The organism is Paenibacillus foliorum (genome assembly GCF_013141765.1).
In the GTDB taxonomy this organism is placed as follows: Bacteria; Bacillota; Bacilli; order Paenibacillales; family NBRC-103111; genus Paenibacillus_S; species Paenibacillus_S foliorum.
Genome location: NZ_WHOD01000016.1, coordinates 1 through 101,190, shown reverse-complemented (window position 1 = coordinate 101,190; position 101,190 = coordinate 1). Strand labels below are relative to the sequence as shown.

The 101,190-nt window shown below is 41.4% G+C and carries 104 protein-coding genes and 5 pseudogenes; 22 read left to right on the top strand and 87 right to left on the bottom strand.

Translation table 11 applies throughout. The features are described 5' to 3' along the window. Positions 1-64: 64 nt before the first annotated feature. From GC093_RS05010 to GC093_RS04990, 5 genes are all read right to left on the bottom strand, one after another. Complete coding sequence (locus tag GC093_RS05010; RefSeq protein ID WP_171650766.1) at positions 65-271, bottom strand: hypothetical protein; 207 nt, start codon at positions 269-271, stop codon at positions 65-67. 932 nt (positions 272-1,203) lie between these two features. After that, a complete protein-coding gene (locus GC093_RS05005) occupies positions 1,204-3,000 on the bottom strand; it encodes a stalk domain-containing protein (RefSeq protein WP_246313489.1) in 1,797 nt (598 codons plus the stop codon). Positions 3,001-3,037: 37 nt separating this feature from the next. Next, a complete protein-coding gene (locus tag GC093_RS05000) occupies positions 3,038-3,202 on the bottom strand; it encodes a hypothetical protein (protein ID WP_171650765.1) in 165 nt (54 codons plus the stop codon). Positions 3,203-3,456: 254 nt separating this feature from the next. Continuing rightward, positions 3,457-4,095, bottom strand: a complete 639-nt coding sequence (locus GC093_RS04995) for a response regulator transcription factor (RefSeq protein ID WP_216624505.1) — start codon at positions 4,093-4,095, stop codon at positions 3,457-3,459. A 19-nt stretch (positions 4,096-4,114) separates the two neighbouring features. After that, positions 4,115-6,286: a GAF domain-containing sensor histidine kinase gene (locus tag GC093_RS04990; protein ID WP_171650764.1), complete on the bottom strand. Its 2,172-nt coding sequence runs from the start codon at positions 6,284-6,286 to the stop codon at positions 4,115-4,117. A 219-nt stretch (positions 6,287-6,505) separates the two neighbouring features. On the opposite strand from GC093_RS04990, the gene GC093_RS04985 reads away from it, so the two are divergent. After that, positions 6,506-7,063 carry a hypothetical protein gene (locus GC093_RS04985; protein ID WP_171650763.1) on the top strand — a complete coding sequence of 186 codons (558 nt, stop codon included), beginning with the start codon at positions 6,506-6,508 and terminating at the stop codon, positions 7,061-7,063. A 172-nt stretch (positions 7,064-7,235) separates the two neighbouring features. Here the strand turns inward: GC093_RS04985 and GC093_RS04980 are convergent, their stop codons facing one another. The 9 genes from GC093_RS04980 to GC093_RS04940 all read right to left on the bottom strand — a co-directional run bounded on the left by GC093_RS04980 (position 7,236) and on the right by GC093_RS04940 (position 13,951). Then, positions 7,236-7,496, bottom strand: a complete 261-nt coding sequence (locus GC093_RS04980; protein ID WP_171650762.1) for a hypothetical protein — start codon at positions 7,494-7,496, stop codon at positions 7,236-7,238. A gap of 308 nt (positions 7,497-7,804) precedes the next feature. After that, positions 7,805-8,131: a hypothetical protein gene (locus GC093_RS04975; RefSeq protein WP_171650761.1), complete on the bottom strand. Its 327-nt coding sequence runs from the start codon at positions 8,129-8,131 to the stop codon at positions 7,805-7,807. A gap of 65 nt (positions 8,132-8,196) precedes the next feature. Beyond that, positions 8,197-8,691 (bottom strand): DUF2716 domain-containing protein, encoded by a 495-nt coding sequence (locus tag GC093_RS04970; protein ID WP_171650760.1) that lies wholly within the window; start codon positions 8,689-8,691, stop codon positions 8,197-8,199. A 1,046-nt stretch (positions 8,692-9,737) separates the two neighbouring features. Next, positions 9,738-10,598 carry a copper amine oxidase N-terminal domain-containing protein gene (locus tag GC093_RS04965; protein ID WP_246313502.1) on the bottom strand — a complete coding sequence of 287 codons (861 nt, stop codon included), beginning with the start codon at positions 10,596-10,598 and terminating at the stop codon, positions 9,738-9,740. 506 nt (positions 10,599-11,104) lie between these two features. Then, positions 11,105-11,356: a hypothetical protein gene (locus GC093_RS04960; RefSeq protein ID WP_171650758.1), complete on the bottom strand. Its 252-nt coding sequence runs from the start codon at positions 11,354-11,356 to the stop codon at positions 11,105-11,107. Between the two features lie 94 nt (positions 11,357-11,450). Next, a complete protein-coding gene (locus GC093_RS04955) occupies positions 11,451-12,011 on the bottom strand; it encodes a GNAT family N-acetyltransferase (protein WP_171650757.1) in 561 nt (186 codons plus the stop codon). Positions 12,012-12,113: 102 nt separating this feature from the next. Then, entirely contained in the window at positions 12,114-12,521 is a 408-nt protein-coding gene (locus tag GC093_RS04950; protein WP_171650756.1) for a hypothetical protein, read from the bottom strand. A 197-nt stretch (positions 12,522-12,718) separates the two neighbouring features. Further along, entirely contained in the window at positions 12,719-13,054 is a 336-nt protein-coding gene (locus GC093_RS04945) for a hypothetical protein (protein WP_171650755.1), read from the bottom strand. Between the two features lie 663 nt (positions 13,055-13,717). Continuing rightward, complete coding sequence (locus tag GC093_RS04940) at positions 13,718-13,951, bottom strand: hypothetical protein (RefSeq protein ID WP_171650754.1); 234 nt, start codon at positions 13,949-13,951, stop codon at positions 13,718-13,720. 358 nt (positions 13,952-14,309) lie between these two features. Here GC093_RS04940 and GC093_RS04935 point away from each other — a divergent pair, with 358 nt between their 5' ends. Next, complete coding sequence (locus tag GC093_RS04935; protein WP_216624504.1) at positions 14,310-15,890, top strand: multicopper oxidase family protein; 1,581 nt, start codon at positions 14,310-14,312, stop codon at positions 15,888-15,890. 269 nt (positions 15,891-16,159) lie between these two features. Then, positions 16,160-16,387: a spore germination protein gene (locus tag GC093_RS04930; RefSeq protein WP_171650753.1), complete on the top strand. Its 228-nt coding sequence runs from the start codon at positions 16,160-16,162 to the stop codon at positions 16,385-16,387. 8 nt (positions 16,388-16,395) lie between these two features. On the opposite strand, the gene GC093_RS04925 is transcribed toward GC093_RS04930, so the two are convergent. The 6 genes from GC093_RS04925 to GC093_RS04900 all read right to left on the bottom strand — a co-directional run bounded on the left by GC093_RS04925 (position 16,396) and on the right by GC093_RS04900 (position 20,781). Continuing rightward, positions 16,396-16,683 carry a hypothetical protein gene (locus GC093_RS04925; RefSeq protein WP_171650752.1) on the bottom strand — a complete coding sequence of 96 codons (288 nt, stop codon included), beginning with the start codon at positions 16,681-16,683 and terminating at the stop codon, positions 16,396-16,398. A gap of 20 nt (positions 16,684-16,703) precedes the next feature. Further along, entirely contained in the window at positions 16,704-17,345 is a 642-nt protein-coding gene (locus GC093_RS04920; protein WP_171650751.1) for a hypothetical protein, read from the bottom strand. 10 nt (positions 17,346-17,355) lie between these two features. Continuing rightward, positions 17,356-17,523: a hypothetical protein gene (locus tag GC093_RS04915; protein WP_171650750.1), complete on the bottom strand. Its 168-nt coding sequence runs from the start codon at positions 17,521-17,523 to the stop codon at positions 17,356-17,358. A 503-nt stretch (positions 17,524-18,026) separates the two neighbouring features. Further along, positions 18,027-18,353 (bottom strand): hypothetical protein, encoded by a 327-nt coding sequence (locus GC093_RS04910; RefSeq protein WP_171650749.1) that lies wholly within the window; start codon positions 18,351-18,353, stop codon positions 18,027-18,029. A gap of 754 nt (positions 18,354-19,107) precedes the next feature. After that, entirely contained in the window at positions 19,108-19,779 is a 672-nt protein-coding gene (locus GC093_RS04905) for an NAD-dependent epimerase/dehydratase family protein (protein ID WP_171650748.1), read from the bottom strand. 117 nt (positions 19,780-19,896) lie between these two features. Continuing rightward, complete coding sequence (locus GC093_RS04900) at positions 19,897-20,781, bottom strand: SDR family NAD(P)-dependent oxidoreductase (protein WP_171650747.1); 885 nt, start codon at positions 20,779-20,781, stop codon at positions 19,897-19,899. A 197-nt stretch (positions 20,782-20,978) separates the two neighbouring features. Between GC093_RS04900 and GC093_RS04895 the strand changes: the two genes are divergently transcribed. Beyond that, the gene (locus GC093_RS04895; RefSeq protein WP_171650746.1) at positions 20,979-21,524 is read left to right on the top strand and encodes a TetR/AcrR family transcriptional regulator; all 546 of its coding nucleotides are present in this window, start codon (positions 20,979-20,981) and stop codon (positions 21,522-21,524) included. 381 nt (positions 21,525-21,905) lie between these two features. Here the strand turns inward: GC093_RS04895 and GC093_RS04890 are convergent, their stop codons facing one another. The 3 genes from GC093_RS04890 to GC093_RS04880 form a co-directional block, all read right to left on the bottom strand. After that, on the bottom strand, positions 21,906-22,436 hold the full coding sequence (locus GC093_RS04890; protein WP_171650745.1) for a hypothetical protein: 531 nt from the start codon (positions 22,434-22,436) through the stop codon (positions 21,906-21,908). A 216-nt stretch (positions 22,437-22,652) separates the two neighbouring features. Continuing rightward, the gene (locus GC093_RS04885; RefSeq protein ID WP_171650744.1) at positions 22,653-22,895 is read right to left on the bottom strand and encodes a hypothetical protein; all 243 of its coding nucleotides are present in this window, start codon (positions 22,893-22,895) and stop codon (positions 22,653-22,655) included. A 160-nt stretch (positions 22,896-23,055) separates the two neighbouring features. Further along, positions 23,056-23,466, bottom strand: a complete 411-nt coding sequence (locus GC093_RS04880; RefSeq protein ID WP_246313482.1) for a heterocycloanthracin/sonorensin family bacteriocin — start codon at positions 23,464-23,466, stop codon at positions 23,056-23,058. Between the two features lie 1,009 nt (positions 23,467-24,475). Here GC093_RS04880 and GC093_RS37045 point away from each other — a divergent pair. Beyond that, positions 24,476-24,634 (top strand): annotated as a pseudogene (locus GC093_RS37045) (transposase); the annotation flags it as partial. A 281-nt stretch (positions 24,635-24,915) separates the two neighbouring features. Here the strand turns inward: GC093_RS37045 and GC093_RS04875 are convergent. The 3 genes from GC093_RS04875 to GC093_RS35440 all read right to left on the bottom strand — a co-directional run bounded on the left by GC093_RS04875 (position 24,916) and on the right by GC093_RS35440 (position 27,122). Beyond that, positions 24,916-25,374 carry a hypothetical protein gene (locus GC093_RS04875; protein WP_171650743.1) on the bottom strand — a complete coding sequence of 153 codons (459 nt, stop codon included), beginning with the start codon at positions 25,372-25,374 and terminating at the stop codon, positions 24,916-24,918. A 346-nt stretch (positions 25,375-25,720) separates the two neighbouring features. Continuing rightward, complete coding sequence (locus GC093_RS04870) at positions 25,721-26,788, bottom strand: NAD(P)/FAD-dependent oxidoreductase (RefSeq protein ID WP_246313474.1); 1,068 nt, start codon at positions 26,786-26,788, stop codon at positions 25,721-25,723. A gap of 1 nt (position 26,789) precedes the next feature. Beyond that, positions 26,790-27,122 (bottom strand): hypothetical protein, encoded by a 333-nt coding sequence (locus GC093_RS35440; RefSeq protein ID WP_216624503.1) that lies wholly within the window; start codon positions 27,120-27,122, stop codon positions 26,790-26,792. A 398-nt stretch (positions 27,123-27,520) separates the two neighbouring features. On the opposite strand from GC093_RS35440, the gene GC093_RS04860 reads away from it, so the two are divergent. Continuing rightward, on the top strand, positions 27,521-27,709 hold the full coding sequence (locus GC093_RS04860) for an IS3 family transposase (protein ID WP_171650741.1): 189 nt from the start codon (positions 27,521-27,523) through the stop codon (positions 27,707-27,709). A gap of 61 nt (positions 27,710-27,770) precedes the next feature. After that, positions 27,771-27,917 carry a hypothetical protein gene (locus tag GC093_RS35710; RefSeq protein WP_246313521.1) on the top strand — a complete coding sequence of 49 codons (147 nt, stop codon included), beginning with the start codon at positions 27,771-27,773 and terminating at the stop codon, positions 27,915-27,917. A 415-nt stretch (positions 27,918-28,332) separates the two neighbouring features. Here GC093_RS35710 and GC093_RS36575 read toward each other — a convergent pair whose 3' ends face one another. Beyond that, a complete protein-coding gene (locus GC093_RS36575; protein ID WP_312886460.1) occupies positions 28,333-28,530 on the bottom strand; it encodes an LD-carboxypeptidase in 198 nt (65 codons plus the stop codon). Between GC093_RS36575 and GC093_RS04850 the strand changes: the two genes are divergently transcribed. Then, positions 28,521-29,789, top strand: a complete 1,269-nt coding sequence (locus GC093_RS04850; protein ID WP_171650771.1) for an IS110 family RNA-guided transposase — start codon at positions 28,521-28,523, stop codon at positions 29,787-29,789. The two genes, GC093_RS36575 and GC093_RS04850, sit on opposite strands and share 10 nt — an antisense overlap. Before the next feature lie 436 nt (positions 29,790-30,225). Here GC093_RS04850 and GC093_RS04845 read toward each other — a convergent pair whose 3' ends face one another. From GC093_RS04845 to GC093_RS04800, 11 genes and pseudogenes are all read right to left on the bottom strand, one after another. Then, entirely contained in the window at positions 30,226-30,948 is a 723-nt protein-coding gene (locus tag GC093_RS04845; protein ID WP_171650740.1) for a glycosyltransferase family 2 protein, read from the bottom strand. Between the two features lie 291 nt (positions 30,949-31,239). Further along, positions 31,240-31,749 (bottom strand): hypothetical protein, encoded by a 510-nt coding sequence (locus GC093_RS04840; RefSeq protein ID WP_171650739.1) that lies wholly within the window; start codon positions 31,747-31,749, stop codon positions 31,240-31,242. Between the two features lie 1,071 nt (positions 31,750-32,820). Next, a pseudogene (locus GC093_RS04835) lies at positions 32,821-33,431 on the bottom strand (histidine phosphatase family protein). Positions 33,432-34,249: 818 nt separating this feature from the next. Beyond that, entirely contained in the window at positions 34,250-35,344 is a 1,095-nt protein-coding gene (locus GC093_RS04830; protein ID WP_171650738.1) for a hypothetical protein, read from the bottom strand. Continuing rightward, positions 35,319-35,909, bottom strand: coding sequence for a sigma-70 family RNA polymerase sigma factor (locus GC093_RS04825; protein ID WP_171650737.1), 591 nt, complete (start codon positions 35,907-35,909; stop codon positions 35,319-35,321). The genes GC093_RS04830 and GC093_RS04825 overlap by 26 nt, the downstream gene beginning before the upstream one ends. Positions 35,910-36,923: 1,014 nt before the next feature. Beyond that, positions 36,924-37,397, bottom strand: coding sequence for a hypothetical protein (locus GC093_RS04820; protein ID WP_171650736.1), 474 nt, complete (start codon positions 37,395-37,397; stop codon positions 36,924-36,926). 172 nt (positions 37,398-37,569) lie between these two features. After that, a complete protein-coding gene (locus GC093_RS36570; RefSeq protein ID WP_312886459.1) occupies positions 37,570-38,013 on the bottom strand; it encodes a class I SAM-dependent methyltransferase in 444 nt (147 codons plus the stop codon). Beyond that, the gene (locus tag GC093_RS36565; RefSeq protein ID WP_312886458.1) at positions 37,914-38,357 is read right to left on the bottom strand and encodes a class I SAM-dependent methyltransferase; all 444 of its coding nucleotides are present in this window, start codon (positions 38,355-38,357) and stop codon (positions 37,914-37,916) included. Before GC093_RS36565 ends, GC093_RS36570 begins: the two co-directional genes overlap by 100 nt. A 313-nt stretch (positions 38,358-38,670) precedes the next feature. Beyond that, positions 38,671-38,889: a helix-turn-helix domain-containing protein gene (locus GC093_RS04810; protein ID WP_171650735.1), complete on the bottom strand. Its 219-nt coding sequence runs from the start codon at positions 38,887-38,889 to the stop codon at positions 38,671-38,673. A gap of 9 nt (positions 38,890-38,898) precedes the next feature. After that, positions 38,899-39,288 (bottom strand): DUF2975 domain-containing protein, encoded by a 390-nt coding sequence (locus tag GC093_RS04805; protein ID WP_376768630.1) that lies wholly within the window; start codon positions 39,286-39,288, stop codon positions 38,899-38,901. 100 nt (positions 39,289-39,388) lie between these two features. Beyond that, on the bottom strand, positions 39,389-39,871 hold the full coding sequence (locus tag GC093_RS04800; protein ID WP_171650733.1) for a DUF2975 domain-containing protein: 483 nt from the start codon (positions 39,869-39,871) through the stop codon (positions 39,389-39,391). A 169-nt stretch (positions 39,872-40,040) separates the two neighbouring features. Here GC093_RS04800 and GC093_RS04795 point away from each other — a divergent pair, with 169 nt between their 5' ends. Next, positions 40,041-40,190 (top strand): hypothetical protein, encoded by a 150-nt coding sequence (locus tag GC093_RS04795; protein WP_171650732.1) that lies wholly within the window; start codon positions 40,041-40,043, stop codon positions 40,188-40,190. A gap of 385 nt (positions 40,191-40,575) precedes the next feature. Here the strand turns inward: GC093_RS04795 and GC093_RS04790 are convergent, their stop codons facing one another. Next, positions 40,576-41,475: a hypothetical protein gene (locus GC093_RS04790; RefSeq protein ID WP_171650731.1), complete on the bottom strand. Its 900-nt coding sequence runs from the start codon at positions 41,473-41,475 to the stop codon at positions 40,576-40,578. A gap of 240 nt (positions 41,476-41,715) precedes the next feature. Here GC093_RS04790 and GC093_RS04785 point away from each other — a divergent pair, with 240 nt between their 5' ends. Continuing rightward, positions 41,716-41,916 (top strand): hypothetical protein, encoded by a 201-nt coding sequence (locus tag GC093_RS04785; RefSeq protein ID WP_171650730.1) that lies wholly within the window; start codon positions 41,716-41,718, stop codon positions 41,914-41,916. Between the two features lie 144 nt (positions 41,917-42,060). Here GC093_RS04785 and GC093_RS04780 read toward each other — a convergent pair whose 3' ends face one another. The 7 genes from GC093_RS04780 to GC093_RS04750 form a co-directional block, all read right to left on the bottom strand. Then, the gene (locus GC093_RS04780; protein ID WP_171650729.1) at positions 42,061-42,957 is read right to left on the bottom strand and encodes a cation diffusion facilitator family transporter; all 897 of its coding nucleotides are present in this window, start codon (positions 42,955-42,957) and stop codon (positions 42,061-42,063) included. A gap of 76 nt (positions 42,958-43,033) precedes the next feature. Further along, positions 43,034-43,447, bottom strand: coding sequence for a LysR substrate-binding domain-containing protein (locus GC093_RS04775; protein WP_171650728.1), 414 nt, complete (start codon positions 43,445-43,447; stop codon positions 43,034-43,036). A gap of 254 nt (positions 43,448-43,701) precedes the next feature. Further along, positions 43,702-43,803, bottom strand: a complete 102-nt coding sequence (locus tag GC093_RS04770) for a LysR family transcriptional regulator (RefSeq protein WP_171650727.1) — start codon at positions 43,801-43,803, stop codon at positions 43,702-43,704. A gap of 345 nt (positions 43,804-44,148) precedes the next feature. Further along, positions 44,149-44,988, bottom strand: a complete 840-nt coding sequence (locus tag GC093_RS04765) for a carbohydrate ABC transporter permease (protein WP_246313472.1) — start codon at positions 44,986-44,988, stop codon at positions 44,149-44,151. Between the two features lies 1 nt (position 44,989). Continuing rightward, positions 44,990-45,934 (bottom strand): carbohydrate ABC transporter permease, encoded by a 945-nt coding sequence (locus GC093_RS04760; RefSeq protein ID WP_171650725.1) that lies wholly within the window; start codon positions 45,932-45,934, stop codon positions 44,990-44,992. A 92-nt stretch (positions 45,935-46,026) separates the two neighbouring features. Continuing rightward, on the bottom strand, positions 46,027-47,373 hold the full coding sequence (locus GC093_RS04755) for an ABC transporter substrate-binding protein (RefSeq protein WP_171650724.1): 1,347 nt from the start codon (positions 47,371-47,373) through the stop codon (positions 46,027-46,029). A gap of 104 nt (positions 47,374-47,477) precedes the next feature. After that, complete coding sequence (locus tag GC093_RS04750; RefSeq protein ID WP_171650723.1) at positions 47,478-48,512, bottom strand: Gfo/Idh/MocA family protein; 1,035 nt, start codon at positions 48,510-48,512, stop codon at positions 47,478-47,480. A 226-nt stretch (positions 48,513-48,738) separates the two neighbouring features. Between GC093_RS04750 and GC093_RS04745 the strand changes: the two genes are divergently transcribed. Next, positions 48,739-49,593: an AraC family transcriptional regulator gene (locus GC093_RS04745; RefSeq protein WP_171650722.1), complete on the top strand. Its 855-nt coding sequence runs from the start codon at positions 48,739-48,741 to the stop codon at positions 49,591-49,593. On the opposite strand, the gene GC093_RS04740 is transcribed toward GC093_RS04745, so the two are convergent. The 4 genes from GC093_RS04740 to GC093_RS04725 form a co-directional block, all read right to left on the bottom strand. Next, positions 49,588-50,439, bottom strand: a complete 852-nt coding sequence (locus GC093_RS04740; RefSeq protein ID WP_171650721.1) for an AraC family transcriptional regulator — start codon at positions 50,437-50,439, stop codon at positions 49,588-49,590. The genes GC093_RS04745 and GC093_RS04740 overlap by 6 nt on opposite strands. Positions 50,440-50,623: 184 nt before the next feature. After that, a complete protein-coding gene (locus GC093_RS04735; RefSeq protein ID WP_171650720.1) occupies positions 50,624-51,340 on the bottom strand; it encodes a phytanoyl-CoA dioxygenase family protein in 717 nt (238 codons plus the stop codon). Between the two features lie 224 nt (positions 51,341-51,564). Beyond that, a complete protein-coding gene (locus GC093_RS04730) occupies positions 51,565-52,470 on the bottom strand; it encodes a creatininase family protein (RefSeq protein WP_171650719.1) in 906 nt (301 codons plus the stop codon). Next, positions 52,467-53,462 carry an aldo/keto reductase gene (locus tag GC093_RS04725; RefSeq protein ID WP_171650718.1) on the bottom strand — a complete coding sequence of 332 codons (996 nt, stop codon included), beginning with the start codon at positions 53,460-53,462 and terminating at the stop codon, positions 52,467-52,469. Before GC093_RS04725 ends, GC093_RS04730 begins: the two co-directional genes overlap by 4 nt. Positions 53,463-53,549: 87 nt before the next feature. Between GC093_RS04725 and GC093_RS04720 the strand changes: the two genes are divergently transcribed. From GC093_RS04720 to GC093_RS36815, 3 genes are all read left to right on the top strand, one after another. Continuing rightward, on the top strand, positions 53,550-54,107 hold the full coding sequence (locus GC093_RS04720; RefSeq protein ID WP_171650717.1) for a hypothetical protein: 558 nt from the start codon (positions 53,550-53,552) through the stop codon (positions 54,105-54,107). An 889-nt stretch (positions 54,108-54,996) separates the two neighbouring features. Beyond that, positions 54,997-56,088 carry a low temperature requirement protein A gene (locus GC093_RS04715; RefSeq protein ID WP_171650770.1) on the top strand — a complete coding sequence of 364 codons (1,092 nt, stop codon included), beginning with the start codon at positions 54,997-54,999 and terminating at the stop codon, positions 56,086-56,088. Between the two features lie 892 nt (positions 56,089-56,980). After that, positions 56,981-57,304: an IS110 family transposase gene (locus tag GC093_RS36815; RefSeq protein ID WP_171650716.1), complete on the top strand. Its 324-nt coding sequence runs from the start codon at positions 56,981-56,983 to the stop codon at positions 57,302-57,304. Between the two features lie 654 nt (positions 57,305-57,958). Here GC093_RS36815 and GC093_RS04705 read toward each other — a convergent pair. From GC093_RS04705 to GC093_RS04650, 12 genes are all read right to left on the bottom strand, one after another. Next, on the bottom strand, positions 57,959-59,077 hold the full coding sequence (locus GC093_RS04705; RefSeq protein ID WP_171650715.1) for a glycoside hydrolase family 172 protein: 1,119 nt from the start codon (positions 59,075-59,077) through the stop codon (positions 57,959-57,961). 51 nt (positions 59,078-59,128) lie between these two features. Then, on the bottom strand, positions 59,129-60,208 hold the full coding sequence (locus tag GC093_RS04700) for a glycoside hydrolase family 172 protein (RefSeq protein ID WP_171650714.1): 1,080 nt from the start codon (positions 60,206-60,208) through the stop codon (positions 59,129-59,131). A 29-nt stretch (positions 60,209-60,237) separates the two neighbouring features. Beyond that, positions 60,238-61,275, bottom strand: coding sequence for an ABC transporter ATP-binding protein (locus tag GC093_RS04695; RefSeq protein WP_171650713.1), 1,038 nt, complete (start codon positions 61,273-61,275; stop codon positions 60,238-60,240). 26 nt (positions 61,276-61,301) lie between these two features. After that, positions 61,302-62,258 (bottom strand): ABC transporter ATP-binding protein, encoded by a 957-nt coding sequence (locus tag GC093_RS04690; protein WP_171650712.1) that lies wholly within the window; start codon positions 62,256-62,258, stop codon positions 61,302-61,304. Continuing rightward, entirely contained in the window at positions 62,242-63,084 is an 843-nt protein-coding gene (locus GC093_RS04685) for an ABC transporter permease (RefSeq protein WP_171650711.1), read from the bottom strand. The genes GC093_RS04690 and GC093_RS04685 overlap by 17 nt, the downstream gene beginning before the upstream one ends. A gap of 22 nt (positions 63,085-63,106) precedes the next feature. Continuing rightward, on the bottom strand, positions 63,107-64,105 hold the full coding sequence (locus GC093_RS04680) for an ABC transporter permease (RefSeq protein WP_171650710.1): 999 nt from the start codon (positions 64,103-64,105) through the stop codon (positions 63,107-63,109). A 242-nt stretch (positions 64,106-64,347) separates the two neighbouring features. After that, on the bottom strand, positions 64,348-66,288 hold the full coding sequence (locus tag GC093_RS04675; protein WP_216624502.1) for an ABC transporter substrate-binding protein: 1,941 nt from the start codon (positions 66,286-66,288) through the stop codon (positions 64,348-64,350). 102 nt (positions 66,289-66,390) lie between these two features. Next, the gene (locus tag GC093_RS04670) at positions 66,391-67,884 is read right to left on the bottom strand and encodes a response regulator (RefSeq protein ID WP_171650708.1); all 1,494 of its coding nucleotides are present in this window, start codon (positions 67,882-67,884) and stop codon (positions 66,391-66,393) included. 15 nt (positions 67,885-67,899) lie between these two features. Further along, positions 67,900-69,609, bottom strand: coding sequence for a cache domain-containing sensor histidine kinase (locus tag GC093_RS04665; RefSeq protein ID WP_216624501.1), 1,710 nt, complete (start codon positions 69,607-69,609; stop codon positions 67,900-67,902). A gap of 899 nt (positions 69,610-70,508) precedes the next feature. Further along, positions 70,509-71,885 (bottom strand): DJ-1/PfpI family protein, encoded by a 1,377-nt coding sequence (locus tag GC093_RS04660; protein WP_171650769.1) that lies wholly within the window; start codon positions 71,883-71,885, stop codon positions 70,509-70,511. 596 nt (positions 71,886-72,481) lie between these two features. Then, positions 72,482-73,258, bottom strand: a complete 777-nt coding sequence (locus tag GC093_RS04655; protein WP_171650706.1) for a Cof-type HAD-IIB family hydrolase — start codon at positions 73,256-73,258, stop codon at positions 72,482-72,484. Between the two features lie 301 nt (positions 73,259-73,559). Next, complete coding sequence (locus GC093_RS04650) at positions 73,560-74,315, bottom strand: class I SAM-dependent methyltransferase (protein WP_171650705.1); 756 nt, start codon at positions 74,313-74,315, stop codon at positions 73,560-73,562. Between the two features lie 652 nt (positions 74,316-74,967). Between GC093_RS04650 and GC093_RS04645 the strand changes: the two genes are divergently transcribed. The 3 genes from GC093_RS04645 (at position 74,968) to GC093_RS04635 (ending at position 76,674) form a co-directional block, all read left to right on the top strand. Beyond that, on the top strand, positions 74,968-75,744 hold the full coding sequence (locus tag GC093_RS04645; protein ID WP_171650704.1) for a MerR family transcriptional regulator: 777 nt from the start codon (positions 74,968-74,970) through the stop codon (positions 75,742-75,744). Positions 75,745-75,757: 13 nt separating this feature from the next. Continuing rightward, positions 75,758-76,384, top strand: a complete 627-nt coding sequence (locus tag GC093_RS04640) for a GNAT family N-acetyltransferase (RefSeq protein WP_171650703.1) — start codon at positions 75,758-75,760, stop codon at positions 76,382-76,384. 104 nt (positions 76,385-76,488) lie between these two features. Then, positions 76,489-76,674 (top strand): hypothetical protein, encoded by a 186-nt coding sequence (locus GC093_RS04635; protein WP_171650702.1) that lies wholly within the window; start codon positions 76,489-76,491, stop codon positions 76,672-76,674. Between the two features lie 163 nt (positions 76,675-76,837). On the opposite strand, the gene GC093_RS04630 is transcribed toward GC093_RS04635, so the two are convergent. Together GC093_RS04630 and GC093_RS04625 are read right to left on the bottom strand one after the other, a co-directional pair. Next, positions 76,838-77,368: a GNAT family N-acetyltransferase gene (locus GC093_RS04630; RefSeq protein ID WP_171650701.1), complete on the bottom strand. Its 531-nt coding sequence runs from the start codon at positions 77,366-77,368 to the stop codon at positions 76,838-76,840. A 360-nt stretch (positions 77,369-77,728) separates the two neighbouring features. Continuing rightward, on the bottom strand, positions 77,729-78,370 hold the full coding sequence (locus tag GC093_RS04625) for an FMN-dependent NADH-azoreductase (RefSeq protein WP_171650700.1): 642 nt from the start codon (positions 78,368-78,370) through the stop codon (positions 77,729-77,731). 216 nt (positions 78,371-78,586) lie between these two features. On the opposite strand from GC093_RS04625, the gene GC093_RS04620 reads away from it, so the two are divergent. Beyond that, on the top strand, positions 78,587-79,096 hold the full coding sequence (locus GC093_RS04620) for an RrF2 family transcriptional regulator (protein WP_171650699.1): 510 nt from the start codon (positions 78,587-78,589) through the stop codon (positions 79,094-79,096). Positions 79,097-79,213: 117 nt separating this feature from the next. On the opposite strand, the gene GC093_RS36810 is transcribed toward GC093_RS04620, so the two are convergent. Next, complete coding sequence (locus GC093_RS36810; protein ID WP_376768628.1) at positions 79,214-79,393, bottom strand: GNAT family N-acetyltransferase; 180 nt, start codon at positions 79,391-79,393, stop codon at positions 79,214-79,216. After that, on the bottom strand, positions 79,394-79,651 hold the full coding sequence (locus tag GC093_RS35685) for a winged helix-turn-helix transcriptional regulator (RefSeq protein WP_246313470.1): 258 nt from the start codon (positions 79,649-79,651) through the stop codon (positions 79,394-79,396). Positions 79,652-79,784: 133 nt separating this feature from the next. Here GC093_RS35685 and GC093_RS04610 point away from each other — a divergent pair, with 133 nt between their 5' ends. From GC093_RS04610 to GC093_RS04600, 3 genes are all read left to right on the top strand, one after another. After that, on the top strand, positions 79,785-79,925 hold the full coding sequence (locus GC093_RS04610; RefSeq protein ID WP_171650698.1) for a hypothetical protein: 141 nt from the start codon (positions 79,785-79,787) through the stop codon (positions 79,923-79,925). Continuing rightward, the gene (locus GC093_RS04605) at positions 79,925-80,539 is read left to right on the top strand and encodes a DJ-1/PfpI family protein (RefSeq protein ID WP_171650697.1); all 615 of its coding nucleotides are present in this window, start codon (positions 79,925-79,927) and stop codon (positions 80,537-80,539) included. The genes GC093_RS04610 and GC093_RS04605 overlap by 1 nt, the downstream gene beginning before the upstream one ends. A gap of 930 nt (positions 80,540-81,469) precedes the next feature. After that, entirely contained in the window at positions 81,470-82,468 is a 999-nt protein-coding gene (locus GC093_RS04600; protein WP_171650696.1) for a phosphotransferase, read from the top strand. A gap of 237 nt (positions 82,469-82,705) precedes the next feature. On the opposite strand, the gene GC093_RS04595 is transcribed toward GC093_RS04600, so the two are convergent. The 21 genes and pseudogenes from GC093_RS04595 to GC093_RS04505 all read right to left on the bottom strand — a co-directional run bounded on the left by GC093_RS04595 (position 82,706) and on the right by GC093_RS04505 (position 100,625). After that, positions 82,706-82,981 carry an SMI1/KNR4 family protein gene (locus tag GC093_RS04595; protein ID WP_171650695.1) on the bottom strand — a complete coding sequence of 92 codons (276 nt, stop codon included), beginning with the start codon at positions 82,979-82,981 and terminating at the stop codon, positions 82,706-82,708. 171 nt (positions 82,982-83,152) lie between these two features. Further along, positions 83,153-83,278 carry a hypothetical protein gene (locus GC093_RS36285; protein WP_281365152.1) on the bottom strand — a complete coding sequence of 42 codons (126 nt, stop codon included), beginning with the start codon at positions 83,276-83,278 and terminating at the stop codon, positions 83,153-83,155. A 499-nt stretch (positions 83,279-83,777) separates the two neighbouring features. After that, a pseudogene (locus tag GC093_RS36805) lies at positions 83,778-83,891 on the bottom strand (S-layer homology domain-containing protein); the annotation flags it as partial. A gap of 12 nt (positions 83,892-83,903) precedes the next feature. Next, positions 83,904-84,158 carry an S-layer homology domain-containing protein gene (locus tag GC093_RS04585; protein WP_376768629.1) on the bottom strand — a complete coding sequence of 85 codons (255 nt, stop codon included), beginning with the start codon at positions 84,156-84,158 and terminating at the stop codon, positions 83,904-83,906. A 3-nt stretch (positions 84,159-84,161) separates the two neighbouring features. After that, positions 84,162-84,209, bottom strand: a pseudogene (locus GC093_RS36280) (S-layer homology domain-containing protein); the annotation flags it as partial. 299 nt (positions 84,210-84,508) lie between these two features. After that, the gene (locus GC093_RS04580; protein WP_171650694.1) at positions 84,509-85,048 is read right to left on the bottom strand and encodes a GNAT family N-acetyltransferase; all 540 of its coding nucleotides are present in this window, start codon (positions 85,046-85,048) and stop codon (positions 84,509-84,511) included. A gap of 193 nt (positions 85,049-85,241) precedes the next feature. Continuing rightward, the gene (locus GC093_RS04575) at positions 85,242-86,015 is read right to left on the bottom strand and encodes a sugar phosphate isomerase/epimerase family protein (RefSeq protein ID WP_171650693.1); all 774 of its coding nucleotides are present in this window, start codon (positions 86,013-86,015) and stop codon (positions 85,242-85,244) included. Positions 86,016-86,580: 565 nt separating this feature from the next. Continuing rightward, the gene (locus GC093_RS04570) at positions 86,581-87,447 is read right to left on the bottom strand and encodes an SDR family oxidoreductase (protein ID WP_171650692.1); all 867 of its coding nucleotides are present in this window, start codon (positions 87,445-87,447) and stop codon (positions 86,581-86,583) included. Next, positions 87,444-87,944 carry a hypothetical protein gene (locus tag GC093_RS04565; protein ID WP_312886457.1) on the bottom strand — a complete coding sequence of 167 codons (501 nt, stop codon included), beginning with the start codon at positions 87,942-87,944 and terminating at the stop codon, positions 87,444-87,446. The genes GC093_RS04570 and GC093_RS04565 overlap by 4 nt, the downstream gene beginning before the upstream one ends. Before the next feature lie 117 nt (positions 87,945-88,061). Next, a complete protein-coding gene (locus tag GC093_RS04560) occupies positions 88,062-88,628 on the bottom strand; it encodes a MarR family winged helix-turn-helix transcriptional regulator (RefSeq protein ID WP_171650690.1) in 567 nt (188 codons plus the stop codon). A 342-nt stretch (positions 88,629-88,970) separates the two neighbouring features. After that, positions 88,971-89,747 carry a PhzF family protein gene (locus tag GC093_RS04555; protein WP_171650689.1) on the bottom strand — a complete coding sequence of 259 codons (777 nt, stop codon included), beginning with the start codon at positions 89,745-89,747 and terminating at the stop codon, positions 88,971-88,973. Between the two features lie 206 nt (positions 89,748-89,953). Further along, the gene (locus tag GC093_RS04550) at positions 89,954-90,232 is read right to left on the bottom strand and encodes a hypothetical protein (RefSeq protein ID WP_171650688.1); all 279 of its coding nucleotides are present in this window, start codon (positions 90,230-90,232) and stop codon (positions 89,954-89,956) included. A gap of 220 nt (positions 90,233-90,452) precedes the next feature. Further along, a complete protein-coding gene (locus tag GC093_RS04545; RefSeq protein ID WP_171650687.1) occupies positions 90,453-90,800 on the bottom strand; it encodes a VOC family protein in 348 nt (115 codons plus the stop codon). 372 nt (positions 90,801-91,172) lie between these two features. Continuing rightward, positions 91,173-91,589: pseudogene (locus tag GC093_RS36800) on the bottom strand (VOC family protein). An 841-nt stretch (positions 91,590-92,430) separates the two neighbouring features. Continuing rightward, entirely contained in the window at positions 92,431-93,264 is an 834-nt protein-coding gene (gene thyA / locus GC093_RS04535) for a thymidylate synthase (RefSeq protein WP_171650686.1), read from the bottom strand. A gap of 212 nt (positions 93,265-93,476) precedes the next feature. Then, complete coding sequence (locus GC093_RS04530; protein WP_171650685.1) at positions 93,477-93,872, bottom strand: GNAT family N-acetyltransferase; 396 nt, start codon at positions 93,870-93,872, stop codon at positions 93,477-93,479. A 429-nt stretch (positions 93,873-94,301) separates the two neighbouring features. After that, entirely contained in the window at positions 94,302-95,579 is a 1,278-nt protein-coding gene (locus GC093_RS04525; protein WP_171650684.1) for a protoporphyrinogen/coproporphyrinogen oxidase, read from the bottom strand. A gap of 17 nt (positions 95,580-95,596) precedes the next feature. Continuing rightward, a complete protein-coding gene (locus GC093_RS04520) occupies positions 95,597-96,709 on the bottom strand; it encodes a glycosyltransferase family 4 protein (RefSeq protein WP_171650683.1) in 1,113 nt (370 codons plus the stop codon). 26 nt (positions 96,710-96,735) lie between these two features. Further along, positions 96,736-97,731 (bottom strand): glycosyltransferase family 4 protein, encoded by a 996-nt coding sequence (locus GC093_RS04515; protein ID WP_171650682.1) that lies wholly within the window; start codon positions 97,729-97,731, stop codon positions 96,736-96,738. A gap of 324 nt (positions 97,732-98,055) precedes the next feature. Next, a complete protein-coding gene (locus GC093_RS04510) occupies positions 98,056-98,985 on the bottom strand; it encodes a TniB family NTP-binding protein (protein ID WP_171650681.1) in 930 nt (309 codons plus the stop codon). A 797-nt stretch (positions 98,986-99,782) separates the two neighbouring features. Next, on the bottom strand, positions 99,783-100,625 hold the full coding sequence (locus tag GC093_RS04505) for a tyrosine-type recombinase/integrase (RefSeq protein ID WP_171650680.1): 843 nt from the start codon (positions 100,623-100,625) through the stop codon (positions 99,783-99,785). 265 nt (positions 100,626-100,890) lie between these two features. Here GC093_RS04505 and GC093_RS04500 point away from each other — a divergent pair, with 265 nt between their 5' ends. Then, the gene (locus tag GC093_RS04500; RefSeq protein ID WP_171650679.1) at positions 100,891-101,088 is read left to right on the top strand and encodes a hypothetical protein; all 198 of its coding nucleotides are present in this window, start codon (positions 100,891-100,893) and stop codon (positions 101,086-101,088) included. Positions 101,089-101,190: the final 102 nt, after the last annotated feature.

The following is a 101,190-nucleotide window of genomic DNA, read 5'->3' as shown; positions in this document are numbered from 1 at the left end:
ATTTGAAGTATTCTCTTAGTAGATGTCTACTTGACAGAGGTCCAACAGTCATTTTAATTGCAATTTACATATTGTAATGATCGTCAATTAAACTATTAATCTCCTCTATCTCCGAGGTATTTAAAGGTGCTCCACTTAATGAGGTTACTTTTAAAGTCATATTACCAGATATCCCAACGACCTCAACATCGTATTCTTCATTTAGATCAGCATTAATTTTGCTTTTAATAGTCTCAGGATCACTATGAATTGTAATTATTCTTTCGACCACTTTACACCCTCCCCTATTTCTTCCAATAAAAAAACTATTGTTTTGTAAATTACCCACAGTTTCCCAAATCACGAATAATCATATCACCCGACAAAAGAATGGTCTATAGAATCGTATAATAAACATATTGAATTGACCGCATAGTAATCTATTTACAATCGCAAATTATATAACCACGATGAACGTTAGTATCAGATCTAGCCACTACACTTTATCCAACTAAAGCGAATGATGTAAAACGCCCCCACTCCATTTACAGTTGAATAACCTTAATTTATGAGTTTTTTAAAACCTAGGCTTTTATCACTTATAATCCCGCTTCACTGCAATAAAAAAAGGCCATACTCTTAAGCATGAACCTTATCAGAAGTTATCGTTTCACTTAATTTCCATCTGTTTAGTATTAGCATTAATAAATGAATTAATATGCTTAGACTTTTTGACACAATGATTAACGATTATATGCAATCGTCACTTAAATTTAGAATATCATAAAACTCCACTATCCTGCCTGTTAGCTCAATGAATAACTGATCTTTTTGAGAAGATTCCTCAATTGCGGGAAACAATATATGTTCTTGTCCCAAATCGGCAAACGATATAAGTTCTTGTCACTGACTTTTGACAAGAACTTATATCGTTAAAACGGAAAAAGCCGCAGTTATGCGGCTTCTTAAACATATATGTTCTTGTCCTCCCACATCCCCCCATTCCCATGTTTGTGTCGCAAAACGATTATGCACATATGGTTGTGTCGCACCGCTACGTTGCTTTTAGGAAATTTCAATAGTTAGAGACTCACCGTCACATTCACATTAATCCGATGAAAATAAATTTCCTGATAGTTCTTAGATAAGCAACAAAGTGGTCATTTATGGAATATACAAACGACTCTTTTCGCAATGACGCGAACAGAGCCGTTTGTATATTACTTAAGGAATTTGCACTTCAAGCTCACTAAGATAATTGCTCGTGGATACTCCTTTTGGAGGGGCAAATTCGAATTCTACCGAATCGGCATATTTGCCTGTATAACTGACCCGAACTTGCAAAGGTATAGGCGCATGACCTTCCGGTACCCATCTTGCAGATGCTTTGTACCGGCCAATCGGTATACCATCGACTCCGCCACCACCTTGCACGGGACCTCCGCGTTTAACTATCGTTTGGCCGGGATTGCCGTCAATAAGCGGGCCAACAGGCGTTAGTGTCATTTCCAAATCGCTCATATTGAACTCAGGAAGAGACTTGTCAAAAGTGGAAAAGTTAGGATAAATATAGATTTGCCCGTTAAATGTATTCCAGGTAAAGTTCCGAACGGCTCCTTTACTCCCCGTGAGAGGCTGATCCACGTCAGCGTTGAGATGAAAGGTGAACTCTTTTCCATTGAACGATTTCGTAAAGTCAGCTCCCATCCGCCAAGATGTAGCCATTTGGGGCAGTTCAATCACATAATGCCCAGAATCATCGGTAACTGCAAGGATGTTGCTGTCATACAGCAGGGTGTTATCCGCAAAGACCGTAACACCCTGCTGCGGATGACCTTTGGCGTCGCGAACATATCCTTTTACAATAAAAGGTTCAACCTCCTCAGTGGCAGGTGCTGGAGCGGGTTCCGGAGCAGGTGCCGGGTCGGGAGTGGAAGCCACACCCCCCTCTTCGATCTGAATCGTCGCAGCAGTGCCACTACTGGAGAAGGAGACTTGGTAACCGCTGTTCTCTGCCACAAATCGCAATGGAACTAAGGTACTACCGTTAATAATCTGCGCGGGAATATCCATGCTTACAGGATTTCCATTGACCTTGGCGGTAGTGCTGTTTATCGTTAGCTCGATGGTAAGGCCATCCTTCGTTCCGATCGCCTGTTTCACCGTTCCTGTGTCCTCCCACTTCACTGTAAAACCTAGCGTTTCGAATAGCTTGCGGAATGGGACCAGCGTCGAACCATCCTTCAGGATTGGCCTAGCACTGTCGAACTGAAGCTCCTGTCTCTTGAAGAACACTTGAATTGCTGGGCCATCTGCCGGAGTAGGTGATGGAGCCGGGGCAGGCGTTGGTGCTTGTGGTGTTGAAGGTGCAGGCACGGGTGCTGGCGATGTACTCGGGCTCTGCGATGGGACTTGTGTCGATTCCGGTGATGTCGGGGTCCCACCCGATGTCATCGGTTTTTTATATTTAATCGGTTTGGAACTAACCGTGCCTTGTGGAGTTTCGATTTCCAAAACATAATACTGTGTCTCTTTAATCGTGCCGTTGTCACTTGCATACAGGTCGAAGGTAAGCTCACCTTCAAAATAACCGACGGGTTCTTTCACATCCTTACGAAAGCCCGGGTTGACAATAATATATTCATGAGTAGTGCCGTTGGCTGTTGTAAACGTTTTGTCCTGTACCATGCCGAGCAGCCAGCCGGTGGTCACGCGGTTCGTTCTCCACACACCTTGATAATTATCTTTGCCATAATCATCGGTCGAACGCAGTACAACAGCGTTGATTGTCGTCTTCTGGGCAAGGCTCAGCTGCAGCATGAAGTGACCGTCCTTGTTACCCTCAGGCGTAAAATCTGCTGAGCCTACAACGTCAGATGCCGTATCAAGCAGATTGAACTCCTTAATCTGTACGCCTACGGGAGGCGTTTCCCCAAAGGCGCCCGCATATCCATTAAACGCAAGACAACCTGCCAGCAGAAGGGATAGCACCGAAATTTGCATCTGTTTGTTAAATTTCAATATCATTCATTCTCCTTTTCCCTAATTTGTCGCTCGGTTAAGCTACCTCAGGTTTTGCCTCAGGTTTAGCAGCAAACATTTCCTTCGTTTTCATTGTCGAAGACAGTTCCGGCTTTGCTTCGGGTTTTGCACTCACCGCTGCAGGAAAAGCGATGGCTGCAAGTAAAACAGCCCCTAACACTAACTTGAATCCTTTGCTCATCGCAACAACCTCCATCCTTTGGTTTCTCTTACTACATTCATCTTACATTGGGTACGACTGGGTTTCATGAGTTATGGCCGGGAAATAAAATGGGAATAAAATAGGATCATCCTGGGAATGGGTTTGGGAATGTATGCCATAACTTTTACATTAAAAAACCCGTCCACCTTAAAGCGGTACGGGAGTTTTTTCTACGGATGAAGTCTATCTCATTAAAGAAGGTGAATCGACAATACGTGCTGTGCTTACCCAGCCTAATCCTCACGTGATTTTTGAACTAATCGTTTGGCGGCATTACGGTCTGTAACCTGAAGCTTGTTCAATATATTAGAGACATAATTGGCCACCGTCTTATTGCTGATATGCAGCCTGGCAGCGATCTCAGCGTTGCTGTCTCCCTCCGTGATTCGCTCCAATATTTCCATCTCGCGCTTGGTGAGCTCCGAAAAGGCGGGATTATCCGCCGGAACGGTATGGGGTTGGGAGAAATAATGCATCATCCGTCCGGCAATATCCGAACTGAACACAGCACCACCGCTGCCTATCATTCGAATGGATTGCAGCAGTTCCTCCTCATCCGAATCCTTTAGGACATATCCTTTGGCACCGACACGCATCGCGGTAAAAACCGACTGGTCATCCCTGAACATTGTCAGGATCAGAACCTCGATCGCCGGATGCTTCTCTTTAATCTGTCGCGTTGCTTCGATACCGTTAATACCGGGCATCCGGATATCCATTAGCACAAGATCGGGCTGCAGACGATCTACAAGCTCTAGCGCGTCTTCCCCGGATGCTGCCTCCCCAACGATTTCAAGATCGTCTGTCGTCCGCAGTAAATTTCGTACACCGCTGCGAAATAACGGATGATCCTCTGCAATAACAATCCTCAACACCGTTCTCCTCCTTCTATTAAATCGGCAAAATGGCAAGCACGCGTGTGCCGCCCTGCTGCAGCCGTTCTATCGAACATTGTCCGCCTAATTCCGCCGCTCGTTCCCGTAAGGATTGAAGGCCAATCCCCCCCTTACCCGGAAGCTGCTGCGCATAAGACGGCGGTAGGCCTGTGCCGTTATCCGTCACTTCAATCACCAATTGCTTAGTCGCTGATATATGAAGCTTAATTGTACAATCGGTTGCTTGACTGTGCTTAATTACATTGACTAACGATTCTGTAACGATACGGTAAGCAGCCACCTCCACCGCAGCCGGTAAATCCGGAAGTTGTGGAGGCTCGAGCAGGCGGATGTGAGTGGGAATCGTCCCGAGTTCATCCGCGAGCAGTCTGGCCGGCTTATTCAGCTCGCTGACTCTCTCTTGGATCGCACTGATCAAACCAAGTTCATCCAGAGAGGGCGGCCGCAAATCATGAACGAGTGTACGAATCTCATCCACCGTCGCACGAATAACTCGCCTAAGGTCTCCCAGCATCTCTATGGCAATATCGGGCTTTTTGACGACATATTTCTCGGCCGTAGCCACATTTAGCGCTAACGCCGCCAGCCGGGGAGCCAGATCATCATGCAGATTTTTTCGAATTTGCCTGCGTTCCTCCTCCCTGGCGAGCACCAGCTTTTCCCGGGATTCCTGCAAATCCTTCGCAAGGAGCTTCATGCCAAGTGTCATGTTCACATTCTCAACGATCGGACCTGCTTGGTGCAGCAGCACATCCAGAAATTTATTGTCTTCAGATGAAAAGGCTTCTCCAGGCGAGCGGCTGGACAAGTAAAGCATCCCCAATTGCTCTCCACGGTGAATGATCGGAAAGGGCCGCACCTCATGGATCAGCACTCCAGCCGATGCGACAAGAGCGTCCTGCCCTCCCATTCCTAGTGCAATGCCTGCATAAGGCAAGCGCAGTGATTCCTTTACTGTAGAAGCGAGAACTTCCAGCATAGCCTCCGGCGCCAAAGGTTGAACGAGCTGGCTACCGAGCTCCAGCAAAACCGCATAAGGATCGTCGTGGCGTCCTTTCATCGTGCGATTCACGAGCCGCTGAAGCTTCTCCTTAAGCGGAGCGAACGCAACCGCCACCACTGCCGTCGACGCCAAGGAGATGAACAGATTATCCTTTGTCTCGAATAAGTGGCTTAAGTAATAGACCGAAAAAATATAGATCGCCGCCACACAAAGGGATAAAGCACCATAGACCAACGTTCGATTGACCAGTGGATCAATGTCCCACAAGCGATGCCTCAGAACTGCCATTGTAAGCGTGAACGGAATAGCGAGTAAGCTCAAATTAAGAAACGCATTGAGATACACATAGGTCATCGCACTTCCGTCATTCATGCGCGGGTCGAACAAAATACTCATCCCGACAAAACCGATCATGCCTATCGCTAACCCATATACCACCCATTTGGTTTGTTGGCGCTGCGCCGGCGAGGATACTTTCAGAAACCGGTATATTTGCGAATAAATAAGAATCAGTGTCGAGGACGTATACCACAACAACTTAAGGTAAGCAGAAATTTCAAATTTATTCCATATACTTCCTTGATTAAAAAAACTGCTGATATCCACGACCGATATGAATAGGAAGACCACGATGGTCCATCTTGGTACAAACGAACCATTGGGAAAAAGCAAAAATAACAGTGATAATCCGATCCAGCCGAGAGACGCGACAAATGAGAACCACCATTCCTGCCAAGCAATCCCTTGTGAAGAGACCCAGGTCAACGAAGGGAAGGAAGTGCCGAACGCAACCATTGCCAAGGCGGCCAATATAGCCATCGGTTCGCGAAATCCTTTCCAAAAGATAAGCAGTGCCGCTGCATAATAAACAAACGTAAAAATAACATCAATGCATACGAAAATTAATGCATACGTCTCCAGAGTCGGATGAATTGCTCCGGCATGTTCAAGAGGCATTGCCGGCACCCAGTTGCCGCAGCCGTTAACAATACACGTTGAAACGAGCTGTTGGTAGTATTTGGGTATGCCAGCCGAATATAACACTACAGTAATTAGGGAAAATAGGACCGGTAGAAGCTGGAGGTAGAGCAGTTGTCCCCTCTTGTGCAGCCGTGGTGCGGTTTCTGCTGTTCGCTCATCGATCCGGGCTTGCGGTTGCGGCATAAGTCCCCCTTAGCTTTTATACTCAAATCTATTTTTATTATATCGAGCCACATGCAGCTTGAATATGGAAAAAACGTAATTTCCCGGCTGGCTCCCGGTTTTCCCAAAAATGTCCCAGTCTTGTTTCCTTAAACATTGTGTGAACACTACCCTGTTTTCCGTGATGTTCAAACCTCTATAATCAAGCTCATTAACGTACTTACAGGAGGTTATAATCAAATGAATGAAAAACGAGTTGTTCAATGGTTAGGTATGATTTGTCTATTGGCAGGCATCTCCCGAATGGGGATGACGCCAACTTCGATCATTTGGGGAACAGACAGTTCTCCGGAGCTGATCTTCGGGTTCGTTGCAAGCATTCTCATGTCTGTCGGTACCATAGCTACATTTATAGTCCAATCAAGGGAAACCGGAATGATCGGATTTATTACAGTTCTTGCAGTCATTATCGGCAATATCGCGACAACCTGCATGCTGTGGTCTTCCTTTCCATCTGTCCATACGTCATTGAAGCCTGACGGTATCGCTTTCCAAACCTTGCACATGCTTGTTGTGATTGGATTCACGGGGGGGACATTATTATTTACGTTTCTAACCTACCGAGCACATGTATTTCCACGCTGGATCATCACGTTGCTGGTTATGATGTTATTATCCATGGTACTGCCGATCGAAGACAACAAATATTTTGCATTCTTCTGGGGATTAGCTTACGTGGGTATGGGCTACGCCATATGGACAGATAAATTAAATTCATCGGAGGAAACTTACAAATAAGACATCAAGGCTGTCCCAAAAGAAATTTTCATAACTTTTGGGACAGCCTCTTTTTAGTTTTGCATTATCCTGCAGTTACTTTAATGAAAAAGGGAGCAGCTGCCGACGGCAACCTGCTTTCTGAATGATTGAACTATCGTTTCCCGTTAGCGGAGAAAGTTGATTTTTACCATCAATCAATGTCTATTTCACTTAAAGGCATTACAACCACTTTAAACAAAGCAATTGTAACGACAATCATTAGAAAGACCAGCAGTACATGTTTTTTTAATAACCATCCTGCATCCATATAATGTTTGAACGAACGGTAGAGAACTGTATACAACGGCAGGATTGTTGCAGTTAGAGCGAAAAAATATATAGGTCCATTTGACCATAATGGTGTTAAATAGCTATAACCAAACCATATTAACGCCATCCATATGGTCAGCAAAGTAACCCATAAGAATGAATTTTTCAAAATAGTTTCTTTCGTATTAACCGATAAATTCCAATTGCATTTTTTACAATGACCTACCTCTATGCAATTACGGCATAAATATTGGTGACACTTAGAACATTTACGAATTGACTCAATATTCTGATGTGTGGAGCACATCATTTAACTTCCATCTCCTTTCTACAAAATACACACAATAGTCTAGACGCTTCTCACTAACCGTTAGTTACACTATTCTGCCCGTTAACTTAACGAGGCTGCCGTGCTGGTAGCCTCATCATGATGTTGCTATATGTTTAGAATCAGTTATTGTCCCCATATCCCCATTGCTCCAGAAGCCATTTATTTTCTAAAATATCCTCCTCAGTTAATCGGCCCAATTTCAGTTTAGCAAGGAGAACGAGTTCTTTACGACCTGTGTACTCAAAGTCCTTGTAGATGTCCTGGTTCTTTTTATGGAATAGGTGGATACGCTCGGTTAGATCGTAATATGGCAATGTCGCTTGTTTCCAATCCAAAAACGCTTGATACAACGGATCCAGGGCTTGTTCAGTTACTAATTTGTGATACTCATCAAGAAGTTCACGTTCTTGCTGTTTCTTTTGTTTAGAATTAAGCTTGTCCTCCACCTTGTTAATCTCCTTATTCTGAATTTACCTATATCTCCCAGTTAGCTCAATAAGCTTGGTCAATCTCAGCCTCGTTGCAGGACTTTGTGAAGCATATGTGGTTCATCTTTTAACAAGCAACTAATAAGCTTCTCTCCATAGATAGTTATTGTTTCTTCCCATGGGTGACCTAAAATACCCCATGAAAAATCCCTAGCAAGAAAGAAATGATAATCTCCATCTGGATGAATGGAAATTATCCAATCTCTATTTTCTACTCTCAAAGGCACATGTCTTGGGAACTCCAATCGTGCTTCCACTAAATAACAATCATGTTGCCAATCTAAAGCGTAAATAAGCTCCCCAGGCTGGGTGCATTGTTGAAACGCTATAACGGATTTGTCCTCGAAGTCTCTAATGAGTTCTTCTGTGTAATGGTTAGATATATCGTATTTGATGGACGGGCTAGGGAGTCTGTACGAAGGATATATTATGGTGCTGGGTTTAAAATGAAAATCCCTATACAATCTTGACCACACCATTTCCAACTCGTCTTCTTCTAATAAAGTCCAGCCGCTCATTCTTACACCCCTATTTTGATATGTGTCCAACACATAAAACGCCCTTTAACAAAGTATATCAAAAGAATCGCTTATTGCGTTAAACTGCCCGTTAGTTCAATAAAAAGAACGCTCCCGCGCCTTCGCTTTGGCTACGTCCTCCTCATTATATTCCATTTCCAATCACCTATTAAAGAACGTACGCGGGTAGCATGTAGTGCTTAAACAGGGGACTTATCTTAATCTAAGCACTAAGAAAATACTTTATTTTCACAGTCTACAATTATATTTTCTTAGTCTAATACTTTATTTTTAGGTCTAAAACTTTAATTTCCTTTTACAAATAGCCTTGAAAAAGAAAGAGATTCCCTAAGATGTAGCTGGTTTGAGGAAGTATATTGGGGAATTCAGGATTATTTAAGTAATCGCAATGTTTAGGCTAGATATAGCGATTGTTAGGCTAAGGATCTTTTTTTTGACTTTGTGTCTCTCGCTCACTTACCATTCTTGCTTTTAAAACCTTTATTTCTACGATATCACTGACCGGAGCGCGTTATCAAAATTCCGGTACTACCTTATAAGGGGAACTCACCATGAATAATAACAGTAACAAGAACCGCCGTTGGATCCGCCGGGTATTACGATACGGCCCGCCAGTTCTCAACTTCATTGTGGTACTCATTAAAATGTTTTTCTCTTAGCTTAGCCTCCGCCTTGCACGGACATATGTATCAAATTGCTTTATTCTGTGATGATGTTCGTCTGACAAACAGAAAAGCCCTAATTTTCCGTTTTCGCTTTTCTTTCGAACTGAACTTCGATTAAGAAAAAGAAATGAATTTTAGTAGGGCCTTTTCTATGCGTCTGAAAGGACTTTGTTGGCAGACATGTACACAAAAAGTGGGTGTTTTGTACACATGTATGAGAATATTGTTCTAAAAGGAGCAGAACCAACCAACTAAAATATTTGCTAAAGACGTAAACAGAGCGTAATCCAATATGATTACGCTCTGTTCGTTCAAATTATTTTATAAATCAATAATTTGAAAACATTATATAAGTCTGGTTTATTTTTTTAGATCAACAGTTCTTGTTTCATTATCCCAAGAGACATCAAAATTATAAAAATTTGATAATGCCCTAATAGGAACATAAGTAGTACCATCAATGATTTTTGGTGCTACCTCTAAGGTAATTTGCCCAGCAGTAGTTGTATTAGTTTCAATCTTTTCATCGCCTGGTTTCAATATAAAATATAGATCGCCATACTCTAATCTTACTTTTCTTGTTAATTCGTCAAATTTAAGCTCTGAATTCATGTTCCCCTCAAGAGCTGTAGTTACAACATCAAATATTGGACGGAGAGGAACTAACACGTTACCCTGTTCCATAATTGGAGGCTGAGAAAAACTAACGGGTTTTCCATCAATAGTTACACGAATAGATGATTCCACAGACTTACTATCAACAACATGCACTATCATTGTGACAGAGCGGCTCGTATTTTTAGATGTAACTAAATAATAATATCCAGTAGTGGAGAAGCGATAATTAAGTTTTTCGCTTGGATCATCCCCTTCCCCGTTCCAAATATGATCGGAATCACCTACCCCTGTAAAGTTATAACCTTTCCCATCCACTGGCACACCATTTTTCACAGCATTGGGATTGAAATTTGACGAAATAACTTTATAGAACTGAAGAACAGCAGATCCATGATCCGCACCGTATAAATAAAAATCCGAACCTTTAGGAACCGTATATAACGTAATTGTATTCGACATAGTAGACTGTGAGGTGAGATCGCTAAACGAGTATGCAGAGAAACCGCCGTACAAAGTACCAGACGAAGAGGCACTCACTGTAACTGTAGTAGACAACAATAGAATAAGTGCAAAGAATAAACTTAAATAAGAACGTGTAACCATCAAACCTGTTTCCCCCCGAAACGTAAATTTAATAAGAGATGCTGAATACAGAAAGAATAAAGCCCAACAAATAGCACCCTTGAGAGTCGAGTATCACACAGGAAGTCGAAAATTGTCAATAGAGGGAAATAGAAGGAACAACAACGCCCCCCAAAGGGGAGTGAAAGAGTACCAAAGTAAAATTTCGAAAAGCCTTTATCTCCTTGAGGCTTTTTATTTTTGCCTTCAATTCAAGACATATGTATAAAAACCATTATTTTGTGAGGATGTTACCCCGTGGCGTCTACAAAAAACGCGATAACGCATCAAACAAACAGAAAGGCCCTATTTTACCACTTTCCCCTTTCTCGTGAATAACTTCGACCAAGAAAAAGAAAATGGCTTGTAGAGCCTTTCTTATGCTTCTGTAGAGGTTTTATTTGTGGACATGCACACAAAAGTAGGTGTTTTTTTCAAACGCCCTTTATTAAGCTATCGTTCTCAGTTAGCTTAATAACTTGTTGCAGTTATTTTCTGTATTCATTTAATTTAAATGCCTGATTTAAGCAAGCAAGTTGATTTAATTTTACCCCCATCTTATCGTTGAACACTTTGAAAATAAGTATCGCTAAGTCTGTTTCAGAATTACACAACGAGGATTTCTGTGCAATTTCCCTTATTTCAATGCTATATTCGTCTTCTGGAGCACCTCCTGCTAAAAGACCAATAGGGTCCCATTTATTAATTACTTGCGTTAGAAGCTTTATATCTATGTTCACCTATTTATCACCTTTTGTTTTTAGTTATCCCACAGATTCATTTCTGTCGGTAGCCTTCCTAGTTTATTGTGCTATCGTTCCCCGTCGTAATGACTCAAAGGCCCTCAAACTGACTTCCATGTATTTTTTCGAACTCAGACTTAGTCATACCAAAGTGCACCTCATCGTAATACGATCCATTAGTGTAAACCATATTTCTTAGTTGCCCTTCTTTAGCAAAACCTAGCTTCTCATGCAATGTAAGTGACGCTTTGTTGAAAGAGTAAACATGAGGCGTTACTTTTTGATAATTCAATTCATAAAAATAAAATCTTAGAACTAGGGTGATCATTTCTTTTGCATATCCGTTAGAGCGATGTATGGGAGCGACCGCTAGTCCATATTTGAATGTCCCATTTCTTCTGTTACATTCAAAAGTATCAATGGTACCAATCAATTCGCCTTGTAGATTCTCTGCAATAAAGCGGAAGGAGTCATCACTTCTTGGTTTTTGTTCGTTGTTCAACCATTCAAGTCCTCTTTCATCGGACTGCGGCCAATATATTGCATCAACATTCCTAGAAACTTCATCGTCAAATGATCGAAATAAAGAAATATCGGTAGTTTGTATCGCTCTTAAACTAAGGGAGGGACCGTTCCAATAATTTAGTGCCATAATCCTAGTACCTCATCTCGTGGTTTTAGCTGATTCTGGAAATTGTATTGTCAGCACATATTGTGTTTCCTTGTTCAATTATCCTGCCAGTTAGCTTAAAGCTTACTTATATCGTCTCTCATCAATTCTGTTCTTTGCTAATGTTCGTATTTCTTCGTCCTCATCGTTTAGTAAGATTCTTAGAACTTGAAATGTCGCTTTTTTATTATAGACAATACGTTGTCTGACTGATCTATCTGAGTCTTTTGCCAGTTTTAATTGCAATTGTTCAGGTAGTCGATTTTTTGATGCAACGTTAAATCTAACCCTTTCATCTGCATCGTCAGCGAGAATTTCCAATATCTCAACAGGAATTGATTTATTATGTGCTACCCATTCACTCATATCAGGGTATTTATTAATTACTTCTAACCAAACCTCAAAAGGTGCATCATCCCATGCCGCTTTCAGATACTCATCCATTTTTTCACTAATTCTTAATCTAACAAATTCTTCAGCAGAATTAATCATCTCTCAACCTCAATTTGCCGATTTATTTCCTATTTTATCATAAAGAGTTTTGAACTACGCTGCCCGTTAACGTAATGAAGCTGCCAATCCGTACCGGTAGCTTATTCAATGATGTTTATTTAACAAACTATAGTTCCTCGTTAGTTTAGCGACGACACCTGTTAATTAAGCACGAAATAGAATATCAATATCCCCATCTACAAATCCAATTCCAATGCACTTTTGAGGATGTTTGCATACTCTCCTTCTTTAAGATAACGTTCTACTAACTTCGTAATGTGATTTAAACCTTGTTCCCAATGTTGAATATCTTCTGTTCTTTTTATGTAGCAAATATCTTCTCCCGAATTAAAATAGTCGGTACAAGCCCAATCTGAGTCATTCTCATCGAATTCATCTGAACCAATTAATTGTATGTAGTATGTATCATCTGAACCTTCGTATAAGTTATAATTGAATGCTTTTATTCCTACAGGAATGTCTTGCTCTAAAATCTGATTTAACCAATTTGAAAACAATCTATAATTCTCCATATACATTCCCCCACTTTTAATAAGAGTGTTGTTAATTATGATGTTATATCGTGAAGTTATATAATTCAACTCTTCTGCCCGTTACTTCAATGAAATCAAAAAAAGAGCTGCTTCAATGCAGCTCCTGCGCTATAGTTTCCCGTTAGCGGAAAATTATGGTCGAAAATTATTTCATTGTAAATCCTCCAATTGCAAATAACACACCTAGTAACATCAATACAATACCACTAGCAATTGAATTGCTTCTCAGTCTTATTATATTTCCTACTTTTGTTTCTATTTGATCCCCAATCAAATTTCCATCCCAGTTTTGGAAACAGAACATAAAATAGTCCACCAACTAAAAGTAGCAATCCAACTATTAAACCAATTAGGTAATTGGGATTCATTTACACACACTTCTTTCTAAACCAGGTTGAAGTAACGTTCTAAGTTAGCGTAATGAATGGTCGACCGAGCAGTATTAGTTAATTGCCCTTAATTGGATATTCATTGATTATCATTTTTATTTCATCCATAAGTTTTAATAAGTATGACTGTTCTGAATAAATTGAAATTCTAATGACGCTCCATCACCGCTTGGAAAGGTAAGTCTAGCTTGCCATTCTAGTTTCCCAAGCTTATCTATCTTATCTATAGTAACTTTAATATCCACATTGCTTTCTAAACCAACCAATGAAGCTGATCCCGACATCTTCTATACATTTGAACTAGTTCATCATAGAACAAAGCCAACTCATTCGTTCTTAGATCTGTTGGAAACTTAATAATGAAGCGAGGAATTTCACCTCTGACTTCACAAATCAGCCGAAACCAACCGCTCCATACTGCTAATGCAACCCAAACGGCTATTACGTGCGTCTGGATAGCTCGCGCTTCGGAGAAAGAGTGTTCCATATGAAGCTACTGTGATCTCCCAGTATTTGCAACCAGAACCGGTGCACGAATAATGCGCCCTGATCCAAAGAAATAGTCCCCCTTTACGTAAATCCTCATGATAAAGGTATGAGAGTACGGGTGGTACCCTTTCCTACGAAACTTGGAACACACTACCATTGTACCACTACATTGTGAGTTTATCCCCTTCCCCATTACTCAATTGGTCGACCAATTTGTACAATCGATGGCATCTTTCTTTGTTAAGGAAAAGAAAGCATCATAACGAAATGTAAATCTTACCACAAATAAACATAATGGGACATCTGTCGTTCATACGCTTTCTTAGGGTATTAACCATGAGGAGGTCCCGACTTATATGCCAGAAAAAATAAAACTGCAAAAATTTCTCGATAAACTGCCGATTCTCGAAACTATTCCCCCAGTCAAACGAGACAAGAAAGGCTCGTATTATGAAGTAACCATGAGGGAATTTACCCAAAAACTGCATCGTGATCTCAAGCCCACCCGCTTATGGGGCTACAACGGAATGTACCCGGGACCGACCTTCGACGTGATGAAGAATGAAACGACATATGTAAAATGGATAAATGACCTGCCCACCAAACATTTCCTCCCTATCGACACGACCATTCATGGTGCTGACAGAAATCTTCCGGAGGTTCGGACTGTGGTTCATGTCCATGGCGGGAAACAACCGGCCCATAGCGATGGGTACCCTGAAGCCTGGTTTACGAGAAATTTCGAACAAACAGGACCTCTGTTTGAAAGAGAAGTCTATGAATATCCGAACCTTGAGGCCGCACCATTATGGTATCATGATCACAGCATGGGAATTACAAGATTGAACATGTATGCGGGGCTTGCAGGATTTTATATTATCCGAGACAAATATGAACAATCACTGAATCTGCCGAGGGGAGTATATGAAATCCCACTTTTAGTTCAGGATCGCTCGTTTAACCCGGATGGTTCGCTCTATTACCCTAGCACGCCGGATAAAAAGAACCCTCGTCTTCCTTTTCCCTCCATTGTCACCCCTTTTGACGCAGACACAATTTTGGTAAACGGGAAAGTGTGGCCCTATCTCGAAGTGGAACCAAGAAAATACCGGTTTCGTATTTTGAACTCCTCCAATAGTCGAGCCATTACGTTCAAACTGGACTCTGGACAGCCATTGTTTCAAATTGGAACCGATCGCGGATTATTGGAGAGACCAGTGAAAATGAATGAAATCCTTCTCCTAACTACCGAGCGTGCGGATGTGATCGTCGATTTTTCTCGATCCTTTGGTAAGTCGATCGTTCTTAAAAATGTATTCAAGGGCGCCTCCCCTGAAACAACCGATGTGATGCAGTTCAGAGTAACCGTTCCGTTAAAAGGCAAAGATACCAGCTCCCTGCCGGAGTATTTAACGAAAATTGATTTTCTTTCAAGAAAACAGGCAAGCAAGACTAGAGATTTAACACTTGTCAGAGTGGCGGATGAATATGGAAGATCACTTAATTTATTGGACGGTAAAATGTGGATTGATCGAATCTCCGAGAAAATAGAGTTAGGTACTGTTGAGATATGGCGGTTAATCAATGTTTCAGCGGATGACCATCCCATTCATTTACATATCGTTGACATGCAAATTCTTGAACGCCAGCCTTTTAACGTTGCTCATTTCCAAACGACAGGAAAACTTAAGTTTACAGGACCTAAGGATCCGCCTGAGCCTAACGAAAGGGGATTTAAAGATACGATTCGTGCTCCCGCCGGTCAAGTCACTTCATTTATAGCGAGTTTCGGTCCCCTCACCGGACGATTCGTATGGCATTGTCATATGCTCGAACATGAGGATTACGAGATGATGCGACCGTTTGAAATCCTGAAGAAAAAGAATAAACTAAAAGATATAATAACCCGAATAATTTACCCTTCACGGTTTCAATGAAGAAATGATGTGACAATAATAACCTGTGACGTGTACATAGGGTATAAATATGGTTTAACTAATATGCTCTAATTTGGCGCATACCTTATCATCGCATCTTAAGAAGAGGAATCACACCGAGAATAAATGTGGCAACAGAATTAAACACAGGCGTATTTGATACGTTATCTGTATTAGCTGATGGTTTTCCGTTTTTCCTTCTTTTAGGTCACACTTGGGCAATAGTCTACATATAAATGACTATTACTATTTGGAAGGAGTGGTGACGATTGCCTTCAATTATCGGGAATTTTAAAATCAATAGCGTTGGCCCCAGTTCCAATGTCAATAATGGAGATGCAGCTATTATCGTCTTATCAAGCAGTTCCAAGAACAATGGGGGTTCGGCCGCGTTTTCGCCGGGAGATGCCTTCTTTAGCCCAGCAATTCATACGAACGAAAGTACGAATACAAACGATCCGTCTCTTGTCGAGGGCACCATTGGCAGAGTTGTGTGATTTTGTATCTATTGACATCGATAAAGGTCTTGTTTGCAAAAGAATCGCAGCAGGTCCTTTTCGTTATTCCTTACCGTATATCGATCGGCAAGTTTCCTCCAAACGTCTCTGTAAAGCGCTACTCTATGGTGAAATGTGGCGAGAATTCCGCGACCATCCGGGCATATTGCCGGTAGTGATCCGTTCATGAGTCGTCTGCCTTCCGCGACCGCCGCCTGTTGCCCCTTCTGTTCATTCATGATGTCGACCTCCATCAGTGTCGTACTAACTACAGGCTTAACATAGGGATCAATCACACCATCTATTCTACCGGCCGTTACCGATTGTGATAGTCTTCGTCGTACAACAGCGGCGAAGGATCGACATGCCGTATGCCGAGCGTGACCGCTTGAAAGTCGACCAGCCGCACATCGTCCGATGTCCGGTTGCTCATGATCGTGAGCTTGAAGTCGATGCTGCCTTCATCCCCACTGGGCGGATATTCGCTGAACGCCCGCCACAGCCGAGAAGTCAGGTTGCAGACCATGGAGGCGTTCGTATTATACCGGCCAATTATCCAGTTGTTGGAAATATCGTACAGCTTGGTCAGCTCCATCTCAAGCGGTGGGAGGAGCGTAATCGGCAAGGAAGGCCGGAAGCTTCGCTGAGATATCCGGTACGAATAAAGACTTTCGAGCTGAATCTTCTGCGTGTTATTCGGCTCGCATCCTGCGAACAGCGCCTTGAAGAAAGTGCTCAGATGTTCCTCAAGCGGCATGACGCCGCCGCTGACCTCGGCAATTTCGATCCGTTCGGTCCGCACCAGATAAGGCTTGAGAAGAAGGGCCATTCTTTTTTCCCCGGTCTGATAGACATATGCTTCAGAGAGCGGAGGGACATCGATCAACTCCTCGTTGCGCGTAATATACGAATACAGGCAGGCATTCTGATTGACAACGATGTTCAGATCAGGCAGCACCACCTCCCGCTCAGGCTTGGTCTGCCCGTCGTAGGCTGAAAGCAGCGCCGTTCCGGTCTCCTCCTGAAAAGCGTACTCGTACGGTATTCAGCTTGGTGTAGGAGTCCGGGTTCATATGGCCTATGACCCCACGCAGGATCGACCGGTAGCCTTTAATAACGACTACGGGCGGTTTCATGCCGTCCGGCGGCGGCGTAAGCCCTTTCAGTCGGACAACCAGGTATGCGTGCTCCCCTACCCGATCTTCATCCAGGATGCCTGTTTCGGATAAGTGGAAACGGTATCCGTCGTCCGCCAGTAATTTAGCGGGTTCCGGTTCGTTATCCCAGCAATCAGTGACGAGATTCGCCATTGTCAAATAATCCTGGAAGATCCGTTCAATATGCTGCGTCCCGCCGTTAGCAACTTGCGGAATTTCCGTAAGCTTGCCGATCTACTCGTTAAGATCATGTTCCAGCGACCCGAAAGCGTCGTTAAATCTCGCTAGCTGGGTGCATAAATCGGCCTATCGGCGAACGCGAGGGGTTCCATGATCATTTCATTGAACTTGACGTGAAAATAAATGCGGTCCTGGGTGTTGTGCTTGTTGCGCCTGTACTGTGAAACGATAGTCCCACTTCAAAAGATTGGCTAGCGGCCGCTGTTTTGCGGAAACCTTTAGCGGATCTACGAACGACTGCGTTACAAATTGCGGCTCTTAGGCAGGATGAGCGGAACAGGAAAGCAACAGAGCGGCCGGTATAACGCCCATTCTTGATGGGCGTTTTCTTGCGGAGGAACAATAAAATGCAGCCACGACGACGCTTGATATGCATCCTCCTGCCGTTCCTCCCCAAACCGCAGTACCTCGATCTGATGCTCGATATGCGTCGGCAGGTAGCCGACATCAAGCTCCATAAAAGGCCGAACCGTATTCTCGCCCAGCAAAGTCACTGCGCCTACTCTGCTGCCCGAGAGCACAAACTGGACAAATCCGCGGTTCATCTCGCCTTCGTCCGACCTCTCCATCGGGAGCCGCGCATTGGTGAGCGCAAAACCGGCTGGCAGGTGATCACCCGTTTGGCCTGGCACGATCGACCCGTACAGACGGCATAGCACAGCTGGATGCTCCTTATCAGCCGCTCCGCTGCTTTGTGCCGCTTCGAACAGAATCGCAGCACCGATCGAATACGCATTCGATAACTCTTTAAGCAGTCTTTGCCTGTAAATTTCGCGTACATGTGCAAGGCTACGCCGCCCGGATGATCGTCGCGGTACACATAATCGAGCAGCCCGGAGACTACCCCCGCCAGTCTCTTCTTAAGCGCAATCATCTTCTGACTGTAATGACCGTAATCCCTACAACTATATTTTCAGTCTAATACTTTATTTTCATTTAACATGAGCAACTCAACTTCGCTACAATGTAGGCTGATTTGTGTCACTAGTCGATAATGTAGGGGGATTTGTGCATTTTCAAATGACACAAATCCCCCTACATAAAAAATAAAAAGCCTGATTCTTCAAGCTTTTCTTCGATATGTTATGTAGGTACATTTGTGTCATTGGACATATTATATGATGTCATACATTATAAAGTGAATTTCTTTTTATAAAAAAATAAGTTGTTTTTTCCCCTGTAAAAAAACGAAGCACATTTTTTCATATATCGATAAAAGACAAGAAGTTGTTTAGCTTCTCACACTAGCCTAAGCTAAGCAATCTGCTCAAGCACCTCAGCGTCTGGCAGATTACTAAAGAAGGTCGCCCTCTCTCTTCCGCTTTATCGAGAGAAGACGGGCCTTATACTTTTAAGTTGTTTGCTTTCTAAAATAGATTTAGAATAACCGTTTCTTGCTACCTCAATCATAGTTTTTCCCAGTTGTTCAGATGTAATAACGCTGTTCAATTTCATTAGTATTGAATTAAAAGGCTTCATTACAATATAAAGTAATTGGTACCATTTTGTTTTTGATTTCACACCGTGCAATGGAATGATGACACTTGGGCGAAACATATATGCCGCCTTAAATGGAAGACGCAATAAAGCGTTCTCGGTTTTTCCCTTCACTCTTGCCCACATCGATCGCCCTTTTTCGGAACTGTCTGTCCCACTTCCTGAAACATAAATAAATGTGAGTTGAGGATTTAATCTTTCCAAAGTTTTGGCAACTGATAGTGTGAGATCATAGGTTATTCTTGTATATTCCGCCTCCGTCATACCTGAAGAAGATACTCCAAGGCAGAAAAAGCAAGCATCAAATCCTGTTATTAAATGCTCAATTGACGACAAATCAATTAAATTATTTAGCTCAATTTCATTTAGTTTTTTATACTGCTGACCTGTACGATTTCGACCAATCGTCAAGATTTCCTGGACATTTTCATCAAGTAAACATTCTCGCAATGTACTTTGTCCAACCATACCTGTAGCCCCAAATATAATAACCTTCAATATAGATCCCCCCTTCTTGTAAGAAAAGCTGATTTTCCTGTCATATAAGGAGAGGCCGGATTGGCCAGCCCCTATTGATAAAGGATGTTTTACGCCTACTCAAATGTAAGTCGTACTTTATTGATTAATGATCTCAGTTAGCTTCCTTCTAACCGTTTCAGAATCCTCGTAACCAAGGGAGTTGGACAGGTCACGATAGGCGTTGATCTGTTGTTGAAGTTCAGCGACCTTCTGCTCTGCACCAAAGACTGCATCTGCACCAGCCAAAAATCGAAATGGGGGTTCATCTTGACTTGCGATGGTTATAAGTGCCTTTGCAAGCTTGGAAGGATCACCCGGTTGACTACCTTTTTGTGCTTCCCAGAATCCTTGAGATAGCGCACCGCGCTCTACGTAGTCATCGATTGACAATTCGGACCATATTGTTGTTTCTGGCTCCAAGAAGCTTGTACGGTATAAACCGGGTTCGACGATTGTGGTTTTGATGCCAAATGGTGCAATATCATAACGCAACGATTCTATCCAGCCCTCAACCGCGAACTTCGAAGCCGTGTAAGCTGAGCTGTACTCGGCTCCCATCAATCCGGCTAGAGATGAGATTGTAATAATATGTCCAGAACGAGCTTTTCGCATCACTGGCAAGACAGCGCGGGTGACGTTCATCGGTCCGAAGAGATTAGTCGTAATCTGACGTTCGATTTGCTGTGGTGTCAGTTCCTCAAAGTATCCCGCATAGAAGCTTGCAGCGTTGTTGACCAACACGTCAATGCGTCCAAATCGATCAACTGCCAATTTGACGGCGGCTTCGGCATCTGTTGAGTTTGTAATATCCAGTTTAACGATGAGCAGATTTTCGGCATCACCGAGCGCTTTGGCTACCTTATCCGTATTACGACCGGTGGCGACAACTTGGTAACCTTCGGCAAGGGCAGCTTTTGCAAACTCCACGCCCATTCCACGTCCAGCGCCTGTAATAAACCAAACCTTTTTATTGTCAGTCATATTTATTTCCTCCCAGATTCTTTTTTTCGATCAAATTTATCTTGTTGATGTATACATTGATGCGATACCGCACATCTGTATATAATATAAAATGAATACAGATTGTCAGCAACGATCAAATGCATGCTATTTGTGCCTTATCGCACAAGCGGATTAAGATTGTGCAGTTATTTTAAGAAAGTATGGTGACTACCCTAATGTCAACGATGGATAGAAGAATACTGAAATCTCAAGAAGCAATAAAAAGCTCTTTTATTGAACTCATGCTTGAAAAAAATTTCGATAAAATTACGATTCAGGAAATTTCTGATAAGGCCAATGTCGGGCGAAGGACTTTCTATGACAACTACATGGATAAATATGATCTTCTGGATAAGATAACCGAAGAACATATCAACGAACTGAAGAGACGCTGCGAATCTGCATCTCATTTGACTTTTAAAGATGCGAATATCACTGTATTCGAATACCTTAAAAGTAATGATTCATTCTTTTCAACGATGTTAGTAAGCAGTGCTGCTCCTTCTTTTCGCAGTCTCTTCCTTGAGTTTGTCATTGAAGAATTACAGGGGGAGGTAGATACAACGCAAGGAATAAATAAAGGATTAAGCAAAGATGTGATTCTTAAATTTTTAGGAACAGCGATCGTTGGAATGATGGAAACGTATTTCACGAAAGAACTACCAGAACCGCCTCAAGTGATAGCGGAACAAGTGGGGATTTTGCTGGATAGGAATCTTTAGCATTAGAATAGGCTTAAATGAGAATATAATTCAACTGCGGGTAACGATATTAGTTGTTGTCCTCAAATGGCAAACGATATATGTTCTTGTCATTGACTTTTGACAAGAACATATATCGTTAAAATAAAAAAAGCCGCAACTACGCGACTTTTATTAAATACATTCATTGATTTTAACAAAGTGAATATATCATAGTTAAGTATAACGTTCTTTATTCACGAACCCGAGAACCTTAAGGCAACTTGTTGCCGGCCGCGATGCGGTTAGGTTCGCAGTGGTTGTCTGCCTGTTCCACTTCCCCGAAAAACCTCTGGCAGACCAAGGGCCGAATGGCCCGCAGCGTGAATACGCTGTTATCTGATGCCGGTGCCTTCCCTGATATTACGTCCAATATTTCTCTTCAATTCTTTCTTCTTCTATCCTTAAATCAATATATTCTTGTTCACCAATAATTTCTAGCTTTCCTGAATTGAAGAATTCTAATAACCTCTTGCCTTCTTCAATATACTCTTTACGATCTTTTTCAAATTCTTTTCTGTTACTTTCGATATCTAATTGAAAATCGTAGTCGTATACAATATATTTAAGAAATGAGTATCCATTACAATATTCTCTATAGATCTCTCGGCAGGAACTGATTAAATCTTCTTCAATAAAGACCATCCGATTTAATAAATCTCGGATCTTAAAGTCTTCAATAGACCTAAAATCGAGAATTTTAATTAGCAATGGTTCTAACTCATCAATTACAAATTTTGAACTGTAATTGAGATTAATTATCTTAAAATATGTTTGTTCTCCCAGAGTCTCTTCAAGAAATTCATCATTATTATAAATCCAATACTCAAAATCCTGAATTCTTACTTGGTTACGTAAAACAGAAATGAAATAATCATTAATTTCTTTATTCATTTTTCTTCCTTTCGCACCGGTTTCACATAACGTTCTCTGTATTCACGAACCCGAGAGGCTTAAAGGAGCGGAGCGACTGGGTCCGTCAGGACTTAGCCTCGCTGCCTGAGACCACTTCCCCGTAATGCCTCGGGCAGACCAAGGTCGGCGTAGCCGGCCGCAGCGTGAATACGATGTTAGCAGATGTTAATGCCTTCATTGAATGTCCCAACGTATTCAGTTGTACTTGAATTTTTTCTGTTTAATTTTGTTCAGTCTTTCAATCCTAATTGCAGTAAGTTTATCTTTATATCGTTGTTCATCAAGCTTTTTTCTACTTGCTCTTTCTATTTCTAATTGATCGCCTTCCATGCGAAATGTGTCTACGTTATTACGGAAATACACACCGTCATTCTGAACAGGGAGGAAAAACGTGTCCTCCTTCACTTTCAGACGTGCAGCAGGGATTAACCTGGTCATTTCACTCATCCTAGTCGACGCTAATTCCTTTTTATATGTACGCTGATTCGTCTCACATGCCTACCTTGCCTGTAACGATTAAACGCCCCTGACAGCGTTTCGCTGCACAGGGGCGGATGCGATTTCCATTGATTTGAATAAATAATTTGAAACGATGGTGTTACCGGCAGTGAAAGCCGCCGCACCGCATGCCACCGCCGAACCCGCCACAAAAGCCACCACAAAAACCGCCGCCGAACCCGCCGCAAAAACCACCACCGAACCCGCCACAAAAACCGCCGCCGAACCCGCCGCAAAAACCACCACCGAAAAAGCCGCCACCGCAGAAGCCAACGCATAGCCGTGAAGGATCTGCGGGATTCACGCCAATGGGGTACTGACCCACCGGATACTGGCTTTGTTGATTCCAAGGTGTCATATCACCAGTTTGAAACTGGGAAACGCTCAATTGTTGAAGATCATTTTGGAATTCATTCATTTTGAAAATCTCCTTTTCGTTTATTAAACATAATTCTAATTTATGGCATATCTCCGCTTTTGTTACTGATGAAAGCGCCCATTTTATGGGCATTTGTACCAAATGTAGACCGAGCGAACACTTCCCGTTCCTCATTTTTTCACGTCATCAGTTGGTCATGGTTAACTCGGTCTAAGAATTTGTTCAAATCGATGCCAACGACAATACGATATCTCTTTCGAAACTTTTCTCGGGTTCTACCTAGTCTCATTACCGGTAATGCATGATCCTCATTGTTTTTTGATGGTGAGAAAAATGTGCGACCTCTTACGAAAGAACCTAGGTTCTCGTCACACCCCAGTACGGTCCTACCCAAATGGTACTCATGCTAATCAAAATAAAACCTTAAACCCAACTGCTATTTCGGGAACCGATAACATTAATTGGGGATAGCAACCTGACAATACCGTTGGGACCGTTTACTTTGTAAGTGTTGATATGACTGCTGCTTTAAGAACAACTTTTGATTCTAGCACATGGACTATGAACTTTAATGTCAATTCGTGGGAATACTATAGACCACAAACCGATAATCGGTCCATTTTTTCCGAATCGTGCTCAAGTAACCTATCTTTACACTTATAATGATCCGCTATACTCCAATGACCATTGGCTCCTCTGTCTTACATTTGGTGAATCCTGCGAATTCATGAGTCTGAGTGAGTAAACAATGAGGGAGCAAATGCATCACTTAGTCTACGACATTTATCATGTTCGCTACAAAGTTGGTTAATTTGTGTCGCTACATTAAAATAAAAAAGCCTGATTTCTCAAGCTTTTCAAATCAAATTATATAGGCATATCTGTGTCATTGGACATTTTTTGTATAATGAGCATTTTTCAGAATCCTGAGCCTTTGATACGCAAGGATTTTCCGGCATAAAAAAGGGACTTCACCCCAACTTGGAGAAGTTTTCAAGTGACTAAACAAGAAAACCCAAAGGAGTGAAGTCACTATGTATATTCTCCAAGAAAGTCTGTTTTCCTTTGAGGATCTGCGCCATCGATCGCCACATTAAGCCGCGTCTTTGCAGAGCTTACCAAGAAAAGCTTGGCCAAGCGCATTGAACGATGCAACTCCAGATTGAAAACCTATCTGGCCGCTGACAGTATGCATGTTTGGGGCATTGAAAAAGTGACGGCCTGTCAATATCTCAATGCAATTGTGCTACTCGTATCGGCCCTTTCCGTTACCGCTAAGAAGAAGCAAGAGGCCGCTTAAAAAATGAAGTTCCCAGAAATTCTGCAGGGCTGCCCTTTTTCAGAATTTCGTCATTTGGCCACACCAAATGGCAGTAGGCTACCTCGGCCTACCGACAAATCGGAATTATGCAAAATGCTCATAATAAATATGCTTGAGTAAGCACACCTCCCATACCATAGCCGTATAATTTTGTTTGCTAAATCTGAACCCAATTGTATCTTGTCATCGATCATCTTACATAAAGTTGAAATGAAGACAAAATTAAACCTTCATGAAGGGTCATGAAGGTTTAATCAAGATTATTGATCGGATATATTCGAACCCGGCGACATGCTCCGACAACGACTGAGCTGTGCGAACGACTCGTGATACGGCACGATAGCGGAATGGTCCTGTCCGCATTGCCGTACCCACGTCGTACGGATCGGATGGAGCAGCAGAACGTCGTCTTGACGCGTCCCTTCTGCAAGCAGCATCGATAACCGGGCGAAATAATCGTTGAACGTGCGGTAATCATCCCACCACGACTGCTGATAAAACAAGGACGGAGGATAGTCGCGCTTACGCAGCCCTTTTAGCGCATAGCCCTGCAAATGCTGGCACATCAGGTCAATGCCGTGCACGAACTGCCATTCCCCGATTTTTTTCAAATCCTGAAAGGTGACATTCCAGCCGGAGCAGCCGAAGCTTTCGGTGATGGCTTGTTTCTTCCCGAGCTGCCGAATCACGGAGCTGACTCGCTTCGGAACGAGAGGCAATAAAAGTTACTTTAAATCCTACTCTACATTACCATCGGTCTTTCCTTCTATGGCCAGGAAAACCGGCGGAATGCCATTCGCCAGATCTGTCGGGAATGAGATCATGTTCTTGTCAATTTCGGGAATGGGATCAAGTTCTTGTCATTTAGTTTTGACAAGAACTTGATCCCATAAAATTAAAAAGCCGCGATTTACGCGATAATTAATGAGATAATGTTCTTGTCACCCGACATCAATCATCAACAATCAATCAATAATAATCAATTATCATTTCAATCTTGTTGTTGTTGTTGTCTAATGACACAAATGTGCCTACAGTGACTTCTAAGTTGGCAATTTTACAACCCTACTGCTTAAATCGGGAGAGACGACAAGACTCTAGTTCGCATCTTGATTCTCGATTGATTATTTCACTTGCAGCTAGACGCGCAATTAGCGGAGCCAGAGTAATGGCAGAATGCATCACCGTCACATAAAGACCCTTCATCTGATTATGAAAGCCTACAATCGGATAGCCGTCCTCTGGCATTGGTCTCAACCCAACTTTAATGCTTTCCAGCTCCAATTGCTCTCCACCCTTCAGGCTACGACGCAGCGTCTCGAAGGCACGTGTGCCCACTGCCTCTGGTCCATTTTCCTCCGAATCATCCATATAATCTTCCGCAGCTAGCAATGAATGATCAGTTAGCTGACGCGCTTCAAACTGCGCATTCGAGATTAATGTGTGTATTAGTCTACTCGAGGTCTTCATCCGAATCAGAATGGAAGGTGACGGCGTTACTGGTACGGAGCAACCGAACGAATTGCAAATTTCGGATACGCCTGTACCCGCGGCCAATACCACAACATCCGACTCCATAAACCCCTTGGATGTATGTAAGCCTATTAAGCGGGAATTTTCTTGCTGCAGTTGTGTAACGTTGGTATCAAACTGTACCTTTGCTCCGTATTCCTGTGCTTTTCTTAACAATAGTTCCGTTAATCCTATCGGATCTACTGCTCCTTCTTCATTGGCAAACATCGCATCATTCGGATACTCCTTCAGATTCGGTTCCAATGCCTCAATCTGCTCTCGGTTTAATTTTTGAAGGTGGATTTGCTCATTTAGGTTCGAATCGCCCCACGTTAATGCTCCGTGCCATTGAATTTGTAATTCGGATAGCTCTTGCTGCAGTGAAAGGTATTCTTCTGAAGCGTTGTCATACAAATGTCTGTACTGGGGAGCCACCCAATGTGTTGTATGAATCCAGGCAAATGATTTTTCTGTAACTTCACGCGCTGCGGTAGGGTGTCGTTCAATAACTGTTACATCCTGATTTCGTTTTGCTAGTTGATAGGCCATACAGGCTCCGACAATTCCTGCTCCTATAATTACTACTTTTTGTTTTTCCAGCAGTGACTCCCCCTTTTTCATCCTATTGTAACATAAGCATTGTACCTCTATTAATAGAGTAGACACAAAGAATCGAGAGGTTCGTTGCCGAAGTAGGGCTGCCCGGCATGACGATGTTATCGAAAGTAATATTGTTGATCATCGTGGAGTTGTTGTACCCTTTAAGCTTGCTCGGGGTTACACCTTTTTCGCGAACTCTGATGTTCTTCACATTCAAGAAGTTGATCGGACCTCCTCCAAAGCCGTCAGAATTCTGAACATAGTAATTATGAATAAACCAATCACGTACATACAGTGATTGGTTTATTTTTTTCAATACTTGATATTTTACACAAGATCGTAATAAGCGAATCAAATGCGATCAGTAACCGCTTTGCATTAACGGGTTAGGATAGTGATAAATTTCAAGGAATCTGGAATATACTGTTAATACTTAGAGGCATTATGCACTGCGTACCGAGTAAACTCTAAATGCTACTTACCCGCAGTCTGGAGACGAAATCAATAAAAAAATATACATTTGTTTGCCTATTATTGCTTTCTCGGCCTGGACTTAATTCCGCCATTCCTGATCACTCTACGATCAGTCAAAACCGCCAACCTGTGGCAGCATATCGTAGTAGGCATGAGACGTGTACTGGCTCCCTTGATCGCTGTGAACGATCAAGTGGTCCAACACGCGGTATTGTGTAATATCAGTCACCCTCATTTCTGGTTTGGCTTATGAAGGCCATTTTGTGAAAGAGTTTAGCAATGGCAAAGTCGAAAGAATTGAAGAACAGGTTGGAAACGACTCTTGCAGGTGGAAACGTCATTCGCCAAATAAGCGATGCAAAAAGTCGAGATATAGCCGAAGTTCAAAGGCGTATTGAAGATTATATCCGTTTTTATAATGAAGAACGAATCCAGGCGACGGTACTCAACCGGAGTCAGCTTGTTTAGTTTCTTAGACTCGGTGTAAGTGTTAATATTGATCCTGAAGCCTTAGCACGTGGAATTGATAATGAAAATCCAGAACGGCGTAAAGTATCTGCTGGGAAAGAAGTCGCAAAAGGAAGATGAAACTAAGAAGTTCCCGACTGGATTCGGTAAAACAACGTTGTTAAATATAGTTGGAGGACTTGACCGACGATCGGCTCGCCATGAATGAACTGACGCTGGAATGTTAGCACGTCCCCGTATGGCGTCCCAATTAATTGTCGGATGACATCGATGCATCCACCGAGAAGACGTCCGCACATGTGTGCGTCGGTGCCTAACGCCGTCAAGCCATACAGTCGGCTCTGTTAGATGGAAAACGAAAGGCGAAGGATGCTCGTGATCCCATGCCTTCTGATACAATTTTGATGAAAGCTGTTGAACGGATGAGCCTGCTCGTGTCGCCAAAACGGTCTCCCACATCGCCGTCGTTTTGTCAGCATATGTCCCCGCGTATCGATCAAATTAGTGCCATGCGCTGTCGCGATTCCGGTTACAATCGTAACGGCCAGCAGTAGTACGCTCGTATCTTAGTAGCCCAGAATCCACTTGGGTTGAATGTGGGGGTATTCGATCCTATCTACAATCTAAATCAACAATTCTCCACCCCATGGAGGGAAGATCAGGCCGATTCCCTCATCCTGCAGTAAGGCGCTAAGCTCAGCGGCCCTTACGGTGGCAAGAGCCGACTTCGCCTTCCTCTGAGTCCATACCGTCTCACCACAAGCAACCAGGTAGCCCTTCTCCTCTAAACGGACGATTGCCTTCTTGACTAATTTGTGCAAAGTCATCACAAAATAAGCAAAATCAACTCATTGAAAACATTACCGTTAATCATATTGTTGTAGGTGTAGACATTGCTCAGGAGGCTCATGTTGCTAGAGCCGTTAACTTCCGTGGTGTCGCTCTCGGTAATCCTTTAGTGTTTAGTAATGACGAAGATGGATTCAAATCCCTCGACCGTTGGATTCGTGACTTGTTAGCTTCATATAAGCTATCTCAGATAATCGTTGGTATGGAACCGACTGGCCATTACTGGCTAAACTTTGCCTGGTGGCTTAAAAACAAGGGAATTGAAGCCGTACTTGTTAATCCTCATCTAGTTAAAAAGAATAAAGAAAACCGCGACAATACACGCTCTAAAAGTGACAAAAAAGATGCATTAGTTATTCCCGACATGGTGAAAAACGGCTACTATTCCCCTGTCCGTTTCCACTCCTCTGAGTACGAGGAACTGCAAGTACTAATGGCTAACCGAGAATCAGTCGTTAAACGACTTGTGAGTACCGTTAACCAGATCCACCGCTGGGTCGATATTGTCTTCTCTGAACTGAGACAAGTTTTTAAGATCTTAACTTGCAAGGGGGCATTGTTAACCCTTCGACTTTTTCCGCTCCCGGCTGAGCTATGTAAACTAAGTCCTGACGATGTAATTAAAGGATGGCAGAAATCAATGAAGCGGCATTCTGGTGTGCGTAGAGCTCATCTACTCATCGATCTTGCCAAACAAACTGTTGGATCTAAGCAGGCAACACATGCTTACAAACTCCATCTAGAGCAACTCCTTGAGGAGCATGACTTAGCCACTAAACAACTGCAGAGGATCGAAAAAGAAGCCAAGGACGTTGTTGAACGTATCCCCTATTCAGGCAAAGTCCTTGCCATTACTGGAATAAGTGCAATTGCTCTAGCTGGTGTTTTAGGAGAGTCTGGAGATCTTAGAGGTTATGCGCACGGGAACGTTCTACTCCGTCACGCTGGCCTTAATTTGACCGAAGCAAGCTCGGGTAAATGGAAGGGACAAATGACGCTTAGTAAACGTGGACGTCCACGCCTGCGTCACTTTCTCTACTTAATTACGATGTGCATGGTCATGAGTAACCAAGAATTTAAAGCCTTACACCACTACAATGTTCAGGTGAAAAAGCTAAAAAAGATGAAATCTATTATGAAGTTATGTGGAAAGTTAGCTCGACTCTTAGTCGGAATGGCTCGAAGTAATGAAGTCTACAACCCTACTAAAATCTTTACATTGGCAGCTTAAAAACGAATCCTGACCTCACGTAAGTTGGCGTATTCGCAGGATGACAAAGAAAGCACGGAGTATCGGGAAATGTTGAAGAAAAGGGCTCCGACCCATTCCGTTAGAAAGACCGACCTCCACCCCATTAGATAGATGTGACGAAGGAATGATAGGGCGCTTGACCCGTTGAGACGTGGGAGTGAAAATTGCTAAGGGCACCGTGGAGAATACGTGCAGCATTTGGAATGAATTGAGTGATTCAACTCCACCTCTGTTCCCGCATGCCTTTTTAACGACACGTCCTAATATATCTCGCTATCTTTCATTCATCATCGAAACCTAAAGGATGAAATCCTGCGAATACACGAGCTTACGTGAGCAAATTAAATCATATCGAGGGAGCGTAATAAATCCACCCTCAAGTGCTGGATTTTTTTTATCACCCTGGTACGCCCAATCAATTACTTTCCATCTCTCGATCAGCGATCAAACGGTAGTTTCTAGTTACTGCTAATGTCTTACTCCCGTTCAAATAATATTCATCTCCAGCTCTCCACGTGTGACTCTTTTTGTTTTTTCTGCGCATATATACATAATTAAAAGGCGATGCGGCGTATGTTTTGTAACCTTTGTTCTTGCAATCCGTCAAAAAGGTAACATCCTCTCCTATGGAACGATCCGAAAAGCGGACCTTATTTAACACTCGTCTTCTAAATAAAATCGTACCTCCCTGCACAAAGTCCACGTATTTATTTTTTTCCTCGGGCGTCCTGATAATAAGCTTCTTGGTAGCCGTAAGGTACACAAGACAAGCATGCTTTCCGACAACATCACTTTTCGTGCGTCTGAGCGCTTTAACCTGCTCCTTTAAGTAAAACGGCGAGTAGTAGTCATCATCATCAAACTTAGCGATTAACTGGAACCTGGATTTGATGATTCCACAGTTTAAACATTGCCCTAATGATATTTTTTGGGGTACCTTATATACCGCGACATTGTCATAGGTCCGAGTTTTGTCTCTAAATTGTTTCAGATTCATACTGTCGTTATTAAGAATGATGATTAATTCTTTATTTCTGTATTGCTGATTTCTATAATTTTTTAAAATATTATCAAAAAATTCAGGTCGATTGGTGCATGTGATAATAGAAACCCCGCCATTAGCCGTTGCTCTATCCAAATTGTCACCCCTTTCGTATCAGTCTTTCAACATATGAAATTGACTAAACAACGGTGTCGGCTATACGCATGTGGAATCTCTCGGATCAATATAAACTAACCTAACCATATGATTTGAGGAAAACCAGGTTGCATGTACAAGTATAGTTTGATATTAGTGGGGATAAATGTTCATAGCGCTTCAATCGAACTAACCTGCCCGTTACTTCAACGAGGCTGCCGATTCATGCCGGCAGCCTCGTCCTGGTTTCTTATTGAACAAACGTTCTCCGTTTGAGTTACTTACTCCACACTATCCCCATTGATAAAAATCTAAAACAAAAACTTTAGATCCAACATCAAAATAAATCTGCTCCCATTCAAATTCATCTTCACCTTTAGGAGGATTCGTTGTTAGTTGATATACCCTGACATTTGAACCTAAAAAAAGTGGCCTAAGCATTGTTATTAGTTGCTCTGAAACTCTGTTATACATTTTGTCATTTTCCATTGATACAACTTTACCATCCGTATAGTGTATCTCACCTAAGACAATGTTTCTCATCTTAAACATTGAAAAGAACCAATATGTGCAGACAGCAAATAAGCTATCTTCCCATGATTCCAATTCATCTAAACCGACAATCTCAACATACTTATGATCTGAAAGATCGCTGTTTTTATTAAACTCTCGTACAGCCTCGTTGATGTTTACATTCAGTTCAACAAACTTGTATTGGTGACCATAACAATTTCCAAGAAGAGTGTTTATGTTACTCAATGCTTCAAGATAGCCATTAATCCTAATTAATTCACTATTCATAATTAAGTTCCCTTTCTTAGTACGGCTATAATAATCTATTCTCTTAGATGTGCAATTGTAAGAAAAGTTCTGCTAAATAGAGTCAATTTAATAAATTCCATTGAGTTATCCTGCCCGTCCCTCGGTTTTAGGGGTTTATCTCACGTATACTCATTCATACGCAGGATTTCATCACCCGGAAGATAACGATTGCTTGGAAAACAAACTCATTTGGTTAAGTGGCCTCCAAGGCCCTTAATGGATCTTAACTGATTCGCCATAGGAATCTCGCTAAGCAGTGATGTCGATACCTACAACAAGATGAGATGTGCTAATTCGTTCAATTCGTTGATTTTGACCTTCTGTTTGTTTAAACTTCATAGTAAGAGCGCCTCCTTGATGGTGTTGGGTTTCGAACCCGTGGACAAACCCATCATACCGAGGCGCTCCTTTTTTGACAAAGACGATTTCTTAACCTTAACAGGAATGTTTAGCATAATGAAGGCAACCGACCTTTAATGGGTAAGCTACCTAAAATATAAAATTAATACTTAGGCTTCCGCACAGTCAATTAGGTATTAACCCACGTAACATGAAGTACGATTGAATTAATAATGATGAATACCAATTTTAAAGGGAGTGGAAATCAATGATGTTTATACCACAATCTCAGGTGTCCATGAGACAACCACAATATCCCCCACCTGCATTCATCCCCCAAAAACCTGATGTATCATATGTAGTTGATTGTTTATATCAAAACACATATGTTTGGCTCCTAAATGGAGACAATTTCTGGTTTTATCCAACTCGTGTAGAGTACGGTGAAGTTTCAGGTTATAGGTGGAATGGAGCATTTTGGATGTTTTATGGCATTGATCCAAGATTTATTGATTCTGTAGCGTGCCCCCCTATTCCTACCCTTTACTGAAGACGAGAATTATATATGTAATTACCTCTCATTATTATTTAATTTTTGCACGACCTCCTCCTGATAATGGGAAAAGGCAGCCGATCTAATCTTGCATCGGCTGCCTTCCTTGTGTTGATTGAACTAACGTTCCTCGTTAGCTTAGCTCAACTTTATTTGAATCACAGATGAACAGTTAGATTTTCCAATGTTAACTCCCATTTTCCTTTGCAAAAATCAATTATATGAATACTAGTATTTGAGGCTGGGAAAAACTTGTTCTTATTCGTCCACTCTATGCCTTTTAATATATGATAAATGATATTTATTACACCGCCATGAGTTACAACTACTACGCTTTCATTATTGTTTATGTTAATATGTTCATTACATATACCATTGAAAGTTTCTTCTATACGCTTAAAATTTTCAATTGGACTCTCACCACCAGGGTATTTTTCATCCATCCGTAAACTTGAAAAATATAAACCTGGATATTTTTCATTTGCAATATCGTTTGGCATCCCTGCCAACACTCCATTGTTTGTTTCTCGCCAACTTTCTGAACTTGTAACTGATATGCTAAGTTTTGTCCAACTATACTAGCCGTTTCGAAAGCCCTTTTCAAATCGCTACTGATTATTCGTTTAATATTATATAAATGATTGTTTTCAAAAAGATAGTGTCCCAGTTTTTCAGATTGTTGTATTCCTTCGTCAATAAGTCCTCTTTCACTCCATCCACCACGATACCCATCTTCATCTCTACCATGTCTAACGAGATAGATTGCCATTGTTTCCTCCTCATTGAACTTCTCATTCAGCATAACTGCCCGTTAGCTTAATAACTCCCTGCATTTTCAAACCTGATATTACCCCAAATTCCGCCATGAGCGGCGATTTTTCTTCCGTGGAACAATGATAAAAAACGGCTCTGTTCGCATCAAAAGCGAAAGAACCGTTCTTCGTGTTTCTCCGGATTTCTCGAAATAGATAGGCATGTCACTGAAAAAGTGATCTGGACATCTTTACAAAATATAGGGATTTGTACATATGTCCGACTTCAGTAGGGGGTATCGCCAACATTTTAACGAAAATATACGCTAAGGACTGTTCAACAGTTAAAAAACCGGTTTTTCCTACTCTAAGGAATCCGGCTTTTTGTTTGTTAAATGAGTTACTATTTAGGAATCTCTATTGTAGAATTAACCAACGCTTATGGGGCCCTGCCAACAATATGCGGATTTTGTACGCTAAGCATTAATTGACAGAAAAATAGGTGGTATCCTGTATGCTAAGGTATGTTATAACAGCCACTACATTAAAGGTAGTAGTTTACGTGATGGCATTTTCCAATACATGCTAAACAATTGGTTTTGTTGCATGTGGTTTTATCTAATGTTCGTTGAAAAGCTTTGCAGCGTTTCTAATTTTACGCATAAATATACCCGTTCTGTCCATTCGTACTTTTGATTAAAACACAAATGACCCGCAGGAGGGGCACTTTTTTAAAGTGTCCTTCTTACGGGTTACCGTTCAGAGTTGAGGTTTTTGTAAACAGCTTCTAAAGTATTGATTTGCCAACCTCATTCGCATTGACTTGTTATTTCTTTCATGGTGTTTCAGTTTTGTGTTCAATGATTGGTAATAATTTTGGTTCAATATTTTTTAACATTTGTTCCTTTGAACGATTGTTTTTAGGAACTACTCCATTTTGTTCAGCTTCCATTTGTTTTTCAACCTGTGTATTTGCAATCACCTCATACACTTGTTGTTTGGAGATATTTTTAGATGCTGCAATATCCGCAACAGATTTACCTTTTGCTAATTCTTGTTTTAATTCTGTCGGACTAATTTTAAGTAAAGAAAACAGTTTATCATCGTTTAAAATGGAATCATAAGAATAATCAGGCTTACCATTTCTAGTGAATAAACCTTCTACTTTAATGTTTGAAGGTGCAGGTTCACCTCCTACCCGAGTAAGATTAATTGAATTGTCATGAACAAATACCTGGTAGAACGGTTTTTCTGATCCCTTTATGATGTAATTCAACATCAATACTTTTTGATTTGGGTTCTCCATTTGTTCCATAGCAAACTCGTACTCTTTGACGTTACCATACATTTTATCAATGAGATTATCTACCTTCGCCTTGATTTCCTGATTGGTTAAAGTAATGAGTGGCTTCACCTTAGGCTCCCAATTCTCTTGATCCACGTGTTCAATCTCACCCGTACCAGCATTTATATGAAGGGTAATCTTTTTACCGGTTCCTCCTTTTTCCTGCAGGATGATGCTTGTTTGGTTCACTTTCATTTTGGTTAAATCAGTGGAGTCTATCGGTTTGAATACATCACCTTGAACGTTGCTTGCATCGATAATCTCAAACGATTTTGTTTCGGGAAATGCGCTATATAGTTTCTCAAGTGTTGCTTTCCCAACCTCATCCACCTTGACTTGTTCAGCAGTCATTGGTGTTCTAGTAAGCATTTCAATCAAGGGAGGGGCCGCAAATGCTGCGGTTGGAATCAAAATCGCAGCAGCAACGATTCCACCAATCAATCTTTTTTTCATGGTTACTTCGCTCCTTTTTCGTTGCAAATATTGAGAATAGGATTGTTCGATTCGTTTGGAAATTGCCGGAGGGCACTCCATCGTTTCTGCCTCTTTGTGCAGATGTTCACGGATTTTGCTTTCTATAGGCATTGATCTTTTCCATCCTTTCCGGGGGGAGATTCCATACATTTTTTCGAAGCGCCTGGAGGCCAGCATGATATCTGGACTTGACTGTACCCACTGGAACATCGAGCAATGTCGCGATTTCCTCAAGGGTATAGTCGTGAAAAAAGCGGAGGATAATCACCGTTCGCTGTTTGTCGGTCAGTTTTTGGATTGACTGCGATATCATTTGGTTCGTCCCATCCATCAACACAGTAGGTTGATCCCAATGAGACTCTTCCCGAGAGAAGGCACGGATGCGTTCAAAAATTCGGAATCTCCGCCAGCTCTTGACCCGAAATCTCTGCACTTGACGGATTACCAAGCCGTGTAGCCAGAAGTGGAAAGGACAGTTCGAATCGTAGTTAGCAAGTGAGGTCCACATTTGCATATAGATCTCATTCATGACATCTTCCCGATCTTGCTTATGATCCACCAGAAAGGAGACTGTCCGGTAGACGTCCTGAAAGGTGGCATCATACATCGTATGAAACGCCTGTTGATCACCATCTTTCATTTTTGTAAGTAATTGGTACATATATTCACTTTGCATTCAGAGGGCCCTCCTGGGTAAGCAGCTTACACACTATATTGTCTCTATTTCAAAAAAAGGTTCGGTTCTTTATTTATTTATTTTTTTTGCAAACGGCTGAGTGTCGGCGGCCATCGATCAGGAATACAACCAGGAGTGCAATGACCCGTATGGCAGCAAATTAGGGCCTTTATGTTTGTACGTTGGACATCATCACAAAATAATGGTTTTTGTAAATCTCAAATGATGTTAGTTTAACTCCTTTGGAATCTATGCGTTCGCCGGTTCCCGATGCCCAGGCACGTGTCCATGTAGTATCCTTGCATATACCCGTGATGATGATACCCATCGTGATATCCATGGTGGTACATAGGATGATGCATAGGGTGGGTCCCATGATGATGTGTATGCATTTGGTGTTGTTGAGGATAATAATCTCCTCCCAAATCTCAGTTAGCAATAACAACGTATGTGTGAAGGAGCAATGGGGATGATTGCCTAATCTATATGGGCTGGATAAACGGGCACTAGCGGAAGAAGGAGCGTCGCCTTACTGATCAAGGAGGACGGATAAGTGTAGTGAGAGTGAAACGAAGCAACACGGCTACATATGCACGAAATAAAGATGTACCGCCAACATGTTGACGGTACCCTTATTACTTTATTTTAATTTGGATCGAAGTAAAGCATGTAGTTCAGCAGAGAAATAACCACTAAGGAAAGTTATGATCACTACTAATTGAATATAGAAAGTGTCTTTAGGTGTTAAACTTAGCGCTATGAAAAAGTCAGAAAGCCAAAATAAACTAAAAATAAGAATAATTGCGAATATCCATAAAGGAAACGTAAGTATCAAGCGCGTCTTTTATGATTTCTTTTCGGAGTTCATATTGCCTCCTCAGTAATTATCCTAAACAGTAGGTTGCCCAAGTAGCAGGCCAAAAGTAAGTTTTGAATGTTCCCTTGTTCCTCGCTTGACCAAGATAAATACTTCCAACGAGACAAGCAAATTATCTGTCATGTTAGTCTCTTTAATCAATAGTTTAGAGATTTATTTTTTTTTAATAATTTATGAATACTCGACGGCTGTAAGCCGGCTTGAATTAGCAATTTAATATTGAAACCTGATTTCCCGTAGCTTAAACGATACCAATAATAATTTATATATTCTATCACGGAAAAAACATAAATTAACATACCTACAATTAGGTCTCTTTTATTCTGTGCGATCATTATCAATAAAATAATTACTAACACAGCTAGAATAAGATTCATACTTCTAAGCACAATCAGGGTTTTCAGCATTAAAAATGGTTTCTGTTTACCTGTTGAATAAGATCTAAATACCCAATACAAAACACCTTGAAATAATATAAACACTAGGAATGATAGCGCAAGCAAGCTCGCAACTCCTAAATCTAAATAAATTTTATATACAACCAAAAAAGAAAAAGCGGCTGTTAACTCACCCAACGCAAGATTCAATAGGTGTTTTCTTAGTTTTCTCATAAACCTCCATTTTAAAGCACATCAACAGTTTTGTTTAACTATCGTTCACCATTAGTTTAGCTTTTTACAAATTAACTCGCTAGTTTTACTTCAATTTTCTCAATCCACAGGCAATCCTTTTATAGCCACTGATTTGCGGCTTATATAACCGCAAATTATGCTTAATTACCGATTAAAGTTTTCTTACTTTGAAAACGAAGGACAGGGGAAACATTTTCGCATTGAAAGCAGAATGATATTTCTGTTCAATTTTACTCTCACTTTCAAGGGTTTGTTTATCAGTTTCTTCTATCATTTCCTCAATAAATAATCCAGCTTTAGATAAAGCGTTAATATACGTCGAAATTTTCCTTTTGCTGAGTGAAACATCAAAGTCGAATTTTTCATACGTAAAAAGAGTTTCATCGTAATAAGAGCTTTTAACTACAAGTTTATCTTTTTCAATTTCCATACATCTCATAACAGGGTGATCCCAGCTAAATATAAAAATACCATCCTTTTTTAAATAGGATGCGATTAAATCAAATGTTTTTTGTAAATCGGTAGTCCAGCCGATTGCATATATTGAATAAACAATATCAAAATAACCATTTGGTAAACCTGGATTCTCTTCCATGGACTGTTGAATAAATGTGCTTCATATCCACAATCTTTTAAATAACGGCTTGTATTTTCAATTTGCTGTGTTGACATATCAAGTCCCCATAGTTCTGATGCATTATGGTCACCAAGATATTTAAGAGAGTGCCCACTTCCACAACCAATGTCAAGTACTTTTTTACCAGACACATCACCAAACAAATGTAAATCTTCTTCGGATGGCATCAAGCATCCGAGTGTTGGGAGTGCAGTTACACCGACCCATTTGTTAGCAGTATTATCCCAAAACTTTTTATTTTGTTCTAAAACCCCTTTATTATCAAGAGTGTTTTTTCTTGAATTTAATAATATATTGCTCACTCCTTAATTCTTAGTTTCGAATGTTAACTATCGTAAAATATAATATTTTATTTTACAAACCTCAAAAACGCACGTTCGCTATTTTGCGTAGATTTACACATTCGCATTACAATGCCTATATTTGGTATTTTCAGAAAATAATAACTCTGTTTATCTCTAAAAACCTTAGATTTCCTCATCTTTCCTCTGTTAATATATTGAGCTAAACTGCCCGTTAGACTAACAAAGGCTGCCGAACATCATGGCAGCCTAGTCGTGGTGTCGTTTATTACGCTATCTTTCACCATTAGTTAAATAAATTGGTTGTCTGTTTTTATTGAGTTTCTTCGTCGCTTTTGTACTCCAAAATATCACCTGGCTGACAATCCAAAGTCTTACATATCGCTTCTAATGTTGAAAAACGAACCGCTTTTGCTTTCCCATTTTTCATAATAGAAATATTTGCCATAGTAATTCCAACTCTCTCCGAAAGCTCCGTTACGCTCATTTTCCGTTTTGCCAACATCACATCAATATTAATAATAATTGCCATATCCTCACCTCAGACCGTCAAATCATTTTCTGATTTTATGTTAATCGCTTCTTGTAGAAGCCGTTGGAGGATAGCAGCAAAAACGGCGATAACCAACGAAGCAAAAATGATGATGAGTCCCAATAATCCAATAGGAGGGTCAACTTTCATCGCTATAAAACGAAAGAGTGGCAAGCCTAATACATACAATCCACTGATTGTAATCGCACAGCACTTTATGTTCTTTAACGCCTTTACAGATAATTCCGAGAACGCTGTGTTCTTGTCAATGTACCGTAAAAGATTGATAGCCTGATAGAGAGCAAAGTAAAACGGCACAGCCGCTCCATACATCACGATGAAAACGAGATATTTCATTGGGGCAATATTTGGATACAATTCTGCTGCGAAATTCGCCATATGGGGCACTAAAAATATACATAAAGCAAGAACCGGTAGTCCTATAATAACAACAGCTATTTTTAAAAACAATGTTGTGACTTTTCTCAAAATAAACACCTCACATTTTTGTTTCATTTTTTTCTAGGAAATTTTTAATTGGTTTTTGAAGAACACTTACAAAAGCTGCAACGGTACTTGTCACTAAAATACCTATTAGACTTAGTGATATTGGACCTGCTGCATCGTCACCTGTAACTTTAGCAAGCACCATTAAGCTTACTATCCCTAGCACAATTAAGAAAATGACTGCAAAAGTACATTTCTTTATAACCTTCAAAGATTTAAGGGATAATTCAGAGAAAGCATTGTTCTTTTCGATGTAGGTTAATAGTTTATATGCTTGATACAACGCAACAGAAAACGCAATACAGAATCCGTATGCACATACTAAAAAGGGGATTAGGAAGTAAGCCGTAACTGGATGTACCCTTGCATCTCTAACGGCTATCTCAGGCAACCAGATACACAAAGCAAGCACTGCAATTCCAGCCAGAAAAATAATTACCTTTAAGAAAGTGGTTGAACCTCGGTTAACATTCATTTAAAACACCTCACTTATTTAATGACAACATGATTTTAGCACGTGATATATCGTTTTACAATATATTCGTATTGTTTTTCATTACATTATTATTGTTATTTTAATATCCTTTTAATTTTGACAAAAATAAAAAGCATTTCTCATTACAAAGAAATGCTCTTACTTTAAAATGTTAAATTTACAACTTGTTCAACAAAACTGCCCGTTAACGCGCCCTTTTAATCTTGTCGGCAATCGGATTATGTTCTTGTCACAAATCGGCAATCGGATCAAGTTCTTGACATTGCCGATTGACAAGAACTTGATCCGATTAATTTAAAAGCCCGCGATTTACGCGGACTTGATTCGGACTATGTTCTTGTCATCCGACATCAATGTCTTAACGACACAAATCTTCCTACATTATCAAATTTCCGTTACCGTATACCAGCACCTCCGAGCTTTTTATCAAATTCCACGATTCTTTGAAAAAGAATATCGGGTTTGAGTGATATCTCTAGAATGTCATTCCTCATTCGTAAGTAATTATAAATTCAGATGTTCTTCATTTACTTGGTCAAAGGCTGGTAAGTTCATATGTTTAAAAATATTTCCAACATATATTGAAATATTATGACACTGTACATATTCTCTAACTATATTAGAGTTAAGAAGTCCACTTAATTAATATGCTGGTTCAGGGGCTTCAAAGTCCTGGTCAGGCTTCAGTGAGGTCCCAACAAACACGGTTCTTCCGAAAGTTGTATGCCACTAAATTTATAAGCAGAATCGTCTGTACCATAACCAAATGTTCCGATAAATATTGAATTTCCTGATTCATCATAACTAAAATTCAATTTATATCTTCCACTATCAGGTTTATCACCTATTTTATGGAGATCATTCCAATGTCCGCTAAGATTGCCCTCAGAAGATAATGCATGGCCATACATTGTACCAGTTGGAGCCCAATTATAATGACCCATATATTCATCAACTCCTTCTGCATAGTTATACTCTGAATGAAACCTCAACGTGCCCACTTTTCTATTCCCAACGGTCACTGCCCAAACACCGCATGGATTTGGCAAATGTTTTGTCTTCATATAGTAACCAAATAAAGTTTTCATAGTGTTGATCCATCTTTCCGCGTCTGCTGCATCCATCTTACCTTTTAAACACGTTTCAATTTCACCCCATTGTGCAGGAGATGAATACCAGCAAGTTAATATAGTATCTTTATATTTTGCCCAACCCGTGGCCACCATAGCAGCTAACAGAAATGCTCCGAAACCCAAAAAAACTGTTACCGCCGGTATCGTTGTTGCCCACGCTATTGCCGCTTTTAAAAATGTTGATGCTTCTGCCGCCGGTAACATTGCCCCTGGTGGTGTCAGTAACCCCATTCTATAAGGATATAGTTGCTCCCGTAAGTGTGGATGATAAGCATACTGCTGATAAATTAGCGGTAGATGATACACATGCGGGTTTAGATAACGATATCCGTTATATTGATAAGTGTATGGATATGGTTGTAACGTATAGCAGACTGAATCATAGTATGGCAAGTGGTGATTGCTAATTTGCTTATACATTGGGGCCACTTGCTGGTTGTCATTGGTCATATTCTACTCCCTCCTATTCTTGTACGTGCAGATGATAATAGACTATGCCTAATCCGGAAAATATGAGCCTGTATGCTGATGCTGAACAGTGATTGGTTTCATTAAAATTTGCTATTTTAATCAGCTCTATAGGACGTATACATAAAGATATACGTTGGATTTGTTTTAAATCCGCTAATGTTCTTCCCTCTATATTATTTGCACATACAATGCAATATCAATAGAAAAGGAGGAACTGACATGTCATTTCGTAATCAAGCACAAAAAATGATTGGTAAGTCTGTACAAGTACAATTGACTAGTGGCAGAACATTAACGGGCAAATTAACTTCAGTTGGAACAGATTTTATGATTATGCGTGTGAGAATCGGCCGGAGAATCCGCAGGATTAATATTCGTTTAGCTGAAATTCTATTTCTTTTCTTAATAGCTGGTTTATAAAAACTCAGGTAGTCTAAATTTCATTTAAACTACTTGGGCTGTACCAATTCCGGAAAATTGTATGTTAAGTTTAAAATTAATGCTAACAAGCCGGATTCCTGTCGCTTAGGAATGCCGGCTTTCGTCTAAAATAACTAAAGGTACTTAACCATTCTCTTTGTACCATGGGTTTAAATGGACCATTACTTCTTCAACATCGGGATGCTGATTCATGATCGCTTCTTTAATGTGTCGGGAAATATCATGTCCGTTCTGAATGGTTAATTCTGCCTGAACACCGACTCTCACATCGATGATAATGTAATGTCCGTGGTCTCTTGCGCGAATTCGGTCAATTCGTTTAACTTCTGGAACCGATTGGACCAAGTTGATAAATGCATTCAATTTTTCCGAATCGACGTTCTTTTCCATCAAAACGCCAACCGATGCCTTTCCCATATGAACAGCAAGCTTTAGCACAAAAAAAGCGACTACGATTCCTGCAATCGGATCTCCGTAAGACAATAAAGTAATATCATAGTAATCTCCAACCATGGCTAAACCGATCCCGATTACTGCTGCAATCGAAGCATATACATCTGCAAGATGATCATAGGCCGTTGCGATCAAACCATTACTTTTCGTTTTTTTCCCGATAGACATCGTATATACATAAAGCACTTGCTTCAAAATCAAAGAAAACGCTGCAGCGACTAAAGCTATAACGCTTGCATTATGTGGAGGTTCAAAAAGTACCTTTATGGAATGGTACCCCATATAGATTGCAGCCAGCCCCAAAATAATGGCCACAATACCTGCTCCCACAATTTCTGCTTTTCCGTGTCCGTAAGGATGATCTTCATCCGGAGGCTGCTTAGATACACGCATGGAGCTAAGTGCCGCACCGGTAGCAACCACATCTCCCGCATTGTGAACGCCGTCAGCAATCAATACTGGACTGTTAAATAATAAACCAACAGAAAATTTGATAAAGGTTAAAACGATGTTACTGATTAAACTGATCCAAATTGCAAAAGCTGACTGTTTATTTTCTCTGCTCATAACGTATTCCCCCTACTAGAATTATTGCCCAAAGAACTGTTGCACAACCGCTTGATTCCCGGTCAGGGACGAGTTATTAAGCTACCTGAATCGTTCGCCCGTTTTTTTCTTGTGGTTGTTTCGAAGGTGATCGGGAAATGCCAAGCCTTTCAGCGACCATGCCGCTGACGAAATCCCACTGGGAGCTCTCATACATAATATTCGGACGAAAGTAGCAGCGTATGCACTTCGACATCACCCGCTCATGTAAGGCAAAGTCCTTACGGAACAAAATAAACAGCTCCTGAGCACACTCAGTAAGCGCCACTGCCTCCCTCCCGGCTAGTGAATGCCCGGAATGAACGATTAATTGCAGCTTCTCGTCCACAAATGCATAGCAATCGAACAATTCTTTGTTTGTCGGCAACAGTACGGCCGCTACGTCGAGATTGCCGCACTCCACCTCAGACTCCAGCTTCTTGGATCCTTCTTCCACGATGTGAACCGACAATCCCTGGTATCGTTAATGAAATTTCCTTATCACGGACGGGAAGAAGTTCGATCCGATCATGGGAGGCAGTCCGATTCGAACGTGGCCTTTCTTGTAATTCTTAATTCCGCTCAATTCCAACGACAAGTTCTGGAATGACAATGCGATGCCTTGGGCTTGCTCATAAACAACGTGGCCGGCATCTGTAAGCTCAATTTTTTTCCTTTTCGGAAGAAAAGCTCGACGCCAAGCTTTTCTTCCAAATTCTTGATCGTCTAGCTTATCGTCGGCCGAGTAATGTGCAGAGTCGCAGCAGCCTTCGTGAAGCTGCCGCAGTGGACAATTTCGATAACGCACTGTAATTGATGAATGTCCATATCGGAGCTCCTTACATAGCTAAATGGAATGAATTGCATTCAATATATTCATTTTACCTATGGATGAGAGTATTGTTTATTTTTTTCATAACATTCTTTTGGAGGTGATTCCCAATGCGCGATGCTGCTTCCGGCTGTGCTTGAATTCACCTGTAAAAGCGCAATCACCCGCATGGCGACGATCGGACGCCTCCTTCGTCCGGATCTATCAATGTCTACATCTAAGTGTTTGGGATTTCGACAACTTATTATGATACCTGACTAAATTAAAAATGGACGTACTAAAGGAAGAAATTGCTTCCTAAGTACGTCCATTGCACTATTGTTGCTAAGCATCCATTTCCCTTATCCTTTCAAGCCCGTTGTAGCAAGTCCCTGAACCAAATATTTTTGAAAAAACAAAAATACGAGCAGCTGCGGAACAATCGACAGTACGGACATGGCGAACAGTGGACCCCACTGTGACATCGAGGACGGGTCTGCAAACATTCGCAGACCGAGCGAAACGGTAAAGAGCTTCGTTTGATTCAAGTAAATGAGCGGACCGAGGAAATCATCCCACGACCAATAGAAGGAAAAGATCGCCACCGTCGCCAAAGCCGGAGCCATCAACGGAAGCATCATATGCCAAAACACCCCGAAGGTTGAGCAGCCGTCGATCACTGCCGACTCATCCAGCTCCTTGGGAATACCCCTAATGAATTGAATGAGCAGGAAGATGAAAAACGGAGTTCCACCTACAAATGCGGGAACGATCAGTGGCAGGAACGTATTCACCCAATCCAGCTTGTGAAACAAAATATATTGGGGAATTAGCGTGACTTGAGCAGGCAGCATGATCGCCATCAACAGCAAAGCAAACAGCAGCTTGCGCAGCTTAAACTGCAGACGCGCAAAACCGAAGGCTACCAGACTCGAGGAAACAAGTGTCCCGACAACAATCGCTGATGTCACGATTAAGGAATTCTGAAAGAACAGTCCAAAATGGAAGTTCCCAAAGCCTGCCCATCCTTTCACATAGTTATCCCATCTAAAGCTTGAAGGAAGCAACGATGAGGCATTCTGGAAAATTTCCGCTTCCGGCTTCACTGAGCTTGAAATCGCCCACAGGATCGGATAAACCATGAATATCCCCAGCAGCACAACACCTGTATGAAATAAAAAGGTACGTATCATGCTGTTCATCTTACTTCCCTCCTTCGGTCTCATAATGCACCCATGAGGAAGAGGATTTGAAAATCAATGCTGTAAACAGGCCTACAATGAGCAGCAGCACCCAGGCCATCGCCGACGCATAACCCATGTGGAAGTGCGTAAATGCTGTTTCGTACAAATATACCGCATAAAATAAAGTTGAATCCATCGGTCCGCCACTTGTAATTAAAAAGCTTTGGGTGAAGGTCATAAAGCCTCCTATCGTCTGCATCACCAGATTAAAAAATATGATAGGCGTCAGCATGGGCAATGTAACACGGAAAAAGCGCATGACCGCTCCGGCTCCGTCCATTTTGGCAGCCTCATACAATTCAGTCGGAATCTGCTTAAGTCCAGCCAAAAAAATAAGCATCGGCGAGCCAAATTGCCATACCACGAGCAGAATCAACGTCCATAAAGCAAAGTCGGGACCTGCAATCCAGCTCATGCCTTTAATCCCGATTAAGCCAAGAAGTGAATTAACTGCTCCCTTGGAGCCAAATAACTGCTTCCACATTACGGCAACCGCGACACTTCCGCCAAGAATCGAAGGAATGTAATACAAGGTGCGATACACGGTAACCCCTTTTCGATTCACGTTAAAAATCATCGCCACCAGCAGGGCAAACATCAATTTAAGCGGAACCGATACAAGCACGAACAACAGGGTCACCTTGAGTGCAGTAAGGAAACGCTTATCACTGGTGAACATCTCGATATAATTATCCAGGCCAATCCATTTGGGGTTAGACAGCATGTCATATTGCGTAAAGGAGAAATACAAAGAGGCCAGCATCGGGCCGATAATGAATACGATAAAGCCTATGAGCCACGGTGAAATAAAAGCATAACCAATGATCGTTTTTTTCCATTCCCGTATAGCCGCAAGCTTATTCACCCCGATAGAATGGCGGTCTGTTGCTACTGTCTGGCGCATCGCGAATCGCCCCCTATATGAAGATGAGCCGTCCGATGCCGAACGGCTGTTGTTTGCTTAATTTGAAATAATCATAATAGAACAACTGCTAATTACTTTGCGCTTTTGGCTAGAATTTGCTCAGCATCCTTACGGAATTGCTTCGCGCCTTCCTCTGGAGTCAGCTTGCCAAAGTTGATCTGCTCCTGCAGCTTGCCGAGCAGCGTTCTGATTTCATTATCACCTGCAGGAGATGGCGCTTCACTTTCACGAGCATACTTTTGTGCGACTTCCACATAGGAGAACATCTGCTTGGAGGTATCTGGAAGTTTCGCGGAAACCGATTTACGGATTTCAGAGGAGATCGGAATTCCCCGTTCTGCCGCCAAAATATCGTTGCCTTCAGCATCATTGGTGAAAAAATCTATCAGCTTCGCTGCGGCTTCCGGGCTTTTCGAATGACTGGTGATCGCGAATGACATCGCTGCCTTCAGGAAGTGCCCTTCCTTTCCGCCGGGGTGTGTAGGGTAAACGGTCATTTTCAAGGGACGCTTGGAGGCCGCCACCAAGGCGACAATCTGGTTGCTTTGAACCGGCTGAATCGCTGCTTTACCGTGCACAAGAAGTGAGTTTTCCAGCTGTTTAAATTCAGATTGAATCTCTGGCCCTGGTGCCAAACCTTCCTTCATCAGCTTCTGCCAATACGTATAGTATTCAACAAATACCTTATCGTCCGGGTAGGCGAGCTTTTTCCCATCTTCTGAGTAAAACATCGTTCCATTCTGTCTGACAAAATGCTTGAATCCATCATAACCGTTATCAAGAGTAATCCCGTAAAAATCTTTGCCCAGCTTGGCTTTCATTTTACGCAAAGTATTGGCCAGATCTTCATACGTATAGCCCGGCTTTAATTCTTCGACACCCGCTTTCTCGAACAAAGCCGGATCGTAGACCATTGTCATCGTATTGGTACCCAGATTGACGCCCCACAGCTTGCCATTCACCTTATCCGGTAAATAGTTGGCATCGACATTTTTAAGATTTATCGTTCCCTTGTCTACATATGGATTCAAATCGACAAGCAATTTACGGGATACGTACTCGTTAATGACGCCCTCATGAATTTGCATCAGATCCGGCAAGTTGCCTCCGGCAGCCTGTGTATTGACTTTATTCCAGTAATCATCAAACCCGATAAATTCAGATTGCACCTCAATGTTCGGATTTTTTTTCATGAACAAATCGATCGCTTTTAGCGTTTTATCGTTCCGGTCCTGAGAACCCCACCAGGCAACACGAATTTTGGCCTTGGCTGCAGGATCTGTCTTGGGAGCATCTGCCTTGGGCGCATCTGCTTTGGGAGCCATGGTATTGTTACCGCTGTTGGCTCCCGAGCTACACCCTACAACTCCCCCTGCCAATATTATCATGGACATCATTGCTACCATACTTCGCTTCATATTCAAACCTCCCTTTTCCTGTGTACATTATGATTTGCGTATCAAGATAGCGCTTACGTAACGTTCGTGAACAACAAAGCCGTTTAATTCTCCTTACATTATGGTTATATAAGAACCCTCGCATGTGCAGTCGCCGCTTGCCTTGTACAGGACATGACGCGAAGGGCTCGTGCGCCGCAATGACCATCGATCTCGAAAGGTCGATCCTCTCGCAAAGCATCGACAAAGGATTGATGCACATTCGGAAGTGCACCGCCACCAGATAGTGTGTGTGGAAATGTTGATTCCGACAGGGTCCCTGCCATATAGGTAAGCTGACCATCTGTATAGCTGTCTTGGAGTTGCATCGTCAGCTGCCCACGATCCAGCACATATCGGGCCCAGCCTGCTGTTCCGTTGATCTCCAGCACGTATAAGGGAGTATCCGTGTGAACAAACGAGCTGTAGGTCGTTTCAAGGACCGCTGTTACCCCTCCGGCTAAACCGTATATCGCCGTTGTCACATCATCGCCTTTCATCGGGGCATGCAAGGTATTGGAGTACGCTTGCACCCATTCGATATCGCTATGCAGCCAGGCAAATAGATCAATCATATGGACCCCAAGCAAATCCAGAGCTCCTGAAGCATCCTCCATTCGCCATTGACCCTCCTGAATGTGAAACCCGTTGGAAGAAATCATCCTGCCCCGCAGTGAAATCATTTCACCAAAATTTCCTTGCCGGATCAACCGCCTTATCTGTTGAATACCCGGATCACCTCGAAAGCACATATAGATGCCCAACTGACGTCCGCAGCGAATGGATGCATCCACCATTCTCCGTGCGGCATCTATGGTGTCTGCCATCGGCTTTTGACATAAAACATGCTTGCCGGATTCCAGACAAGCTATTGTTACAGCCTCGTGAAAACGATTGGGCACGGCAATATCCACCCAATCCACTTCCGGATCGGACCATACGGATTCAGGATCGTCAGTCCAATACGGGATACCGAATTGCTCAGCTGCGGCTTGTGCTTTATGGATATCAGGATCACACAGCCATTTGAGTCTGGAGCCATTCACCGCTTGATGTGCAGGAAGGTGAAGAGCCTTGGCAATACCACCGATACCGATCAATGCAGCCATCAGCACCGTCATTCTGTTAACCTCCTTTTAGAAAGCTATGAGCCTGTTAGTTCATACAGCAAGGCTCTTAAGCGTTCAGGCGATTCCATTGCCCCCACGGCATGTACGCGCTTGCAAATTACATTTCATTCCCTTAATCATACTGACTCTACTCATTAAGCCTATCATAAAAAAATGGGTTAAACTTTCATTAATAACGGTTATAATGTAGTTAAAGTACGATAATGGGAGGTGCCGAATGGCAGTTATTGAGCACTTGGATTTGACCGATAACCACTTTGTTCTAAAGTATCATGCGGATCAACAGAGGATTAACCATTTTCATGCCCATAGAGGGATGGAATTTATGTATATATACAAAGGAAAGGGGCATTTGATGCTGGATAGCCGTATGTATGAGTTTAAAAGCGGTCAGTTGATTTTTTTCCAGCCTTTTCAGCTTCACCGTATCCGACAGGACAACACCTCAGATTATATTCGTTCCTATGTTGTATTCGAGCCGTCTCTATTTGATACGTATTTGGCGCCGTTTCCGGTATTACGCAGCTTTTTCCATCATCTGTGGAAAGATCAGCTTACCAAGCAAATTTTTGAGCTGAATGAAGAGCATCCTCTGGTCCTGCTCTATAAGGAGCTTCATGAGCGCTGCAGCAAGGTTCCCCGCAACACGTTGGCTGAGGAGTATGGATTGTTCTTCGTTCGGTTTCTTTGCTTGCTCCGTCCCCTGTGGTCGGAATATAATAGCTCCGATGGCGCTTCAATCAGATCGCTTAATCATGCGGAGCGCATTATGGATTGGGTCGAGGAGCATTATCAGGAGCCCTTTTCGATCCACGAGTTGGCCAAAGAGGTTCATCTGTCCCACAAGCATATCTCTGCACTGTTCAAGCAAAAAACCGGAGGGACCATCACCGACTATCTGATGGCCAAGCGACTGAATCAGGCGTGCTTATTATTAAAAACCTCCTCCAAGACAATCAGTGAGATTTGTTTAGAAAGCGGTTTCGCAAATTTGTCTTACTTTTGCCAGTTTTTCAAAAAAAGAATGAGTATTACGCCTTATCAATACCGAAAACAGTTTTTGGTCCTATAGTTCTCTTCTGATTTTTAAATGATTGCGCTGATCTCTTGGCGAAATGCCTCTGTACAGCTTGAATTGCTTATTAAAGTAGCTCAACGAATGGAATCCGCACTCAAAAGCGATTTCGGTAATCGATTTTGCCGTATAATCCAACAGATAAACTGCAGATTGCAGTCGAAGACGGCTAATAAATTCATTCGGTGAAAGACTCGTAATGCTTTTGAATTTTTTAAAAAACATCGTTTTTCGCAGATTGGACATCACGATCATCTCATTAATATCGATATCTTCGGAGAAATGGGACAGCATATATTGAATAACATTAATAATCCCCTGATCGGTTTTAGAATTGGATAACTCATCCTGCTGCACAGCCTCATAATATCGGAAGATCATGACCAGAATATCGATAAAATAAAGAAATTGCTTGGCCCTCCATCCAGGAAGCTGCTGCTCCCCTTCGGCAATGGCCAGCTTGGAAGCATTTTGTATAGCTTGAGCGAACGTCGTATGTGCAGGAATTAAAGGTGAGAACTTGTCGGCGGCATAGAACGGCGTCAGCAGCTTATGTCCTTCCGGGATCGACCTCGCAATTGACGGGGCAAATAACACCATCGTCCACTCTACCGGTTTATTGCTATCCTCAGCCAGGTTATAGTGCGGCTCAAAAGGACGAAACACATATACATCACCAGGCTTGCCATGATAATCACGGTCACACAGATGATATTTCACATTATTTTTTAGCACGATGCTAATCTCAAGCGCATCATGAAGATGCATCTCATGCTCGGTTAAGGTACCGACTTTCTTGACAAAATTAAGTTCATCGTCCAAACGAATATCATCGTAAAACATAGCTGTCCCTCCGTCTTCCCCAGCAGAACCTGGAATACTTGTCAACCAATTAGTATAGCAGACATCCTAGTATTATGAAAGCGGATCCAAACATAAGCTTTTAAAAAAACCGAAAGCGCTTGGCTTCCGGTTCTTGTTGATTACCGATTCATGGAAACACCCTGTCAACCACTAACCTTATACATTATTTCTTGTACGATGACAAATCTTCGCGGTCTGTCAACAGCTTGCCTGTCTCGGCATACCGGCAGACGGCTGATGCCACCTGAAAGGCATACGCTCTTCTTGGCCGATCCGTATGGTTCGTTTTACTATGATGCAGTGTTTCCCTATGGAAAATGACAGCATCTCCGGGTGCCATCGGTCTGCATGGTGCTCCATTGTCCGGGTCTGCTGCACGGCGATGCGATTCTCCGACTTCATTCAGATCCTTTTGACGACCCAATCGATGGGATCTTGGCGCCAACCACAAACCAGCATTTTCTTGAGTGATGTGATCCAGAGCGACAAAACCATTGAGCATATGCCCCAGAATATGAGTGTACATATTATCCTGATGCCAGGCTAAGCCTTCACCATGTGGAGGAACGACTGCATACATCCCCATCCATAGCTTAACGTTATCACCCAAAATGCTTTCAAAGGTTTCAATGATCCTTGTATTGCTGAGGAAATTGACTGTTTCCGGGAACTGTTCCTGACTTTTGGCCAAATTCAATGTAGCGTTGGACTTCCATTTGCCATCACTGGATTGCTGGGTAGCAAACTCGGTATTCTCTTTGTTAATTTTATCAACCGCTTTCTGGGTTAAGAAGCCGGGTGCGTAGAAATAGCCTTCGCGGTAAAATTCTTCAATCATATCTTCAGTCAATACAAAATTCGATGTGTTGTTCATTAACATGGGGTAAGCCCTCCTTGGATGGTATGCTATAACTATATCGAAAAAACATTTTCTTCACTGCTTCATTTCAATCAATTAGTTGTACATTTGTTCAACCTTCCATCCCTAGGAGTCTGGTGAAAAAGTACCGCTGCGCGGCCAAATATCTCTCCGATCGCTTACGCTTCTCCAGGATCATTTGGCCGCTCCGCTCTTTATTCACTGTGCTTTTAAATGATTGCAGGCTAGTCACGCATACGGATATGCTCATAAGGCTTCCATCGGGACTGCTCGGAGACAGGCGATTGACCTGCCCTTGGCTGCAAGGCTGCCCAATGCTCAGTACCCATCTCGGCGGATTGTACAATCTGTGACCATAGATCCTCAACCACTTCATAGGGAAGCGGCATTCGATTTGTCACAGCTTGGGATCGTTGTCCAAGATCAGCCGCGATGCGACTTAATGCAAGTTCGCATGCACGGCAAATTTGTTCACCATACTCCCGAGTCGCCTCATTGGCATCATGTGCGGCCGCCAGTCGTCCTCCAGCCCCGTCTAGCTCCTCCAATCCTTTCTTTGAAGGATCAATCAGGTCGGGACGAATATGCATCAACATGGATATCTCGTATTTTCCGGCATGATCTCCGGTATACGTGCCCTCGACCAGATCAAAATCCGTTCCATACCAAATGCTCATCCCAGTCTGCTCCTGAAACATCCGGGAAATTTGTCGAAGATCGTGCACATGCGCTCCACCGTGTCCGGACAAAATCACTGCCGATTGAAAGCCCGCATTATAGAACGAGCGCAGCTGATATAAGAAGAAATGGTAAAATACGTACGGAGGAACCGAAGACATAAAGGGGTTATGCTCTCCAACGTTATCCTCCAGAAATTTGGCCGAAGGCCCCGCCTCGTGCACATGATAGCCCATACTGGGAGCGACAATGCCACCCACCTGACGGGCTACTCTCGCGCATAAATATTCCGTCTTGAAAGTATCTAGACCAAAAGCACTGATCTGACCATGCGGCTCACATAAGCCCAGCGGTACAAACACGATGGGACACTCCTGCTGACGGGCAATCAATTCAGCCGGGAACAACTCGGCCCACAGAACCTTGGACATGGCTTCAGAGGCATTGCTCATAAATGTCTCCTTGCATGATAAAAATGTCGGATCCAGCGCTCTCGTATTTTAATAAGCTCAAACAGCTCATCCGGCAACGCTTCTTTGTCGCAGGCTGCAATATTTTCCGCTGCGTATTCCAGTACCTGCATCGAAGAAATCGCGACCGTCACACCAGGGTCCTTCAGCACGAATTTAATCGCCAGCTCAGTTAATGAGCTTGCATATTGAGGAATATATTGGCAAAGACGATTCACCTTGTCCAGGTAAACGCTTCTTGGCTGACAGTCAAAGTAATTGTAACGATAATCGGACTCGGGAATGGCTGTATCCTCCTTCAAAAATCCGGTCAGTCCACCTTCGTCCAGAATAACCCTTGCTATGACTGCCACTTGATTCTCCTGACAGATCGGAACCAGACAATCAAGCGCCACCGAGTCAAATATATTGACGATTGTCTGCACCGAATCGATCACTCCTGCTCTAACCAATGAAATCGCATGATCATGCCGGTGGTCTGGCAGGGAAACGCCCAAATAGCGAACCTTCCCTTCCTCTTTCAGCCTAAGCAGCTCTTCCATCCAATAATCTACAGCATCCCACTGAGGCCAATACACATGAAGCTGGAGCAGGTCCAGTGTCTCTATATCCATGGCCTGCAGCGATTGCTCCACACTTGCCCGAATCGATCCTGGCGGATAGGTGGATTGTACATCCAGCGGAAAGTGAAAGCCTGCACCGGGTAACGAATGAGGCGGTGCAGACGCAGCCGCTTTCGTTGCAATGAACGGTTTTTCGCCTCTCCACTCCTTTAAAGCCTTACCTATGAGCTCTTCCGATCTTCCGTAGACTCTTGCCGTGTCAATAAAATTAATCCCGTTCTCAAGTGCATATACAAGGGAACGGATCATTGCAGCATCATCCTGCTGCCCAAAAATACCATTTAAACCCATACCGCCAAAGCCAAGCCTGCTAATGGTTTCACCCGAACGGGCGAATATGGACGATTGCATAAATGTCTCCCTTCTTAAGCGAATCCAGACCTGTCTTATTTGTATCATGAAAAAGAATTCAAAACATCGCCAAACCTGTAGTAAAAGTTGTACTTTTGTTCAGGTTCAGCAAACCTTCACGAACAAAAGTACAACGGATTTGATATCGCAAAAACAGTCGAGCTGCTGCGACGCTGCGCCTACATCGAGCATAGCTGCGTCAGAGCGCTGGCAGGCTGGTTTTTAAAAGTACCAAGATGGGAGCGTAAAATTCAACTGGGCTATCTCCTGTTTGGCCACGCCGAACGGGTATATGAACTTCAAGGACGTTTGGAAGAATTGCGTGGTGGGCATCGGGAAGCGAATATGGAGCCAGCTCTAGCCCAGCTGGGCAAAGAGCTCGTGCATGCCCCCGATGAAGCAAGCTTTCTAAGAGGGTATATCTGGATGTTTAATAGCCTTAGCGAGTTCTATCGAGACTATCTGGAAGTAGCTGATCATGCAGCCAATGCGTTGGGAATCCGGTATGTGAGACGGTATGTATCCTATATAGAACGTGAGCTGGAGGAGCTCCGAGGACAGGGTTATTCAGCAACAAAACTTGATCCACATGTAGGAACATGGATTGCTCATCTTAGCAGCTGCTTGCCAAATCAGGAAGCTTGAATGGGATGAAGCCCAAGAATGCTACTGCGGCGGCAGCTCGTCCAGATCAGGCTCATTTTGATTGGCCTGCACCTATGGAGTTTGATGAACGCAGACGGATAGCTCCAAATTCGGCATGACGAACCTCTTGTATTAGACTGGCGGAGGTATTAAGATAACTGGCAGTATAGCGAAATAAAGAGTAGTATAATTCACTATATGCTTTCATCAAGAACTTAAAGGAGAATATATGTCTATCTTTTGGCTAAGTCTATTTTTTCTTGTCATTTTTGGGTTTTTACCAGTTTTAATTTTCATGGGAGTTTAACGTACTACCTTTATTATGATATATATTGTTGTTCTCCACGCTATCTTATCAGCAAGTATTAAAAGCCCATCCCGCAAAGGATGCTCTTCTTTGAAATATTGACTATAGAGCCATGAGTTTCACATGATCAAGAACATCTTCTCATCAATCAATTGAATAGCCTCCAACAATATAACGAGATTTTTCATTTAAAAACCATTCATATCCATAACTTTGATTAGGCGCCCAATCTACTTCTGCGTAAGGGGTAAACATCAAGTTTAATATATCTTGTGATACGAATGGGTGTTGTAACAGTGTGTCTCACCATTTTTTTCGTCTTGAATAGCGGTTTTGAAATGAACTACAGGAAAAGGATCACCACCTACCTCTAAGTCCTCTTTAAAAAAATGCAAGTCCTTTATTTCAATCTATTGAAATTGTACCGACTCATCGTATTTCGATAACTCTTGAGCGATAAATAAGAACCTGTCCTTAAACTTTCACAAATTAATCCAGTGGTTTTCACCTCATGATTCCCCTTTCCATTTCTTCGTCTTTATCATATTATAAGTGAGTGTAGGGAGTGAAGCTTTGTTGAATATGGCAGAGAAGAAAGTGACATGGTTAGAGTTATTTTACGATTTAATATTTGTTGCAGCTGTTGCGACAACCACATATGTTCTGCTTCAGGTGGAGGCTGGACACATTCCATTCGAGTATTTATTTAAATATGTGTTAATGTTCATTCCAGTTTGGTGGTCCTGGGTAGGACAAACGATGTTTATTAATCGTTTCGGACAAGACATATTAAATCAACGTATTTATATGATTGTTCAAATGGTGTTCGTCCTAATCATGACGTCTAGCTTATCAGCTAATTTTGATCCATATTATTATGCATTTCTAATCGGATATATCGGTTTGAGATCTTTAACAGCCATACAATATCTAGTCGTCCGAAAGAGGGAAACGGGAGATAGAAGGTCAGTAGCTCACTATTTGGGAACCCGATTCTGGATTGGTATACTCCTATCTGCATGTTCCATCTTTTTCGATTCATGGCTTCGTTACATTGTGTTATACATCGGTATTTTCGTGGATATTCTAATGCCTGTATTTGGGCGTAAGTATTTAATCAAGATGCCGACCAACACGGCTCATTTGTTAGAGCGCTTTGCGTCACTGACACTCATTCTTTTTGGAGAATTGATTGTCAGCACCCTTTCGGTATTACAACCGCAGCAAGGGGACTGGAATTCCATATTATTCTCTGTCACTTCCTTCATTCTAATTATGTCCATGTGGTGGCAGTATTTTGATAATATGGAGAAAAAGGTGAACAAATCAGTAAAAACCGTTGGACATGCCATTATCTATGGTCATCTCTTTATTCTCATGTCGCTAAGCATGATTGCTGCTTCCATAAAACTGATATTCCTCCATGATATCAGTTATTTCTTTGGCTTAACCTTTATTTATGGTTCCTCATTCCTTTATTTCATTGCTACGACAATTACGTTTCATCAATACAGATATGAACAACACAAATTAAAAACGTATCATTTCTTCTTACTTAGTGGTCTGTTAGCAAGTCTATTCGCGTTCAGTTTGATTGTGACTGTCCCTGACCTAGTCCTTGTGGGTGAACTGGCCCTATTCTTTATAATCTATGCCAAAATAACAACGACGTAAAGCTAACCTCTCCTCTACCGAAATATACGGCTCGAATCGCGACAAAAAAAGCTGCAGTCTACTCTCTATGTCTACGCACAGAGAGTAGACTGCAGCTTTTTCATGCAGCGACCGAACGGGCAATTTGGTTACCGCTGCGCAAGTCCTGCTCGATCTGGATCCAGTCCATCGCAACAGGATTATTGATCAGAATCCTTCTTTTCTATATCATACGCATTCGTAAACCCTCTGTTGCAACATCTTTCTGGCATTCCTGCCAGACATTTTTCTTCAATGTTTCCTTCTGACCAAAACATTTCTTGATCAGTACATCCTCAGGTCTCGACAGATATTCAATCTCTTCATATATCTGTAATTCAACTTTCTCCAGATTGCTTTCGGACAGTTGGCGTTCAAACTTGGCTTTAATATCGTCCAGGTAACTGTCCGAAAGTGGATAAAATAACCCGGGGAAAAGACTTCGATAACCCGTCGCTAAAACTGATCGCCCCCTACTTGTAGAAACCATGTTTAAGCTGGTTGAGACGAAAAGATCTCGTATAACAAGTGATGTTGTGGAACTATGAGTTGTAATTAGGGGTACCGGCAATAAACTCTAGAAAGGGAGAGTGTTTATGAATCCAGTCATCGGTCTGGATATTTCAAAGGGAAAAAGTGATGGCCAGATTTTCTTAGATAAGGGCCAGTCATACGGTATAACATTTCGTTTTCTGCATAATAGGGAAGGACCTTAGCAGCTTCTAAACATCATTGTAGATGTTCAGAATAAGACCGAAAAATCAACAGGTCATTACCATCAGGCTGTCATTCAGTTCCTCGAGGAGCAACGTATTTTATTTTTAGTTGTAAATCCCCTCATCTCTCACCAAGCCAAGAAGTCACTCTACGCAAGGTGAAAACCGATGCCGTGGATGCCTATCAATTATGTGAACTGTACTACAAGGAGGAGTTTGAAGATCATAATCAAAGAGGAATTGAGTTGCTGAACCTTCGGCATCTAACACGTCAGTACGACTCACTTACTCAAATGTATGTGCAGGTAAAACTGCAGTTCCAAGCTGTGCTAGATCAAGTCTTTCCGGATTACAGAGGGATCTTCGGTGATCTGTATTCTAAGGTTTCTTTGCTACTTCTCAAGGAGTTTGCTACCCCAAAAGGCATGTTAACTGCCGGTGAGCAATTAAACTTTTTTTTAAAATACCCCCTTGGGGCTTGACGTGATTGCTATACTGTTTCACTCCCTACATGTAAAAACATTTGAGGCTGGTCGAGTCAAGGATCTCGAATTAACAAGCGATGCTTCATTGGATATTTCCCCTGCTTAGACGAAAGGAAACTATTCTCGTTTTGCCTATTACACCTCTACATAAACAACCATCCATTTATATAATTGAGGGTTGTTTAGCATGCGCCACATAGCGCAAGCGCAGCACCACAGATAATGAAAGAAGGAAGCTGCCACTCCAATAAAATAGACCTCTTAGCATCAGCTAAGGGGTCTATTGTGTTTGAAGATTATGTTATTTGAACATAGGTAAAAAGGTTCTTTCACCCTGCTTTTAATGCTAAGAAACGCTAATACTAAGCGTATCCCGCTTCATAAGAATATTTTCGATATCTGCTTTAATCGTCTCAGTTTTTGAATGGCTCTTTTCCTCGCTCCTCTATCAAATATCGAGAGAAGAAGCGCGTATCTATTTGAAATGGGACATGCTGTGAATTTTTTATTAGCTTATTTATACCCTGAACTCTAAGTGTTACGATTAAAAGACATAAACAAGATGTTTCAGCTGTGTTGGTATATTCGTTCCTAGGGATCCAAAAATGAATTTTGGTGGAATAACATTGAAAGCTTGTTTGTTTTCTATTACTATTTACGCTCATTTCCCCAAAGCGTCTTGCCCCCGCCCATCGCCTCTCTCCATTCATGGCGCCACATATGAACATCCCGAACTGTGACCTCCGGCATGTTCTGTCGCAGCCCCCTACCCGGCAGAGGCGGATAAATTTTATGCGGCTCCGTTTGATACCAATATGCCACCGTACTTAAATCAAGAGTTAGTGCATTATCATGGCCATGCTCGATGCTGGCGCGAAGCGATTTATCGAAATAAATCGGATCCTCAAGAAAGAATCGATAGCAATGTGTGCGGCCCATCCAACCCAATTTGTTGGGAATACGCGCGTAGCCGAAATACGGATGAAGATAAATTTCGTTGGGACACCACGAACTATTGAAGAAATCCTCGGTCCCCGTGCCATGTAAAGATCCTGGCCACGGTTCACCGTCCACCATCCACATGTCGTCCCCTTCGCCATACCACATTGGGCCGGGGCTATCGACAAAATAGTTAATGCCGATAAAATGTCCTTTTCCTTCAATGTCGGCAAAAAGGTAATTATGTGCATCCGTCTTGTTCTCTCCCTGCGCAGCCACAATACCCCACTCTGTTTCTCCCTCCTCTGGGTGTACTTCCGTCAGTTCCCTGTTCCACCAGGCGTGGAAACGGCCGTCAGACTTGGAAATAGTAGGGTGAACTTCGTAGTCTACGTAGAAATAAATGCTCTCTATCTCCGAATCAGACTGATTTTCAATTGTGATTTTAGCTCCATCGCCAAAAGGCATCGGGAAGTAGGAGTTTAACGCCCTACCCTTCATAGGTGCTGCAGCCAATGGAAGAGAGATGAAATTATATTCCTCACCCCATCCTTGGCCAAAGAAATCCCCAAGAGGAGCTTCTACGCTTGGATGCGTCTCCCCGTCCCAATACATCCGAATAATGGCGTTTCTGCGGATGAACGGGTCCGCTGTTTTAAGCGTTATCCAAATATGCCTAATGATTCCCGCGCCTTCTATGACGGCGATTTCTGAAGTTTCCCCTCCTTGGATGCGAATGCAGTCACGATTTTTGCCGGTTTTATCATAGCTGGAAATCCGCTTTGTTTTCAGGTTTTCTTTGATCTGAAAGATGGTATGGAGTGAGTTCATTTTTTAGTCTCCTTTATGGTTAAGATCGGTTTTTAATCAGTTAGCGGTTACTTAAATAACTTCCAAATCATCCTTGCATGGCAATTCCGGATGGGATTGATGCGGCTCCGACTGATACCAATACGCAACAGAAGCGATATCGTCTTTTAACGGAAGATATCTTCTCCCTGAGCGCCAGCCCAATGCTTGAATTGTTACGCGCAAATCATCTTCGAAGCGAATCGGATCCATGATATGCCAACGGTACATCCCAAACCTTTGATTCGCCTGATATAAGCCATCCGGTTTAATGACTTGGTGCATACCTAAGAATGCAGAGGAATACGTGACATATTGTCCGTTCTGATCCCAGTTCCATGCCCCTCCAAAATAATCTTCCGTTCCTGTACCGCATATCGTTGGAAACTCTTTATCCCCATCCATATAAAACTTAATTTCCCCTTCTCCGAACCATTTGTTGTTGTTCACCTGCCAGGCCAAATAAGTACCCACATAATGTCCTTGTCCTTTTACACCTTCTAAGATGGTATGTACTTCCTTGTAGGCGAGTGGGCTACTGCGGCGGTACTGCGCATGGAAATAGGCCACATCCTCCATGACATCAGTTAAAGCATAATCAATTTGATAATAAAGTACGGCATCCTCATCCGATATATTTTCCATCGTAATTTTGGCGGATTTACGGAAAGGCATCTCCCAGTAGCTGTTAAAGCCTCCAGCCGGATTGACCGCTATCGGCATCGAATTGACGTTGCTTCGTTCGCACCAACCATTACAGAAAAAGTCCCCGACCGGTACTCTTACCGAAGGCTCGACCTCATTATCCCAATAAATATTGAAAATAAAGTGCCGCCAAACCTTCGGGTTGCAGGTCAACCATATATGTTGGATTACTCCAGGCCCTGTAATTTCCGCCATTGTAAAGACGGATTTCCCTGAGATGACTACGGATGGGGAAATTTTCCACCCCTGCCCCAAATCGACTGCGCATGTGGCGCCTGTTCCTTCTGTGGCCATTCCGCCTTTTCCTTTTTCTCCAGTAAAGTTTTCAGCACTGATGGAACGTGTTTTCGCTTTGGATAATCTTGATAAGTTTCCTAGACCCATTCCTAACCCGTCAAATCCTGACATATTCTTCATCCCTTCTTTTGTAAAATCTTCTAAACACTTAATTGATTATTCGAATCAAAGCCGCTCCTGTCGAGTGAATTAGGAATGCCCGTTTTATAATTATTGTGTTTCAAACATAGAACCGAGTGATCTTGATGGATTGGGACCATCTCAGGAATGGCGCTACGGCATACTTCTTTAACATAAGGGCAACGTGCTGCAAATTTGCACCCCTTTAAGCCATACTCCTTCGTTTCCAAGTCGGGAAGAGACATTTCCTGTTCCCACTTTTCTCCCACTTTAGGAATCGAGTCCAGCAGCAGCTCTGTATATGGATGTGCAGGCTGGGTCAATATATTTTTGGCGATTCCAAACTCAATTAAATTGCCTCGATACATAGTCGCAATGTAGTCGCTTACATAGTAAGCGGTAGACAGATCATGAGTAATATAAATAAAATTAACATTATATTCATCCTTTAGCTTTTTAAATAAATTAACTATGTTCATTCTAAGAGATGCATCGATCATAGCTACCGGTTCATCTGCTACTATTAATCGAGGTCTTGAGATAAGGGCACGCGCAATGGATATCCGCTGTAATTCACCGCCGGAGAACTGATTGGGGTATTTGCCCAGCACTTGATCGATCTCAAGACCGACCGACTTCAAGACATCGGCCACTACAGCTCTTGCTTCCTTTCTCGTTTGGGCCACATCCAGGTTTAACGCCGTTTCCAACAAATAGGTGTCTACCGTCTTCCTCATGCTGAAAGAAGTGAATGGATTTTGAAAGATCGGTTGTACTTTTTTAAAAAACTCTTTCCTGTTTTTCCGCTTACTGTAATAAGATAATGGAATGCCATCAATCATAATGTCGCCCGACGATGGTTCCAGCAAGCGCAGGATCATTTTCGCCAACGTCGTTTTGCCACAGCCGGACTCCCCCACGATGCTCATGATCTGAGGCTTATCACCCGGCAAGGTAAGACTGACATCATCGATCGCTTTAATTTTGGTTCCAAGCAGCATACCGCCTATTTTAAAATTCCGCGAAACGTTATTAATTTCGAGTATAGGATGCGCCATACTTTACTTCCTTTCCGGTTGGCTTACTAGAGCAAATGGCAGCTGGCAACATGTCTGGGGCCCACAGATATGGGAACCGGTTCATACGTCCGGCAACGTTCTTCAACAAGCGGACATCTTGCGGCAAACCGGCAGCCGGCGGGAGGATTCCTCAAACTGGGCGGCGTGCCCGGAATTCCCTCCTTTTGGCTGTTATCCCCTACCTTAGGCAGGGCATTAATGAGCATCTTAGTGTAAGGATGCTTCGGGTTGCTGAATAATTGCTCGGTCGGGCCGATTTCGATCATCTGTCCCGCATACATGATGCCCAACCGGTTCGTAATTTGATAATGAACTCCCATATCATGCGACACGATGACCATCGAGTTTTTCATCTTTTTCTGCACCTTGGACAGCATCGTCAATATGCCTCTTTGCACAACAACATCCAGAGCGGTTGTCGGTTCGTCCGCCAATACAATTTCCGGATTCAGGAACGTGGCGAGCGCTATGAGGACCCGCTGTCTCATGCCTCCGCTCAGCTGGTGCGGATAAGCCTTCAGCACTTCAGGGGGCAACTCCAGTTCTTTTAAATACCGGATAATTTCCTGTTCCAATGCTTTCTTGTCTGTTTTATCATGATATTTGCTGATGGCGTCAAAAAATTGGTTTCTGATTCTTGTCACCGGATTCATTACATGCATGGCGCCCTGCGGGACGTAAGAAATTACTTTCCACCAGCTCTGGTGGATTTTCCCATTGGGCAAAGTTACCGGAGAGCCGTTTTTATCTTTGGTTTGAATCTGCACGGAGCCTCCAGAAATTTCGAGCGGATAGCTGATCAGATCGTACATGACCTTCAGTAAGGTGGACTTTCCGCAGCCCGACTCCCCGGCTATCCCGAAAATTTCGTTCTTTTCAACGGTAAAATCAACGCGTTCCACCGCTTTCACGGTTCCCGTCAACGTCTTGTACTGTGCGCTTACATTAGTTAGCTGCAGCAAGCTTCTTCCCCCTCCTTAACGCGGAGTACTCTTGGTATCCTGACATAGTCAAGAACAGGGCGATAAAAATGAACATTTTCGCGACGACTGGCGCACCGATCCACCACCAGTGTCCGGCCAGCATGGCCTGATGTTGGTTTGCCCAGTAAATCATTGTTCCTAAGGTCGCGCTCTCATTACTCGACATCCCTATGATTGCTAGTCCCGACTCCGCAGTAATGGCAACCAGTACGGTATTAATAAAGTTGGCAAGAGACCAACCAGCTACAAAGGGGAATATTTCTTTCGTTATAATTTTAAACGTGCCTTCCCCGGAAAAGCGCGCGGTATCGATAAATTCACGTTCTCTCAGTGATAAAGCCATCGCGCGGATTTGCCTAGCCGGCCAGGGCCAGTTAAATATAATGAGCACGAGCGCAATGTACATTAAAGACGCTTTGCCTTTGGATAAGCTGCCGAGTAAAATCAAAATCGGCAAGGAGGGAATAACGATAAAGGAATCCGTCATCAAGGTAATGATTCTATCGAGAAACCCGCCTTTCAATCCTGCCCAAAGCCCAACCAACACACCGATCAGCGTTGCGAAAAAGGCGACGATAATCCCGATAATAAATGAATTTTGAATCGATTTTGCTATTAGCCAAAACGTATCCTGCCCAAGGCTCGTTGTGCCAAGCCAATGCGCTGCACCCGGCTTCAAGTTTTTAGGATATTTCCCCCATTCTACAGGGTTGCCAGAATCAAAAAGCGGGACAATAAACCCCAGGATCAGGAATATGCCCAAAATGAGTACTCCCAGCTTTAGCCGCGTGTTCCAATACGCCATGCCGATCCTCCCTCTTTCCTTCCTACTTGTAACGCACTCGGGGGTCTATAAACGGATACAATAAATCTATAAAAAATGTCGCCGCTGCTACCGAAAGGATGGAAACGGTAATGGTCCCCATGATCAAATTGTAATCCGCCTGCAAAATGCCCCCGTAGAGCAGCATCCCTATACCGGGATATCCGAATAAAATTTCCGTAATCAAGGCACCGTTGAAAATAGTACCAATTTGTAAGGCCAGCATGGTGAGCTGAGGTAATGCCGCATTAGGCAGCACATAGTTGGTCATAATTTTTCTTTCCTTCAACCCTTTCAAACGGGCAAAATGAACGTAATCCTCTTCAGCAATGCCTGCTGACAGCGTTTTCATGCTAATGACCCACCAGCCCGTTCCGATTAAAATCATAGAAAATGCCGGCAACAGCGAGTTGTAAATTAAGCTTCGAATATGCTCCCATGTAAATCCTTCCCCCTTAACCGTCGTGGATAGAGGAAATATAGGGAATATATAAGCAAACAGCATAATCAACACCAAAGCCAGGATGTAATAAGGAATCGGGTATAGAACCATCGATACCCCTTCCAGCATTTTTGAATATACTTTTTCTTTTCGAAATCCTGCCAAAAGACCGACCACGTTGCCGATCAGCCAGGCAATCACGGTTGAAGTAAGCAATAGCCCAAGTGTCCAAGGCAAAGAGCTCGCGATCAGTTGGTTAACCGGTGTAGGGTACATTGCAAGCGATGGACCAAAATCTTGTGTGAAAATGACCCTCTTAAAAAATCCTACATATTGCTCCCATAAAGTCCCTTCCAGCCCGAACGATTCATTTAACGATTTGCGCAGCGTTACAACCGCTTCAGGCTCCATAAAAGCCGATTTGGACATCATTTGTCCGATCATCGCTTCCACCGGATCCGACGGCATAAATCTCGGCACGAAGAACACTGTAGTGATACCGATTAACACAACCAATAGAAAAGTCACTATTCTGGTTAACAAAAACTTGTAAAATCCCATAGGATACGCTCCCCTTTATAAGAAAAGCTTCTGATCGAAGCCCTTTCGACGAAGATACATTCGTGTATTAAAGGTAGCTATTCTTGCGAGCAGAAAGTTCGATACGCGCTTTAGCGCTTTAATGAAGTTAAACTTTCTTTACTCTTAAGAAAAGCTTCTGATCGAAGCCCTCTTTTCTGATATCTAAGAATCGGATACCGGGTTTGTTCAACCCAGTATCCGAGCCTCATCAGACAATCAATCTATTTTTTTCCTGTAGGCTTCAGGTGAGGCAAGTAATACTTAAACTGCGACCACCACCACCATGGCCCCTCGTAAGCGTTTTCCGAGGTTTGGAATCCTTCCCAATAATACGTATCGACAGGAACGAATTTCGATGTCCCGAACATCGGGATAAACGGCAGCTCCTTTACAAATTCTTTGTTGATTTCAGTAATGTTTTTAATTACAGCAGGGTCGCTGCTTTTCATTCCCTGCAAATCGTCCAACAGTTGGCTTACACGGTCGTTCGCCCAACGGTTTCGATTTCCAGGAGATTGTTTGCCGTTTTCGACGACATACTGTTTATGCCAACTTTGCATTTGAACTGTCGTATCCGGCAACAATCCGCAAGAAGGCCAATACGATCCTACTTCAAAAGCGCCGGTTGATTCACTAGTCCCGAAAGTAGCTGAATCCATTTGTTGAACGTTGACATCGATGCCGAATTTTCTCCAAGTATCCGCAACGGCGAAGGCGAGCCTCATGGACTGGATTTCAAAGTTAGCAGGAGCGTTAATGGTCAATTGCCACGGAGAACCGTCCGGCTTATGCCACTTATCTCCTTTCTTCGTAAATCCGTTCTTCGTCAGCAATTCGCTCGCTTTATTCGTATCGTATTTCCACCAGCCGACCCCAAACGTATCGACCAACTGATTGTTTGACGGCAAATCCTTGATTCCTTGCTGCTTCAGCATCTCGACCATGTCTTTGCCATAACTTTCTTCGAACGGTTTATAGCCGCCACTGATTTCGAAATTTTTCAACCAGTCCACCATCGGTTTGTGGTAATTCGTTTGCAGTACCGCAATTGGAGGTACCTGAATCGGCGAAACCCTCAACATCCCGCCGAAGGTAGCCATGGATACATTCTTGATATCGGTAGCCAGCGCTAATGCCCAACGGACGTCTGGATTGTTATAAGGCGCCTTCGATGTGTTGAAGGACATTCCTCTCTGGCAAGGATCATCCATTGTCGCGTAAGGGAAGTTTTTATACCATGCTCTTACAAATTCGTTTTTCTTTCTTAAGATATCCCAGCTCTCGGGGGTAATGTCCTGCAGCACGTCCATATCATGTTGGATTGCCGCAATTATGCGCTTTTCTTCCGGACCATAGGACTTGAACAGAATGTACTTCGGTATCGGCTCTCCTGCAAGCTTGCCGACATCGCTTTTCTTCCAGTCCTCCCGCTTCTCATACAGAAACCAATATCCTTGCGGATCGCGATCCTTCAACTTGTACGGACCGACGCCTATCGGGTTTGAAAATTTAAATTTGGTCGGATCTTCTTTTTCCCAAATATGCTTTGGAAGAATCTTAAAAGAGTTACCGTAAATAACAACACCCAATTTTTGAGCCAATCTCGTTTCCGGCTTGACGGTTTCCACTTCAATGGTGTAATTATCAACCGCTTTCAACGTTTTCACCAGGCTTGCGTAAAATCCGTTAAACCCGAATTCTTTTGTTTTCAGAACCAAATCTGAAGTAAATTCGATGTCCTTGGCCGTGAATTCCACGCCGTCCGACCAAGCTAAGCCCTCCTGGACCTTAAATTTAAATTTGGTATTCGTATTGTCCAATGGTTCCGGCATCGTTGCCGCCAAATTGGGGACTTGTTCGCCTTTTACCGTATCGATCTCCCACAAATGAGACTGCATCAATTGGTGCAAGCCAGCAGATGTGTGGACTGAGCCTGGCATGTACGGGTTCATCGATTGCGGATCGGCTTGGCGGCCGTTAAGGATATCCACAATTAATGTTTCGTTTCTAGGCGTTCCGACATCGGTCATCTTTACGGTACCGCTTGGCTCATTTTTATCTGTAGCAGTTGGTTTTTGCGGTACCGCATCCGTACAAGCTGTCAGTAACAAAATTGCTGCCAAAAACAAACTTAAGTGAATTTTCATTTGCCTTTTTCTCATTATCATACCTCCTCGTACTGGGTTGAATGCATTATAACATCTCAATAGTTTTTTAAATTTTGTGAATATTTGATTTCTTTTAAAAATATTGGAAGTTGTTTTTTAAATCATCTTTTGGTACTCCTTTGGAGTGATCTCCTCAATGCTTTTGAACACAGTGCTAAAATAGGCCGCATCCTGAAATCCGACCATTTCCGCTACTTGATATACTTTCAAGTCCTTTTGTTTTAAAAACTCTTTCGCTTTTCGTACTCTTGCTTGATTTACATATTCGCTAAAGGATAAGCCGGTATGTTTTTTCAGCTGCGTACTGAAATACCAAGGATTTACGTACACTTCGTCTGAGATTGTTTTTAAAGAAATATCCTCCATATAATGTGCGTTTATATATTTGATAGCCTCATTAATATAATTGGGCATATAATTTCCGTCTTCCGTGTTCATAATGATCGCCATTACTAATTTTTTGAACCAATTTAATAAAAGCCTATAGGTTTTCAGCTCCTTCAATTCACGCAAATAATCATCTTGCTGTCCAAAATGCTGTTTGAAATCGATACCATGATCCTTTAAGTGTTGTTCCAGTGAAATCAATTCTCTCATCGCTTCCTTCTTTATACGGACAGGATCAACATATACATCCAAAAGGTACAATTGATTCAGGTTTGTTGAGAGATATTGCTGTGCCATCTCTAGATTACCGTTCATCATATGCTTCAACAGTATCTGGTTGGAAAAGTAATTATTTAATGCATACTTCTTTTGCTGTTCGATGAAGTCTCGATACATTTCCATATCCATCAAGATGGAAAGCTCGTTAAATTCTAAAAACTCAATCATTTGCACACTGGTGCTGTAAGCTTCCTGTAAGCATTTGGAGCCATTCATAAATCGATGAATTGCCATAAATAGACGAAATCCCTTTTTACTAAGATTAGGAAATATCCTTTGTTTTAAAGTTGATAAGTCAATTGTATTTTGAAGTAGCACAACGATAATATCATCAAAAGCTACCATTTCCAGAAATTCATTAAACTCATTCCCAATTACAAATTCTTTCTTGAGATGTTCTTCAAGCAACGGATCCCTATAGTCTTGAATTTTAATAACCAACATCTGCAAGTGAGCATAGACAGCCCATTCTTTAGGCAATTCCCGCTTTCCCGATATCACAGCCTCTAAAATCTTTTTGTTGTTAGACTCAAGCGTTTTTTTCTCTTTATGCTTCACATTTTCCTCAAGACTACGAAGAATATCTACTACAGTCTGGTAGTGGCAGGGCTTCAATAAATAATCGTGCGCACCATTTTTCAATGTTTGTCTGACGAATTCAAAATCAGAATGGCCGCTTAGTACAACGACGGTTGTATCGGGATACTGGGCACGGATTCTTTTTGTCAGTTCAATTCCATCCATATCAGGCATCTTGACATCGGTAATCACAACATCAACCGCTTTTTCCGTCAATATTCGCAGCGCTTCGTTCGGACTTTGCACCATATTTACGATTTCATAATCAGGACAATGTTTAGACAAAATCTTATTCAAGCCCATTAAAACTGTTCTTTCATCATCCACGATTAAGATTTTAAGCATAGAAAGAATCCCCCTTTATTCGCTTAATAGCTCTTCCGCGTTGATCTCAGCTTTTTTCCGAAGTTTCACTTTCACCTTCGTACCCTCTTCGAGAGCGCTTTCAATAGTAGCTATGCCATATCCTTCCCCATAAATATACTTCATTCTTTGATGTATCAATTGAATGCCTATTCCATTTTTTTTATTTTGGTATTCTAATGAACTAAAGACAGACCGGATTTTGTCTTCGGACATCCCTATCCCATCGTCAGCCACTTCAAAAAACAACTGATCGTTTTCCACATAACTGCGGATAACAATGGACCCGCTTCGCTTCAAATCTTGAAACGCATACTTAAAGGAATTTTCTACCAGAGGCTGTATAATCAGTTTTGGAATTCTTAGCTCCCTTACATTTTCTTGTAGTTCGAATGTGTATTGAAACTTCTCTTGGAACCGCATTTTTTGAATTTTTAAATAGTTTTCCAATTGATCCATATCTTCCCTTACCGTTACAAACTCATTATTATGTGAAATCGAATATCGCAAAATACTCGAGAGAGCTACAACAGAATCCCCTATCTCTTCCTCGTCTTTTAAGATGAGCATCCAATATATCATGTCCAATGTATTGTATAAGAAGTGGGGATTCAGTTTGGCTTGTAAACTTAAGATCTCTGCTTTCCGATAATTAACTTGCTGGTGGTAAATCGTTTCAATTAAAGATTTCACTCTATCCGCCATATAATTAAAGCTATGTATAATAGTGCCAAATTCATCATTCTTGTTGTTTACCAAAATAATATTCAAATTTCCTTGCTGAATGCTCTCCATTCCTTTCATGATCATCTTTAACGGTCGAAAAATTAGCCGGGCGGTAGCTAATGCAAAAACCAAAATTGCCAGTAGAATCAAAATAACCATTAGAAAAAAAATTTGGTTAAACCGATTAATGTGGTTCACAATCTCTGTATTGGGAACTATGCCTATCAGTTCCCAATTTTTGTTATATAATGAATGCTTTACAGTTGAACCGTCAGCCTGGTTTATCACCGATGCCGGCTTTGCAATCAAGTCACGATCTTTCGCGAAAATAACGGTATTATTACCAACAATATAAACCTCCCCTTCTTTTCCCAACTTTACCTCATCCAGAATATTGCTTAAAAATGTTTCATTAAGATCGATTCTTAACAAACCCAATCTATCTTCCTCATCATGAATGGACAGCAAGATGGTAAGCTGAAACGGATTTGTTTTCAAAGCCATTCTTTCGACTTTGTCATTTGGACTTGTCGAATCCGGAAGATTATGCATATCTAAATCCATTTCTAAGGTTGGCCCTGAATAATAGCAACTAATGGGCTCATGCTTGACAGGGTATATATATATATTGTCGATCATTTCAAGATTCGTGAGCCTTAATACTTCTCGGGTAATCAAATATTTTGCAACATTGTAGTTAAGGGAATCATATTTGAGGTCCTTCAAATAATTTTTCAGTACTTGGTTACCGGTAATTGTCTGCACCATATTTTCGGATTTTTCTACTTGAAGATCCACACGTTTACCTATCTGATGCACCGTTTCACGAAAATATGCATCGGATTGTTCCATAAAAATAGTGCTAATCCAATTCTTAAAAACCCCTACCTGAAGCACCAACACAATACTTGCGATTAATATAAACATTAAAATAATCTTCGATTTGAGCGTGTGCATTTTGAAGAAACTCATCATATCCATATGGTTATTTTTTGTTCATACCCAGGATATCCAGCCATATGACAACCTCCTATAGCAAATAAAGTTCTTTCACGACATGCCTAAAAGCTCTATAAGCGCTGATCTGCTTTTTAGAATACTGGTTATATTTTACTTATTCGCGAAGTCCATCAACTATCCTGCCCATTCGGAACAGGCTGCCGAATAATAACCTAATTCTTGGAAAGTAGACGTCTCACAATTCAACCAGAGTAAAATATAATCGAGTAGGAGGGGGCGGCTCGCCCCCGACCTCTCACACCACCGTACATGCGGGTCCGCATACGGCGGTTCCAAAAGGTTAACAAAGCTCCAAATAATGAGACGAGAAAGCAAACTTTTCAGCCCCTTCGCTTCCCTGTAGAAGTCGGAAGGGCGTTATTCGTGTACTGGAACATTTCCCATGGGCCTTACAGGAGTTCGCCATTACGAATGCCGCCCACTAGGGCACTCCCAGCGCCTGAAGCTCACGGATACAGATTCACACCTGTTTCCATTGCTTCCATAGCACATGCGAAGTCTCCTATGAAACTAATGCACCAATTTTAGTATCCTGCCCGTTGGTCGCTCCTCTACCCTGACTTTCAAGCATACAAAATTGAGAATAATCCTCAACTGCGGGAAACGATTCATGTTCTTGTCCTAATCGGCAAACGATATATGTTCTTGTCACTGGCTTTTGACAAGAACATATATCGTTAAAATGAAAAAAGCCGCAGATATGCGGCCTCTTAAGCTTATATGTTTTTGTCACTGACTTTTGACAAGAACATATATATATAGCAGTTATTAAGTTATCGGGATGTCTAGTGGTAAGCTCAATGTTGATTATTCGAGTATATGATACTTTACATCATATCACATCCACCGAAGATTCCCTCTTATGAACGTGCTAATGATTGATGACGACCTCTCCTCCCTTTTCGAATGAATCGTCTATCAAGATAGAAAGTAGTCAGCAATGCTGCTAAACTAAGCAAAACTGGAATACCGAAAGCTTCATAGGAAAACGGTTTGCCTTCGAAGTTTAGATTTGTCGCACGGTATTCCAATCGCTTGGCACCATATTTTGCGGTTAGGACGTCCTCTTGCTTGGCTAAATCTTCAAGCGGAGCATCAAAGATAAATCTGTCTGCCGAACCGCTGTGAATGAACTCAGGCACCACGTTATTTCCCTTTTCGTTCCACTGTTTGACATCTTCCGCAGTTAAAGACTCCGCCCCCACTCCTGGAACGAACATTCGATCCAGCTTCGGCGCATTCGACATTTGATATCGGGTGACAAGATTAAGGTGATACTTCGTAACGATAGGTTGCTTAGCGTCTGAGATGGTGTATACCTTTGTTGTTCCGGAAGCGGCATAGGTATCAAAAATCGTTGTAAGTGCTCCGTCATCCATCCCGTTATACAACAATACCCCTGCGCTTTTTTTGTTCCATTGGAATGCTTGGTTAAACGTAAATATCAATTCGGTTCGATCCACATAATAAGGGTCTACCTTCGGATACTTTACGAAATGATAGGAAGGGTACTTCATCTCTTTCGCTATTTTCTCCGCCATAGATTCGCCTAATTGCTGTGAGATCACATAGAGGACGGCATCGATTCCTGAAGTGAGAGCAGCTGAAGCGACGATGTTCCCGTCTGCGACATACCGCACATCCCTTCTCCATTTTGTTTCAGGATATTTATCGATTTCATGATAATCAAAACTTTTCCAGTCGGTAGTTGCTTCTTTCCCTTTTAATAAACCTGTATCGGCCAGATTCAAACCTCCAGCGCAAATGCTTAACAACTTCGTATCAGAATGTTTTTGTATCCATTCCCGGACAGGTTTATACTTTGCTTCGTCAACCATAGGCATTGCCGGGATCACAATAAGGTCGGGACTTTTTCCTAAAAATCGATCCAGTTCATCAAAAGAATAGTGTGGCATCAGATCCAAACCACCAGAGAGTGTTTTCATGTTTTTGTCCGGGGCAACTGCATATACGTTATAAGACTCAGTCATGGCGAACATTTCATACGGAACCATAAAATCGAACACTTCTGTCGTCGGATTGGATAAAAGGACAGCTACTGTAGGTTTTTTCGGATTATGTTCAGGGACGCTCACGTCTTGTAAAGCAGGCATCGGTGTTTGCCGAGTGGGAATCCAATATGCATGATTTGATTGGATATATCCAAACGCACCAACCCCACCGAAAAGGATAACGAACGTCATTACATAGACAACGACGCGTAATAATAACTTCATACTTGATTCTCCTCTGACCCCAATTTTTTCTCGCTTTGTTGCCGCAGCGGTGATTTCAACATCTGTCATCTAACTTCGCCATTGTGATGTTGTCTTTCATCTGCAACCATCGTATTACAGTAGAAGAATTTGCAACCTGTTAATAGTGACTACCGCAACGTAAAATATTGCGGTCTTCACGCGAAGCATGACGCGCTGACTTTACCGAAGTTGTGGAAGTTACCGTTTCTAACATAAGACAATTCCAAATCACGTTAAAACATATAGGATACTCCCTTTTAACAAAACATTATATTTAATTTACCATACCCCCGTTGGGTATGTCAATTAATCCTTTTAGTAAAATCGTGTTTGCCGCTGCCGATTGTGCCGGAAGCCTGGATTGTTATCTTATACAGAAAGAAGTAATAGACTGGATATGTTGGTCCCAATGCGGCCTTTCGAATTATAAAACCGTCAGATCTCGTAAAAATAATATTAGAATAGCCCCGACTATAAAAACAGCGGCAGCATGGACGAGAAAATAAAGTCCTAGACTGCCACTGTTTTATTGAGCAAACGTTCCTCGTTAGCGCAATGATATAGTTCGTTCAAAATCAAATAACGCCAAATTTAGTTAGGGCATAGTATATGCCATCTTCACTTGCTTTTTTGGTAACGAAATCTGCCTTTTGTTTAAGACGTTCCTCACCGTTGCCCATAGCAATACCGAGGCCAACGAACTCTAACATATCTAAATCATTACCACCGTCACCGAATGCGATAGAATTGCTAACGGCAATGTTGTAATAATCCAGTACTTTTTTGATTGCTTCCGATTTAGAGACCACTTGTTTTTCAAGAATGTTTATTACATAACTATGAAAACGTACAAACCGCAGTTGCGGGAAGTTATCAATAAATTTTTGAGCTTCACTCTCATCAGCGTACAAACACATACAGTAAATTTCTTCTGAGAGTGCGTCTAATTTCTTGGGAAAATGGCTAAGACCTAGGGTCTCTAATAGTGCACTTCTAACACGTTTTTCTTCTACTCCTATTCCGTTCATTGAAATCGAATCTGTAAAATAGGAGAGACTGTGGCCGTTTAACTCGGCAAAACTTGATAGTTCACGAACAGTATTTGCAGAAAGCGCTGACTTATAAATCACATTATTTTTTGCTTTAATAAGTGCTCCATTTGCTGATATTAAAGTATCAATGCCAAGCGCAATTAGTTCTTCGCACAAATCATGTGGTCTCCCCGTTGCAACAACGACCTTAATACCTTTTTCATGAAGCCTTGTTATAGCCATTTTTGTGCTTTCAGGTATTCTTCTATCCACTTCACTTAATATGGTCCCGTCAACATCAAAAAACACTATCTCGTACACTGCTAGAATCCCCCTATATTTAAAAACACCTTAATCTCATATACGTTAGTAACCCATGGAGTTCCTTACTTAACTGAATTATCCTGCCCTTTAGTTCAATAAAATGAGCAGGCTGCCGCGGCACCTGCTCATTATGTTCTTCTTCAACAAACGTTTCCCGTTACTTTAAGTACAATATATCACAAACAATAAGTATTTTTATTCAAACTTGTACATAAGAATGTCGTCAATGTAGTGGGAACAAAATGCCAACTAGATAATCGACATATCGATTCTTTAACTCACGCTCCCTAAGTGAATATTAAATCTCTCCCCAATATAACTCTGTTTCATATATATAAGGTACTTTACCGTTTTTCTCATATCGATTAAATAACTTTTTTAATTCGTCCATCATAGGTCCGTAGTTAGGATGTTCAGGCATAGGAGTATAGGAGGAAGACATTACTCTTCCACTTAGACCCTCAAAATCAAATAATTGTTGTATTTTAAAAACGGACTTCTCCATAGTATTTTCTTTAAAGAATAATTGCAATTCATCTTCCGAAATGTTTTTGTGATTCACTTCGGAGTAATCAATACCATAGTTAAGCAATAAATGTTCTATCCCTTCTAAAAAAGGGGTTCCTTTTGTTTGACGTGTATTCCAAACTAAAATAACCTTACCACGTTCTTTTAGAATTCGTTTAAACTCCATTTTTGTAACAGTACGATCGAACCAGTGGAACGCTTGAGCACAAACTATAAAGTCTACGGAATTGTCACGTAAACATGTTGATTCTGCTGAACCTGCCACAGCACGAAAGTTGGATTCATGTCCAAGTATTTGTACACAAGCTTTTCGCATTTCCTGATTTGGTTCTACTGCAATAACATTAGTACCTCTTTCAACTAGTAATTTAGATAATTTCCCTGTTCCTGCCCCAATATCAGCCACGGTCGAATTCTCATCAAGTTTGACAATATCATATAAATAATCTATTGCGTCACTAGGATATGTTGGACGATATTTCACATAATCTTTAACTCTGTTTGAAAATGATTGCTCTATGTCCATCACCATACTCCTCCATTTGTTATTAATAGGATTTTCATTAGACAATGATGTTACCTATGTATCGATTATATCCCAACAGAATCTGCATCCAGCCCTTTTTGTTACAAGTTTTCCCGTTATTTGAAAAACTTTAACTAAATCTTAGCCAATACTTATAAGACGACAAAAGTCTACCTGTTGTTTCATACTCATTCTTAAACAAAACTGCCCTTCCCTCGGTTTTAAGGGTTTATCTCACGTATACTCACTCATTCGCAGGATTTCTAGCTTAATAGGCTGCCGCTTGTTTCTGCGGAACCTCAACTTGTTTATTCAGCCAAATTATGTAGGCACATTTGTGTCATTGGACACATATAACTTTCTGTAAAATAGAGTAGTAGATACTGTGTTATGTGATGTCGCCCACATCCTTGAAATACATTCATAGTTCTAAAATGATGGCTTTATCTTATGATTCTATATCTAAATATAAATGCATTTCTCCGTTCTTCTTCTTTATTACTCTGATGGTACTCAAATTTAAATCTCTTATATCGTGGCCCCAAATGATGATCTAATATAGTTTTAACAAATAATTTTAATACAGACACTTGACCTTAGGCCTGACCTAAGGTGTATCGTTGAGATATTCCAAGCTTTAGGAGTGAATTTTATGAAGAGTGAAATTACGATTAGTGAATTAGCCAATCTTATGAACGTGTCTGTTCATCAAATTCGTTATTTTGAAGAGAAAGGAGTTCTTCAACCCGCTTACACAGATAACAATCAGTATAGAATGTACGGCATTGAGCAAGTATACCAGTTAGCACATATTCTATTACTTCGCAAGTTGGGAGTGTCTGTTCAGTCCATAAAAATTTGTATGACCTCCTATTCTGTGGATCAATATCGACAACTTCTTCATTATTCCTCGCGGGAAGCAGATGCGGAGCTGCTGCGGCTCAAAGAGCTTCAGCAGTTCATCAAAAAAGTTTTGCATGAACAGCAAAACTTTAATTCGGAGTCTAACCAGTATCAAATAAAGTGGCGAGACACCACCTACTTTGAGAGTTGGATTGAAATGGGTTCACACACTATGCTTAATGCCAAACTGTTGGCTGAACAAGCGAAGCGCGTTCTGAACTTGTTCGAAACGGACATTCATTATATATATGATGGTTCGAGCACAATTACCTTATGTTTAGAAACTCAAGGGCCTGGCGATTTTTCTTTACCTGAAGGCAATTACCTTTCTATGCAATGCCTAATTCTTGAAGATGATGAGCTCGAACAAATGATTGAGCAGTTGTACGACTATGCTGCTGCACAATCATATACCATAGCGGGACCCCTTATCCTTATTGAAAGATCCTATTTATCGTTATTTAGCAGCAAGAACGAGTTGCATTACGAGTTGCAATTGTTGATCGAATCGGCTACAAAATCCTAAAGGAGGAACAATCATGACTACAGTACCGATAACAATTGAGCCTATGCAGACCAAATATAATCTACAGGTCGGCCACCTGCTTGTTCACGGGTTTCGCGGAAAATTTCAAAACTTGACGAACATGAATGATGACGATCTCGCTCTTTTTTTTGAAAAGCTGTTTGAACATTTACCCACCGAACCGGCAAGTCAAAGAATGGTCGTCCTGCAAGATGGAGAAGTTATCGGAACGATGTCTATCAAATGGAAGCCCGAATCTGACAAAAAGCAAAAGCAAGAGCTTCCTTCGTGGAAGAGCTTCAATAGGTTGGGAAAATGGAACCTGTTAAAAATGCTGATCGGGTTATCTTTATTAGATCATAAACCACAGGCTGGAGAATGTTATATTGCAGACATTGTTGTCCATCCGGACCATCGAAGCAAGGGGATTGGAAAGCTATTATTTCAGTGGGCGCGGCATTTTGTGCAAACTGAGCCAAACTTAGGTGTGCTGAGCTTGCACGTCGTAGGTAGTAACCCACGTGCCAAGCATCTATACGAGCTCCTGTCATTCCATACTCACTTACAAAAGAATAGCGTAGTGCGGCATCTTTTGTTCAATGAATCGAAATGGGATTATATGGTCTTAAATTTAAAGTGATATGAATTTTTTTAAAGGGGCTATTAGGAAAATGGTAACCTGTTTTTGCATTGGCATACGGAAGCTGATGGCATCGCACCAATCTAGAATAAAGATGAGAAAATATGAATGATGAGGTGATAAGACAAGATATCCATATAAACCAAGACGCATATGGCGTGTTCTATTTTGAGAATGTAAAAGCGTCTATCCTATCTGATGCAAAAATACAGGTTCAGCAAAGGCTCCCTGATGTCAAAATTAGAGCAGTTACAATGGTTCTAGATAATAATGAAGATGAACAAGTTTAACTACAAAAGACCGTGCATTTATTGACGGTCTTTTGTACGTATAATGAATATGAAAAAAATTATTGAACTAACCTAGTGTAAACTCTGCCCTTCATTCCACGCTCTGTAACGGTAAGTTTTCGTGTATGCTACTTACAATTCAAAATAGGCAGGAAAAATCAAATCAATCCGATATTAATTTTGAATAGATATTGAGATCGTTAAACTTTCCGTTTACTCTTTCATATTGTCTTAGTGTTCCTTCAAACGTAAAGTTTAGCTTTTGTATAAGTTTTATTGACTTCACGTTTTCGGGTTCAACTTTTGCTTCGATTCGATTCATCTTTAAAGATGAGAATGCGTAATCTAACAAAGAATAGATAGCTTCTGAAGCATATCCTCTTCCCCAAAATGATTTAGCAATGTCATATCCAATTTCTGCTTTTGCATTTTCAAAATCCAAAGAATTAAAACCACAAGAACCTATGATTTCATCGGATTCTATTTTAATTATGGAAAAACGAATAGCTTTGCTGTCTTGAGAAAGGTCATCAAGGAGAGTAATCATTTCTTTTGCTTGATTTTCATTAGTAAAACAACTAACATTCATAAATTTAGTAACATCTGGATCAGACCAAATTTTAAACAAGCTAGACGAATCCGATACCTTCATTTTTCTCAAATGTAAACGTTCTGTGTGTAACTCTGTAATCAATACTTTTACCTCCATTATATTTTAATAGTTAGGTTGAAAATATTGACATCTACGCATAGTTCAGTCCCTTCATTTTTGAAGATAGTTTCATTATACAAGAGGTTTTAGGCTTTATCTACGTTTAATCCCCCAAAAGCAAATTTATCAATGCCGCTTCAACCTTTATCAATATTTTCTGCTTTACCACTACTTGTGGTACGGTTCACCACGCATGATCTTAAACTATCTTGCCCGTTACTTCAGCAGCTGCCCGTAGCGGTTGTTTGAACTATCGTTCTGTGATCATACTTCTTTCTATTTATATTGGCTAAAACTAAAACAGCCAATCATATAGAGTACTGACAAAATATTTGTTATTTCCTATATCGCTGCTAATTTTAAAGCCTGCTCTTCAGCTTCTTTATATCCTTTTTTTAATACTTCATCTCTGTCCAGAATAACTGTTCCTTGAACTCGAATTGTTTCGAAATCTTCGATACCAAAGAAATTAAACATGGACTTCAAATATTTATGTGAGTATTCCACTTCGGTATACCAGTCATCATTGGTGTAGATTGAACCACTAGCTTGAATTACAACCATACTTCTTCCATCTTTTAGAAGACCGACAGATCCAGTATCGGTATATTTAAACGTTTCCCTTGCAATCATAATATTATCCATATAATCCTTTAGTTTTGATGGGATATTAAAGTTATGCAATGGATAAACAATTACATACTTATTCGCACTTTTGAATTGTTTTAATATCTCATTCATGCGGTCTGTAACGTCTTTTTCTTGACTTGTTAATTCTTCACCTTTTCCTTGTTTCGCCCATGCTATAAAAACAGTTTTATCTAATATGGGTACTTCATCGTCGTATAGATTAATTTGTTCAATAACTTCGTCATTTGGATGCTTCTCTTTGTATACTTTCAAAAAGTAACTAAATACATCTAGACTTGCTGAGGTTTGAGAATCAAATTCTGGATGTGCATTGATGATAAGTAGTTTACTCATGGAAATTTCCTCCTAAAATTGAAAGTTCATTTAGTTTATTGTCGATCATAATAATCGTCGATAATATTAATCATCGATTGATATAGTCTATAATACGACTTTCCCAATTGTATGTCAATTTATACAGCGTTGTAATTATGTAAATTTACAAAATGAAATTGATGCTATACTATGTATTTGATAAGCCTATTAACATGAAAGTAGGTGATTTTATATATGCAGTATAGTGTTATGGTTGAATATGCTTTGCATAGCCTTGTCTATTTAATAGACATACCTGAAGAGGAGAGCATAGGAATAAAGGATCTTTCAGAATTTCAAGGGCTTTCAGAAACGTATCTCTCGAAAGTTCTCGGTAAATTGTCTAAGGCTGGTATTGTGAGTTCTACACCTGGTGTAAAGGGAGGATATAAATTAGCTAAGATCCCTGAGGAAATTTCGTTTTGGGATGTAATTGAAGCGGTTGAAGGAAAAAAAACTATTTTTCAATGTAAAAACATATTAAAAACTAACTTAATGTATAGAGATAATGAAGAATGTACTTCATGTACTCAGAGCAATCCTTTATGTACGATTAACTTGACAATGCTTGAAGCAGAAGAGCATATGCGCAAGGTTCTACGTAATAAAACTCTTGCTTGGTTAAATAAGGAGCTGGATCGTGTTTTACCTGAGAAAGTACGAACTGATAGCCAAAACTATTTTAAGAATAAAAATTCAAACTAAAGCAATACAAAAACTAGAGTGAAAGGCTGAGTATTATTTCAGCCCCTCCTCATCAAACCGTACGTGAGGTTTTCCCTCATACGGCTTTCCAATGTTCTTACTTCGTGCGCATGTAGATTACAAAAGTGTTTTTAATCCATGTTGTTTGGCTGTGAATTTAGGGTGACTGAACATTTTAATAAAACTCATACCGATTTTCATCATTACTTTTTTCGAAGGCTTATTAAAATCGGCTGTAAAACTATACACATCATGAAAACCCAATTTGCTAAATCCATATTGTAAACAGGCTGCCACCTATGCCATATCTTCCGCCCCACGTTCGGCACTTAAGCCATTTTCATGAACCCATACCCACATAGCTGCAAAAATAGACAGCAAATTCCACCCACGCTTAGTTAGCTCATATTTGACGTGCAGGGGCACACCGGGGTACAGCGTACGAGTAATAATCCCCTTCTCCTCTAGCACCCGCAGTCGATCTGTTAACGTCTTTGGGCTAATAGGGTGTAGTCTTCTCCGCAGCTCTCCAAATCGCTTGGTTCCGACAAACAACTCTAACAGAAGAGGAGGCACTTACCGTCCAAGATTTCCAGCAAGGGATCAATGGTCTTCGATACAAGAGCGATCCAATATAGACGTTTCCTCCATAGTTCATTTTTTGAAACTACTGGGGGCTTCCTGGGGTGTGACAGTAGTTAACGTAATTAAATTAGCGGATAATATAGATGAACTTGAAAACGATGCAGCGGAAATGTCTGAGGAAATTGATTCCGACATAGGGGCGTTGTATACTAAAATGAAAATAAAACGGGAGTGTGAAACATAATGAAAAAGAAGTGGAGTGTAGGTATATTTCTCTTCAACGATGTTGAGGTGCTTGATTTTGCTGGTCCCTTCGAAGTGTTTTCCGTTACTACATATCCGGACCAACATGTGGATACTCCGGAATTCAATCCGTTTCTCGTAAAACTAGTTTCGGAGACGGGAGAATTGGTACAGGCTTATAATGGATTGAAAGTGCAGCCAGATTACAGTTTCGACAATGCACCACATTTTGATATTTTGGTGATTCCTGGCGGACTTGGTGCCAGAGAGAAGGAGATTTACAACGAGAAAGTCATTCAATGGATTTCGCAGCGTATGGGTAATGTTAAACTGATGACATCCGTTTGTACAGGTGCTCTTCTGTTGGCGAAGGCAGGTCTTCTAAACGGAAAGATGGCAACGACTCATTGGGCCAGCTATGATAGACTCGAGAAAGAGTTTCCGGCTGTCACTGTAAAGAGGAATGTCAAGTTCGTTGATGAAGGGAATATTGTGACATCGGGTGGGATTTCCGCCGGAATCAATATGGCATTCCACGTTGTTAAACAACTACTAGGTTCGGAAATTGCTCAAACAACAGCCAAGACAATGGAGTACGACATCACGATTGAGTAACATCAATACATAGAGATACGTGTGAAAATGGTCATAATTTGAATACTTATTCCATTCTATGATCCTGTTTTTTTAGGGGTACCGTGACATGCTCATGAAATAAGGCAAATTAATATCTCCAAAACGAAAAAAACGCTGTTATTCTGTACTAGGATGGTTTTTTTTCAGTAGCATTGATAAATGAATGGTTAACTGATGTTACTGTGCAATGTACTACGTCCTTTTTTTTTAAGAATTCCGAACTATTCGTGGCTTTTGTATACGATGCAACTTCTTTACTTCTATGTTGTTCATCCACTGGAACATGAGAACATATCTTAAGTGTCTCATCCAGGCACATAATAGCAATTTTCAAACATTATTCCATGATTCTTCCTTCTTTTGCTAATGAGAATAGTGCCCCTCAAACTCTTTTCTCTGTTTTCGAGCTTGACCAAAATAGACTTGAGTACCAACATGTAACCCCCTAATTGCACACATTAAATGATATTTATATTTCTTATACTGGTTTGAAATAGTTCCAATTTTAATATTCGTATCTAAGTAATAATTAAAATATGCAGCAGCATAATAGACTTCATAATTCCTCGATAATGCTAATTACATCGTCCCTTGTCACAACTAATTTATCATTTATTATAATGGAAACACCATCTAATCCTTTTTCACCTTCGTCTGTCATTATATCGTTTGGATCAAAACGATCGAGAGTATATTTATTTATAATACATGTATTAATAAAATGTTCGAAAGCCGTCTCTTTTCCTTTTCCCTATTTGCGTCATTTGTAATAACGTTCACCGCGCTTGATGCTTCGGCAAATTTTTAATGGTTTATTAGGCGCTAGGCCATACACGCTCCCTCCTCTATGAATAACCTAGCCAATAGCAGTATTCTCCACATTTTCTTTTGAAGGAGGTGATGTTGCCCATGGTAAATGCCTATACCAAAAGCCGAATACGCAAAATTGTCCGCCGCTTCGACCTAATTCCGTTGCGTTCAGACTCGATCGCGTCTCTTTATCGAAAGAACGCCATCGTCCGAGTACGGACGGAAAGCGGAACCTATGCGATGAAGCCCTTCTTCCGGAGTAATTTACTCCACACAGGTACAATTGATCAAATAAAAACAGCTGCAGACTATATACAGCATTTGATGAATAATGGTTTCAATTCCATGCCTAAATGGCTTGCTAGCAATTCAGGGAAATTATGGACTTTAAACCAAGGAAGACCCTTCTATGTAACCACATGGATAAATGGGAGAAGCATGGATAATCAAGAGGATTTCGAAAAGCTTGGACGAGCTCTTGCCTCCTTGCATACAACATCCAGTCGTTCCTTCCCCCTTAAAGGTCCCTTTTATGATCATATTCGATTATGGCAGAACCATGATCGTCTCTTTCGCAGACGTATGGCAAAAGCAAACCAAACGAATAAATGGACCCGCAGATGGTATAAAAGGTTCGGAGAATCCTGTAACCAGTTTTCTGATCGGTCCTGGACCGAATTAATGAGCCCGGAGCTTGTAGACCTTTTTGTGAAGGAAATGATTCGTCCCGCATTGATACACTGCGATATTACTTCACTGAATGTCATTATTGCCGATGACGGACAGCTTTTCATTATTGATTGGGATCGCATTAAGTTAGGATCGATTTATGTTGACTTAGCAACAGCCCTCATGAACACGACTCGCTTTAATCCCGTCCTCATTCATTCGTTGTTAAACGGGTACGAAGAACTCCGTCCTTTAGACCGGACCGAACGTAAAATGATTTCTTCCTTGTATCGGTTACCTCGAGAAGCTTGGTTTACCGCTCGGTTCCCTAAAAGCCCGAGAAGCCGCATCATGTTAGATATTATGGAGCAAACATGGCCTCTCCGATTAAAGGCAATGGATTTATTAGATGAATGGGTAAATCAGTAGGGAGAGGAATGATGTTGTAAAAAAACCTTTTTAGGAAAAAACTTGCCGTTACTTATGGTACGGTTCACCGCGCTTAATATTAAAAATCGAATGAATTTATCAAGAAGCACTGGGCACTTAACTGGTGCTTCTTGTTTGTATAGAGCTAGTACTTATGTTGTATTCGTGAAGAAAAATAGAACATCCTATTATTGGGGTTTAAAACATTTTAAGGGATATATGATCCTTGGCTCAGTGTCAGTATGCAGCTCCGCCGACATCTGAACCTATTATAATTAAACCGGGTGCAAATTCATGAACCGAATATTCCACGTTACCCTGAACTATCTCACCTATCTTCCACAACCTTAAATAACCACTTTCACCAATCGTACCTTCTCCACCATTTGTCTGTAATCTAAATTCAACATAATCAACAGGAAATTTAATCCGAAGCATTGTTTCTACGTCTTCAATATCCCTTTTTGAGATGGGTGTGTTTGTTTGAAAGTTTTCCATAAAATCTTCGTGCACTTTGTATCCTCCTTTGTTAAAGTGTTAAATATTGAAAAGTTCCGTAAGACCTGCGCCATAATATTATCCCACTTAATAAATAAAGGCTACAGTCACCTGAGTGACAATAGCCATTTATTAAATAGATGTTTAGCTTTGTTTGCTTTGACCCGCTTGAGCGCTTCGTTCATGTTATCTCTGCAAGTATCCATGCAGATTGTGCACTCCCGCATATTCTCCATGTTCCGCATGTACGTTCTGCGTCGAGCCTTCTCTTCGAAGTTGGCTGGACTTGGCTCCTGTTTCGGTACCTTTCATTGACCCACACCTCCTAAGGTTCGGCCCTTCCCTCTTCTCGTCGACAACATGAGGTACTACGGCGTATGCTGACTTCTCATGATAAATCTTGTTTCAACCGTGATTCGAAAGTCATCTCTTCACGTCCATGAGACCTCCCATGGTAAGACGACTCACCTTCCTTCCATCTACCCGCACTATTTACACTTGAATGTCCGTGTAGTGTATTGGACTTCGCTTTGTCTTGCAAAGCTCATTCCGTTCCTTGTGCCTGATGATGTTCGTGTTCCTCGGACCGGAAGTTAGCCTCCTGCTTCCTTCAGATTCCATCTCACGATGGACACCCTTGCTCATGGCTACAGTAGACGCTCGCCAGCCCCCGTTCGGGACTTTCACCCTAGAGTTGACGTCCATGCTGGGCGTACTTAAAAAAGGTGTCGGGGTGAAATACCCCAACACCTTTTTTGTTTTGTTTCTATTTCAACGAATCAATCAAAGAACCAATTTCAGGGTTAATTTTTCAGGAGCGAAGCAATACGGTCAATGCTTCGGCACGAGTCGAGTTTTTGTCCGGAGCAAAAGAACCTCCACCCGCACCGTTAATAATGCCGGCCTTTGTTGCTGCTTCGATCTGGTCATTATTCCATTAATTTCCGATATCGGTAAACGCAGCGCTGCTTGTTCCTTGAACTGTAGTCAGGTTAATGATTCTGACGATAATGGCGATCATTTCTACACGGGTGATGTTAGCTTCAGGGTAGAATGTGCCATCTTCATATCCGTTGATGATACCATTTGATGCAAGTGCCAAGATCGCTTCTTTAGCCCAGCTCTCGTTGATATCACTAAACTGGGCAGCCTTCAATTCGCCAGTACCGATATTGAAGGTTTTGGCAACGATAGCAGCAAACTCGCCGCGAGTAATAGGAGCATCCGGCATAAATGTGCCATCCTAGTAACCTTTAACGACCCCAAGCTTCGAGAACACATGTATACTTTCGGCTGACCAATGATCGGATACATAAATTCTATACCTATATAAGGGCGCATCTGATAAGCAGTGTAAAAATACGAATGTCGTTATAAACACTTATACTGAGCTTACGTCTCCTTCTTCATACGGCAGGAGCTATCCACTCATAAGATAGTGCATCTAGCTTCGCAAACCATGCGCGTTCACCTGATCGTATCTCTAACTGCCTTCTCATGTTCTTATTGAACTCTCGTTTACCGTTAATTGAACGAATGTTCTTATTGAAAATCCATTCTGTAAAGTTTGAATGTCACTTTGAAATTTTTCGGTTGCCACATCTCGTCATAGGATGATCGATAAGTCATCCCCAATTTTTGCATTACTTTTTCGCTTTTCGGGTTGTTAACATCGTGCGTTGCCGTGACGAAATGAAATCCGTTTTCTTTTAGTTTTTCCAGTACCGCTTTGGAAGCCTCGGGGATGATACCTTGCCCCCAAAACTGCTTTCGTAAGCCATAACCCAATTCACCACTGGCGGTTCTTTCGTCAAATCCCCCGAGCGAGACATATCCGATCACTTGGTTTGACTGTTTATATACCACGGCATAGCGATAGGCAATATCCTTTGCGTAATCAGCAAAAATATTGTTGTGGAGATATTCTCGCGTTTCCTCAACCGACTGGAAGGGAAACCAAGGCAAAAACTCATTAACTTCCTCGTCGCTGTAAATAAGGAACATCTCTGCAACATCGTCGTCAGTGAATCTTCTTAAAATCAATCTCTCTGTTTCAATCAAAGGTGTATTATCTTTTTTCATCTTGCCCTCCTTTTCACTTCATTACTTTTAAGTTCTTGTGTATCTGCGTTTTATTTGGTGAAGGTATCCGTATTAAAATCTAACTGTAGTAAATGTAACAGGCACAAATTGTACTATCAATGTATAGTTCTTTTATAATCCTGCCAGTTACTTCAATGAAATCAAAAAGGAGCGTCTTATATCCAGCTCCTGCCTATTGTGTCCCGTTGCGTAATGCTTCCAGCCTTTTTGCTCGTTCAAATGCTTTATGTAAAAACTCTTTAGCCGATAAATCCTCATAATCCCAATTCATCGCCTCTATTGCAGTCGCGCCTGAATAATCCGTTTCCGCAATTTTTTTCATGGTTGTAGACCAATCAATCGTGCCGTCAAAGGGTAACCCGTGTTGGGCATGACTTCCGTTATTATCATGTAAATGTAGTGCCATCACCCGGGAACCGTACATGGATAATAAATCAACGCCTGGATAGTAGCGGTAGTGATGTCCGCAGTCATAACAGAATCCGATACACAGGGAATCCACTTGCTCCAGCACATATGCCAAATTGGTAAGATTCCGTAAATTCTCCAGTGCAACATTGACACCAAGCTGTTCAGCTTTTTCAGTGATTCTCTTGATTCTATCCAGTCCCAATGCGTTATATGGATTGTCTTCTTTGGGCAGGTGCACCACCATTGTTGGAATCTCAAATTCGGCGCAATCTGCAACACATTGCAAATAACAATCGGTTATGGCTTCACCGTCCAGATTGTCAAGCCAAAGGCTGTGTTGGTTTTTGATAGGCGCGTGGATATTTTCTATAAAAAGACCCGCTTCTCGCGCAATTTGTGGCCCGTTGCGGTAATCGTTCCGATTAAAGTCTTCACTCCACCATAATAAAACGCCATCAAATCCGGCTTCTTTTATTAACTGATAGCGTTCCTTAATCGGCAATTCATAGCCAAACCAATCATAAATGGTAATCATAAGCCGCTTCCTTTCTTGTTTTTTTCCATCATTGCCGTCCTCGTGTCAAAAACAATAGCTGCCGCCGATGCATTAATAATCTTCATAGTTTTTTCAATACGTGACACTAGATGGTCAAATTGCGTGCTGATATTTATTACTGGTAAATTCAGAATAAATAATCCTCCTCGTTTCCCAATAATTGGTCCTTGTGAAGCTATGTTATTATACTATTAATTAATTGGCAAACCTTAAAAACACACGTTAGCTTTCTGGATAGAAACATATATTCGCCCTACGATGCCTGATTATGGGGTTTTCAGAAAATGAGATCTTTGTTTATCTTTATATATCTCATTTTTTTGAAGTAAGAATCTATCAAATAGATACTCCGCAGAAGGATTGACCTCAACTGCCCCTTAACGAAGTTGACATCATTCGCACTAACCTGCCCGTTCCTTTAATAAACAAAAACGAGGAGCTGCCACGCGGCAAGCTCCTCCACTATCGTTCCTCGTTAGCTCAATGACTTGTCTGAGATTGGAACAACATGCTACCAACGACACAAATTTCAAAATAGGCGCCTCTACCTGAAATTTTCTACACACTCATGCAGAAAGGCGTCTAGCGTGCGTGGCTCTCTGCCGAGCAAGCGCTTCACAGTGTCATTTGGACTTTCTGGCACCACCGTAGACATGTTTTGAATTTCCACAACGTGGTTCGCGAGCCAAGGAGGCATATGCCCGTTCTCCATAAGATTGCGGAGTAGTACTTGGGGTTCCATGTTGATGTAGCTTATTGGCCGATTAAGCAGGGCGGATAGTTGACTCGCGATCTGGGGATAACTGAAAATCTCCGAACCAGTAAGCGTATATATTTGGCCTGATACCTCGCGGTTGGTCAGAACTTCTGCGGCAACATCTGCGATATCGCGACAGTCAATGAAGTTACACGGTGAATCACCCATGGAGCCGAAGAAAACATTTTGGGTTGTGATCGTTGGTGCAAGACGCATTAAGTTTTGCATGAACGCATAAGGGCGCAACACGGTGTGGGTGAGACCCGATTCCCTCAGCGTTTTCTCGATTTCTTGATGCCAGCCAGCCACTGCCACTGGAGAACTTCGCTCAAAGGCAGGGCTGGATATTTTTACGATATGTTTGATTCCAGATTCAGCGGCAATCTGAATGATTGAAGTTTCCAATTCGATTTGTCTTGGACTGTTGGACATGGCAAGGAAGAGCTGGCTAGCACCTGCAAACGCGTGGCGCAGCGATTCGGGGTCGGAAGCATCCGCCAATGCGACCTCGATAGTCGATCGGCCTTTTTCTCCGATCTGATCACGCAACTTCTCTGGCTCTCTGCTCAGCGCCCTGACGGATAAGCCAAGATCAACCAAACGTTCTAAAAGCGCACTGCCTATCGTACCTGTTGCTCCCATAATAACTATCATTTTTTTCTTCTCCTTTTGGATGAAATATTAGTTGTGACGGCAAGACGCCACCGCCATGTCACTATCGTGCTTGCTATGAATCCTGACAACGGGAAATCGATCCAGACACGACCGACCCAGGCCAAGTGATTGCTCGGAATCATAATTTCTAGTAAACCAGATGTCACCCATGCGGCGTATAGGCCAAACGAGGAACCGGCCAATGCGAACAACCCTACCACAACCAAGTGAGGTGCACCGATGATCCATCGTATAAGGCCCACTCGGCTGCGCAACAATAGGCCAATCATCAAGGCCATCAAGGCCGATGCACCGCCGATTGTGGTCAATGCCCCTATTTGAAGACCCCTATCGGCAGTAACCAACCCCCCGCTACCTGCCATGATGGCAGGAGCAGCATAGGCCATTACAACTTCACGCCATAGTACAAAAGTCTTTTTCTTGGAACCAGCAGTCTTGATGCCGTAAACATCATCTGTCTGATTCGGGTATTTCATCTTGTTCATTTAGTTGCTCCCTTCTTCTTTGAAATAGTTCAACGATTGCTTTCAGTGAGATATAATTAGCTTCCTAACTATATAAGAGTAAAAATAGGCTAGCTTCACTAGCCCATTCTACTCATTACTGATATTTCCCTTTGGTTTCGAGCCTAGTTCGCCCGTAAGTGCTGAGATGCCTTGTGTAACTCGGCCTAGCAAGTCGAGAAATACGCTGCGCTCATCGATATTGAGTAAGCCCACCATTGCTTCCAGCCGAGCGAAATGCTCAGGAGCCATTTCACGGAGCTTCTTCGCTCCTTCTTCCGTCAAAATGACCGATCTCTGACGGCCATCGTCTGAGCTTGATCGCCGAGATACTAGCCCATCTCGTTCAAGAGTGTCGATAAGACCTGTCACTGTAGCACGTGTAACACCTAGATGCTCCGCTAATTGCGAAGGCAACTCTTCTCCTTCGTTATCTTCAAGATCTGCCAATAAACGATATCGCCCTGTTGATAAACCGAATCTAGAGAAATGAATCTCCGAGGCATGTCCAAGCTTGGCTCCCGCTGCCATTAGCCTAGACGCGACGAGTATAGCCTGTGCGTCTATGTCTAGGTTATAGCGATCAATCTGACGCTTGGATTGTACAAGCGAGGGAATAGCGTCAATGTCATTTATTATTTTATTATTGTTGTTCATATATATAGTATGGCTCCTAATTACTTTTGTGTCAACACATTGTTATAACACATCAACACCCCGCCTTTCTTCATAACTGAAGCTATATTCCTCCTCGGTCACTGCAAAAGGCTCGATCTCTCTTTTATTCCAAATCGAGTTAGAGCTGTTTAATCCTCATCAACCGAAGATTATACCAAATATATGGAGTTATATAGTTGTATTTAGTTATGTTATCCTCCCCGTTACTTCAACTAGGCTGCCTATCATGCCGGCAGCCTCGTCCTGGTTTCTTATTGAACAAACGTTCCTCGTTAGCGCAATACCGGCAAACTAACGCTTACCCTGTCAAAAGGTATATTTTTAGATAAATATTTCAGCAATTGAATAGAGTACGGCTTGGCCGCTTATTGTTACTCGTTCACCAAGGAGTTTGCAATATAGGGTGCCGCCGCGTTTGGAAACCTGTCTTGCTATCATTTCCTGTTTATTCAAACGCTCAGCCCAATATGGAATAAAATTGCAATGAGCAGATCCGCATACGGGGTCCTCGTTAACATTTAATTTAGGAAAGAAACTTCGAGAAACGAAATCATACTGATCACTTTTAGCAGTAACCTGTACGCCCAGCCCATCTGGGAGAGCAGCTAACTTAGCAAAATCAGGGTCAAGGCTACGTACATCAGATTCTGAATCAAGTACGAACATTAAGTCCCGACCAAGATAAGTTTCTGTGGGTTTATACCCAAGGGCTTCAACCATTTGTTCCGTTAATGGATGTGCATTAGGCATCCTGCTCGGGAAATCCATTTCGTACAGATCACCCTTTTTAACAACAATTAGTTCTCCACTGAGGGTTTGAAATCGAACACTCTTAATTTCAGCATCATAAAAATTAACTATCACGTAGGCTGTTGCTAAAGTTGCATGACCACATAAGTCAATTTCGTTTCCCGGAGTAAACCATCTTAATCGGTAATAATCATCTTCCTTGACGGCAAAGGCAGTTTCGGAGAGATTATTCTCGATTGCAATCTTCTGCATAATATCATCTGGAAGCCATTCATCCAGAATACAGACGCCAGCTGGATTTCCTTCAAAAACCTTGTTTGCAAATGCATCAACTACATAATATTTCATTGTCATCTTCCTCCCTTGTTTACTGCTAAGATAAAAGTCATTTTAACAACTTAATTGTATGGCATCAAATAATAAATTGTATGACATACAATTTTATTTTTAATACAAGGAAGGGAGATCATTGTCTTCACTTTCTAACAATGTTCTGATGATTTTAAGTGCTTGTATTAATCTAGCGTTATTTTCTGGAGCAGTAATAGCCATTCTTACGGCGCTCTGAGGTTTTGCTGTACCCACTGCAAAACGTTCTGAGGCATATAAACCTGTACCCCCGCATGATAGGCACGCAATTCAAAAGCTTTCCCCGTTGTATCATCAGGAAGAACTAACCACCTAAAAATACATTCTGGTGCTCCATTTACCTTATAATCACCAAGATACTGACTTACGATTAAGTTTTGCTCTCTCGAATACGCACGACGTTTTTCTAATATTACATCTGAAACACCGTCATTGATTATTCTCGCTGCGAGTTCAGCCATCATAGGCGATACCGAAATAATAATATTATATAGAGCTGCCGACAGGGGTAGTGGGATTATGAAAATCAGGAATTAGATATAGCCCTTTTATATTCTCGTTTTTACAAGCATAAATTAACCCTTCTTGTGTAACTTCATTATTCTGTTGTTGGATTACCACTAAATGAATCCCTAACATATTGGCTGCTGTCTTAATACCTAATAGCAAATGAATTACAACTCGTTATTTCTCCCAAAGCTCGACCAGTCGACCTTCAGGATCTTCAATCCAAATAAACTTTCCAAATTCACTAATCTCTTTTTTCTTTGCAAGAGGTACACCAATATGTTCAAGATGCTTAATAGTCTCGTTTAGATTATGTACTTGGAAATTTAACATCACTTGTTGTTCTGTTGGAAAATAACTGTCATTCTCGGTAAAGAAAGAAAAGATAGTCTCATTTCCAAATTGGGGTTTTATCACAGTCCCATTCCAATTTTCTATTTCAATCTTCAACACTTCACTGTACCATTTTTTTATAACTTCAAGATTCTTAGTTCTCCAAAATATTCCTCCGAAACCTTTTATCATTGTATCTAACTCCTGTCTATCATCAAATTTTTAGCTTTCCGATTATATTAGATATTCGAGATTTAAATTAAGTTCCTTTTTCAACTATACTGCCAGTTAGCTTAACGCCCATATCCAGTCTAATACTTTATTTTGTGATATTATCAAGACCTAAATTGAAAAAAGATAGATAAATTAAAGGACGCAACATATTTTATATGACTAATATGTTATCTCCTTTTTTTTTCAACTAACGCACCCGTTACTTTAAGTTCATTTCTTCATAAACTTAATATGGTGCGATTGCTCTTATTAAACAATCGCACCCGGTAGTTAAGTAACTTTATTTGACTTTCTGTTTAAACACTCGTCACGAAATGGCGAATCGGGTTTTTAGCCTTGCGGCATTTTGCTCATATCCATATACAACGCGTTCCACCGATGACCGTCCGGATCGGCAAAACCGCAGCCGTACATCCAGCCACCCTTTTCGCCCGGCTTGCTGAATACAGTGCCGCCGGCACGTTCGGCTTTCAAGGCGAACTCATCAACTTCATCTCTGGAGTTCGCCCCAAGAGAGAATAACACTTCAGTGCCCTGTCACGAATCCGCAACCGCATTACCAGCAAAACCGCGGAATGCGGATTCCGGGAAGAGCATCAAAACAACCTGATTGTCACCGACGATCAAGCTGAATGAGCCGTCTTGACTCGCATACTGCTCATTCAATCGAAAACCGAGCTGGGTATAAAACGCCTTTGCCCGTTCTGGTTCTCGCACTGGAAGGTTCAACCATAATTCTCTCGACATACCTAACAACCTCCTGATATAGAGATGCAGTAATCACTCACCCCTGTATAAAATCAATGCTTATTATAATCTTTCCTTCTTGTTTGGAAATAAACCCTTGTTCAACTATCCTGCCCGTCCCTCGGTTTTAAGGGTTTATCTCACGTATACTCACTCATTCGCAGGATTTCTACTGCACGCTTATTCCACGAATACCTTAGAAGCTTACCATCCCATGGCTCTACGGGTCTAGACCCTTACATTCCATCGTCATACCTGTCCAAGGTGTGGAGACCGATTGCTTTTAGCGGACGGGTCTAAGCCCTTTTCGGGCAGGAACTCGGTTCTCCGTGCTTTCTTTGTAAAATCCTGCGAATGAGTCAACCTACGTGGTATTCAAACGTTTTATGCGGCTTGAATAAGGATGTGACTTGCCTTTCAGGCGTAAATGCTTCACCTTTTTGGACAATGCTGATTAAGATTCGAGCTACTTTTCCCAGCAGTTTAAATACGAACCTCTGCTTCTTCATATGCTTAACTTTAATGTTATACTCATGTAACTCTCGAAAAACGGGATTGATACCTATGAGCTGTATGGTAGCGAGAAACAGATAGATGAGATGTGCTAATTCGTTCAATTCGTTGATCTTGACCTTCTGTTTGTTTAAACTTCATAGTAGGAGCGCTTCCTTGATGGTGTTGGGTTTCGAACCCGTGGACAAACCCATCATACCGAGGCACTCCTTTTTTGACAAAGACGATTTCTTAGCCTTAACAGGACTGTTTACTTCAATAAAGAATAGAGGAGCTGCCGCAAAGCGAGCCCCTCCACTATCGTTCTCCGTCGTAGTTATGTAGAGGATTAGATAGCAATTTCCATCTTAATCGATGGATGATATTCATAATTTATTAAATTGAAATCATTAATAGTAAAATCATCAAATCTTTTAATTTCTGGATTAATCCAAAGTGCAGGAGCAGGATAAGAATAACGTTGAATCTGTTCTTTCAAAGGTTCTATATGTCTTTCATAGATATGAGCATCATTAATATTAAGTGTAAGTGTTCCTAATTTGTATCCCGTCACTTGAGAAATCATTCGCTGTAAAACGTAATACTGGAATACATTAAATGGGTTACCTAAACCAATATCGTTTGATCTTGCGTTTACTACTAAATGGAGAAACCCTTCTTTTATTAGCCATTGATTATTCCAAACACAAGGATAAAGCTCCATTTGATCAAGATCATCAATATTCCAAAGAGATATTACATGCCTTCTAGATGTAGGATTATTAATAAGCTGATCGATTAGATTATGAACCTGATTTGTGATCTTTCCATTTAACATAATTGGCTTGCCTAACTGATAGCCATATGCCTTGCCAATATTGTTATTAGTATTCGTCCACTCTTTCCATATCTTTACTTTATTTTCATCTAAATAGGTGCAATCACTTGTTCGCTTCACATAAAACCATAATAGTTCATGTATCGCTGATTTCCATGGTACTCTTTTCGTTGTTAGTATAGGTACCTCTGAATTATCAAATTTTAACTGCTTGGAAATTAAACTTTTTGTGTAGGCAGGATTACCGTCAGACCATCTTGTTCTTACATCATGATCTTTGTCCCAAGTACCATTATCAAGAATATCTTTTACTAATTCATTGTAAATCCCATCTGCCGTTCCCAACTTCTAGCCCCCTAATTAATATTTATATTGAGCATGCTTTATAATTTCGAGAGGGATAATGAAGTATCCTCTTCCTTTTTCCATTTAACGCTTATGCCAATCGTATATTTCAACAAAAGTTGACCGCGACCACGCATAACTGCCCGTAATGAGACCGCCGATCAATATGGCAGCCTCATCCTTGGTTAATTGAACTAAAGTTCTCCATTAGTTTAATCTTTCCTCCTCCATAATCCCCCAGAACAGGGAGTAAGTCCACTCCTTATATAAAAGGATGTATGTTTTGAATCGTATGTCAATGTTACAATTTCTAACCCAACACGTTCTGCCTCTTGCAGCAATTTCCTAACTAAGGATTCGCCAATTCCTTTTTTCTGAAATTTTGGGTGTACAATTATGTCTTCCATGTACCCGTGTTGCAACCCCATCCCGGCAACATAGCCGAATGCTATAAGCTTATTTTCCTCATCTCTGAGACCAGCCCAAAAGTTACAACGTTCGAATAATGTTGGATAATCTGAATATCTGCCGTCCCAACCAACCATTTCTCTTAAATTGGGAACTTCATCCGCTACTATGGGCAGATTAATTATTATCTCTTGCTTCAATTTATTATTCTCCCTTGTCTTTTCTAAATTTGTTCTACACTATCTTGAAACTATCCAGCCCGTTAGGATATAAGTTTTTGTCTTGCTAAAAGACAAGAACTTATATCCATAAAATAAAAAAAACGCGCTGCACGAGGATTTCTATAGATATATGTTCTTGTCCTCCTACATCTGTCCGGTGACACAAACATATGCGCTATGCGCTTGCCTTTCCGGCTCAGCAGGAATTAATGCAAAAAAAACCTGGAAGTCGTCCCCCAGGCGATTGTGCTTATGATTAGGGCTAGGAAAAATTCCACCCACAGGGCTTCTTTACTCAATTCAAGGCAATACTATATCTCTGATAGTATTTACTAAATTATTAATTGCAAGGATCTAATAGGTTGATGGTTGTCGGATTTTAGTCCGCCGAAAATCATTCTATCCATATCAAACTTTCAGCAGTTTTCTGAAGTTTATAGTTCTTCTCAATTCATCAGCTAATGAAATGGCTTGCTGCATATCCTCGTGCTGACTCGACCAATGCCAACTCCCATATCTACCTATACTATAAATGCCGTATTGCTGCAAGTAGCTTTGAATAAGCGAAGTTACCTGGTTGTCCGGCAAGCAATAATTTTGCTCCAAGTAGATCGGCTTAAGGGTAACGATATCGCTCTCATCCTCGATCATTCCGATGCTAATGAGGTCCCTTATGACCTGTGGCACTATGTACAAAGCCTCCTGTTTATTCTTGAAAAACAACGGTGAACATTCCACGTACATCGAGCTATAGCCTTCAGGCGCCATATCAGGTTGAACGTTGCTATAGAAACCGATTCTATAGAAATGATATTTCATTTCGGCCAGATAGATCCAACTTTTGTTTGCATGCAACAGATTTCTCTTTACTCCCAAATTGAGGATCAAGCCTCTGCTAGCTCGTAATTGTTGGGATAAATAAGCGATCCCACAATCGACATCGGCAATCATACTTACCAACCTTGGCAGCGGAATGGTTGATATAATCGTTTCCCAAGGTGACGTTTGCTTATTGATGCTGATCGTTCGTTGATTCAGATGAATTGATTGCACTTGGGAATTGAAACGCACCTGCACATCCTTCGCCAGATGTACCGGAATCGCCTGCGCACCTAATGGATCTTTCGGGTAGTAAAAATAACTGTTATAGCCCTCGGTTTTCTGATTGGTCCGAACATTTCTGATTTCTTCGTATTTACCGATTTGGATTTGTGACAGATCGGACACTCCGAACATTTTCACATTATAGTCTCTAAAGAAGCGTTCAAATAAAGTGGGACCATACGAATTGAGCAGCATGTCCGAATAGTTTTGACTCTTAGTAGCCTCTTTTTGCCCAAGAGCAGCTAACTCACGATCGATCTGTTGGACAAGACTGTTATCAGCATGCGTTTTATAACTTTGTTGAAGGGGGAAGTCGTACAATCCCCCCTCCCAATATACAAAGGCTTGACGTGCGTGCTTCTCGAGGGAAAGACCTTCCAATAGCTGTAACACTTTAGGTGCATTTTGATGATGGAACCAATGTCCGCCTATATCGAAGGTAAATTTACCTACATGTGTATTCATGTTATACGACGATGCTTTCCCTCCTAACCCCGGATTGCTTTCCAGAACCTTTCCATAGCCCAAAGTTACCGCAAAGGATAACCCAGTAACTCCTGCTCCGATTACATATGTGGACACCAGGTTCACCCTTTCTGCTAAATCTGCATGGTACTTTTTATGAGTGCATTTACCTTGAAGACATCGTACTTATACTCAGCAATCTCACGACTACATGCTCCCATTATTTCGATCATGTACGGATTCAAGATGAACTGTTCCATCGCATCAGCAAGCGCTTTCGAACTCTTTACTGGGACCAACAAACCGTTGCGCCCATGAATGACCGTCTCACGACAACCGGGTGTATCCGTAGTTACAATCGGCAGTCCCATGGCCATCGCTTCCAGCACAGATTTAGGAGTACCTTCTCGATATGAAGGTAAGACGAAGACGTTAGAACTCCTTAAATACGGACGCACATCAGTCGTTTCCCCCAGATAGCGGATCACGCCTTCGTTCATCCATTCCTTTACTTGGGCTTTACTTATCGAAGTCGGATTATGATCAAATGGGCCTAAGAGTTGAATGCTTACATGAGGATATTTAATCTTCAGGATCCTGGCCGCTTCGATGTATTCATATATTCCTTTGTCTTTAATTATTCTTGCAACAAGTATAAAAGTTATTGGCGCTTTTGACCGGACTTTGGGGTTCATAGCAAACTTATCCAGGTTAACACCGGAGCCATTTAGAATTGTTGTCTTATCCTGCTGGATCAAACCGAGCCGATTAAATAAATGCAGATCATCAGGATTTTCGAAGAAGACCCTTTCACAATGCTGAAAAGCAAGGCGATACCAGGTATTTACAAGAGGGGTTAACAAGCGTTGCTTCCATGTAAATCCTGTAAACACATAGCCTAAGCCGGTCACCGTTAAAAAGACCCTAGTCGTTCTTATAGTTCTAGCTGCCAAAGCGCCGTAAAGAACAGGCTTGATTGAGTAGCAACTGACGATATCGGGAAGTTCGTTCCGAATGATCCGAGCCAAATGAAATATACTGAGGATATCGTAAAACGGGTTTAATCCTGTATTCTTGAGTGGAATTTGAATAAACCTTACTCCAACGGCAGATAATGTACCCTCCGCTACGGAATCTGGTGCCAATGCTGTCACGCTATGTCCGTCATGTACTAGAGATTCTATAAGATCCCAGCTAAAATTCAAATAATACTTGGAGTATGGAACTATAAACATGATTTTGGCCATCTAATCTAAGCTCCCAGCATTGAGTATTAACTTACTCTTACCTGACTTAACTTGTGTGCCACTAAGCATACCAGCACCAACGTCAGCCCCAATATTTCATATGCGAAGAAACGAAACGTTAAAATGAGGAAAGCGATAGAGCCAAGAACAATAGCACCAGCATAAGCAAGAAGTACCGTTTGTTTGACTGAAAAACCCATCTTGATGAGTCTTAGAGCAAAATGATCCTTACTTCCTCGAAGTGGCGACTTACCATCCTTGAGTCGAAGAATAGAAACAAAGATTAGCTCAAATAGCGGAACTCCCAGAATAATCAGCGGGACGATCAAATAATAACCAAGATGTTTTTCTTCGCTCCATTGTGTAAATGTGCAAGCGAGTAAGAAACCAATGAGCAGACTTCCGGTATCACCCATATAAATCTTGGCGGGGTTAAAATTGAAAGCTAAAAAACCTAAGCAGGAGCCAGATAATGTAAGCATTAATGCGCTATTGAATGGATCCCCTGAAAAATGTAGTAACAGTGCAAGAAACAAAGAACAAATGCCTGAAACGCCCGCGGCTAGACCGTCCATAATATCAATCATGTTGAAGGCGTTTGTCACCCCTATGACCCAAACCAAAGTGATTGCCAAATTCAACGTCCAATGATCAAACAGCGAGAAACCTATCCCCTGGGACCAAACGACAAACGTCGCAAGCAGTTGTACACTTAACTTGGTGACTGGAGTTACTGCTCTTATGTCATCAATGAGTCCGATTATTAGGATCACGAAGGCACCAAGCATTAGACCGTGCTGCTGGGTATTCAAATTAATATTGAAGACCAAAATCAAGGAGTACATTGTAACTGCAATGGTAGTGAAAATCGCTGCGCCACCTAAGTAGGGAGTGGGATTGTTGTGAGTCTTCAGGCTGGTGTTAGGAAAATCCACTATATGCAGTTTCAGTGCGATGACTCTAGCAATTGGGGTCAATATAGCGCACAGAGTTAGTGCGAGAAAGAAGGCTATGGGTTGCATCGCGTTTCTCCATTCGTTAAGATGAGTGATATATTTCTTTATTTGTGTGGTGTCATATTTATTGAGAAAAATGGATTAAAAATTGTTGATTTATCAAGGGCTTAATTTCATATTTACTGAGAAAAAAGAAGGTAATCATTGTTTAAATAGCGGTATTTTTCATAATTATTGCGAAAAACCGCATATGGCCTTATACATTATTTATGCATTAAATGCATAACATTTTCGCTTCCCTAATGTTACCCCGAATGACTCCCTAGACACAAAAAAAAGTACTTAGCCATAGACTTATAAAGTCAATGTTTAAGTACTTTTTATATTCTCTTAAATAAATTTTTCCATTTTTGATTTTCTTCTATATTGCCCAGTATGCAACTCTTGATCGTCTAGCAGAACAAAATCTAAATTCCTAGAATTCTGTGAACTTCTACTAAGCAAATTACAAGTTTTTATTATGTGCCAATCTGTAAGTCGGTCCTCTTCAAAAGCCAATCTAGTTGCTTTAATAATTATCTCTTTAGTATAGCCTGGGAGTCCGTCGGTCGTAAGATACAATTTTTCGATCGCTTGTTCTGTAAGCCATGATTTTTCTGAGAATGGCAAGTAAGAATCAATTGTTTGAAGAAATAAGGCATACTCATCTTCATCTAATGGAGATAACGTTACCCTAGATAGAACCCTACTAGCGAATGCTGCATTATGAAGTAGTAATCTATTAGATACTTCTAAACCAGATAAAATAACAGAAACTTGTAAATTGTCAAATAGCATTCTAAGCCATTCGACGGAATCACTATGTATCCTTAGCGAAGTAGCATCGAAAAGATGCTCAATATCATCGAGCATAATTAATTCAATACCAAGTTGTGTAATCGACTCAACAACTTTGTTTGTCATTGATGATAAAGAGAGATTGTTACGATAATTAACATCCATTTGTTCTAATAGACTTATTGCTAACTCCCTTGGTTTTGCATGAAGTGGTGACTTCAAATAAAGTATTGGAAAAACTGAATCACCATTATATCTCTCCAAATACTTATTTTTGTAATAAGTCAACAGAGCTGACTTTCCACTACCAGAGGATCCAGTCAATAAAAGATTATTAGGACATCCAATTTTTGTGGAGTTATGGCACTCAGAAATGGCGTCAATCACTTTCCTAAATTCGATATGTTTAATTACAGAGCCCTTTATCCTTGTAATTGTATTAACATAGTCATTACTACTGAAATCACTTGAAATAGCTAACAACACTTTTCCCACCTTAAATATCGTACTTAAATAGTTTACATCCAAGTATTCCCAAAACTTAATCTTTTAAACCGGTTCCATCTAAGAACTTTTACGATACGATCATGATAACTTTAGATAAAAGAAATAATGGCCCATTCTAACTTCGAGGATTTAACACTCCTGAATTATGTTACTTATTAGTCCTTCTCATATTCGTTTTACTATAAATAATGCATAAATTCCGCCATTCACCAGAAATTCACTCCTAGTAACCCCAACTCCATAAAACTGTTTTGAGTGGGTTAAGTATTTTGTTGAGTTTATGGACTACAAGCAACCTAAAAGTTTTATTGCCTTGATGGGCAACCTTGATAACATCATTATTTTACATGCATTATTGTAACTTAACCCATAAGTTTGCCGCTTTGGAAAGCTTATGCTTCCAAATTACCATGGCAAACTTATGCTTCCTAATACAAAAAGCCCTTGAAAATCAAGGACCTTTGATTAAGCAAAATTCAATTTGTGTTAAGACCTTATTTTCTATGTCTTTGGGACAATTAAAATAAGCTCCGCATCAGTAGTAATAGTACAAGACCTATTCAAAGCATAGGAATGAATGAGATTAATGATGATAGCCGCTAGCATTCTTCGAGTTCAAATTACCCATGCTACAAAGGAACATCGTACAACAGCGATCGAAAAAATGCTGATATTGATGCAAATCATAAACGGATTTACAAAAATACCTGTTTTCAATCACACAGACAATTTATACGCATCATAGCTACTTTTCCGTTAGCTTCACATGGATCCTAAAAATAACGTCGATACAATTCTCTCCTTCGTTCACCCCGCAACTGAGCATAAATTTGAGTGGTTGATGCTTTCTCATGCCCAAGCATCCCTTGTATAAACTCCAATGGTGCACCGTTATCTAACAGTTGACAAGCATAGGTATGCCGAAAACGATGTGGGTATACATTTGCAGCTACTTCACCTCGCGCTGCCAACAGTTTTAATGAGTGACGGATCGTTGGGATACTCAAACGGCGGATAGGATGGCTTTCGGTGACAAACAACGCTTTACTGGAATCCTCACGACTCTCAAGGTATCGTTTTAACCACACCTTGCACTCTGTCGTAAAATATACTTCCCTCTGTTTGGAACCCTTACCATTTACAATGGCCGAGCAGTTTTCCCAGTTGATGTCTTCAATATTTAATTTCTGTACTTCGCCGACACGACAACCCGTACAATACAGAAATTCTAGAAGAGCATGCTCACGTGGTGAATGACAGGAAATCTTGAGATGGATAACATCTTCTTCAATTAGAAATTTGGGAATTCGTTTATCCATCTTTGGTTCTCTCAACTTAAGGGATGGATTTTTAGGAATATGGCCTTCTTCAAAAGCAAAACGAAAAAGAGAACGTACAAATCGGATCCGATGTCCTAAACTGCTTGGTTTTAATCGCTCTGTTTGTTTGGCCAAATAGTCTTTTAGCTGATTTAAAGATACCTCCTCGAGTTCGAGATTACCCATTTCGCGGATCAACATCTTTAACTGAAGAGAGTAAGCTTTTAATGTGTGAGGACTGAACCCCAATATTCGTTTATCGGTTTCATACAGTATCCATAGCTCGTCTAATTTCATAGCAAAACCCTCCCAATTCATCTAATAATTCTAGTTTTACTAGAATCAGGAGGATTTAATCTGTCCAAAACATCTTTTTCAAAATAATTAAGATAACACGCAGTTTGAATCTAAGTGCCCATGAGCTTAATAACAAAATCTTAGAAACATATTCGAAACTGACTGTTAAAATTATTTCATAACTTCTCGAGTTTTACTGTAAATAATTTCATATTTATGAAATAATGTAATGATAAATTATTTTATTTCATAAAGGGAGATAACAATGCCAAAACAACGTCAACTAATAGAACCTTCAGACTTTGAACGAATGCGTGTATTTCAACAGCCAATCTCAATCTTTTTACAAGGTGAACTTATAGGTGAGAATGTAATAATTCAATCTCATGATGAAGAACTTGTATTAAGCACCATTGGAGAACGGTACGTTAAGGCAAATTGTCAATTTCTTAGTAAAAGATAATTCCAATACTATACTCATAATCATAGAATATAGTTATCATTAAGAAAAATAAACCTAATAATAAAAGGTCAGTCTGCTGATGCAAACTGACCTTTTGTTATT

What these genes read in the sequence shown, in the direction of transcription:
- GC093_RS05000 (WP_171650765.1), bottom strand. Translation starts at nt 3,202, where the DNA reads ATGAGCAAAGGATTCAAGTTAGTGTTAGGGGCTGTTTTACTTGCAGCC.
- GC093_RS04990 (WP_171650764.1), bottom strand. Translation starts at nt 6,286, where the DNA reads ATGCCGCAACCGCAAGCCCGGATCGATGAGCGAACAGCAGAAACCGCA.
- GC093_RS04985 (WP_171650763.1), top strand. Translation starts at nt 6,506, where the DNA reads ATGAATGAAAAACGAGTTGTTCAATGGTTAGGTATGATTTGTCTATTG.
- GC093_RS04970 (WP_171650760.1), bottom strand. Translation starts at nt 8,691, where the DNA reads ATGAGCGGCTGGACTTTATTAGAAGAAGACGAGTTGGAAATGGTGTGG.
- GC093_RS04965 (WP_246313502.1), bottom strand. Translation starts at nt 10,598, where the DNA reads ATGGTTACACGTTCTTATTTAAGTTTATTCTTTGCACTTATTCTATTG.
- GC093_RS04955 (WP_171650757.1), bottom strand. Translation starts at nt 12,011, where the DNA reads ATGGCACTAAATTATTGGAACGGTCCCTCCCTTAGTTTAAGAGCGATA.
- GC093_RS04950 (WP_171650756.1), bottom strand. Translation starts at nt 12,521, where the DNA reads ATGATTAATTCTGCTGAAGAATTTGTTAGATTAAGAATTAGTGAAAAA.
- GC093_RS04945 (WP_171650755.1), bottom strand. Translation starts at nt 13,054, where the DNA reads ATGGAGAATTATAGATTGTTTTCAAATTGGTTAAATCAGATTTTAGAG.
- GC093_RS04940 (WP_171650754.1), bottom strand. Translation starts at nt 13,951, where the DNA reads ATGGAACACTCTTTCTCCGAAGCGCGAGCTATCCAGACGCACGTAATA.
- GC093_RS04935 (WP_216624504.1), top strand. Translation starts at nt 14,310, where the DNA reads ATGCCAGAAAAAATAAAACTGCAAAAATTTCTCGATAAACTGCCGATT.
- GC093_RS04915 (WP_171650750.1), bottom strand. Translation starts at nt 17,523, where the DNA reads ATGAAACCGCCCGTAGTCGTTATTAAAGGCTACCGGTCGATCCTGCGT.
- GC093_RS04910 (WP_171650749.1), bottom strand. Translation starts at nt 18,353, where the DNA reads ATGGAGAGGTCGGACGAAGGCGAGATGAACCGCGGATTTGTCCAGTTT.
- GC093_RS04900 (WP_171650747.1), bottom strand. Translation starts at nt 20,781, where the DNA reads ATGACTGACAATAAAAAGGTTTGGTTTATTACAGGCGCTGGACGTGGA.
- GC093_RS04895 (WP_171650746.1), top strand. Translation starts at nt 20,979, where the DNA reads ATGTCAACGATGGATAGAAGAATACTGAAATCTCAAGAAGCAATAAAA.
- GC093_RS04890 (WP_171650745.1), bottom strand. Translation starts at nt 22,436, where the DNA reads ATGAATAAAGAAATTAATGATTATTTCATTTCTGTTTTACGTAACCAA.
- GC093_RS04885 (WP_171650744.1), bottom strand. Translation starts at nt 22,895, where the DNA reads ATGACCAGGTTAATCCCTGCTGCACGTCTGAAAGTGAAGGAGGACACG.
- GC093_RS04880 (WP_246313482.1), bottom strand. Translation starts at nt 23,466, where the DNA reads ATGCCCATAAAATGGGCGCTTTCATCAGTAACAAAAGCGGAGATATGC.
- GC093_RS04870 (WP_246313474.1), bottom strand. Translation starts at nt 26,788, where the DNA reads ATGAAAAAGGGGGAGTCACTGCTGGAAAAACAAAAAGTAGTAATTATA.
- GC093_RS04860 (WP_171650741.1), top strand. Translation starts at nt 27,521, where the DNA reads ATGGCAAAGTCGAAAGAATTGAAGAACAGGTTGGAAACGACTCTTGCA.
- GC093_RS35710 (WP_246313521.1), top strand. Translation starts at nt 27,771, where the DNA reads ATGAAAATCCAGAACGGCGTAAAGTATCTGCTGGGAAAGAAGTCGCAA.
- GC093_RS04840 (WP_171650739.1), bottom strand. Translation starts at nt 31,749, where the DNA reads ATGAATAGTGAATTAATTAGGATTAATGGCTATCTTGAAGCATTGAGT.
- GC093_RS04830 (WP_171650738.1), bottom strand. Translation starts at nt 35,344, where the DNA reads ATGCCTATAGAAAGCAAAATCCGTGAACATCTGCACAAAGAGGCAGAA.
- GC093_RS04825 (WP_171650737.1), bottom strand. Translation starts at nt 35,909, where the DNA reads ATGCAAAGTGAATATATGTACCAATTACTTACAAAAATGAAAGATGGT.
- GC093_RS04820 (WP_171650736.1), bottom strand. Translation starts at nt 37,397, where the DNA reads ATGAGAAAACTAAGAAAACACCTATTGAATCTTGCGTTGGGTGAGTTA.
- GC093_RS36570 (WP_312886459.1), bottom strand. Translation starts at nt 38,013, where the DNA reads ATGGAAGAGAATCCAGGTTTACCAAATGGTTATTTTGATATTGTTTAT.
- GC093_RS04810 (WP_171650735.1), bottom strand. Translation starts at nt 38,889, where the DNA reads ATGGCAATTATTATTAATATTGATGTGATGTTGGCAAAACGGAAAATG.
- GC093_RS04805 (WP_376768630.1), bottom strand. Translation starts at nt 39,288, where the DNA reads ATGGCGAATTTCGCAGCAGAATTGTATCCAAATATTGCCCCAATGAAA.
- GC093_RS04800 (WP_171650733.1), bottom strand. Translation starts at nt 39,871, where the DNA reads ATGAATGTTAACCGAGGTTCAACCACTTTCTTAAAGGTAATTATTTTT.
- GC093_RS04795 (WP_171650732.1), top strand. Translation starts at nt 40,041, where the DNA reads ATGTTAAATTTACAACTTGTTCAACAAAACTGCCCGTTAACGCGCCCT.
- GC093_RS04790 (WP_171650731.1), bottom strand. Translation starts at nt 41,475, where the DNA reads ATGACCAATGACAACCAGCAAGTGGCCCCAATGTATAAGCAAATTAGC.
- GC093_RS04785 (WP_171650730.1), top strand. Translation starts at nt 41,716, where the DNA reads ATGTCATTTCGTAATCAAGCACAAAAAATGATTGGTAAGTCTGTACAA.
- GC093_RS04780 (WP_171650729.1), bottom strand. Translation starts at nt 42,957, where the DNA reads ATGAGCAGAGAAAATAAACAGTCAGCTTTTGCAATTTGGATCAGTTTA.
- GC093_RS04770 (WP_171650727.1), bottom strand. Translation starts at nt 43,803, where the DNA reads ATGGACATTCATCAATTACAGTGCGTTATCGAAATTGTCCACTGCGGC.
- GC093_RS04765 (WP_246313472.1), bottom strand. Translation starts at nt 44,988, where the DNA reads ATGAACAGCATGATACGTACCTTTTTATTTCATACAGGTGTTGTGCTG.
- GC093_RS04760 (WP_171650725.1), bottom strand. Translation starts at nt 45,934, where the DNA reads ATGCGCCAGACAGTAGCAACAGACCGCCATTCTATCGGGGTGAATAAG.
- GC093_RS04755 (WP_171650724.1), bottom strand. Translation starts at nt 47,373, where the DNA reads ATGAAGCGAAGTATGGTAGCAATGATGTCCATGATAATATTGGCAGGG.
- GC093_RS04750 (WP_171650723.1), bottom strand. Translation starts at nt 48,512, where the DNA reads ATGACGGTGCTGATGGCTGCATTGATCGGTATCGGTGGTATTGCCAAG.
- GC093_RS04745 (WP_171650722.1), top strand. Translation starts at nt 48,739, where the DNA reads ATGGCAGTTATTGAGCACTTGGATTTGACCGATAACCACTTTGTTCTA.
- GC093_RS04740 (WP_171650721.1), bottom strand. Translation starts at nt 50,439, where the DNA reads ATGTTTTACGATGATATTCGTTTGGACGATGAACTTAATTTTGTCAAG.
- GC093_RS04735 (WP_171650720.1), bottom strand. Translation starts at nt 51,340, where the DNA reads ATGTTAATGAACAACACATCGAATTTTGTATTGACTGAAGATATGATT.
- GC093_RS04730 (WP_171650719.1), bottom strand. Translation starts at nt 52,470, where the DNA reads ATGAGCAATGCCTCTGAAGCCATGTCCAAGGTTCTGTGGGCCGAGTTG.
- GC093_RS04725 (WP_171650718.1), bottom strand. Translation starts at nt 53,462, where the DNA reads ATGCAATCGTCCATATTCGCCCGTTCGGGTGAAACCATTAGCAGGCTT.
- GC093_RS04715 (WP_171650770.1), top strand. Translation starts at nt 54,997, where the DNA reads ATGGCAGAGAAGAAAGTGACATGGTTAGAGTTATTTTACGATTTAATA.
- GC093_RS04705 (WP_171650715.1), bottom strand. Translation starts at nt 59,077, where the DNA reads ATGAACTCACTCCATACCATCTTTCAGATCAAAGAAAACCTGAAAACA.
- GC093_RS04700 (WP_171650714.1), bottom strand. Translation starts at nt 60,208, where the DNA reads ATGTCAGGATTTGACGGGTTAGGAATGGGTCTAGGAAACTTATCAAGA.
- GC093_RS04695 (WP_171650713.1), bottom strand. Translation starts at nt 61,275, where the DNA reads ATGGCGCATCCTATACTCGAAATTAATAACGTTTCGCGGAATTTTAAA.
- GC093_RS04685 (WP_171650711.1), bottom strand. Translation starts at nt 63,084, where the DNA reads ATGGCGTATTGGAACACGCGGCTAAAGCTGGGAGTACTCATTTTGGGC.
- GC093_RS04680 (WP_171650710.1), bottom strand. Translation starts at nt 64,105, where the DNA reads ATGGGATTTTACAAGTTTTTGTTAACCAGAATAGTGACTTTTCTATTG.
- GC093_RS04675 (WP_216624502.1), bottom strand. Translation starts at nt 66,288, where the DNA reads ATGAGAAAAAGGCAAATGAAAATTCACTTAAGTTTGTTTTTGGCAGCA.
- GC093_RS04670 (WP_171650708.1), bottom strand. Translation starts at nt 67,884, where the DNA reads ATGCTTAAAATCTTAATCGTGGATGATGAAAGAACAGTTTTAATGGGC.
- GC093_RS04665 (WP_216624501.1), bottom strand. Translation starts at nt 69,609, where the DNA reads ATGGATATGATGAGTTTCTTCAAAATGCACACGCTCAAATCGAAGATT.
- GC093_RS04660 (WP_171650769.1), bottom strand. Translation starts at nt 71,885, where the DNA reads ATGAAGTTATTATTACGCGTCGTTGTCTATGTAATGACGTTCGTTATC.
- GC093_RS04650 (WP_171650705.1), bottom strand. Translation starts at nt 74,315, where the DNA reads ATGGACATAGAGCAATCATTTTCAAACAGAGTTAAAGATTATGTGAAA.
- GC093_RS04645 (WP_171650704.1), top strand. Translation starts at nt 74,968, where the DNA reads ATGAAGAGTGAAATTACGATTAGTGAATTAGCCAATCTTATGAACGTG.
- GC093_RS04640 (WP_171650703.1), top strand. Translation starts at nt 75,758, where the DNA reads ATGACTACAGTACCGATAACAATTGAGCCTATGCAGACCAAATATAAT.
- GC093_RS04635 (WP_171650702.1), top strand. Translation starts at nt 76,489, where the DNA reads ATGAATGATGAGGTGATAAGACAAGATATCCATATAAACCAAGACGCA.
- GC093_RS04625 (WP_171650700.1), bottom strand. Translation starts at nt 78,370, where the DNA reads ATGAGTAAACTACTTATCATCAATGCACATCCAGAATTTGATTCTCAA.
- GC093_RS04620 (WP_171650699.1), top strand. Translation starts at nt 78,587, where the DNA reads ATGCAGTATAGTGTTATGGTTGAATATGCTTTGCATAGCCTTGTCTAT.
- GC093_RS04605 (WP_171650697.1), top strand. Translation starts at nt 79,925, where the DNA reads ATGAAAAAGAAGTGGAGTGTAGGTATATTTCTCTTCAACGATGTTGAG.
- GC093_RS04600 (WP_171650696.1), top strand. Translation starts at nt 81,470, where the DNA reads ATGGTAAATGCCTATACCAAAAGCCGAATACGCAAAATTGTCCGCCGC.
- GC093_RS36285 (WP_281365152.1), bottom strand. Translation starts at nt 83,278, where the DNA reads ATGAAAGGTACCGAAACAGGAGCCAAGTCCAGCCAACTTCGAAGAGAA.
- GC093_RS04580 (WP_171650694.1), bottom strand. Translation starts at nt 85,048, where the DNA reads ATGAAAAAAGATAATACACCTTTGATTGAAACAGAGAGATTGATTTTA.
- GC093_RS04575 (WP_171650693.1), bottom strand. Translation starts at nt 86,015, where the DNA reads ATGATTACCATTTATGATTGGTTTGGCTATGAATTGCCGATTAAGGAA.
- GC093_RS04570 (WP_171650692.1), bottom strand. Translation starts at nt 87,447, where the DNA reads ATGATAGTTATTATGGGAGCAACAGGTACGATAGGCAGTGCGCTTTTA.
- GC093_RS04565 (WP_312886457.1), bottom strand. Translation starts at nt 87,944, where the DNA reads ATGAAATACCCGAATCAGACAGATGATGTTTACGGCATCAAGACTGCT.
- GC093_RS04560 (WP_171650690.1), bottom strand. Translation starts at nt 88,628, where the DNA reads ATGAACAACAATAATAAAATAATAAATGACATTGACGCTATTCCCTCG.
- GC093_RS04555 (WP_171650689.1), bottom strand. Translation starts at nt 89,747, where the DNA reads ATGAAATATTATGTAGTTGATGCATTTGCAAACAAGGTTTTTGAAGGA.
- GC093_RS04550 (WP_171650688.1), bottom strand. Translation starts at nt 90,232, where the DNA reads ATGATGGCTGAACTCGCAGCGAGAATAATCAATGACGGTGTTTCAGAT.
- GC093_RS04545 (WP_171650687.1), bottom strand. Translation starts at nt 90,800, where the DNA reads ATGATAAAAGGTTTCGGAGGAATATTTTGGAGAACTAAGAATCTTGAA.
- GC093_RS04520 (WP_171650683.1), bottom strand. Translation starts at nt 96,709, where the DNA reads ATGGCCAAAATCATGTTTATAGTTCCATACTCCAAGTATTATTTGAAT.
- GC093_RS04515 (WP_171650682.1), bottom strand. Translation starts at nt 97,731, where the DNA reads ATGCAACCCATAGCCTTCTTTCTCGCACTAACTCTGTGCGCTATATTG.
- GC093_RS04505 (WP_171650680.1), bottom strand. Translation starts at nt 100,625, where the DNA reads ATGAAATTAGACGAGCTATGGATACTGTATGAAACCGATAAACGAATA.
- GC093_RS04500 (WP_171650679.1), top strand. Translation starts at nt 100,891, where the DNA reads ATGCCAAAACAACGTCAACTAATAGAACCTTCAGACTTTGAACGAATG.